We start from the raw sequence: 115,343 nt of genomic DNA on the forward strand, positions 1-115,343 counted from the left end.
TAATATCGTCACCTAATAAAACGTACGTACCAGTTCTTTCATTATGTTGTAAATCAAAATCATCAATAAGATATAGGTGAGAAGATAATTGCTCTACTTTTTTCATCATTACCACTCCTTATTTACTGCATGTTTCTATTATACGCTAAAATACAAAAGGCAGAAAACGAAAGCTCGTCTTCTGCCTTTTTGTAATGTTCTTATTTCGTTTGTTCTTTATTGATAGACATTACGAACAGTCCAACAATGCCACCAACGATTGGAAGCATAATCTCTCCTGCTAAATTAAAGTAGGAGCTTAAAAATAAACCATTTACATCGATTACCCAGCCAATCACATACAATAACATCATATATAGTACGAAATAAAACTCGCGATTTGAAATCGTTTCATGTTGTGCAGTTTTCATAATGAACACCATCCTTCTCTTTTATAATGGAATATAAACTGTCACATTTTGTTCATAATTTAATTGTAAAACTTTCCAACATAAAAGTCTAGTAGATTGTGTCGAATTTTTGAATGGAAATAAAGCGCTATCATTTTAGCGTGCAAGTACGTAATAAGAGCTGTATATTCACGAATGTAGTATAGTATAAACATAGAATGATAGTGAAGAGAGGAGCAAGGATAATGACAGTTTATGATTTTTCAGCTAAAACGATAACAGGAGAAGATAAGTCGTTAAAAGATTACGAAGGAAAAGCACTTCTTATTGTAAATGTAGCTAGCAAATGTGGTTTTACGCCACAATATAAAGGATTACAAGAAGTATATGATAAATATAAAGACCAAGGACTTGAAATACTCGGTTTCCCTTGTAATCAATTCGGAGGACAAGAACCAGGTACAGAAGCGGATATTACTAGTTTTTGTGAATTAAACTACGGTGTAAATTTCCCGATGTTTGCAAAGGTTGATGTGAAAGGTGATAAGGCACATCCGCTTTATACATACATGACAGAACAAGCACCAGGTTTACTCGGTATGAAAGCAGTGAAATGGAACTTTACTAAGTTTTTAATTGGAAAAGACGGGAAAGTAGTAGGGCGTTTTGCGCCCCAGACGAAGCCGGTGGATTTAGAGGTTGAGATTGAGAAGGTACTTGGGGAATAACTAGGAGTTTCACTTTATCCCGCATTAACGGGCAGTAAGACCCCCAGCTCAAAATTCAGTGAAAGCAAAGAAGTTAGGTGGGGATCAACTGCCCGTAAAAGCCCTATTGGTTCAACTAATAATCAGTGGGGGATGAACAAAACCCCCACTGATTAAAGTTTCACTTTATTAAAAAAAGCCTCAAAGAACAATGTTGTTCTTTGAGGCTTTTTCTTTTAACTCACATTATCAAGATTAAATCGCTGAATGGAAGTCATTTGATTTAGGCGGAGAAGCTGCTTTTTTCATAAGTACTTCCCATAAGAGTACGGATTTCTTCCATTCTGCTGCAGCCTGTCCCTTTTGATACATAGCGTTCTCATAACTGAAAGTAAGTTGTTGCATATCGGCCGAGTTGTAAAGTGTATCGATGTAGAGAGCATATTCTCGGAATGTTTGACTTTCCCCTCGTGGTATGCCAATTCTCGCAAATTGTTTCAAAAGTGCGCCATAAGCTTTGCTATAAACAGCATCATCTTTTCGGTATTTGTAGAAAAGAATGATAAAAAATGTAATCCATTTCATTCTAGTAGCGAAGAGAGTGTATCCTATAATACTAATTAGTATCGAAGAGAGGAATAGGTACCACCAAGAAAATCCATTTTTAGCATTTGTAATCTTTTTAGTAGGAGCTTCTTCTGTATCTTCTATTAAACTTTTGAGCTTTGCTTCATTGTTTCTTTGGTGCATTTGCGCGTTTTGAGAATTAGTTTCTTCGCTATTTTGTATAGTAGGAGCAGGAGCAGGAGCATTATTTGTGAAATTATAGGGATTCGTAAATCCTTTTGTCGGTTCGAATGGAATCCATCCGTATCCAGGGAAATATACTTCGACCCAAGAATGTGCGTTATCGTTCGCGATTTTATAAACATCCTCACCTTCTGCAGAGGCAAGCGTATTATCAAGAGTTCCTTCTGAATAACCTTTTACCCAGCGAGCAGGAATCCCGGCAGAACGAAGTAACACGATCATAGACGTCGAGAAATTATTACAGTAGCCGCTTTTTGTATCAAAAAGGAATTGATCAACATAATCTTGATTTTTGGCAGGGAACAATACATTCGTTGTTTCATATACAAAAGAATGATCGGTGAAATATTTTTCAATAGCTAATACTTTATCATATCGGTTGTCTTTATCATTTGTTAGATTAACAGCTAAGTCTCTTACTCGCTGTGGTAATGATTCGGGAAGTTGCGTGTATTTTGTCATGAAATAAGGATTTGTTTCTTGACCTTCATTCGTTTTTACAGCTTTCAAGTTTTCTATGGAAAACTCCGGGATCCCATATGTTACTTTATATGAATGTAAAGTAGTAGAAGAGTCTCCGTCCATCGTATAGATTTTTTCTGTAAATGGGTCAATGCTGTATGATACATCAGAAGAGGCCTCAACTGATATTAATCCTGCTGGATAGGTAAGGTGAGGATAACTTTTTTGCATGGTAATTGTTGCCTCAGTTGCCTCTGTTTTTGTATTTTGTTCGTACCAGCTTACGACATCGTTTTTATTTTTAAAAGAAACCTTTTTTGATTTTCAGAAATTTCCCAGCCTTTTCCTGTATAAAAATCTTTCGTTTCGACTCTCCAATATTGTTTGTTTTGCGTTTGTGCTGTGAAAACAATTGTAGGATCCGCCTTAAAAGGACCACCTAATCGCGAGTCATCTAAACCATACCCGATTTTAGAAACTTCTTGTTTTTTACTTGCTTCGGATGTATTGAATTTTAAAAAATCCATTGGGTTTGGCCATTGAGGGCCAAATTTTGGCGCAAAGTATGCGATGGTTGCTGACAATACAATAAATATTGTAAGAGGTCTAAGTAATTTTGAGATTTCTCTAGCATAATTTTGTAAGTGTTCGATCTCTTTTATTCGTTCTATGCGAAGAAGACTAAGCATAAAAAAGCCGATGACAACAGTACGAATAATAGCGTAGTTTGCATTGTATAAATGTAAGTTATGAAAAACGGTGATATAAATAATAGTCAATATAAGAAATAACAAACCGCGTTTTTTATGAATCATCCCAAAAGAGATGAAAGCACTCAAAAACCAAAATGATAAAAAAAATAAAAATGCTGTAAAAACTGGAGAAATATCTAGCAAATTCCCCTGAAATAACAGGGAGGAATTTCGAGAAATATCAGTAAAAAATTTCGTTAGCCAAGATGGATTTATAAAAGCATTTTTATAATATAGGAAATGAATGATGAATAAAATCGTGACGATTTTTATTGGCATCTGCCACTTTGTTTGAAAAAAAGAGAGAGTGAAGCAAATCCCTATAAATATTACAAAAATATCTAATCTACCTACGTTTGTAATACCTATGAGAGGCCTTAGCCATTCTAGTAAAAGTAGAAATGCGCATGCATGCATGAAAAATCTGTTCATATTCAATTGTTTTTTTGTTTGTAATGTTATCATTTGCTCACCTCAAAAAACACGTTTGTATATTGGTTTCCATAAACCACATTTACAAATATTTTTCGTTTTTGTAGAGTTTCTAGAATACTTAGTTCTCGGTGTGAGAGCTGATTTGCTTTTTCTTTTACGACAAACACCATTAATTTTCTATTTTTTATAGCAGCAAAGTCAGCCGCCTTTTGAATATCGGGAGAAAGATCGCTTGTTACGAGTATAATCGTGACGGGCTCATAAATTTTTCTTAATTCCATTTCTACACTCCGGGAGAGCGGGAATACACTATCTGCTTGTACTTTCGCTAAATGACAAAAGATTTGATGCAACTGATTATCTCCATTGTCTAAAGGGAAAAAAGTTCGTTCTTTTCCGACAGATACGAATGACGCTGGTGAATTTTGTTTCAAGACAGACCTGACAATAGAGGCAGTAAATGTGACGACTGATTCGAATAGAGGGGATGGGGTTCTGTCCATGAATATCATAATATTATGGCTGCGCTGTTGTTCAAACTCTTTCGTCATAATGTTGTTTGTTCGGGCAGTTGCTTTCCAATCAATCCATGAAAAGCGGTCACCAGGTTTATAGTCTCTCACACCGACAGAAATGGTAGAGTCTTTTACTAAATTTATATTTGCTGAAAGCGCTCCTTGTTCGAAATGATTGTCCATTTGTCGATATGTTATATCTACATACTGGGGATAGACTAAAAATGTATCTGGAACTGAAAAAGTTATTTCTTTCTCCATCATACCGAATAAATCACCAGTTTTGACACGTACGCTTGAAAAAGAGTGCTCTCCTCTAGGGATTGTGTCAATTGCATATTGAAACGAAACATTTCGTTTCAATCCTGGAAAGAGTATTACTTTATTCATCTTTGTTTGTTTACAATTTGTAAATTGTGATGGCAGTACATCTTCTATAATTAAATAAAGTAAGGGAAAAGGAAAACTTCTTTTTATTGTAATCGTACTTAAAAATGGTTCTCCTGCTACATATTCGTCTTGATTTGTTATTCGTTTTACCTCGGCGTTCCGTAAAGCATAGAAGGGAAGCAGTAGTGAATAAAGGCCAATAGGAATCATACTGTAAAACAAAAACCAACTTACAAATCCTCCTTGAAGCATAGCGTATACAAATGTTAAGACTAGGCATAACGGAATAAGTGATAACTTAGTAAAATGATAGAGTGCTCGTAGTATCCGTTTCATCAAAGGTTCATCTTCCTTTGAGTAGGTACGGTAGTTCGCGCAACGATTTTTGTGATAACTTGTTCTCCTGTAATTCCTTTAAATTTTGCCTCCATTTTTAGAATGAGTCTGTGAGCCAATACGTAAGGAGCTAAAAATTTAACATCGTCTGGAATAACATAATTTCTACCATGGATGAATGCATATGCTTGTGAAGCTTTCATTAAAGCAATCGAGCCACGTGGACTTGCACCAAGCTGTATAGAACTATAAGAACGAGTCTGACTAACAAGCTTTACAATGTAATGCTTGATTGCTTTGTCCATGCTTATTTCCCGTACGCTTTGTTGTAAATAAAGTAATTCTTCTATTGTAGTAATAGCTTGTAAATGGGAGAGGGGATTTGTTTTTTCCATCCGGTTTAAAATTTCAAATTCTTCTTCTTGTGTAGGATATCCCATTTTTAGTTTCAATAAGAAACGATCGAGCTGTGCTTCTGGTAAAGGGTATGTTCCCTCATATTCGACCGGATTTTGTGTAGCCATTACAAAGAATGGTTTTGGTAACGGTCTTGTCCTGCCATCTATTGTAATATTGCCTTCTTCCATGCTTTCAAGTAAGGCAGATTGTGTTTTTGGAGATGTACGATTAATTTCATCAGCAAGTATAAAATTCCCCATGATTGGTCCAGGTTTGAACTCAAATTGGAGCTCTTTCGGATTATAAATAGAAACACCTGTTACATCTGACGGCAGTAAATCAGGTGTGAATTGAATGCGCTTGTAATCAGCATCGATAGATTTAGAAAGAGCACGTACTAACATTGTTTTCCCAACGCCAGGAACATCTTCTAATAGTACATGACCTTCAGCTAAGAGAGCTGTCAAAGCTAAGATCGTTTCTTTTCGCTTTCCGACCATTAACTTTTCAATATTATTAATTATTTTTTCTATAATGGGATGTAATGAATCAAGCTGGTGCATCGTAATCCTCCTAATGTTATTATCGTTTTTTAATCTATTGAGTGGAAAATAGAATGTATCCATCTAATTGCGGGCAGTAAAGATTTTATCTTTAATTCCAAGAATATTCAGATTATTTATTCTGATTACATCTAGTATAATTGTTTCCGTAAATTTGGACAATATGGTAAATAATGATTTGTAGTTTTATGTAAAATATGTCTGGATATAAAATAGTATCGTTGGAGAAAATAAATTCCTTATTAAATCAGAGTCATCCTTCGATAACGTTAAGATCCATTGGAATTACTGGAGAACAAATCGAAGACAAATTAAAAACGTTCAAAATATAGTCGGTATAGATACCGGCTTTTTTCTTTAAGGGCGGAGGAGATATTCGGAAGTTGTATTTGCCAGGTGCCTGAAACAGCGGCGCAAAATTTAAAATTTTAGGGCTTGAAGTCGAGAGTATATTCGTTGTATTTTGAACTCCTTTCATTTTAAAAAAAATAATAACGAAGACTAACGCCTTTTATATTAGTAGTAGCCTTCGTTATTATTTATTATGATATATATTTGTGCTTTATTTTCGTTACACCTTACCTCATTATTTAGATTAAGTATTTAATTTTTTGTAGTTAGTATTTATCATTTATTAATTTTATTAATGATATTATTTATCCCCTCAAATAGTGCATCTTTGACTACTTCAGTATAATTACTATAATTATCATTTTTGTCGATTATTATATCCATGACTTGCTTTAACTTTCCATCAACTATAATTGTTAACCCTTGTAACTTTTCACCAGTCTGCTCATTTTCGAATTCCTCATTTAATATAGTTACTACATCTTTATTACTCATACTATTATCATCCTTATCCCGTTTAAATTATAGTGAAAATAGATTGTTATTAAACTCATCTATCCAATATTTTTCTGATTTAGGTATTAATTTAGTGAAATATTCATATTTACCATTCCAATCTTTTGGTATATATTCTTCATATGATGCTAGTTCTGGGAACATTGAATATAGTATTTTATCATCAAAGTTAATTAATAACACCGGACTAAAATCTAATAGATCTTCTCCTGCATGTTTACTTTTAATATTTTCAAGTAGTAAATAATTTAATTCCTCTTTAGTTGTGTTATATTTATTAATCCTTTGTAAAAATACTTCTACATTTTCATTGTCTAATACTTTTATTCCATTTCTTTCTTCAGTTTCGTCATTATCTTCAATGCTTACACCTAAATTTTTATATGCATTATTTAACTTATTATAATCCAAAAACCATAGTTCTTTATCTGTTACATACCATCTAAATTCATTATTATATATGACGGCTACTATAATGTTTTCTGCATAAAGCGGTTCTAATATCATAATCTACTCCTTTTATTATTACTTTATAGTCCTGCCATTCTTGGCGTATTCTTCTATCCATTCAATCCAAGGTGCTGGCAATTCATAAGAATTTCCTGGCGTTGTTGGGTCAACTATTTTCGGTGCAGTTCCTCCTTGATTTAGGGGGTTTGATTTATATCCTTTTTGAGGTATTGCATTTTCATTTATAAAATCATCTAACGATTTAGGTATATCAAATTCAACTATCTCTGCATTACTTCCTCTTTTATTTAAGAAATATTTTGCATGCTCATCATTACCTGTACTTACATTTAAATTAGCTTTCTTATTAGGTATTTCTACATTACTATTTTCATCTACAGTTATCCTAGTTCTACTTGCATTTGGAGGTGTTCCACCTTGAACACGTCTATAAGTGACCATTTCCTCTTCAGCTTGTGTAATTCTCTTAGTTGCCTTAGAAGCTTCAGTCGCTCTATCGGCATTCTTAATACCCTCTAACGCATTAGTAGTCATCTTCACGCTTTTTCCGACTTTAGCAAGTTTTCCAAAAGGTGTGAGTCCAGCTACCGCCATTCCTCCAGCAAATATTCTATCCCAAGTGGAAAGCTTTTCACCGGTAGAGGGATCAATGCCATCCCAAGCACGTCTAATATCGTATTCACCTGTCAATTCACCTGCTATATCTCTAGCTAGTTTTTTTTCATCAAAACTTTTCTCTTCCATCGTAGATGACTTTTGAAAGATAATAATTTTCATTGGAAAAAGGAAATGAGTATAACAAACGTATCCTTTGAGCATTCAATATTAGTAGGTGAAATTAGAATAATTAGAAGAAGGTGCTGAATAGAACGTGAGAAAAGAGTCTACCAAAAAAGCATAAAAAACTTCTCAATATACTTATAAAGAAAAACGTAGGAATGTCTCCTGCGTTTTTTCTTTTGCAAAATAGTCGATACCCCAAAATACTATTCTCCTAATAATTAAGATTAACCATAAATCTTCACAACGGAACAAAGGATTTTCTCACAAACTTATTTTCTACTGAATTTTTGACAATCTCTTGAACTGTGCGAAATGTCACATCTGTATTTTACAACCTCTTTTATAGTAAGGGTATGTAAGAGAGACGTATTAAAGGAGTGAACAGTATGAAGAAGAAACCTTCAGCACTAATGAGACGTTTAAAATATTTTTCACCAATAGATCGTTATAACGATAATCATACACAAGAAACATATGAAGATCGCGAATGGGAGAATGTGTACAGAAAGCGTTGGCAGCATGATAAAGTAATTCGTTCTACACACGGCGTGAACTGTACTGGTTCATGTAGCTGGAATATATATGTGAAGGATGGAATTGTAACTTGGGAAGGACAGGAGCTTAACTATCCGACTACAGGTCCTGATATGCCTGATTTTGAACCACGAGGATGCCCACGTGGAGCAAGCTTTTCTTGGTACATTTACAGTCCACTTCGTGTGAAATATCCGTATGTACGTGGTGTTCTTTGGAATATGTGGCAAGAGGAGTTGAAAAATAACGAGTCACCACTAGACGCTTGGAAAAGCATTGTGGAAAACCCTGAGAAGGCACGTACGTATAAGCAGGCGCGTGGTAAAGGGGGATTCATTCGTGCGAATTGGGATGAAGTGTTACAACTCGTTTCAGCTTCTTTACTATACACAGTAATGAAATACGGTCCAGACCGAAATGTTGGTTTCTCACCAATTCCAGCTATGTCGATGTTAAGTCATGCAGCTGGTAGTCGCTTTATGCAACTTATGGGTGGACCGATGCTTAGTTTTTATGATTGGTACGCAGATTTACCACCAGCTTCTCCGCAAATTTGGGGCGATCAAACAGATGTACCAGAAAGTAGTGATTGGTATAACTCGGGTTACATTATGACGTGGGGTTCAAATGTACCGATGACGAGAACTCCAGATGCACACTTTTTAGCAGAGGTTCGATATAAAGGAACGAAAGTCGTTTCTGTTAGTCCTGACTTCGCTGAATCTACAAAGTTTGCAGATGATTGGATTAGTGTGAAACAAGGTACGGATGGTGCACTTGCGATGGCAATGGGTCACGTAATCTTACAAGAATTTTACGTAGATAATCAAGTGGAATACTTCACAAAGTATGCGAAGCAATATACTGATTTTCCTTTCTTCGTCACATTGAAACAAAAAGGAGACCAATTCGTTGCTGATCGATTCTTAAATGCTTCTGATATTGGACGTGAAACGAAGTTAGGAGAATGGAAACCTGTACTTTGGAACGAGAACACGAACGATTTTGCAACACCTCACGGCACAATGGGATCACGTTGGGATAACGAAAAGAAATGGAACTTACGTTTAGAAGATGAAGAAACAGGTGAAAAGATTAATCCGCTTCTTTCTTTACTTGGAATGGAAGATAGTGTTGAAACGGTGCAAATTCCGTACTTCTCTGATGATGGAAATACAATATTAGAACGTACAATTCCAGTGAAAAAGGTTATGACAGAAGAAGGCGAAGTGTTCGTTACAACTGTATACGACTTAACGTTAGCAAATTACGGTGTGAACCGAGGGCTTGGCGGACAAGAGCCGAAAGACTTCAATGATGATGTACCGTTTACTCCTGCATGGCAAGAGAAAATGACAGGAGTGAAACGAGAGCTTATTACTCAAATCGCTCGTGAGTTCGCACAAAATGCTGTTGATACAAATGGTCGCTCAATGATTATTGTCGGAGCTGGTATTAACCATTGGTTTAACTCTGATACGATTTATCGCGCTGTTTTAAATCTTGTTCTTCTCGTTGGGGCGCAAGGTGTAAACGGCGGTGGTTGGGCGCATTACGTTGGTCAAGAGAAATTACGTCCAGCAGAAGGATGGCAAACGATCGCGATGGCAAAAGATTGGCAAGGGCCACCAAAATTACAAAACGGTACATCTTTCTTCTATTTCGTAACAGATCAATGGCGCTATGAAGATACACCAGTGGGACATTTAGCATCACCAGTGGAAGGCAACTCTCGTTATCAACATCATGGTGATTACAACGTATTAGCGGCACGACTTGGCTGGTTGCCTTCGTATCCGACATTCGAGAAAAATGGGATTGAATTATATAAAGAAGCTGTTGCTGCTGGTGCAACAACGCAAGAAGAAATAGGAAAATACGTTGCGCAAAAACTAAAAAATAAAGAACTGAAATTTGCGATTGAAGATCCTGATAATAAAAATAACTTCCCGCGAAACTTATTCGTATGGCGTGCAAATTTAATTTCAAGTTCTGGTAAAGGCCACGAATATTTCTTAAAGCATTTGTTAGGTACAACGAACGGATTAATGAATGATGATAGTGATTCGTTACGACCAGAAGAAATTAAGTGGCATGAAGAAGCACCAGAAGGGAAGCTTGATTTACTCATTAATTTAGATTTCCGTATGGCTGGAACAGCGCTTTATTCTGATATCGTCTTACCTGCTTCAACTTGGTATGAAAAGCATGATTTAAGTAGTACAGATATGCATCCATTTGTACATCCATTTAATCCAGCAATCGGTTCACCGTGGGAAGCGCGCTCTGACTGGGATATTTTCACTTCTCTTTCTAAAGCCGTGTCTGATTTAGCGAAGAAAATTGATCTTGAACCGATGAAAGAAGTTGTGGCAACACCGCTTCTTCACGATACACCGCAAGAATTAGCACAACCACTTGGCAAAATTAAAGACTGGAGTAAAGGTGAGTGTGAACCAATCCCAGGTAAAACGATGCCACAAATTCATGTTGTCGAAACGGATTATAAAACGATTTATGACAAAATGACTGCGCTAGGACCAAATGCTGGAAAACAACCGATTGGTACGAAAGGGATTTCTTGGTCTGCAGAAAAAGAATATGAGCAATTAAAGAGCCGATTAGGAGTCGTTCGAACGGATTCTATTGCGAAAGGTTGCCCAGACATAAAAGAAGCAATCAATGCTGCTGAAGCGGTATTAACGCTTTCTTCTACAACAAACGGTCATATGGCTGTAAAAGCATGGGAAGCACTTGAAAAACAAACAGATTTAAAACTACGTGATTTAGCAGAAGAACGTGAAGAAGAATGCTTCACATTTGAACAAATTACAGCGCAGCCAAAAACAGTAATTACTTCACCGGCCTTTACAGGTTCAGAAAAAGGTGGACGTCGTTATTCACCATTCACTACAAATGTGGAACGTCTTATTCCTTGGAGAACGATAACGGGTCGACAATCTTTCTACTTAGATCACGATATGATGAAAGAATTTGGTGAAACGATGGCAACATTTAAACCAATTCTGCAACATAAACCGTTCCGTAAATCACGGCCTGAAGTAGAAGGAAAAGAGATTACATTGAACTATTTAACACCGCATAATAAGTGGTCAATTCATAGTATGTATTTCGATTCATTACCGATGTTAACGCTGTTTAGAGGTGGTCCAACCGTTTGGATGAATAAAGAGGATGCTGAAGAAGCTGGTGTTGCAGATAATGATTGGATTGAGTGCTTTAACCGTAACGGTGTTGTTGTAGCGCGTGCTGTTGTAACGCATCGTATACCGAGAGGAATGGCATTTATGCATCATGCGCAAGATCGCCACATTAACGTACCTGGAACGAAATTAACAAGTAATCGCGGGGGCACGCATAATAGTCCAACTCGAATTCACGTAAAACCGACACATATGATTGGTGGATATGGTCAATTAAGTTATGGATTTAACTATTATGGTCCGACTGGGAACCAGCGTGACTTAAATGTTGTAATTCGCAAACTGAAGGAGGTAGATTGGCTTGAAGATTAAAGCACAAGTCGGAATGGTAATGAATCTAGATAAATGCATCGGCTGCCATACTTGTAGCGTAACGTGCAAAAACACCTGGACAAATCGTCCAGGTGCTGAATATATGTATTTCAATAACGTAGAAACGAAGCCTGGTATTGGTTATCCGAAGCAATGGGAAGATCAGGAGAAATATAAAGGTGGCTGGGAATTGAAAAATGGTGAAATTCAGCTGAAATCAGGCTCGAAAATGAAGCGCCTTATGAATATTTTCCACAATCCAGACCAACCAACAATTGATGATTACTTTGAACCTTGGAACTATGATTATGAAACGTTAACAAATAGTCCGCAGCGTAAGCATCAGCCAGTTGCTCGTCCGAAATCAGCAATAACGGGTGAATTTATCGATAAAATTGAATGGGGTCCAAACTGGGAAGATGATTTAGCTGGTGGACATATAACAGGATTACAAGATCCGAACGTAAAGAAAATGGAAGAAGAAATTAAAACGGATTTTGAGAATGTCTTTATGATGTATTTACCGCGCATATGTGAACATTGTATGAATCCATCTTGTGTATCCTCTTGTCCATCTGGTGCGATGTATAAACGTGAAGAAGATGGGATTGTTCTTGTGGATCAAAATGCATGTCGTGCTTGGAGATTTTGCGTATCTTCTTGTCCGTATAAAAAAGTGTACTTTAACTGGCAAACGAATAAAGCTGAAAAATGTACAATGTGTTTCCCTCGTATTGAAGCTGGTATGCCAACAATTTGTTCGGAAACATGTGTAGGGCGTATTCGATACATTGGGGTAATGCTATATGACGCTGACAAAGTAAAAGAAGCGGCTTCTGTTGAAAATGAAAAAGATTTATATGAATCTCAGCTTACGGTTTTCTTAGATCCAAATGATCCAGAAGTAGCAGCTGAAGCGAAAAAACAAGGGATTCCTGAAGAATGGATTAAAGCGGCACAACAGTCACCAATCTATAAAATGATTATCGATTGGAAAATCGCTCTACCTCTTCATCCAGAGTATCGTACAATGCCGATGGTTTGGTATATCCCGCCACTTAGCCCAATTATGAACATGGTAGAGGGGAAAGGTAGTAACTGGCAAGCAGAAGAGATTTTCCCTGCTATTGATAATATGCGTATTCCAATTCAATATTTAGCGAATTTACTTACTGCAGGAGATGAATCACATATTCGTCTTACATTGAAAAAAATGGCTGTTATGCGAACAAATATGAGAGCACTTCAAATTAATAAACAACCAAATGAATTGGTATTAAAAGAACTCGGTTTAACGAAACAGGATGTAGAAGATATGTATCGTCTTCTTGCTATCGCGAAATATAAAGATCGCTTCGTAATCCCAACGTCTCACCGCGAACAAGTTGCAGATTTATATAACGAACAAGGAAGCTGTGGTTTATCCTTTGCAGGTGGCCCAGGATCTTGCACGACAATTTCTTAAATAATGGGGGCGGAAACATATGAAACAAAATTTGCAAACAGCTTTTTCATGTTCTTCATTTCTTCTCTCCTACCCGGAACTAGGGTGGAGAGAAGCTTTAACTGAATTACAAGAAGAGGTTGAAGCGATTGAACAGGAAGATGTTAAAGCGGCACTTACAACGTTTATAAAACAAGCGCTTGATAAAATGGATGATCAATTAATTGACTGTTACGTATATACATTTGATTTTGGTAAGAAGACAAATATGTATCTTACTTATATGAACACCGGTGAACAAAGAGAAAGAGGTATTGAATTACTAGAGTTAAAGCAGCATTATAAAAAATCTGGTTTTGAAGTAACAGATAAAGAATTACCTGATTATTTACCTCTTTTACTAGAGTTTTTTGCAAATGCAAATGAGCAAGACAGTGAACCAATTATGAGTAAATACAAGGAAAACATACAAGCATTACACGTTCAGTTAAAAGAAGCAGATAGTATGTATGAACCGATTCTTGCGGCTGTTCTACTCGCTATCGATACATGGGGTGTACAGACAAATTAGAAAGGAGAGTTGTCAAAATGATGGATCAATTTCTATGGGTATTGTTTCCCTATATCATTTTTGCGATCTTTATCGGTGGACATATTTTCAGATACAACTATGATCAATTTGGATGGACATCAAAATCTAGTGAACTATTAGAAAAGAAAATGCTACGAATTGGAAGTCTATTATTCCACTTTGGGATTATGTTCGTAATTGGCGGTCATGTCATGGGGATTTTAATTCCAGAGGCTGTATATCGTTCAATAGGTATTTCGGAACATATGTATCACATAATAGCAATTAGTTTCGGACTTCCGGCAGGTATTGCTTCTATCATCGGTTTAATTATATTAACGTACCGCCGTGTAACAGTAAAACGCATCATTGCAACGAGTACGAAGGGAGATTATATTGCGCTTATTTTATTACTTATCGTAATGCTAGCAGGACTTTCTTCAACTTTTTTAAACATCGACTCAAAAGGGTTTGATTATCGTACAACGATCGGTCCTTGGTTCCGAAGTCTCTTTATTTTCCAACCGAAAGTCGAATATATGATGGAAGTGCCTGTATGGTTTAAAATTCATATTCTTGCAGGGATGGGGCTTTTCGCAGTATGGCCATTTACTAGACTGGTACATGTATTTAGTGCCCCAATTAAATATTTAAGCCGTAGTTATGTGATTTACAGAAGACGTATTCCAAATGAATTGAAAAAATAATTTTGTTTTATATGTTTAGTAACTTATAAAGAAAGCCGAGATCTAATTGGAGACCTCGGCTTTCTTTATAGGTATAAATCTCAATAAAATGCTAATCAATGCTACAAACAGAAGCAGAGCAATCTTCACAAGCAATTTCACGTTTTAAAAATTGTAAATCGTGTATTGTAATCTTTCCTTTATGAATAGAAATTGTACCTTGCTTTTTTAATTCATTTAACATTCGATTTACACTTTCACGTGAAGTTGCACAGAAATTAGCAAGTTCTTGATTCGTTAATGGTAAATTGATGAGAATACCATTTTCCTTTAACACACCATAACTATTTGTCATTCGTATGAGAGTAGAATACAAGGCACCTTTTTTGCCGTGTAATACTAAATCCCGGAACTTCGTTTGCATTCTTCTTAAATGTTCACTAATCCATTTCATAAATTCAAATACAAGTGCGGGTTTTTGGAGTAATGCTTTTTCTAAGGTTTCACGCTTGATTACTCCTACTTCAACATCTTCAAGGCATTTTGAATTTAATAAATACTTCGCATTGTCCGTGAATAATGTTAATTCTCCAATAATGTCGTATGCCGAACAAATACGGAGTGTTAATTCTTGTCCGTCAGCACTTAGTTTACTAATTTGTACTTTTCCAGAGTGGATGATATAGAGTTCTTTTGCTTCCATACCTTCTTGAAAAATAAAACTCCCCTTTTTAATCTGCATTTTATATTCAACAGATGCAAGTAATTCCTTTAAATCTTGAGATAATGTCATACTGTTTGCCACAGCAATCACCTTTCTTCTTATAAGCAATACATTTCCTATTTTGAGTGTAAGTATGCTGAAAATGCAAGAGCTATTTCAAAATTGTTGTAAAATTTCAATGACCGTAAGGAGTAGGGATTGAAGATGTGAACAAAATGCGAACAGATTTGTGAAGAATTTTTGAATGGGGAAAGTAATGTGAGAAAAGTCACATTGAATATGTCGCTTCTTTTTTATAATGAAGGCAAATAAAAAAACGATAGCTTACTAAGGATTGCAGCAGAAAAGAAGGGATATAGATGCACGAAAAAATAAAAGATTCTTTAGAACGACCACTTCAAGATTTACGTGTTTCAGTTATTGATCGTTGTAATTTTAGGTGCACATACTGCATGCCGGCTGAAGTGTTCGGACCTGATTACGCTTTTTTACAAGAAGAGCTTTTATTAACGTTCGATGAAATAGAAAGATTAGCAAGATTGTCTATAAGTATGGGAGTTGAAAAAATTAGGATTACTGGCGGTGAACCGTTATTGCGTAAAGACTTACCGAAGTTAATCGCAAGACTTACAAAGTTAGAAGGTTTAAAAGATATTGGGCTCACAACAAACGGAATTCATTTAGCAAAACAGGCTGAGGCATTAAAAGAAGCGGGATTAAAACGTGTAAATATTAGTTTAGATGCGATAGAGGACCACGTCTTCAAAAAAATTAACGGAAGAAATGTAAGTACAAAACCTGTACTGAAAGGAATTGAAGCAGCAAAGGCTGCAGGATTAGAAGTTAAGGTAAATATGGTCGTAAAAAAAGGAATGAATGATAGTCAAATTCTTCATATGGCTCGTTATTTTAAAGAACAAGAAATTCAGCTCCGTTTTATCGAGTTTATGGATGTAGGCAGTACGAACGGATGGAATTTTGAACAAGTTATTACGAAGGAACAATTAATAGAGAAGATTAATCGTGTATATCCGATTGAGCCTGTTCAACCTCGTTACTTTGGCGAAGTTGCGAAATTGTATCAATATGTAGGGAGCGATGCAGAAGTTGGATTTATTACTTCAGTATCTGAGTCATTTTGTTCCTCTTGTACGAGAGCTCGTATTTCGGCAGACGGTAAGTTTTTTACGTGCCTATTTGGAACGAAAGGAACGGATTTACGAACGCTTCTTCGAGAAAATATTTCTGATGCATCACTATTAAAAATTTTACAACATACATGGCGATATAGAACAGATCAATATTCAGATGAAAGAACGGTGGAACGTACAAGTACACGCCCAAAAGTTGAAATGTCTTACATTGGCGGATAGTGAAAGGAGGATTCTCTATGAAAGATCGATATTCAAGGCAAGTATTGTTTTCTGGAATTGGTGAAATGGGACAAAGAAAAATAAGAGAAAAGCATGTGCTCTTAATCGGTGCGGGTGCACTAGGAGCTGCGAATGCCGAAGCACTCGTTAGGATGGGAATTGGGAAATTGACAATTGCCGATCGTGACTACGTCGAATGGAGTAATTTACAGCGGCAACAGTTATATACAGAAGAAGATGCACATCAGTGCAAACCGAAAGCAATTGCAGCGACAGAACATGTAAGAAAGATTAATTCTGAAGTGGAAATTGTACCAGTTGTAACAGATGTCACGATGCAAGAGATAGAAGGGTTAACAAAAGAAGTGGATCTCATAATAGATGCGACTGACAATTTCGATACGCGTCTACTTATAAATGACATTTCACAAAAAGAGAATATACCTTGGATATACGGCGGATGCATTGGGAGTTACGGTGTAACGTATACAATTCTTCCTGGGAAAACACCATGTTTTCGCTGTCTGATGGATCATCCTATGGGCGGTGCGACATGCGATACAGCCGGAATCATTCAGCCAGCTGTACAGATGGTTGTTGCTCACCAAGTTACAGAGGCGATGAAAATATTGGTGGGTGATTATGAGTCGCTAAGAGGTACGATGTTATCATTGGATATTTGGAACAATCAACATCTCTCATTAAAAGTAAATAGACAGAAAAAAAGTACATGTCCTTCTTGTGGGGAATCACGAACGTATCCAAGTTTAACATTTGAAACGCAGATGAAAACGGAAGTGTTATGCGGACGGAATACAGTTCAAATCCGTTCAGGAATAAAGAGAGATCTTAATTTAACCGAAATTCAAAAACGATTACAAAAAAGTGTACGTGTCAAAAAAACGCCGTACTTACTATCATTTCTAATTGATGAATATCGTTTCGTTTTATTTACAGACGGTAGGGCATTTATCCATGGGACAAATGATGTGAAAATAGCAAAACGATTATACGTAAAATATATGGGATAAAGAGAAAGAAAGGTTCTCCTTATTAAAACGAGGTGAAAAAAGAATGTTAGAAAAACGTATACCAATTCCGGTGGCAGAAGCAGTTACGCGTGTAATGGAATATGCCTACCTAGGTGAAATAGAAAAGGTTTCTCTTATAGAAAGCTACGGTAGAACGCTTGGAGAAGATGTTATTGCAGATCATGATGTCCCACATTTTAATCGCTCTCCGTACGACGGGTTTGCAATTCGAGCGGAAGATACAAAAGAAGCAAGTAGCAGTAATTCCATTCAGTTTGAAGTGATTGGCGAAATTGGAGCAGGTTTTGTTTTTGCAGAAGAAGTGAAACCATTTCAAGCTGTCCGTATTATGACAGGTGCGGCAATTCCAGCCGGGTGTAATGCTGTTGTTATGTTAGAGCTAACGGAAGGATTTGAAGGAAACGAAAAGTCTTATATGAAATTAAAACGCTCTTTCTCTTCGGGGGATTATATTTCTTTTAAAGGAGAGGATGTAAAACAAAATAGCATTCTTGTGAGAAAAGGGACTGTTATTAACCCTGGAGTAGCAGCGCTTCTTGCTACGTTTGGTTATAATGCAGTATATGTTGTTAAACGACCAGTTATTGGAATTGTAACGACAGGAAGTGAACTACTTGAAGTACATGAACAATTAAAACCAGGCAAGATTCGAAATAGTAATTCCTATATGATCGCTGCTCAAATTGAACGAGCGGGCGGGGTTGTACAGTATTATGGACAATTCGCTGATGATTTAGAGATGTGTTATAACACTGTAAAAAAAGCGATGAAAGAAGTCGATATTTTAATTACAACTGGTGGTGTTTCGGTAGGAGACTATGACTATTTACCTGCTATTTATGAGAGATTACAAGCTAATGTACTGTTTAACAAAATAGCGATGCGACCAGGGAGTGTGACAACTGTAGCTGAGGTAGAAGGAAAACTACTATTTGGTCTATCTGGTAATCCTTCTGCTTGTTATGTCGGTTGTGAATTATTTGTTCGGCCAGTCATTCGAACATACTTGCATAGACAAGATCCGCACGTATTTCGTACAGACGCAATTTTACAGAAAGATTTTTCGAAAGCAAACCCATTTACTCGTTTTGTACGAGGGAAAGTGGAAATTGTAGATGGAACATTGCAAGCTACACCAGTTGGTTTAGACAAATCTAGTGCAATTTCTTCACTTGCAGAGACGAATGCATGTATCGTCCTGCCGGGAGGAACGAGAGGATTTAAAGCAGGAATAACTGTTTCGGTACTGTTACTAGAATCAAGTGCCGGAAGTGAGTGGCCGTGGGAAGAACAGTTTCAATCATATAAGTAATAGAAAAATAGATTGCTAACTTATACAAAAATTAGGGGTGCAAGATGACACATACTTATTATGAAGTAATTGATACACCTATTTCAATTGAAGAAGTTACAAACAAAGTAATTCATCGTGAGTGTGGTGCAGTTACGACTTTCATTGGTACTGTTAGAGAATTTACGAAAGGCCGTCGTACGCTATATTTAGAGTATGTAGCATATAAGTCAATGGCGGAGAAACAGCTTAAGAGAATTGGCACCGAAGTAGGAGAGAAGTGGCCTGGGACAAATGTCGCCATTACACACCGCATTGGTACATTACAAATTTCTGATCTTGCTGTTGTCGTCGCTGTTTCTACACCACATCGGAAAGCTGCCTATGAGGCGAACGAATATATTATGGAGCGTATAAAACAAATTGTTCCAATATGGAAGAAAGAGTTTTGGGAAGATGATGAGTCATGGATAGGTGATCAGTTAGAGAAGGTAGCGTATGCAAATGGTGAGCCTGGAAAGGAGATGAGAATATGATTGAAGTACTATTATTTGCACATTTACAAGAAGAAGTAAGTAAGCCAGCATTACACATAGATTGTGAAAATATTACGGTTGCTGAACTAAAGGAAGTGCTCATTAAAAAATACAACGTAGCGATTTCAAGTGAGATCATGGTCGCTATCAATGAAGAGTATGCACTAGAGGATGACATCATTCAAACTGGCGATGTTATAGCAATGATTCCGCCAGTAAGTGGTGGTTGATTCTTTTCAGCCTAATCATGTTAGGACGTGATTAGGCTGGAGGGAATGAATATAACTATGCATACATAGGAGGGAACAGGATGAAAAGTCCTAATTTTCAATTAAGTTTACAAACTTCTAATCTAGTTATCGGTTTTATGGTATGGGTCATTTTATCATCATTAATGCCTTATATTAAAGCGGATATTCCATTAACTGCGGGACAAATTTCTATGGTAACAGCAGTACCGGTTATTTTAGGTTCTGTTCTTCGCATTCCAATTGGTTATTGGACAAATCGTTTCGGAGCAAGAAAATTATTCTTTATTAGTTTTATTCTATTATTATTTCCTGTCTTTTATATTAGTGTTGCCAATTCAATGATGGATTTAATTATTGGTGGATTATTTGTCGGAATCGGTGGCGCAGTATTCTCTGTAGGGGTAACATCTTTACCGAAATACTTTCCGAAAGAGAGTCACGGTTTTGTAAATGGTATTTACGGTGTCGGTAACGCTGGAACAGCAATTACTTCGTTCTTAGCACCTGTCATTGCAACTTCAGTTGGCTGGAGAACGACAGTACAGTGTTATTTAGTTTTACTTGCAGCATTTGCACTTATGAACTTTTTATTAGGTGATCGTAAGGAGAAAAAGGTGAATACACCATTAATGGAACAAATAAAAGGTGTATATAAAAATGAAAAACTTTGGTTTCTATGTATCTTTTACTTTTTAACATTCGGATCATTTGTCGCATTTACAGTATATTTACCAAACTTTTTAGTATCTCACTTCGGATTAGAGAAAGTGGATGCAGGTATGCGGACAGCCGGATTCATCGTATTAGCAACAATGATGCGTCCAATTGGTGGTTGGCTAGGTGATAAATTTAACCCATTTAAAATATTAATCTTCGTATTTATCGGTTTAACACTTTCAGGTATTATTTTATCATTTATGCCTAGTATGAACGTGTATACATTTGGTTGCTTACTAGTCGCATTTTGTGCAGGGATTGGTAATGGTACAATCTTCAAACTCGTTCCAATGTACTTCTCAGAGCAAGCAGGGATTGTAAACGGACTCGTTTCAGCTTTAGGCGGACTAGGAGGGTTCTTCCCGCCGCTAATTTTAACTTTACTATTCCAACTAACAGGTCATTATGCAATTGGATTTATGGCATTATCAGAAGTCGCACTTGCTTGTTTAATCATTACAGTATGGATGTATAGTCAAGAAAAACTGTTAGTGATGTTAAAGAATCATTAATAAAGAAAAAGAACCATCCTAAAGTAATCTAGGATGGTTCTTTTAGTAATAGACTTCGGCATGTTTTATTGCTATCTTTTTTAGGGCCAGATTTTTTGGTAAGGCTAATGGATATTGTGAAAAAGTACATTTAAAATAGAGAATACAGTTTAGGTTGATAAGATAAAATTATGAATTTGTATAAATAATCCCTAATTTTCTTTATGAGTCATATTTGATATGTTAAGGAAAAGAGAGCGTTTAATCCAACTAAAATATATGTAGAATGAGGTATTAAATGTTTATTTTTATTATATTAGACGTAATATTACCAATATTAATATTGATGCTAATTGGTGCAATCTTACAAAGAAAGTTCCAATTTAACTTAAAGCAGCTATCTACACTTATTACTTATTGCTTGATGCCAGCGGCTGTATTTGTGAATATATATGATATTAGTATAGAAACAGGCTTGTTGCTCCAGATAATCTACTATTTAATGCTTTACAGTATGAGTGTGATGATAGTAAGTCATTTCATTTCAAAAAGATTAAAGTTAGAAAAAGGAGAAAGTGCAGCTCTAAAAAATAGCATTTCGTTAATGAATTCCGGTAATTATGGATTACCAGTAAGTCAATTGATTTTCAGTCACAATCCAGTGGGGGTTTCCATTCAAATTTTTATCGTTATTTTTCAGAATATTTTAACTTATACGTATGGGATATATAACTTACTATCAGCAACAAAAACAATAGGAAGTATTCTTCAATCATTTCTAAGACTGCCTGTATTTCATGCACTCATATTAGGGGTTCTCTTTCAATCTTTTACAATTCAAATACCTAATTCTATCTTTCTACCTCTTAATCAGCTTGCGAATAGTTTTGTTGCAATAGCACTCATATTACTAGGAGCGCAATTATCCAACATTAAGCTGAATTTTTTCCATCGAGTCATAACATGGGCTTTAATTGGAAGGTTACTGATGGGACCATTATTAGCACTTGCCATGATCTACCTACTAAACATTGGTGGTATTGTTGCACAATCATTATTTATTGCAAGTTCTTTTCCTACTTCAAGAAATACATCAACCATTGCTATGGAGTATCAAATAGAGCCTGAATTACATGCACAAATCGTTTTATTTTCAACACTTTTCAGCATTATTACAGTAACTGTCGTTATTTATTTGTCACATATTTTGTTTTGAATATATGTTTAAAAGCGAATAGATTTGAGGCGGTAAACGATGGACGGAAATCCCATCGATATTAGATGTCGTTTACAATTGTAACATGCTTAATAATCAAGCGGCTTAATTCAAAGAAGGAACCAAAACAAAAAGAACAAACGCCTCTAACAAACGTTTGTCCAAAGTAAATACATAGTTAGATAAGAGGTAGATTATGATTTATATGTACGAGAAATCTTTTGTATAAGTTTAGGAAATATAGATTTTAGTTCCTTCTTCATACGCTTCGTAAACGATGGATCCTTACCTGAAGTTGAAATCGTGACAACATAATCATTATTTCGGATGACACCCGGTGTGTGAAACGATGATTCTGTACCATCACTTACTACGTTAACCCATTGAAAATCATGGGCGGCTTGTTTGACCATCATATTTACATCATGTTGATTTGTAGCCGCATAAATAAGGTGAGCATCTTTAATATCATCATTAGCAAAAGTTTTTTGCTTCCAAGTAACATAAGGAAGTTCCTTCATTTCCTCGCAAATTTCTGGGCTGATAACGGTGACAAAAGCGCCTGTATCTTTTAATCCAGACGCTTTTCGATATGCGATTTTACCTCCACCAATAATTACGACAACTTTTTTATTTAGATAAAACATAAGAGGGTACATGTTATACATACACACATTCCTCCATTCGTTCTAATAATGTTAATTTCATATATGTATCAAATTGTAGGCAGTTACAAGTTGTAACGTGATCATATTTTTTTGTATACAACTTAATTTTTTGAAGCAACAGTCCGGTAAATAGAAGATACGGCATGACATATACATGGGATGCAGTCGATGTTATAGTCTTCAGCTCAGCAGTAAAAGAGGGGGTTCCTTTCGTTAAAAAGGAGCACGAAACTGGCATACCGAGTTTTCGTTCGACAGTTGCTCCGATTTGTTGTAACTCATGTATCGGCTGCGGATCACTACTGCCTCGTCCAACGAGTAAAATACTACTACCTTGCATTGGCATAGCTTCACGTATTCTTTTTACGACAAGTTCCACCATATATGGGTGCGTACTAAAGGGTGATACAACTGAAAATGTTATTTGTGGAAATTTCTTTTGTAGTTTCTTTATCTCAAAAGGAATATCACGTTTATAGTGAGCTGCTGCAAATAATAAAACAGGTACAATCATTATTTCAGTTGCGCCCTCTAGTATCGTTTCTGTAACTGCATCCGAAATAGTAGGTGTTGTTAGTTCTAGAAAAGCTATTTTTTGAATCCTTTCGTTACGTTCCTTCATAACAGATTGAACAAAATGAATGAATTGTTTATTACCTTCTTGCAAGCGGCTCCCGTGTCCAACATATACAATACCTTTCATCATACCACCAAATCTTTCTTCATAATCATGTCTTGTAATTGCTCATCTATATGATGAAATCCGACTTTATTCGCATAGTGTAAAGTTGGAATGTCGGTATACGAGAAGGGGAGAGTAACAATATCGCTAAAGCCAAGTCGTGTTATTTCTGATAAAAATGTATCAATAGAGGCACGCCCATCAAATACAATGCTATCCCATGAGAATTCAGAAAGCATACGAGAATGGACTTCATCAAAACGATGATCAATAGTATACGCATGAGTCATCATGTAGGAGCCAGCACCAATTTTCTCTTGTATAAAAGCAATTCGATTAATGTTTCTGCCTAAATAAACAGTAGTATTGGAAGAGAACTCTGCTTGTTTACTTAGGAGGCCATATTGCATAAGTTTTTCTTGAGTGATAACGTTCATATGTTGTAGTTGCGCCTGTAAAGAACGAATATCTTTTTTGTGTTTGCTACATGATCTCATCAATATTTCTGCACTTTCAGATGAACAAAAAACAAGGCGATTAACGTTGGAAATTTCATTGATTTGTTCAAGTGTTAATGTATATTCTGCTTTTTTGAAGGTAGGAATTTGATATATTTCTGCACCGGATTCTTGTAACTGTTGCATCATTGAACTTGTTTTATTTGTTGAGGATGCAAATAAAACTTTTTTACCATGTAATGGTTTACGTTCTTTCCAAGCGATTTGATCTCGTAAGGAAACGACATCACCAACAATTGTCATGGATGGATTTGAAATATTAGCGTTTTTGACGATAGGAACAATGGTTGAAAGTGTCCCTGTGACAACGCGCTGCTTTCCGGTTGTACCCCATTCAATGACTGCTACTGGCGTATCTTTTTTCTTTCCTGCTTGTAGTAAGTTTTCGCAAATTGTAGGTAAGTTTTTTATACCCATGTAGTAGGCAATTGTGTCGCTATTGTGGGATGAATTATATGTTCCATGATCGGTTAAAGGACCTTTCGCATGCCCAGTTAGTAAAGTGACGCTATTACTGTAGTTACGGTGGGTGAGGGGGATACCTGCATAGCTACTAGCGGCGATGCTAGATGTAATACCTGGTACAATTTCATATGGAATGTTCGCTGCTGCTAAAGTTTCTGCTTCTTCACCAACACGGCCAAAAATAGAGGGATCTCCGCCCTTTAATCGGACAACGATTTTTCCTTCTTTCGCAAATTGAAGGAGTTGGGCGTTAATCATTTCTTGTCGCATAATATGATTCTTTGGCATTTTTCCGCAATAAATAAGTTCACATGTTTCTTTTGTATAACGAAGAAAGGAAGGGTTTAATAAACGGTCATATAAGACAATATCTGCATACTTTAAACAATCAATCGCTTTCTTTGTAATAAGCCCTTCATCACCTGGTCCTGCACCAACTAAATATACATATCCGTTCATCATCGCACCTCATCAATTTTTATTTAAAAGGAAGCCAGAGGAGGCTTCCTTTCGTAAATTACATGTATAAATAAATGTCACCTTCAATAACTTCTACTTCGTACGTTTGAATACAGCCGTCATCAGGTTTTTGAACTTCACCTGTTATTAGTGAGATTTTCCAATCATGCAGTGGACAAAAGACGAATTCTCCAGATACAATTCCTTCTGCTAACGGTCCGTTTTTATGAGGACAACGATTTTCTACAGCTCGAATATCACCATTTGAAAGGCGAAATAGAGCGATAGACAAACCTTTCATTTGTACCTCTTTACCGATTTGAATAGGAAGGTCTTTCGCACGCATAACTTTTATTTTTTCTTTCGTTTGTATCATATAGATCACAGCTCCTTATTTCACAGTTTCTACTTCATACATCGCTTTTAATGACTTCGTTTCTAGCGTTTGTCCCCATGCTTCCGTATATGTGCTACGAGCTGTTTGGAAACGTTCATTTAACGTACTAACCATATTTGTATCTTGTAGTATTTCCTTTATATGATTGAAGCCTAAACGTTCTGTCCAGTAGGCAGTACGCTCTCCGTAAATACCAGTTTCACGATAATATTGCATGTAAGCTGTAGCGATGCGAAGGACATCATCTTCAGTAGGGACAATCATTACAAAATCAGCCTCGCGTACTTCTGTACCACCATTTCCGCCAATATAAAGTTGATATCCATTTTCGACACAAACAACGCCAAAATCTTTCGTCAGTACTTCCGCGCAGTTACGAGGACAACCCGTTACACCCATCTTCATTTTATGTGGTGTATCTACCATTTCTAACGATTGTTCAAGTAACATACCAAGTCCTAATGAATCTTTCGTACCGAAACGGCAGAAGCGAGAACCGACGCACGATTTTACATTACGAAGTGATTTTGAATACGCATATCCGGAAGTCATATGTAAGTCAGCCCATACGTTAGGCAAATCTTGTTTTTTAACACCGTATAAGCCGATTCGGCTCGCACCTGTAATTTTCACAAGTGGAACATCATATTTTTTCGCAACTTCTGCAATTTTCATTAAATCATCTGCTGTTGTAACGCCACCGTACATACGTGGAATAACAGAGAATGTACCATCGTGCTGGATGTTACCATTCATTCTTTCATTAACGTAACGGGATGATCTATCATCTTCATATTCTTCTGGAATCGCCATACGTAAATAATAGTTTAAAGCAGGGCGACATTTTGAACAGCCGTCTTCATGTGCAAAACCAAGAACATTTCGTACTTCTTTTGGAGATTTTAAACCTTTCTCGTGAATGGCAGCTACGACTTCATCACGTGATAAAGTTGTACATCCGCACATACCAGCAGACTGCGCAGAAGCATCAAAAGCATCTCCGAGTGTATGAGATAAAACTTGTTCCACAAGCGGACGACATTTACCACAAGAACCAGCGGCTTTCGTACATCCTTTTACTTCTTCAAAAGTAGTTAGCTCTTGTTCTAAAATGGCATGAACGATTGTACCTTTCGTAACACCATTACATCCACAAATCGTGTCATCCGCACTCATTGTAGCAACATCAAGTTCACTTTCTTCACCAGCTTTGTGAAGAAGGGAAGCGGTTGTATATTCTTGTATGTCTTCTTCTTTCTTTAACATGCTAAAGAGGCGTGTACCATCAGCTGTGTCACCATATAAAACGATACCGACGACTTTATTATCACGAATTAATACTTTTTTATAGGAACGTTTACATTCATCAAAGATTGAAATTGCTTTCGTCTGATCATCTTCATAAATTTGACCAGCAGAGAATAAATCACAACCAGCAACTTTTAATTGCGTACCGACGATACTGCCCGTATATCCATTCGTTTGTAAATTTGTTATATGTTTCGCTAATATTGAGCCTTGTTCATAAAGAGGGGCAACAAGTCCATATGCGATACCATCATGTTCCGCACATTCGCCAACTGCATAAATGGATTCATCATTTGTTAGCATATAGTCATTGACTACAATGCCGCGATTGACAATGAGACCAGCATCTCTTGCTATTTGCGTATTTGGTCGTATTCCGACAGCCATTACGATTAAATCACAACCTACAACTTCACCATCTTCAAATTGAATGCCCTCAACATAGTCTGTACCAATAATTTTTACAGTTTTCTTTTCTATTAGAAACTTCATGCCTTGCGCTTCTAAATCTTCACGCAGAAGAGAAGCTGCTTTCGTATCTAGTTGTTGCTCCATTAAGCTAGGCACTAAATGAACAACATGCACGTCCATTCCTAAGTCAATAAGACCTCTTGCTGCTTCTAAACCAAGTAACCCACCACCAATAACAACGGCCTTATTCTTTTCTTTAGCGGTATCCATCATAAATTGTGTATCTTCAATTGTTCGAAATCCTGTTACACCAGGAAGGGTGGAACCTTCAACTGGTAAAATAAAAGCACTAGAACCTGTTGCTATAATGAGTTTGTCATATGTAACAATACGATTCTTTTCTGTAATAATAATTTTTTCTTCTCTGTTAATACTTTGAACTCTTTCATTCGTATACAAAGTTATTTCGTTTTCTTCATACCACCTGTATTCATTCATAATGATATCTTGCATATTTGTTTTGCCTTGTAAAACATGAGAGAGCATAATGCGGTTGTAGTTTGGATGCGGTTCATCTCCAAAAATAGTAATCTCATATGAATCACTATCATGTTTTAATATTTCTTCCATACAGCGTATGCCCGCCATACCATTTCCGATCATAACTAAACGTTTTTTCATTTTCATTTCCCCTTTTATGTGAAATGTTGAACAAAGGATTATATTTCTATTATAGAAAATCAAAAAAGGGGGAGATGTGATATTTATCACACTTCTATAATGATTCACAAATTGTTAAAATTCGGATTTGTGTGAGGGGGCATGGATATTTTTCGCAAAATGAAAAAGCAGGACATAAGTATTTACACTCATGTCCTGCACTTGATTTATGCTCTCGTAATGGCACGCGGAAATAAAACATTATTTTCTAAATGAATATGCTCAAATAAATCAGACTCTAGCACTTCAAGACGTTGGTAAACAAGTCGATAAGTGCCGCAAGCGCCTTCTGGAGGAGTAAAGTCATTTGTCACTTTACGAAGCTCTTTTATAATATTTCCGGCATGATTGTGTTCATTTTCTAGTTCATCTACTACTTTACGTAACTTTGCATAGTTTTCATCAGTTGGATTTTGTTCAAATTCTAAAATTAATGGAAAATCTTCCGTTTCTTCTTTAATTAAATGCTGTTCTAATTCCATTTTAAGTTCATGAAATAGCTTATGAATTTGAGCTAAATGAGGCTGATTTGCTCCATGAACGCGTAATACTTTCGTCACATATGGACTTAACTGTGGTAACTCTTCATTTAAATAACGATGATGCTTATTAATTACATAATCAATCAATTCACGATAAGAAGCACTTTTCCAATCAATTTCAGATTCATTTAATCGTTTCGTATTATGATAAAGCGTATTTAACTCTGTAATTACTTCGGAAGCCGATAAATTTCTTTCATGAATTGCATCAATAAGTGGCTTATTACCACCACAACAAAAATCTATTCTATATGACTTGAAAAAATCACTAGCTTTCGGAAATTGTGTAACAATCTCACCAACAATTGAAGTTTCAGTAAATGTATGTTTCATATGAATGCCTCCATAAAGTTTAAATGTAATATCTAAATTAAGAATAGCGATAAATGAAAAACCATGTGGTGATTGAAATCACTTATAATGTGTCAATTTTGAGAATAATAAAATGAGTTTTATAAAAGGAAGAGGGAGTGGAGGTAATTAGTCGCAATACTATGTAATAAAAAAAGAAGCTTACTAGAAGCTTCTTTTTTTATTACTATTTTTCACATGCAACTCCATCGCCATCACGATCGAGATGAGAGCTATATCCTGGCTGATCTCTATATAATGGAGCTTTTCCTGCAGCTCTAACTGCAGCGCAATTTTTGTAGTATGTATTACTAGTATTTCCGGAAGCTGGTTGTGTTTGAGCTTGTTGTGCTTTTTTCTGCTCTTCTTGTTTGCGAGCTTGTTCATCAGCCTGGCGTTTTTGCTCTTCTTGTTGTTTGTGAGCTTGTTCATCAGCTAAACGTTTTTGCTCTTCTTGTTGTTTACGAACCTGTTCATCAGCTAGACGTTTTTGTTCTTCTTGTTGTTTACGAGCCTGTTCATCAGCTAGACGTTTTTGTTCTTCTTGTTGTTTACGAGCCTGTTCATCAGCTAGACGTTTTTGCTCCTCTTGTTGTTTACGAGCTTGTTCATCAGCTAGACGTTTTTGCTCTTCGGCTTGGCGTTTTTCATCCTCTTGCTTACGAGCTTGTTCTTCGGCTTGACGCTTCTCATCTTCTTGTTTTTGAGTTTTTTCGTCCGCTTCTTTCTTTTCTAGTTCTTTTTTCTGCTCGTTCTCTTTTTGTTCTGCATTGTTAGAAGCAACTTTTTTACTAGTTGCTGTCGTCTTTTCAGAAGAAGGAGCTGAAATACTTAATAATGCAACAAAAATGACAAATAAAATAGCAGTGATAATAAATTGTTTTTTTGCTACACCTGTCTTTTTAATTACAGATAAGATTGCTAGCACAAGGAAGAAAACAAATAAAACAAAACTTAAAATAGAAAAGAATTCAACAATTGGATTATTAGAAGTCTCAGCACTAGTTATTATTAATACAATCGAAATCATAAAAAGAATAACGGCAGGACGACCATATTGTGTTGCTTTTCCATTTTTCTTAAAGAATGAAATGATACATAAAATTAAAAGAATAAAAGCAATAAAAAATAAAGCTGCACCAATATTACTCAAAATCGCCATTTTTATACCTCCATTTGTAAGATTTTCACTATTGATTATATAGGAACTTATTGGTAATTACACGTTTTATATAAATTTAGAAAATTAGTATTTTTAATAGACTTATAAACATTTATTTTGTATATGAGGAAAAAATAGATGTATTCCCTATTACATTTTTAAAGAGAATTCATAAAGTATAATATATCGATTGAAAGGAGGGGGTTTAAATGGAATTTCAATTATTGGTAACTTGTATATTACAAGAAGGTAATGCTTTCTTTTTAGTAACGAAAGTAGACGATGTTATTACGTTAAAAGTACCGATTACTGCGGGAGTAGCAGGTTTGTTCTTAGCTTTAGGTGTACCAAGATGTTCGTAATTTAAATCTCTACAGTAGAAAGAGGAGGACAAGCCTCTTTCTACTAGTACATAATAATTTTATGTAAACTGAAATTATGTTTTATTAATAGCACATTTAAAATGGACATGCATATACTATAATGTTTTTTAAGTTATGAAAATTAAAGAGGTGCTATTATATATGAAAAGAAGAACATTTGATATTCCAGTTACATTGCGAAGAGAGTGGTTTTTAATAGAATTAGCCCATTTAACGAAAAAATATGGAATTGAAATTGCAACTAGTAAAATGGAAGCTGCACCGTTTTTAAGAGATCAAGTTACGGAATCGGAAATAGGGTCAGGGCTCCAATATGATAAATATGATGATGAGTATATCATTGATTTATAAGAAAGAAGCTGCGTATAAAAGGTTATGGTATAAACCTTTTATACGCAGCTTTTTAGTTAGAAATATGTTGAGAAATTTTTAATGAGTTTAATAGGAAAAGGAATGAATACATGTTGAGAGAATAACGTTTCATAAGAAAGGACAGTTACTATTTTTTTATCTAAAAAATAAGTAAGAAATAACTAGAGTAAAAATAGTACTTCCTTTCAAAAAAGGGGGAATGTTAATGAGGATTTTGAAAAGGTGTATGTTATTACTTCTCGCATTTTTTATTATGACTCCGATGGCAGTTAGTACGAAGGTAGAGGCGGAGGAAGTAAAAGAAATTAAAACGGGATTTCCAGATAAAGAAGTAGCTACACCTGGAGAATGGTTTTTAGGTCAAAAACCTGCAAATTATGATGAGAATAAACCTCCAATTCTTTTTGTACAAGGAAGGAATGGGAATGCCGATAGTTGGTATGGAAAGACAGTGTATCACGATATAAATGATATGTATGACTATGCTTTGAAAGCGGGCTATCAAACAGTATTTATACAATTATATGATGCTGCTGGAAAAGGATCAGCTAGTCAGTGGGACAACGGAAAATTATTAGCACAAAAATTAGAAGAAATATATAATCATTTCGGTAAAAAAGTTAATATTGTAGCACATAGTAAAGGTGGTATTGATACACAGGCTGCGTTAGTAGGATATGGTGCAAATCGTTTTGTCGGAAATGTTATTACGCTTGCGACGCCACATCATGGATCAAACTTGGCGGATTTATCATATAGTTGGTGGGCAGGATGGCTTGCTTCTATATTAGGTCAAAAAGATGATGGTAGGTACTCATTACAAATGGGGGAAATGGCGAAATTTCGTTCAACGATTGATAATAATCCAGCAGCTAAATTAAACCGTTACTATACGGCTACCGGGACTAGCTGGGGACCAGTATTTTCTGCTTTATCTATGGGCGGGTTCTATTTGTCATCATACGGTTCAAATGATGGATTAGTAAATGAGTGGAGTGCTAAGTTACCGTATGGAACGCATTTATTTACAGATTCCAGATTTGATCATGATAATATACGAAAAGGATCAGCTGTTTTCGCGCGAATTGAACCATATTTACGGACAGCAAATGTAGCCGTACCAGCTTTAGTAGCATCCAGCACTAGTTCAAATGAAAATATAGAACAATTAAATACAACTTCAAATCAAAATATTTTAGGCGGAGAATTGCCACAAAATCAGTGGATAGAGCAAACTGTTGCGGTTGATAAAAAAGCTGAAGGAATCGTTTCTATATTAACGGCTTCTTCTGATGTAGAAGTACAAATGATATCTCCAAAAGGAAAAATGTATACAAATAAAGATAGCGTTATAACTGCTGGTGAAGGTGAATCTTTCTTTAATGGTGCGACAATTAGAACATTTAAATTTGATAAAATGGATGTAGGAGAATGGAAAGTTAAAATGATGGCGAAGCAGTCGAAAGATGCATATTTAATTGTAAGCGATTACTATAGTGGTGCGCCATTTGTTCTCCAAATGCCTACAAAAGTTAAAGTGAATAAATCTGAGTATAAACTGAAAAAATCACCTGTGGCGCCTGAAATGAAAGGGGATCTTTCCATAACAGTAAGAGTAGTTAATAAAGAAGGAAAGCTAGTCTCTGAATATAATGAATTACAAAATGTTAATAATACTACATTTACTGGTGCTTTAAAGGACATAAAGCAACCAGGAGTATACAACGTTACGATGGATATAAAAGGGATGAATAAAGAAGGACAACCATACAATCGTACAATTGTTAAGTCGGTTTATGTGGAGAAGTAAGAAAGAATGAGATGTTGTTAATATAAAAAGTACCGAACTTTTGCAGTAGAAGAGTTCGGTACTTTTTTCATGTTTATCCGGCCTTAACGGGGAGTAAAATCCCCACTGAATATAGGTTCACTTTATTAGAGTAACAGAAAAGCATAATGGGAATCAAAAGAACAGTATTCAATAAAAAAAGATGCTGAAATAGCATCTAAATGTGAAGATGATTATTAACTTAGTTTTATAACTGTTAATTCAACTGCATTGATACCATTATCACAAGTTATAATACTTTGACGATTAAAACCACTATTATTTTTCAGGTGAAGGGTTGCGTTAGCTGGTACTGTAACAATCGTTTCGCCTGCAAGTTGAAGGCATTCGTCATTTGATGAAGTATTCATTTGAAAAGCAAAGTCACCTTGACTATTAGCAAGTGGATTATTATTTAAAAATATAGTCATGACTGGTATATGTGGAAATACGGGATTTAAAGTAGTGTTTATAGTAGAAATAAAAGAAACTCTATAATCACCAGCTTGACTAAAATGTATAGTAGTAGGATTTAGTAAGGAAACTCCTCCTGCTATAGGGCCAACGTGATTAAATGGAAAAGGATCTCCAAAAGGAACAGTTATAAACTCTGTTTGCCAAAAAGTGCCGTATGCCGGACAGCTTTTTTTACAGGAACTAGAAGAGGAATTGCATGAGCATTTTTTATATGAGCTAGAAGAAGATTTACATGAACATTTTTTATTGGAGTTTGAAGAATGATAGTACGAACCCAATATATTACCTCCTATTATGAATGAAGTGTATACTCATAGTATTTTATGCCTGTCTTATATAAAAGGTGATAGATTTGGAGTATAAAGTGCTAATACGATGAAATATAGTAATAGAATAGAAGCTGTAACCATTTTTGAAGAAAAAAAGTTAATGATTTGATAAAAATACAAGTGGAATATCTTGGGGGATTGAAGTGGAGCGGGAACGCATATTTTACTTTCACATGTAAAAATAAAACCAGTAGTCTCAGTTGCAATGATGTGATCGTTTAAGCGAATGCCTGCCTTTTAAAATGTTTGTATATTAGAGTTTATGGTTGTTTGCCTTTATCCCGCTTTAATGGGTAGTAAGACCCCCACCTCAAAATGCAGCGAAAGCAAAGAAGTTAGGTGGGGGTCGGGCTGCCCATAAAAGTCCGATTGGTGAGGGCTGATTAAAGTTTCACTTTATTTACGTAGTGGGGCAGGAAGAAGACGAAAAGTATCGAATGAATGTACATATGTAGCATTGTTTGCTTTTGGTGTGAATAGTAGTAAAAGATACGTTGAAATATTTTAAACGGTAACAAAAGAGCGATTAAATAATAGAGGGAGCAACTTACATGGAAAATATATTAAAGGTATCTTCAAAATCAAAACCAAATTCAGTGGCAGGTGCAATTGCAGGTGTACTAAGAACAAGTGGTAATGTAGAAATTCAAGCGATTGGGGCAGGTTCTTTAAATCAGGCAATTAAAGCAATTGCGATCGCAAGAGGGTTTGTTGCTCCAAGTGGTATTGACTTAGCCTTTGTTCCAGCGTTTCAAGAGGTTACTATTAATGATCAAGAAAGAACGGCGATTAAATTAATTATTGGTCCTAGAAAGAAAAGGTAACTGCAGTAATTCAGTATTGAAATGATATTTAATATAACAAACAAAAAGTGTCACAAATGCTTATAACTTACGCATTTGTGACACTTTTTTTGTTTTATTTAAAATGAAATGGATAACCTTAAAACTGCTCATTCTTCTCCCAAGATTCCACAATATAATGTGCAATCGTTGGATTGAATCCTTTCCCAACTAAAAACATAATCGCCGCAACTTCTGTTAAAGCGTGTTTGTGCGATGTATGTTTTGCTTCATTTAAACCGTAATCTACCCAAGGTTTTACGAAATCTAGTACAGGTTTCTTTAAAGGTAAAAACTGTGTACCGACAACTTGTTGAATTTGTTGTTGTGTTGGTTCTGTAATTGGTCCAGGCGGTAAGATTTGAGGCTGTGTGATATCAAATGTTGGTCCTGGTGGTAAGATTTGCGGTTGTGTAATATCAAGTGTTGGTCCCGGTGGTAAAATTTGTGGTTGTGTCGGATCAATTGTTTGTGGTGCCGGTGGTGAAACACGCGCGCCATAGTTTGGTTGATACATTTGCGGCTGGTATTGCGGGTGTTGCGGCTGAGTTGCGTATGGATTTTGTTGATATTGTTGTTCTTGATTTTGTGGTGTTGCATATGGATTTTGTTGATATTGTTGCTCTTGATTTTGCGGTGCTGCATATGGGTTTTGAGGGTAATCATAATTTGGACGTGCGTCGTATGCGTTTTGATCATATTGTTGCTCTTGATTTTGCGGTGTTTCGTATGGATTTTGTTGAAATTGTTGTTCTTGTTCCCCATATTCCTCATATTGTTCTTCATACCGTTGGTCCTGTTGCTGAGGGTAAAATGGTTGTTGTGGATAAGGCGGTTGATTATTATAGAACATATTTATTCCTCCTTCATGATGATGCTTACCACTCAGTGTATGGGCGGACAAGAAAATATGTGATGAAAAAATGCGGGCGTGTTACAATAAGTAACTGGGTGAAGATAAAATGACAAAACAAGAAAAGATTCAAAAAACAATTACTTTTGTAAAACATATTTTAGAAAAAGATGCGAGTGGGCATGATTGGTATCATATTGAACGCGTACATAAACTGGCGATTTCTTTATCCGAGCAAGAAGGAGGAAATCGTTTTATAATTGAAATGGCAGCATTACTTCATGATGTGGCAGATGAGAAGTTAAATGAAAGTGAAGAAGCAGGAATGAAAAAAGTTTCTGATTGGTTAGAAGAATTAGATGTGGAAGAAGAGGAAAGTAAACATGTTCTTCATATCATTGCCAATATGTCTTATAAAGGTGGTCATGGCGGTAAAGTGGAGTCACTTGAAGGGAAGCTTGTTCAAGATGCGGATCGCTTAGACGCACTTGGAGCAATTGGAATAGCTCGCACATTTGCGTATGGTGGAGCGAAAGGGAGATTAATGTACGATCCAACTATTCCTCCGCGTGAAGTGATGACGAAAGATGAATATAGAAAAAATAACGATCCATCTTTAAATCATTTTTATGAAAAACTTTTGAAACTAAAAGACTTAATGAATACGAACGCAGCAAAACAAGAGGCTGAAGTTCGTCATCGTTATATGGAACAGTTTATTGAACAATTTATGAAAGAGTGGAATGCACAAATATGAAAATGTTAACTGTGGAAAACTTATCGAAATCATACGGAGAAAAACCGTTATTTGATGGATTATCATGTAGTATTACAGAAGGACAACGTGTTGGAATAATTGGTGTAAACGGTACTGGTAAATCGACATTATTAAAAATTATTGCAGGGTTAGAAATTCCTGATACAGGTGATATGACGCATTCACGTGGGTATACAATTAGTTATTTATCACAGCAACCAGAGTTTGATGAAAAACTAACAGTATTAGAGCAAGTGTTCCATGGTGATACACCTTTAATTCGTCTTCTTCGTGATTATGAACAATCGTTATTAAATATCGAAAAAGATCCAAGTAATGAAAAAGTACAGGAACAATTATTTGCAGTGCAGCAACGTATGGATGCGATGAGTGCATGGGAAGCAAATGCGAATGCAAAATCGTTATTAACGAAATTAGGAATTACTGATTTCACAGCAACTGTTGGAAACCTATCTGGTGGACAAAAAAAGCGTATTGCGATGGCGCAATGTTTTATTGAAACACCTGATTTATTAATTTTGGATGAGCCTACGAATCATCTTGACCATGAGACAGTGGAATGGTTGGAAGAATATTTAGCAAGATATAATGGTGCCGTATTACTTGTAACCCATGATCGTTATTTCTTAGATCGTGTGACGAATCGTATTTTTGAATTAGACAATGGTAAACTATATAGTTACGAAGGAAACTATAGTACATTTTTAGAAGCGAAAGCACTTCGTGAAGAACAAGAAATTGCGCAAGAATCAAAACGTCAAAACTTATACCGTCGCGAACTAGCATGGATTCGACGTGGTGCAAAAGCTCGTTCGACAAAGCAAAAAGCACGTATTCAACGATTTGATGAGTTAAAAGGTCAAGAAGGACCAGCTGCAAAACAGTCAGTTGATATTGCGCTTAGCGGGAGTCGTCTTGGCAAAAAAGTACTTGAGTTAAAAGATGTAACGAAAAAATTCGGTGATAAAACAGTATTACACAACTTTAATCATATAGTGAAGCCGGGCGATCGTATTGGGATTATCGGAGCGAATGGAAGCGGGAAATCTTCTCTTTTAAATATGCTTGCAGGTAAGCTATCTCCTGATAGTGGTGAAGTTGAAGTAGGACAAACTGTAAAAGTTGCTTATTATACGCAAGAAAATGAAGAGATGAATTTAAATCAGCGTATGATTGAATACATTAAAGAGATTGCAGAAGTTATTCATACGACAGATGGAAAAGTAATTGGTGCATCTCAAATGTTAGAACGTTTCTTATTCCCGACGCATTCACATGGTACACCGCTTGGTAAACTATCTGGTGGTGAAAGAAGACGCTTATTTTTATTACGTATTTTAATGGGAGAACCAAACGTACTATTACTGGATGAACCTACGAATGATTTAGATACACAAACATTAACAGTACTGGAAGATTATTTAGAAGATTTCCCAGGTGTCGTTTTAACTGTATCGCATGACCGTTACTTCTTAGATAAAGTAGTAGATGAATTGTTCATCTTTAGTGGTGGAGGCGAAGTGCGTGAATTCCTAGGTAGTTATACGGACTTTTTAGAAATGGAAAAGACGAAAGAACTGATTGAGAAGGCTGAAGTTCAAAAAGAGAAAAAAGTGGTAGAAGAAGCTCCGAAACAACAACGTAAACGTAAACTTTCATACAATGAGCAGCGTGAATGGGAAACAATTGAAGATACAATTGCCGAACTAGAAGAGAAAATTGAGTCAATTGGAGAAGAACTTGCGAAAGTTGGATCTGACTTCACAAAGGCACAAGAATTATCTGAAGCACAGCAGAAAACAGAAGAAGAGCTAGAAAAAACGATGGAAAGATGGAGCGAACTATCAGACATCGTTGAAGGATTAAAATAAAAACAAGCTGCATATATTGAAAAGTAAAGAGAAAAACTTTACACTATTGGTAGAACCTATTTTAGGAGGGAAAAAATGAGAACATCTAATCCAATGTTGAAAAAAGAGGCATTCCGTAAAGAGGGAGCAAGTGCTTCTGCGATGACGATTGGCGGAACAGTAGGCAAAACGTTTATTATGCTTATCTTGCTACTTGCAACGTCTGTCTATTCATACATACAGATGATAGAGGGTACGATGAAAATGCCAGTTTTAATTGGCTCTTTAATCGTTGCGGCAATCATCGCATTTGCGTCTATGTTCTTCCCGCGTATTTCACCTTTTGGTGCACCAATCTATGCGGCGGTAGAAGGGGTTGTATTAGGTAGTATTTCAGCTGTTTATACAATGAAGTTTGGCGATTCTATCGTTTTAAATGCTGTATTACTAACAATCTCAATTCTATTTGCAATGTTAGTGTTATATGCAACGCGCGTAGTAAAGGTAACGGATAAATTCCGTACAGGCGTGATGGCAGCGACACTTGGAATTATGGTTATGTACTTAGTCGTATTTCTACTAAACATGTTTGGTGTAACGGTTCCGTACATTCACCAAGGTGGTACAATCGGCATTATTATTAGTGCAGTTGTAATCGTAGTTGCTGCATTAAACTTATTACTAGATTTCGATTTAATCGAAAATGGTGTACGTAGTCAAGCTCCGAAATATATGGAGTGGTACACTGCAATGGGACTAATGTTTACATTAGTTTGGTTATACTTAGAAATTCTTCGTTTTGTTTCTTACTTTACGAAAAATGACTAATAAAAAAATCCTGCATGAAAAATGCAGGATTTTTTTATTTTCAAAGGTAGAGTGAAATTTTAATCAGTGAGGCTTATACTGCCTGTTAATGCAGGTTAATTTCATAAATGGTATAATATGGTTGTAGGTAACTCGAATTGAAGGGGGATGGAATATGATGAAAGAGAAGAAAGGGATTATGAAAAAACTATTTTCTAAAAGTTTTTTCATAGAACTAGAAGATGCTTTAACGTATCCATCATCAGAAGTTATTACTTCAGCAAATAGAGGGATATGCGGCTGAATGCAATGAAAGTCTAAAATTTGAGAGTAAAGTTAAACCGATTACTTTTTACTTAGAAAATGTAATGTACAGCGTTGAAATAAAGATGGCTCGCGGTGGATATTACATATCCCCCACTGATTATTAGTTGAACCAATCGGACTTTTATGGGCAGTTGATCCCCCACCTAAATTCTTTGCTTTCGCTGAATTTTGAGGTGGGGGTCTTACTGCCCATTAAAGCGGGATAAATTTTGAAACTTTACATGTTTTAAATATGTAAGGTTTCTTTTTTGTTTATATCAGATATAAAAATAATATTTTTACTATAAAAAATATTATTTTACGCTTTTTACCCTTCAAACATTTTTCTTTACAATGAAGAAAAATATATGAGGTGGTATAACTTATGATGAATCGAGTTGTATTAATCGGTAGATTGACAAAGGAGCCAGAATTATACTACACGAAGCAAGGCGTCGCGTATGCACGAGTATGTGTTGCGGTGAATAGAGGTTTTCGAAATAGTTTAGGTGAGCAACAAGTAGATTTTATTAATTGTGTCGTTTGGAGAAAATCGGCTGAGAATGTAACTGAATATTGTAAGAAGGGGTCACTTGTTGGAATTACTGGACGTATTCATACGAGGAATTACGAGGATGATCAAGGAAAGAGAATATATATAACGGAAGTTCTGATTGAGAGCATTACATTTTTGGAGAGAAGGCGGGAGGGGGCACCACAATAAGAGGAGAAGAGTATAAAAAATTAAGAGGGCTTAGTAGTATAGCCCTCTATCACTTTTGATTTATACCTTCCCAAACAACATCTAATTGTTGATTGAGTATATTTTTCGCGTTTATTTCATTAGCATGTAATAGTGAATGGGACATTAATGTATAAAAATAAGTACTCATAATTGTAGAGGTGATAATATGTATATCCCATTTACTGTTTAATTTTCCTGTCTCTTTCGCCTCTGCAATAATGGAAGACAAACCTTCGTGTAGCTGTAGTATACTTTTTAATTCATTTTCTACTAAGAAGTTAGACTTTATAATTTCAAAGACGGCATGCTTCATTAAATCACCATGTCCAGTAAAGCGGTCCAGTAAGTCACCTAGAACAAGTTTGATTCTTTCTTTTGGATGTTCCACATTTTCATATGCTTTTAAACTGTCATTCCATAGCTCAATTTGAGAATCCCCTAAAAATAATAATATGTTTTCTTTTTTCGGAAAGTAGTTGAAGAAAGTTCCTTTTGCAATCCCGCATGCAGTAGTAATATCTTGAACCGTTACATTTTCGTACCCGCGTTCTTGGAAGAGTTGTACTGCTTTTAGGAATATAAGTTCTTTTAATTCTTTTTTTCTCGTTTCTCTAAGCATTTTATCTACTCCTAACACAAACAATTATATCTATTTAATAGATAATCTCAAATAAAATCTTACTTCATAATTAAGTTAATTGTTTTATAAAGTTTCATACAATTGAAAGAAGGATAGAGAGAATTCCGTTCAGGCTTTTCGTTGGAGTTTGTCATAAATGAAAACTGTATAGTTCATGTGCTTGTCTATCAGAAACCCATTTTGGAACATGTTTCATTGTTTGGTTTCTTATTATAATTAAAGGCTTACTTTCTATTTGCGCCATTTTTCCAACTTCCCAAGCAGTATTTGAGATGTTTTCAATTCTATCTCGTCTTTTTTGTTCGTATTCTATGAATGCTTGACGATAATGGGCATTATTCTTAATACATTCAGCCAAAATAATCGCATCTTCAATTGCCTGACAAGCTCCTTGACCTAAATTAGGAGTAAGTGCATGAGCTGCATCCCCAATAAATACGATGCGCTTTTCAAAAAACTGTTTCATTGGTGTAATGTCCACAATGTCACGATGAATCTTAGTAACGTCCGATGCATTATTTAAAATAGTTGGGATGGGGTTGTGGTAAGTTTTGAAATGATGATATAAATCTGCTGTTGTGTAAGCTTTGTATTTTGGATCTCTAGCTTTAGCGTTTATGAGCGCATACCAGTATACTTCGTTGTTAGGAAGAGGGACGATACCAAATCTACCGTTTGTTCCCCAAGTTTCAATAAAATCGTTTGTTAAAGAAAGGTTATTAGTAGGAGTTACGCCGCGCCAACATGTATATCCTGCATAACGGTAATTATCGTTTTGTGTTACTTGTTTTCGAACGACAGAATGAATACCATCAGCAGCAATCAGTATATTACCGACTGCTTCACTACCATCTTGAAATACTATTTTTAAGGCGTCTTCTTCATTTTGTTCTATTTTTAAACATTCTTTTCCCCATTCGACAGTATCTTTTTGTAGTTCAGAAAGTAGTAATTGATGTAAATCTTTTCTATGAATAGAGTACATTTTTGGATAACAAGCTGGAATAATCAATTTATTGAAAATGGTTCCTTTTTCGGATACAAGCTTAAAGCCGTCACTTTCGTTGCCGAATTTTTTAATTCTGTCAGAAATTCCGTATGGTTCAAGTGCTTGCATTGCATTTGGAGCAATGATAATACCTGCACCAGCAACAGTAGGTTCAGTATTTTTGTCATATACTTTTACTTCTATTCCTATTTTTTGTAAGGAAATTGCTGCACATAGTCCAGCAATACCGCCACCAATAATTATGACATTATTCATTTGTTATCACTCCACCTTTGAATGACTTCGATCATAAAATGACTATGGTCATTTTATGAATTAAGGTTAATCCCTTTTTATGTAATTGTCAATTATACTTTTAACTATAGTTATGGAACGATTAGGTGAAAATAGAATGAATGGAACTTCTAAAAAATGTAGAAAAGGAATTAGCAAAATTAAGCGTCCGAGTAGGAGTCTAGAGTGATAACGTGTTACAATACAGCTAAGAACATGCAATAAAGGAGAGTTTTTTACGTGAAGATTAAAGCAATTGAACCAACGCCAAGTCCAAATACAATGAAAGTTATTTTGAATGAAGTATTACCATCAGGAGCGCGTAATAATTATACAAATGAAAATAAAGAACAAGCACCAATGCAAGTGCAAGAAATTTTGAAAATTGAAGGCATTAAAGGTGTATATCATGTAGCCGACTTTTTAGCAGTGGAGCGAAATGCGAAGTATGACTGGAAAGTTTTATTACAACAAGTTCGTGCTGTTTTCGGTGAAGAGGTAGTAGAAGAAAGTGAAGCACAACAACTTGCTCATTTTGGGGAAGTGAAAGTGTTTGTTCAAATGTTCTTTACAATTCCAATGCAAGTAAAGTTAACAGATGGAACAACAGAAGAGCGTGTTGGCTTACCTGATCGTTTTAAAGAATCAATTATGAAAGTGCAAATGTCTGCACCAAACGTCGTAAAAGAACGTAAATGGGTGGAACAAAGTACACGTTACGGTAATTTTGAAGAAATCGGGAAAGAAGTAGTGGAAGAGATTGTTGCTGCTTATTCAGAGGAACGTGTAAATGAAACGGTTAAAGAATTATTAAACCAGGCAGGTGCTGTTGAAGTAACGATTCAAAAGCGTGAGCCATATAAAGTAACAGAAGAGATGATGAAAGATGCTGACTGGAAAAACCGTTTTGCAGCATTAGAACAAATGGATCCTACTGAAGAAGATATGCCAGTGTTGAAGATGGCGTTAGATGATGAAAAAGTTTCGATCCGCCGTTTAGCAACAGCGTATTTAGGTATGGTAAAAGGTGATGGAGTATTACCGTTATTATATAAAGCGTTATTAGATCGTTCAGTAAGTGTTCGCCGTACAGCGGGCGATTGCTTATCAGATGTAGGTGATCCAGCAGCGATGTTCGTTATGATTAAATCTCTGAAAGATTCAAGTAAATTAGTACGCTGGCGTGCAGCGATGTTCTTATTTGAACTTGGAGATGAAAGTGCGATTCCTGCATTAAAAGCAGCGCAAGATGATCCAGAGTTTGAAGTGGCGATGCAAGCGCGTCTAGCATTAGAGCGTATTGAAGGCGGAGAAGAAGCAAAAGGTTCTGTATGGAAACAAATGACGGAGTCTCGTAAAGGAGAATAATGTATGATTGTTTTCTATGATAGTTGGTGTCCGATGTGTACGGCGGTTGCAGAACGTACGAAAAAACTAGATAAAAAGGGTAAAATGAATTTTGTTTCATTTCGAGATGAAGATGTAGTTGAGAAGTATGAACTTTCTCAAGAACTACAAAGTAAGATGGAACAAAGATTGTATATTTTAAAAAATAATAAGTGGTATGACGGAATTCATAGCATACATGTATTAGCAAAGGCCGTTCCATCTTACTGGTTTGCCGTTCCTTTTATAAAACTGTCTATCTTACTCGGATTTGGAAGTAAAGTATACGATTATATCGCTAACAATAGAAAACTTGTCCCAGTTGGACATTGCCGTGAAGGGGTTTGTGAAATCCCTACAAAAAAATGAAATCATCGTAATCTTTCTTTTGCACCTAGTAATAGAGCGTGATATGATGAATTTGGAATGAAAGTTGAAGGAGAGATTACAAGATGTCAAATGCTTATGAAGAATACATGCGCCAAATGGTAATTCCAATGCGCCAAGAATTAGTGCGTTCTGGATTTGAAGAGTTAACTACAGAAGAAGCTGTAACAGAATTTATGGAAAACACGGCAGGTACAACTTTAGTAGTTGTAAACTCTGTTTGTGGTTGTGCAGCTGGTTTAGCACGTCCATCAGCAGGTCAAGCAGTTGTTCGTGCTGAAAAACAACCTGACCATCTTGTAACTGTATTCGCAGGCCAAGATAAAGATGCTACTGCAAAAATGCGTGAATACTTCGGAGAAATTCCTCCATCTTCACCATCTATGGCATTGTTAAAAGGAAAAGAAGTTGTTCACTTCATTCACCGTCATGAAATTGAAGGTGCAACTATGGATGAAATTATTACGAACTTAGAACAAGCTTTCGAAAAGAATTGCTAAAGAAGGGGGAGAGTAAATCTCCCTCTTTTCTTTATATAGAGGTGAAAAAATGATCGTAACAACAGCAGGAAGAACGAACAAAGAAATGACAGATTATGCAAACAAGGTAGCAGCAGAATTAAATGTTTCTTTTGTTAAACGTAATGACATACCAGTACAAAAACTACATGAGCAGTATAAGCAAGATATACTTGTTGTAGGGAAAAACCGATTAGCAATTTATCCAAGAGGAACGGAAGAGTCGTTTTTCTTTCATCCAAACTCAGCGATGTTTCGTGTGAAAAGGTTAATGCGCGGAGAACACGATCCGTTTGTACAAGCCACGCAATTAGAGAGTGGAATGACAGTGTTAGATTGTACGCTCGGTATGGCATCAGATAGTATTGTAGCTAGTTATATTGTTGGTGAAAGCGGAAAAGTAACGGGACTTGAAGGCAATGAATATATGGCTTATATTATGGAAAATGGTTTAAAAACATGGTCTTCATCTGTTTCTGAAATTGATGAGGCAATGCAACGAATCGATGTGAAGCAAACGGAGCATTTCGCATTTTTAAAACAATGTGAAGATAATAGTTATGACGTCGTGTACCTTGATCCAATGTTTGAAGAAACTGTGATAGAATCAGATGGAATAAAAGGATTAAAACACTTTGCTTTGTATCATGATATTACTGACGAAACAATTGCGGAAGCGAAGCGTGTGGCAAGAAAGCGTGTCGTTTTGAAAGATCATTTCCGTAGTTCTAGATTTGAAAAACATAATTTTCACGTATACAAAAGAAAAAGTGCTAAGTTTCACTTTGGTGTAATTGACCCTTGCTAATTGTTTGAAAAGATGTATAATAAGCAATAATTAATTAAATATACTGTCTGTGATGAAGAGAGTAGTCTTTTTTAGAAGGAAAGCGAGCTAGGGATGGTGTGAGCCTAGTGCGGAAGGAAAAGATGAAGCGCATTTCGGAGATGCTTCTTGAACGAATAGTAGAGAAAGCCGAGGCCCCCTGTCCTCGTTATAAACGGGAAAGTGGTTCGTAATGAACAACAAGGGTGGTACCACGGGTTTAAACTCGTCTCTTTTTTAGAGACGAGTTTTTTGTGTTTTAAAAAATAAGGAGGTTGTAGTATGGAGTATAAAACGCATTTTGCAAAAAGTTTATCCAATATTTTCACGAATGAATTAACGCAAAAGCAAATTTTAGATTTAATTGAAACACCGAAACAAGATGAATTTGGAGATGCGGCATTTCCATGTTTTTCACTTGCGAAGCAATATAAAAAATCACCAGCTCTTATCGCAAAGGAAGTTGCAGAGAAAATACATGATCCGTTCTTTACGAAAATAGAGGCTGTTGGTCCTTATGTAAATGTATTTTTTAATCGTGAAACTGTAAGTGATGAAGTATTAAAAACGATTTTAGCGGAGAAAGAAGAGTACGGTCAAAATCACTTTGGCTGTGAAAAGACTGTAGTTATCGATTATTCCTCTCCTAATATCGCGAAACCTTTTTCAATGGGGCATTTACGTTCTACAATGATTGGAAATTCACTAAAACATATTGCTGAAAAGTGTGGTTATGAAGTTGTAGGAATTAATTATATTGGGGATTGGGGAACGCAGTTTGGAAAGTTAATTACCGCCTATAAAAAATGGGGAAATGAAGCAGTAGTTAAAGAGGATCCAATACGTGAATTATTTAAGTTATACGTTCAATTCCATGAAGAGGTAAAAGACGACGAAGAACTAGAAGAAGAAGGGCGTGCTTGGTTTAAGAAATTAGAAGAAGGTGATGAAGAAGCTGTTGAGCTTTGGAATTGGTTCCGTCATGAATCCTTAAAAGAATTTTCTCGTATTTATGAACTTCTCGGTGTTGAATTTACTAATTTTCAAGGAGAAGCTTTTTATAATAATTTAATGGAAGATTTTATTGAGATTTTAGAAGAACATGATTTGCTTGAAGAGTCAGAAGGCGCGTTAGTCGTTAATTTAGAAGAAGAGGGAATGCCGCCTTGCTTAATTAGAAAATCCGATGGTGCAACGATTTACGCAACACGTGACTTAACGGCAGCGTTATATCGTCAAAACACATATGCATTTGATAAAGCACTTTATGTAGTTGGCCCGGAACAAAGTTTACACTTCAATCAATTTTTCACTGTATTAAAAAAGCTTGGCTACAATTGGGTTGATGGCATGGAACATGTACCGTTTGGGTTCATTTTAAAAGACGGTAAGAAAATGTCGACACGTAAAGGAAGAGTTATTTTACTTGAAGAAGTACTTGAGGAAGCAATAGACCTTGCAAAACAAAGTATTGAAGAGAAAAATCCGAACCTAAAACAGAAAGAAGAAGTAGCGAAGCAAGTCGGCGCTGGTGCAGTTATTTTCCATGATTTGAAAAATGAGCGTATGCATAATATCGAATTCTCATTAGAAAATATGCTGAAATTTGAAGGTGAAACAGGGCCGTACGTACAATACACACATGCACGTGCTTGCTCTATTTTAAGAAAAGAAAGTGTAGAATTTGAAACGTGTACGTTTGCATTAAAAGATGATCATAGCTGGAGTGTCGTAAAATTACTGAATAAGTTCCCACAAGTAATTGAAGTTGCCTTCAATAAAAATGAGCCATCAATCATTTCGAAATACGTATTAGATGTAGCACAATCGTTTAATAAATATTACGGTAATGTTCGTATATTAGAAGAGAGCGAAGAGAAAGACAGCAGACTTGCATTAGTGTATGCTGTGACAGTTGTATTAAAAGAGGGATTACGTTTACTTGGGGTAGAGGCACCTGAGGAGATGTAAAATAAATAGGTATACGTATCATAGTAGATATGTATGCCTATTTATTTTTATAGAAAATGTGAAAGCAGAAGTTTTATTTTGTTAAATCTAAATTTTTTAGAATTGTTTCAAGTGTAGGAATGTCCTTATTAAATGGAGAATTGTAATGTCATATATAAAAAGGAGGCGTTAAACTTGGAAACGTACGACTGGAACAGTAAACTAACATATTTAAAAAACACGAGAGATTTATATTACAATGACGATTATGTAAGCTTTTTAGTAAATACAGTTTGGAAGATTACTAAGCCCGTACATATCGTTGATTATGGTTGTGGATATGGTTATTTAGGATTAGTATTAATGCCATTACTTCCAGAAGGATCAAAGTATACTGGCGTTGATAGTGGAGAAACATTATTATCTGAAGCGAGAGAGTTGTTTCGTTTACTTCCGTATGAGGCAGAATTTCTTGAGGGAGATGCTATAGAAATTGAATTGAACGATACATACGATATAGCAATTTGTCATGCTTTCTTATTACATATGAGTTCGCCAAAAACGATGCTACAAAAAATGATGCATTCAATTAAAAAGGGCGGAAAAATAATCTGTTTTGAACCACACTGGATATCAAATATGTCTTCATACTTTTTAAATGGAGAGACTCAATCGGAAATTATTAGGCTAGGTGCTTTGCAGCAGTTATTTGAAAGTGACATGCAGAGAAGCGGAAAAGATGGAAATATTGGTATGAAAATACCGATGTTTTTAAGTGAACTAGGCGTAAAAAATATTGAATGTAGAGTAAGTGATAAAGTGAACTTTTTAGATTCTAATATGCAGCATAATGATAAACAAAGTTTGTATTATTCATTAAAAGAAGAGGGGATTGCAGGGAATCCAGGTGATAAGCAGCAATTTATAGATCGTTTAATGACTAGAGGATTAACATATGATGATGCGCTAGCTCAATATGAAGCTGAACTCCGATTTTTTAAAGCATTTCAAATGCACTCTTCTTTAGTATATGCTCCGAATATGAAAATTACATTTGGTGACATAGGATGTTGAAAGATAGCGATTTATTGAGGGTTGTCACTTTTTGTCAGTAAGTCGATATCCACCGTATAATTGCATGTACTGATTCCAGCTTCCAATAGGTAAGATCCTCATGTTACGTTATTTCATTTAATCAAACAAAATACAGAGAAAAACAATCATTTTTACTATATTTTGTTATAAATTAGAATAATATTAAATAATACTATCCATTATAGGAGATTTTAGTTGAATACCTACAATATGGTGTGTAAAATCTAAGCAAGTAGCAGTGCAAATAAATATTCGAGGTGAATACATGCTAGATTTTAAGCAGTTAGATGCTTGTTTGAAAGACAAGAGATTTATAGATGGGTTACAGGAAATAAATAATGAAATTTCATATATAAAAGAAAAGAATACTTTATCTTATGTGAAGAATTGGCTTGCTAGTGTTCCTTCACATAAGGAGTTTGACATATTAATACGCCTTACTGATGAAGGGCTTATGCACCAATACAGTTCATTCCTCATTCGCTACGCCTATAAAAAATTCCCAAATATGAGAACGCTCTCTTTATATTGTGATGAGTTAATTGATGAGCGGAAAATACTTGAAGTAGAACAGTTGTTAAAAGACTCATTAGAAGAGGTAAATAAAGAAGAAATAGAAGTTGATCTTTTAGCAAAAACATATTTTACGTTAGTACGATGTTTGTTGGAAATGAAACGAAATGAAGAAGCTCTAATGTATATGCAAAAGGCAGAGGAGTACAGTGCACGTGCCGTTTTTGATAAATGGGGCTACGTCTATATGCATACAGGTGAATGGGAGAAAGCAGAAGAACAATTTATAGCTGGCATGCAGCATAAAGATTGTGAAGAGCTATCTACCTATTTATTATCACAGTTATATGCGAATCAAGGAGAACAAAAACGTGCATTACAGCTCATTGATGATGCGATTGTAAAGTTCCCGCAAGTACCATATTTTCATTTTGAAAAGGTGAAATATTTATTAGATTTAAGGAAGTATGAAGAGATGTTAGCGGTAATAGATAACATAAATAATCAGCTTCCTTATCATGCGTATAAAACTTACTTTGTTCATTTACGTGCAGAAGCGCTTTACAAAATGAATACACTTGCAGATTTACAACAGTTATTAAAAGTAGAAAAAAGTTTAAAAGAGTCCTTATATCATAATTTAGAAAAAAATCCAGATGGCAAAAAGGTTCATTTACCGATAGTTCCGATTGTACAAAAGGATAATTATTGTGTTCCGACCAGTTTAGAAATGATGTTGCAGTTATGGGGAGAAAAACGTACACAAGATGAAATAGCAGAGTTTATTTTTGATATGACAGGCTCGAAGTTTTCAGATACTGTTTCTTATTTAGAAGAATTAGGTTATGAATATCGTTATTTTAAAGGTAATGAAGAAAATTATAAGAGGCTGCTGGATGAAGGGATTCCTGTTTTATTAAGTATAGATATTGAGCATGCTTCACATGTGCAAGTATTATCTGGGTATGATGATACGTTACAAGCTTTTTATGTTCAAGATCCGAACTTTATAGAACCCGTTATTGTAGAATATAGTAAGTTACAAGAAAAATATCGTTACACAGGGTGTTTAGCGATTACGTTTGTTCCAAAAGAAAAGAAGGAGCAACTAGTATTTTTAAATGAAGAAGAAAATCATTATTTTAAAACTATTTTTTCTCTTACGGACCATTTAGATGAACATGATAAAGAGGGGATTCATAACTTAGTACAATTTTTAAAAGAGACGAGTGATAATCCGAATACGTGGTTATATACGGTTAAGCATTTAGATGTTGAAGTAGATAATGAGTTTATTATAAGTTGTATTGAAAAGTTAATGGAGAAGTTTCCGAACTCAGATTTTGTTAAATTGCATGGTGCGCAGTGTTTTATTCGCCTTCAAGAATTAGAAAAAGCGGGGCAAATGCTTACAAGTGTCGAGAAGAAAAATAATCGTGCTTTATATCATCTAATAAACGGAAGATATGCTTTTGAACAGGAAAGTTATATAGAAGCAATTTCAAGTTTTCGTTCCTCGTTACAATTAGACGCAGATCAGCCGATTGCTTGGAGTTTTCTCGCTTTATCATATATGTATATCGACCAATCTGAAAAGGCGTTGCAGTTTTCTCAAGTTGCTTTAGAACGTAGTCCAGAACGATTCACTTTAACGAATCACGGGTTAATATTAATAGATTTAGAACGATATGAAGAAGCGTATGAAATTTTTAATGATCTGTTAAAAGAGTATAAAAATGAGGCACATGTATGGTATGAGCGAGCGAGATGTGCGCATCATTTAGGGAAATTACATTTAGCGATTAAAGGGCTTAAAATAGCGATTCATTTGGATAGTAATGCACCTTACATTTATACGAAACTTTCGGAAATATACGAATCTGATTTGAAGGATGAGGAACGTACGAAAGAAATTTTATTAAAAGGTATTAAGAATTGTGACGATAAGGCACCTCTATACGTAAAACTCGGTGACTATCATTTTCAAAATGATAGCCTGGAAGAAGCTGAAACATTGTATACTCGTGCTTTAGAAGGAAATCATGATGATGTTTATTCTCACTTTGGAATTACGCAAGTTTATATGGCAAGAGAACAATACAAGGAAGCTAAAGAATATATACTCGGTATTGAAAAGCAAATTGAAAAGAGCCAAGATTTTCTTATGAATGCGGGAATGGTTTTATGGGATGCTGAGGTTGAAGTTGGTGGAAATGAAGAAGGATTAAAAGTAGCATTGTCCAAGTTAGAGAATGGTATAAAGCAGAGTGAATATAATGTAGCAAGTACATTAGATGAATATGTGAATCGAATTAAAGGAACGGTATTTGTACAACGAGGAATAGCATTCTTAAGAACATTACACAAAGAAAGAAATGAAGTAAGTGAATACGGTTGTTATATAGGTATTTTATATGAATCTATTGGTCAGTACGGCCAAGCGATGAAAAGATATAAAAGGGCGATAGAACAAAAGGAAACAGCATTACCGTATTACCGAATTGGTGAAACACTTATGGCATTAGGGCAATTGACAGAAGCGAAACAAGCGTATGAAACCTGTTTAGAGCTTGATGAGAATTTCGTAGGTGTACATTTACAGCTTGCAGAAATATACGAAAAAGAAGAAAACCGTACTAAAGAACAAAGTCATATGGTTCAGGCGATGAAAGAAGAGCCGTTGCATATTAACATGGAATATTTGGCACAGCTTTCAGTAGAAATGAATCTTCAGGAAGAATTGCTGACTGAACTAGAACAATTAGCGGACGAAGTACCTGAAATATGGCGATTAGATGCGATTGCATATGTGTATGGAGCGATGGATGAAATAGATAAAGAACAGGCATGGATTGAATACGCGCTACAATTAGACGGTGAGCATACAGAAGTTCTATATCATTATGCAAAAGTGTTAGTGAAAAATAGAAATGAAAAAGCAATTGAGATTGCAATGAAAGTGATACAAAAAGATGTAAATAATGAACGTATATTTGAGGTATACGTAAAAGCGATAGAACAACATAAGAAATTGTCTAACATACGAGATTTTCTGCATACATTAAAAGTGAAAAAGGCAGAAAGAAGTATGGTATTTATGTATGCTGCATCTGCGGTGACGGAAAGATGGATTGAACGTCAACAAAATGAACAGCCGAAGAAATCCATAATTACGAGAGCTTTTTATCGTATGAAAAACCGTGCGAAAGAAATTTCGATTATTACTACAATCATTGATTTATATGAAATCTCATTAAAATTAAATCCGAAAAATAGTATGGCAGCGCAGCGATTTGCACTGTTTTACGAGAATGTGGCGATGTATAAAGAGGCGATAGATGTATTGCAAACATCGTTAGAAAATAAATGGGATTACGATGTAGCGAAGCAACTTGTAAATCTTTTCATAGAGTGTGAGGAAGAAGATATGTTACGGGATGCTTCGGAAGTAACGAAGCAAATGGTTCGAGAGTTACCAGATGATTATGATACGCTTCTTTTACAAGCACAAGTATTCTTTAAAATAGGGGAAGAAAGAAAAGCAGAAAAGATTACCTTACAATTAACGGAGCAAACACCGTTTGTAAGTAGAGCGTTTCTTGCTTTAGGAGAAATGTATCAAAGTCAAGAAAGGTTTGAAGAGGCGATTCGTATTTTAGAAAATGCTTCTACACATCATCCAAATGAAACAGCTATTCTTCTTTCTTTAGCATCTTCATATCATGGTGCCGGCCAAACACGAAAGGCAGAAAAAATAACAAAAGATGTATTAACAATGGATGCGAGTGATTTGTTAGCAAGATATGATCGTGCTTGTTATTTAGCTCAGTTAAACAGAAATGAAGAGGCAAAGGAAGAGCTTGAACTTGTCCTGCGTGAGGATGAGTCGGGATTTTTCGCTGAACTTATCGAGGAGGATGAAAATTTAGCAGCATTGCGAGAATTTGAAAAGTAATTGTATAACAATCGCGAAAAAGGGCATAAATAAAAATATATTTTGAATTAGTTGACAATTTATTGCCTAATGGCATAAAATAGCTTTTAACAAAGTATACAAATCTGAAGACGAGAAAGAGTAAAATAGTGTACTGTTCCCCAGAGAGCCGGTATGTTGCTGAAAGTCGGTGTGCAGACGTTATTTGAAAATCATCTCCGAGGAGCCGAGGCTGAAAATAAGTAAGCCCGGACGGATGTCTACCGTTACAAAGAACACGTATGACAGTACGTTGCTAAGTGCTATTAGTGAAGAGCTAATAGAATTAGGGTGGTAACGCGGGTAAACCCGTCCCTACTTTATAGGGACGGGTTTTTTGTGTGCTTTAAAACATTCAAAGGAGTGATTGTAGATGAAGAAAGTAGATGTAAAAGAGTCAGCTGTAGGGAGAGAAACACGTATTCGTAAGCAGTGGAACGAGCAAAGTATTTTCGAGCAATCAATTCAGAATCGAGAAGGCGCACAATCTTTTGTGTTTTATGAAGGACCACCAACGGCGAATGGATTACCGCATGTAGGTCATGCACTTGGACGGACAATTAAAGATGTAGTAGCAAGATATAAAACGATGGCTGGTTATAAAGTGTTAAGAAAAGCGGGATGGGATACACACGGTTTACCTGTAGAATTAGGTGTTGAGAAGCAACTCGATATTTCTGGTAAACATGAAATCGAAGAGTATGGAATTGAGCCATTTATTCAGAAGTGTAAAGAGAGTGTATTCACATATGAGAAGCAGTGGCGTGAATTTACTGAAAGCATCGGTTATTGGGTAGATATGGATGATCCATACGTTACGTTAGAGAATCCATATATCGAAAGTGTATGGCATATTTTAGGAACGATTCATGAAAAAGGCTTATTGTATAAGGGACATAGAGTTTCACCATATTGTCCAAGTTGTCAAACTTCACTAAGTTCACATGAGGTTGCACAAGGCTATAAAACAGTAAAAGATTTAAGTGCAACAGTTAAGTTTAAAGTGAAAGATAGTGAAAATGAGTATTTCCTAGGTTGGACAACGACACCTTGGACACTTCCAGCAAATGTTGCGCTCGCAGTACATCCAAATATGGAATACGTGAAAGCGAAACAAGAAGGTCATGTATACATTGTTGCGAAAGAACGTGTACAAGATGTATTAAAAGAAGACTATGAAGTATTATCTGTTCATAAAGGTGAAGAATTAGTAAACACATCTTATATGCCGCCATTTCTAATGAAAGAAGTTACAAATGGTTACCACGTTATCGCAGCAGATTTTGTCACGGCAGATAGTGGTACAGGACTTGTTCATATCGCTCCAGCATATGGGGAGGACGATTATAGAGTCGTTCAAAGTGCAGGATTGTCATTCTTACACGTTGTAGATGAGAAAGGTGAGTATACAGAAGCAGTACCATTTTTGAAAGGCAAGTTTGTAAAAGATTGTGACGTGGATATCGTTCGTTATTTAGCGAAGGAAGGTTTACTATATCATAAAGAAAAGTATGAACATAGCTACCCACATTGCTGGCGCTGTGATTCACCACTTCTTTATTATGCAGGAGAGAGTTGGTTAATCCGAACAACTGCAATTAAAGATACATTTTTACAAAATAACGATTCTGTTACTTGGTATCCAGATCATATGAAACATGGACGCTTTGGTAAGTTTTTAGAAAATATGGTGGACTGGAATATTAGTCGAAATAGATATTGGGGAACACCATTAAACGTATGGGAATGTGAAAGTTGCGATCATCAATTCGCACCGAAAAGCATTGCTGATTTAAGAAAGCATAGTACGAAAGAAACACCGGAAGATTTAGAATTGCATAAGCCATATGTAGATGAAGTGCAAGTATGCTGCGAAAAATGCGGAAGTACAATGAATCGTACACCAGAAGTAATTGATGTTTGGTTTGATAGTGGTTCCATGCCATTTGCGCAATATCATTATCCATTTGAAAATAAAGAGTTATTTGAAGAACAGTTTCCAGCAGATGTAATTGCAGAAGGTATTGATCAAACACGCGGCTGGTTTTATAGTTTATTAGCAGTATCAGCACTATATACAGGAAAAGTACCGTATAAACGAGTGCTATCACTAGGGCATGTTCTAGATGAAGAAGGACAGAAAATGTCTAAAAGTAAAGGGAATGCACTAGATCCAGTTGATTTAGTCAATCAGTTTGGTGCAGATGCTTTAAGATGGGCGCTACTCGTTGATAGTGCTCCGTGGAATGCGAAGCGTTTTTCTGAAAGAACAGTACTGGAAGCAAAATCTAAATTTGTAGATACATTAGTCAATGTGTATAGTTTCTACGTTTTATATGCAAATTTAGATGAGTATAATCCGAAAGAAACGTATGATGTAAAGCGGACGAAATTGGATGAATGGGTATTATCAAGATTGCATAGCACAACAAAAAAAGTGAGAACAGCACTTGATGATTATCAATTTACGAATGCAGCTCGTGAAATCGCGGCACTTGTAGATGAAGTAAGTAACTGGTACGTAAGACGATCACGTAATCGTTTCTGGGAGTCGGGTATGAGTGCTGAAAAAGCAGCTGCGTATGAGACACTTCATGAAGTACTTGTGACAATTAGTAAATTAATTGCACCATTTACACCGTTTGTCGCTGAAGATATTCATTTAAATTTAACTGGAAGTAGTGTTCATTTAGAGGATTATCCAGTTGTGAATGAATCACTACTTCAGCCGAAATTAGAAGCAGAAATGGATGCTGTTTTACAAGTTGTTGAACTTGGAAGAAGTAACCGTAATCAGCATTCTTTAAAAGTAAAACAGCCGCTAGCAGAACTTGTATTACTTGAGCATAACGAGAATGATATGGATTGGGAATCTTATCGTGATATCGTCATGGATGAGTTAAATGTAAAAGCGTTCCATGTTGAACTCGATGAAACGAAATATACGTCCTATCAATTAAAGCTTAACTTTAAAACAGCTGGGCCAAAGTTTGGTAAAAATGTGAACGCAGTGAATGGTTGGCTAAAACAATTATCACAAGAAGAAGTACAAAACTTTGTATCAACTGGAAGAGCAGTTTACGAAGCAACACCAGGAGAAGAAGTAGTTGTAACTGATGAAGATGTGTTAGTTGAGAAAGTTGCAAAATCAGGATTTTCTAATACGACTAACGGACAATATACAGTTATGTTAGATACGAATGTAACGGAAGAATTGTTACAAGAAGGAGTAGCGCGTGAATTCATTCGAGCAGTTCAAGAATATCGTAAACAGTTGAATTTACCCGTTAATTTACGAGTAGATGTTATTCTTGATACAGAGGAAGAACTACAACGCACATTAACGAACCATAAAGATTTATTGGAAGAAAATTTACTCGTTAAGCAATTTACATTTGATCACTTAACGAATGAAGACGATGAACTATCTTTAGGTGAAGCGAAAGTTCGAATTAAATTAAGCGCGGCTCATTAAAGAAAAAAGGAAGTTGGAATCATTCCAACTTCCTTTTTCGTATGGAGGTAAATTAACTAGCTAATTTCCTCATAATCCATTCGATAGGTCCTCTAGAAAATTTCTTTCTCCATAACACACTAATTACAATGCTGAAAATGAAAAATGCAGTAGCAAATAATAAAACGAATAGTAGTGATTGATGTTCCATTCTATTTAATAGAATTAATGTCCCAATACCGATAAATACATGACTGACATAATGAGTTAACGTTAATTGTCCTGTTTGTACAATGGAAGTGACAAACCAAGTGTTTCTATATTTTTCAGCGATATTGAGGCAAATGATTAATATAGTAATTGCGGATCCTGTAGCAGATAAAATATATAAAATGTTTGGTAAGATGGGTCCTGTATTAAATAAAAATGTGGCGACCTCTTTGCTGATGTATGGAATAAAAAAGTGTGTAAGTCCTTTTGATAAAAGTTCTGTCAATATTGTGATTGTAATACCGAGTAAGAGTAATCTTTCTTTAATTTTCTTATTATGAAGATCTAACCTGCCAATTATCATACCGATTAAGAAGAACGAGAACCAAGGAAAAATTGGGTGATACCCATTAAAGAATAAGTTGCGAAGAAAACCCTTTATTGTCCAGAAGTCTACATAATTTATAAATGGAGTTGGACCTCCCCAGCCCTCGAAAGTATTAAAAGTAAGCTGAAGAGATTGTGCGATGAGTAGGATAATAATAGATAGCAATAGTAATACTTTTTTGCGTACGGTAATAAGGAATGCAGCGACGAAAAGGTAAACACCGTAGTAGTGTAATATATCCCCAGTCCACTCCATTACATATAGTAGTAATCCTAAAATAAATAAGAATAGTGATCGTTTCCATATGGTCTTTCGACTACTAGAAATTTTTATTTGTTCATTGCTAGCAACGGCTGACCTAGTCATTAAAGTTATACCGATGCCTGCAAGTATAACAAACAAAGCAGAAGCTCTACCTTCAAATATTGACATGAAGGTTATTAAAAAAGGGGGACCATTTCCTTCTGCACCTGTTATCACCATGAAATTGACAAGTAGCATACCAAACATCGCCAAAGCTCTAGCAAAATCTAAGCCGATAATGCGCTTTTTTGTATTCACTTCAATCCCTTCTTTCAAAAATGCTATTTACAGCTTCAATCCAAATTTGCTTATAATCTATCTTTGCATCAATCATCATAAAATTTCCGATATTATCAAGCACTAATGCTAACATATGAGATTTTGAAACTAGATTTTTATTTTCAATTAATTGAAGTTCATTTGCTTTTGTAAGGAGTACTTCAAATCCATGTAAATATTCTGTTTGCACAGTTAGTAATCGATCTTTGTACATATTGTTTCTGGAAGATAGTAATACATACTCTTGCAACACACGATTAAAATAAGGGTCGTTTCGCTGTTCATCAATTATTTTAAGACCAATTGCAGTGCATTTTTCAATAAAATTTGGTTTCGTAAATTCTTCTGTATGAAAATACGAAGAGAACTGCATCGCTTTACATAATTCTGTAAAAATACATTCAATTAAGGCATCTTTAGACTTAAAGTAGTAATATATAGATGGTTTTGCGATACCAACCTCCTCACCAATCATCGTATAAGTTGTTTTAGCAATACCGTACGTAGCAAAAAGGCGATAACTTGCTTCCATTATTGAAGAGAGTGTTTCTTCACTTTTACTCATATAGTTCCTCCTAAAAAAAGGTTATTAACATCGTATCATTCATAAGTGTTTTTTTCAACCTACCGTTAGGTAAAAAATGGCCTGTTTTTTTACACAGTAATATGAAAAGTTTCGGGGGGAAGGGAAGGAATGGATTTAGAAATTTCTTTCTAAAGTATTGTTTTTACTTTACACATAAATATTGAGAAAATTTCACTCACCCTAAATGGAAAGGTAATAGAATTGTTTATAGAGAATTACTCGTAGATTCAATTTTTATCCCCCCATTTTGTGGGGAATGATTGCCTAGTGGTAATGGGATAAGGTTGAGCTACTTTATTAGGGGGAGTGGTTCTATGTTTAATAAAAAAATGGTGGCAATGGCAATGACTGTGCCATTAGTAATGGGGACGATTTCTACGGTTTCGGCATTGGAAAAACAACAGCAAGTAAAGCTAGAAGCTTATTCACCGCAGAAAAAAGCAACTGAATATTTAAAAGAAAATGCTGCGCAGTATGGATTGAAAGCTGACCTCTCAGACTTGCAATATATTTCTACAACAGAAACGTCAGTAGCTTCATATGTTAGGTTCCAACAAGTTGTGAATGGTGCGCCTGTATTTTCAAAACAAATTACAGTTACACTTAACGGAGAGGGAAAGGGAGTACTTGCTGTTTCTGATTATCAATCGGTCAATGGTGTGAAGGAAGTAACGACAAAAATTAGTGAAAAAGATGCAATACAAAAATCAATGGCGTATGTTGGAGAAGCAAGTGAGCAAAATTTATGGGCGCCTACAGATAAAGAGTTCGGATATATTGTTGAAGCAGGAATTGCTCGTCCAGTATATAAAGTTGTAGTCCATTCTAATAATCCATTTGGTGCATGGGAAACATTTATTGATGCAGAAAATGGAAAGTTAATTAAAAAGGTTGATATAAACCGAAAAGCAGAAGGGTCAGGAAAAGTATTTTTACCTAATCCGGTCGTATCTAGTGGTAGTAAAGTAGGTTTAAAAGATAATAACGATGCAGATTCAACGGCGCTAACGAACCAATTGAAGACTGTTACGTTAAAAGGTTTAGATGGAACAGGATTTTTAATTGGAGAGTATGTAACGATTTCTTCAAAGGCGAAAACAAAATCTACGAATTTACAATTTAACTACACACGCGCAAATGATAGCTTTGAAGATGTGATGTCGTATTATCATATCGATACATTACAGCGTTACATTCAAGGGTTAGGTTTTAAAAATATTAATAACCGTTCGATAAAAGTGAATGTTAATGGTACAACTGATGATAACTCATTCTATTCTCCATCAACAAAAGCTTTAACTTTCGGTACTGGAGGTGTTGATGATGCAGAAGATGCTGGTATTATCGCACATGAGTATGGGCATTCGATTCAAGATAACCAAGTTCCTGGCTTTGGTAGTTCAGCAGAAGGTGGAGCGATGGGAGAAGGATTTGGCGACTTCTTAGGTGCTACATATGAAGATGCAGTATCAACTACTGGATATGGTAAAGCATGTGTTGGAGAATGGGATGCGACAGCTTATTCTAGTTCAGATCCAACATGCTTACGACGATTAGATACGAATAAAGTATATCCGAAAGATATAACGAATGAAGTGCATGATGATGGTGAAATTTGGGCTCAAGGTCAATACGAAATGGCACAAGCTTTTGGCCGTGATGTAGCAACAAAAATCATTTTACAATCACACTGGTCATTAACACCAAACTCTAAATTCAGTGATGGAGCAAAAGCAATTAAGCAAGCGGATGCTCTTTTATATGGAGGACAACATGCTGCTGATATCGATCGTATTTGGGCAGCAAGAGGAATTAGTACGAATTAATGTAAAAAGTCGTGGCATTTATAAGCCACGACTTTTTAATTTGCTTATGAACTGGTACTAGTAAAGGTAGCTAAATGAATGGTAGTGTGAATTTAGCTGCATTCGTTTATTTTTTCTCGTCTTTAAAAACAAAATGCTCTTTAAATTTTCGAGACTCAACTTTTTGACCATTTCGCATGGAGCGGAAAGGGTGTTCTTGCCAAGTAATGATTACATCAACTACATCTGATTTTGTAGAAACTGGAAAATTAGCATGTCTAAATCCAGTTTTTCCACTTGCTAAACGACTTTCCTTTAGGGAAAAGAGTTCATATTTCGTTTTTGTTTTTGGCTCGTTGCGGAATACTTCGACTTGTACGTTATATACTTCACTGTTTCCAACATTTTTTACTGAAAATTGATATGTATTAAATTCATCTTTTTTAGCTTGAAGCATATTTTTATCATTGTTCTTCGGTTCATCAATATTCACTTTCCATTGATCAGAGTTTTGGGAGATCGGTAAAGCTTTTGGTGAGTAGGCGTACGTTTCATTCACTACAATTAGACATAACAAAAGAAGAAAGAAACTAATCGCTTTTTTCATATAAACACCTCGCTATGAAATTTTTAACCCGCTATTTGCCGGACAGTCAGACCCTCCACCTCAAAATTGAGGGAAAGTAAAGAAGTTAGGTGGGGGGGCGGGCTTCCCGTAAAAGCCCGATTGGTGAGGACTGATAATCAGTGGGGAAGAACAAAATCCCCACTGATTAAAGTTTCACTTTATTAATATGCGTAAATAAAACGGTGATTATGTAATAAAATGGAAAGGGGGTGGTACTTTGATCCAGATGAATTTGAAAAAACTTGAAGAGGTAGTAGGTGGTGAAGGGTTACAAGAATCGTTTCATCATATAGAGATACATGGTGTCTGCATAGATTCCAAAAGCATTAAAGAAGGAAATGTATTTGTTCCAATCATTAGGTTGAAAGATGGACATGATTATGTGAAAGAGGCAATTGATAATGGAGCTGTCGCTTCCTTATGGAAAAAGTCTTATGGTACTCCTCCAAAAGGGATGCCAATTATATTTGTAGATGACACTTTGCTTGCTTTGCAACAATTGGCACAATTTTACCGAGAAGAGCTAAATGTAAAAGTGATTGGAATTACAGGGAGTAATGGCAAGACAACGGTAAAAGATATTGTAAACACGATTTTAAGTACAACTTATCGTGTGCATAAAACAAAGGGGAATTTAAATAGTCAAATCGGTTTGCCGTTAACAATTTTAGAAATGAAACGAGATACAGAGTTTTTAATACTTGAAATGGGAATGAGTGAAAAAGGACAAATTCGAAACTTATCAAAAATAGCACAGCCGGATGTAGTGATCATTACAATGATTGGCCAGTCTCACTTAGAAACGCTTGGATCAAGAGAAGAGATTGCGAAGGCTAAATTAGAAATTATTGATGGATTAAAAGATGAAGGATTATGTTTGTATAATGGTGATGAACCATTGCTTTTGAAAAATAAGAATCTATTGAGTATAAAGTGTAAGGCATTTGGTGAAAAGTATACAAATGATTTGTTTCCAACAAACGTGAAATTAGATGAATATGGTGTTCATTTTAAATTAAATGATTCAAAAATACAGTACGATGTTCCCTTACATGGAAAACATAATATTTTAAATACAATTGTCGGAATCGCCGTAGGTCAATTTTACAATATCTCTACAGAAAAAATACAGGAAGCATTGCGGCAAGTAAATATTACTCATATGCGCTTTCAATTTTTAACTGCCAAAACAGGTTTTACAATTATTGACGATGCGTGGAATGCTAGTCCCTCTTCAATGAAGGCTGCAATTGAAACGTTACAGACATTAAATGCCTATAAGAAAAAAATGATAGTAATTGGGGATATGTTGGAGTTAGGGAAGAATGCTGAAACATATCATAGAGAAATCGGTAAAATGCTCAAACAAGAGAGCATTCAATATGTATTTACTTATGGAGAGTTAGCTGAAATTGTAGCGGAAGAAGCAAGAAAGAAATATGATACAGGAAAAGTACAATCATTTAATAATAAGACCAAAATAGCAGAGGAAGTATTAAAAGTAATAACGGAAAATGATGTTGTATTATTGAAAGGCTCACGTGGAATGGCTTTAGAGGAGATTGTACAAAATTGGATATGAAAAATGAAAATATATTTAAAAAGGCTTGCGTTTTATAAAGCGAAGAGATAGAATACTCTGTAAATATAAAAAGTGATGATCAGGAAAAGTACATGGTGCAAAGGTCTACAGAGAGCAGCCGGTTGCTGGGAAGGTTGCGATACCGCATGATGGAAAGACACCTGTGAGTGTTGCTTTGAACGTGATTATTAGTAAAAGCAAACGGTACCTACCGTTATCAGGGCTAAGATGGTCAGTATGACAATTTGGGTGGTACCGCGGAAAAAATCCGTCCCTATTTATAGGGGCGGATTTTTGTATTCTTTGAAAGGGGGTGAGTGACCGTGGGTGATGACGATGACAACAATAACGTAAATAAATATAAAATTACTGGAGGGAAAAATAATGGATTCAATAATGAAGCGTTCACTCACAAAAGAATGTACAAAGCAAAGCGGGAATGTTGTATTACTTCAAGGATGGGTAAAAAAGATTCGTCATCTTGGAAATGTTAGTTTTTTATTATTACGGGACAGAACAGGAGTAATTCAATGTGTATTAGAAAATGAATTGGCTGGATATAAAGTTGATGTAGAAAGTGTCGTCCACGTAATTGGTGAAATAGTCGAGACATCGAAAACAGAATTGGGTGTTGAAGTACTTGCTCATGAAGTGAAAGTAATAAACGGTGCAGAACCACTTCCGTTTGAAATAAATAAAAAGAAATTGCAAGTGGGCTTAGATCAACTACTGAACGAGCGGGTATTATCATTAAGACATGAGAGAACAGCAGCAATATTTAAAGTGAAATCTACACTCGTTCAGAGCTTTAGTGAATTTCTTACAGAGAACGATTTCACACGTATATTTACGCCGAAAATTGTTTCGCAAGGGGCAGAAGGAGGAGCAAATGTTTTTAAACTTCCATACTTCCAAAAAGAAGCTTATTTAGCACAATCACCACAGTTCTATAAGCAAATGATGGTGGCTGGGGGACTAGAACGTGTTTTTGAAATTGCACCTGTTTATAGAGCGGAACATCATAATTCTTCCCGTCATTTGAATGAATATATATCGTTAGACGTAGAACTTGGATTTATTCATGATTTTTATGAAGTGATGCAACTAGAAACGGATGTTTTACAATATATGTTTCAACAAGTAGCAAAAAAATGTGAAATAGAACTACAACTATTACAAATAGAAGTACCTGTTATTACTGAAATACCTAAAATTACATTGTTAGAAGCACAAGAAATTTTGAAAAGTAAGTATCGTAAAGAATCTCCTGTAGGGGATTTAGATACAGAAGGTGAAAAGTTACTAGGGAAATATGTAAAGGAAACATATAATAGCGAATTTGTTTTCATTACACATTATCCGAAAGAAGCGAGACCGATGTATACGATGCAAAATAAAGAGAATCCAGCTATTACTGATTCATTCGACTTATTATATAAAGGGTTAGAAATAACGTCAGGGGCACAGCGAATTCATGATTATGAAATGTTACTTGCTTCTTTTAAAGAAAAAGGATTACATCCAGAGACATTTCAATCTTATTTAAATACATTCCGATACGGTTGTCCCCCGCACGGTGGTTTCGGAATTGGATTAGAGAGAGTTGTATACAAACTATTAGAATTAATTAATGTACGAGAGGCGAGTGCTTTTCCGAGAGATTGTACGCGTCTTATACCGTAAGAATAACCCTCTTCTATAGTATAGAAGGGGGTTATTCCTTTCAACACATGTTAAAAGAAATAATTTTTTGTGTGAAAATATGTAAATTATATTAAGAACATTTTATAATGAATTGAGAAAAAGAAAATTCATAAGTTATAATGAAATATGAATATAAAAAAGATTCATATAATAATGTATGGAAGGGTATGAAACATGTTATATCAAACTCAAGCAACACAACAAACACCAGCTTATATAATTTATCTTCTTGATGTAAGCGCATCAATGAACCAAATGATGGATGCAGGTGGAGAAGAAAAAAGAAGAATTGATATTGTGACGGATGCTCTTTCTTTAGCAATTCGCCAAATGGTATTTCGTTCAACAAAAGGTAGTCGCCTGCTTCCAAGGTATAAGTTATCTATTTTAGCCTATAGTGATCATGTTTTTGATTTATTGGGTGGTGTGAAAACAATAGACGAGGTAGCAAGACTGCGCCCATTAGAAAAAATTCAAACGCATCGTTTAACTGATACAGCAAAAGCTTTCTCTGTAGTGGAGAAGTTATTGCAAAAGGAATTACCAAATTTACAAGATGGGCCAGCTCCTGTTGTTTGTCATATGACAGATGGAGCATCAACTGGTGAAGATCCAGAATTAATTGTACGAAGAATTATGAATATGTCTGTACCTGATGGAAACGTACTAATTGAAAATATTTTTATTTCAGATGAAATTATGCAAGAACAAATTTCTAATATAAAGAAGTGGGAAGGGATTATGCCAAATACAGTGATTACAGATGAATATGGTGCAAAGTTGCAAAGACTTTCATCGCCTATACCTCAAAGCTATCGTGAGATGATGACGGAACATGGGTTTCATATTACTGATGGTGCTGTGATGATGTTTCCTGGGACAAATGCTGACTTAGTATCACTTGGATTTCAAATGTCTGCTGCAACGCCGGTTCGATAGGAGGAGAGAGTAAGGTGAAATATATCCTATCACAAAAGGAAGAAACGGTATTGCAAGAAAAGGAAACGAAACATTTTACTTATAGATATAGTTATGTAAGAGCAAAAGAAACGCAGGATTTAAATGAGAGTGGACAAGACTTTCTAGTATTACTAGATAATGGAACTAGTTTCATATTTGCCTTATGTGATGGTGTAGGGCTATCTTTTCATGGTGAAATTGCTGCGGAATTTCTTGGTATGAAGTTAGTAAACTTGTTTGATACATGTCAAGAAAGTGGACTGGATATTGCTACATTATTAAATGAACAGTTAAATAATTGGATAGAAGAAGCTTCAGAGGAAGTGAGTGCATTTCGATTGCCAGAAGAAACACCGTGGTTACTACGCGATGTTTTGGAAGAAAAGCGAAAAAAAGGTAGTGAAACGATGTTTATTGGCGGGAAAATAGAACTCATTCCAAATCAAGATAAAGTACAAATAACGATAGTTACACATGGCGATTCGTTTGTACAATTGTTTCAAGATAAGGAGAATTGTTCGAATGTAATGAAGTTTAAGAGAAATATAGAGAAAAGATGGTCTACACAGCGAGGCATTATTGGTGGGGAATTGGCGGTTTTTTCAAAGGTATTATCTAGACAAGAAGCTAATCGGATAGTTATTCACTCAGACGGACTTGTGTCACTTAAGCAGTATAACTTTGAGGACGTATTAAAAGAAATTGAGAGGGCACAGAACTCTCCGACAAGCGATGATATTTCATTTTTAGATGTTTCTTGGTAACAAACATGATGGAAAAAAGGTGAATAAACGTGGAAGAGATTATTGTGACATACATAAAACAGTCAAATGAAGAAATTGATATTGCAATTCCAAATGACGTAAAAGTGGTGCAAATTATTGAAGCGATTTTACATCATGAAAAAATAGATGAAGCATTAAGCGGGATCTATGAAATTAGAGTGGCAAAAGATAAAGAAGAGTGGCATTCTATTCGAAATGATGAAACGTTGCGCGATAATGATGTGTGGGATGGACAATATGTAATGCTACATAAAAAAGGAGCAATTATCCCTTCTTTTGAAATGATGCCAGCAGAAGAAGTTTATAATGAACCTGTTAAACAAAATATGTCTTCTAGTGAAGAAGATTATGTATGGAAAATCATTGAGTAATAGTTTTGGGATGGGGAAGGAGAAATGTTTTGTGCAAAAATCACCGTATTTTCAACGCTCTCCGCGTGTGAAAGTAGATATACCGACAGGGGATGTTATTATTCATGATCCACCGAATATACCGGAGGAGCCGAAGTTTTCAATTGAAACAATGTTACTGCCTGCCATGATGACGGTTTTAACATTGGTATTATATTTTGTAATGATGAAATTTATGAAGATGAATTCAAGTTATATGCCATTAATGATGGTTTCAAGTATTCCGATGTTGGGATCATATATAATTACAACGATGGGGCATTTCCGTAAAAAGAAAGAACATCGTCAAATGGTTGAACAATTACAAACAAGATATTTAGAGCAAATTCAAAAGCATCGAGTGGAATTAGATACGTTAAAGGTTGAACAAGCAAAATATTTAATTACACAAAACCCAAGCCCCTTAAAAAGTGTACAAAGAATTGAAAATCGGGAAAGTAATTTATGGGAGAGAACACCTGAAAGTCCAGACTTTTTAGATATTCGTATTGGTACAGGAGAAAGACCATTTCTTGTAGAATTGAAGGTGCCCGAACAGAAAGGTTATGAAGAAAATCCATTAGTTACAGAAGCGCAAAATGTCAAAAGGGATTTCAATACGATACCAAATGGACACATTTCCATTTCTTTGAAAAAAAACGATGTAATTGGTGTAGTTGGAAATAAAGAAGATAGACTAAACTTTATTCGAATTGTAACGACGCAAATTATGACGCATCATGCACCAAATGAAGTGAAAATAGCAGCATTTTATCATGAGAAAGAGAAAAAGCAGTGGGATTGGATGAGGTGGCTTCCTCACGTATGGGATGAACAGAGAAGTATGCGCTTTTTATCTGAAAATCAACAAGATGCACAGAAACTAGCTGAAGTACTATTTACCCCACTTAACATGCGTAGAATCTATAATTCTTCTGCACAAGCGGATGCAAAAGTTCCTTTAATTCCGATGTATGTCTTTTTCTTATCAGCGAGAGAATTTTTAGAAGATGATCCTTTAACTCCAATGTTACTTAGAGAAGGTGAAAGTGTAGGAGCTTCTACATTTATTTTTGCGGAACAAAAGGAACGGTTACCGATGGAATGTGATCTTGTAATAAGTTTAAATGGAGAAAACGGTGAGTTAGTAGAAACGTTTTCAAGTTCAGCTGAAAATAGTGGGACAACGCGTGCTAGTTTTAAAGTAGATCGACTTTCATTCGAACGATGTGAACTAGGAGCGCGAAGCATTGCTCCAATTCGAATGAAAAGTTCTACAGCAGCAAACATTCCGAAAGTATTAACATTTTTAGACTTGTTTCAAGCTAAAAATATGGAAGAGTTACAAGTATTAGAGAGATGGAAAGGAAATCGATATCCGACTTCATTGCCGGTTCCAATTGGTGTAAGAGAAGGAAGTAAACCTGTTTTTCTAAATATTCACGATAAAATAGAGAAAAAAGGGCATGGTCCGCACGGTCTAATGGCTGGTACAACTGGATCAGGAAAAAGTGAAGTAATTCAGTCTATAATAGCCGCCTTAGCGGCAACCTATCATCCTCATGAGATGGCATTTATGCTTATCGACTATAAAGGTGGTGGAATGTCAAACACATTTGCGGGATTACCACATATTATTGCATCTATTACGAACTTAGAAGATCCAAATTTAATTGAGCGTGCCAGAATTTCATTAAAGGCAGAATTAGAGCGTAGACAAAAATTATTCATTCAGGCTGGAAATGTTCAGCATCTAGATGAATATTATGAAACAAGCTGGCGTGAAAAAGAACCTTTACCACATTTATTTATTGTTATTGATGAGTTTGCTCAAATGAAAAAGGAACAACCAGAATTTATGGACGAGCTAATTAGTGTCGCTGCAATAGGAAGGACGTTGGGAGTTCACTTATTATTAGCGACTCAAAAACCTTCAGGGGTTGTAAATGACAAGATTTGGAGTAACTCGCGTTTTCGAATTTGTTTACGTGTACAAGATGATGCGGATAGTCGTGAAATGTTAAAGATTCCAGATGCATCAAAAATCAATGTACCAGGACGAGGGTATCTCCAAGTAGGTAGCAATGAAGTATTGGAATTATTCCAATCAGCATGGAGCGGAGCACCTTATAATCCAGATGAAGAGAAAGTTCTTGATATTGTTGATTTTACAGAAGTTAAGCTCTCGGGTGAAAGAATAAAAGTGAAAAAGCGTCCAAAACCAATGACAAATAGTCCAAAACAACTACAAGCTTTTATTCAATATGTACAGAGCGTATCAGAAAAAGAAAATATTAAAGCATTACCAGGACCTTGGCTGGATCCATTACCGGAAAAATTATTGTTAAAAGAATTTTATGCTATGGAAGATTGGACAATTGCTGAGTGGAATAAATCAAAAGAATATTTACAAGTAACGGTAGGATTAATTGATGATGTTGCAAATCAAGCACAATTTCCTCTGAAGTTAGATTTACAAGAAGGGCATTTAAATATTTATGGTATGCCAGGTACAGGAAAAACGACGATGTTGCAAACTATTATTATGTCCTTAGCTGTATCTCACACACCAGAAGAAGTGAATTTCTATGTTATTGATTTTGGTCGTATGTTCTTAGATTTTAGAGATTTACCTCATATAGGCGGGATTATACAAGAAGGCGAAAATGAGAAAATGAAACGTCTATTCGGATTTTTAAAGAAGGAAATCACGCATAGAAAAGAGAGTTTTTCTAATATCGGTGCAAAGTCATTCTCTATGTATAATCGAATGGTAGAAAAGAAAATACCAGCTATAGTAGTAATGGTAGATGGTTATATAAGATTCAAAAATGAATTCGAGAAAGAAAACGAAGTATTAGAATTATTATTGCGTGAATCAAGTACATACGGAGTATATTTCTATTTCTCTCTGAATCAAACAATTGATATGTTCGATCGTGTTCGTAATAATATACCGATGGCACTTACATTTGAATTGCAAGATGGAACAGAATATCATAACTTAGTTGGCAGACCTAAATTCCCGTTAATTGAAGTTCCTGTTGGCCGTGGATTAATGAAAGGGCAACCGCCGGAATTATTCCAAGCAGCATTGCCGTTTATTGGCGAAAGTGAACTTGAGTACTCGCAACAATTAAAGACAATTATTCAAAAAATGAATGGAGAATGGAATGGTGAAAAAGCAAAAGCTATTCCAATGGTACCTAAAGAAATATTTGTAGAACATATGATTGAAAAATTAGAAACAGCCCATATTTCAGCAGGTATAGAAACAGAGGATATTCGTTTACAAAGTTTTTCTTTAGATGAAATGAGTCATATATTTATTGGGGGAAGAATAGAAGGTGGAAAAACATCGCTATTACAAACACTTCTATTCACTACTACATACCAATACTCTCCTGAAAAGGTTGAGCTATACTTAGTAGACCTTGGTGAAAGACCTACAGGCTTATTAGCTCTTGGAGATTTACCACATGTGAAGAAGACAGTTACAGATGGTATGCAATTAAAAGAAATGTTAGATGAATTGATAGAGCTAATAAATAATAGAGAACCAATAATGCCTTCTATAGATCCAAACGCAACAGTGGAGATTCCATATAAGAGAATAATCATTGCGATTGATGATATCGATCAAATGTTAACTTTATTATCTACTGATTATGAGGCGAAAAATAAAATAGAACTAATAGTACAAAACTGTAAAAATAAAGGAATCCACTTTATGACAGCTGCTACTACGTCTAGCTTAAATAGCTATTCTCATGAAAAATGGTTTGCGGAAATTAGAAAGAGAAGTATTGGATATTTATTGGGAACGACACAAAATAACGATGTGTATTTCTTTAATATGAAACTGCCACATACTGAAATGGATCAAGAATTATTAAGTGGGGATGGATATTGCATACGTAGAAAGCCAATAAAAATAAAATGTGCATATACACCATTACATTTACTTCGCACGATGACAGATAAAATTAGTGTGAAATGGTCTGAATTAAAAGTGAAATAATATTAAAATAGGGTTAAATTACTAGAAAATAGAATATTTTTGTAATTCAACCCTTTAAAAATTGTATGAATATAGTTTATAATCTAATTGTTGTATCATTTTTGATTTGAAAGGGGAAATTATTAAGATGGCAGAAATTAAAATCACACCAGAAGAACTTGAAAGAATCTCAGGAAACTTTAAAAACGCAGCAGGAGAAGCACAAAGTCAAATTAATAGACTTGAAGGCGATATTAATAGTCTAGAAGGACAATGGGCTGGGGCAACACAAGCGAAATTCCGTGGAGAATTTATCCAATCTAAACAAGCAATGCAACAATACATTCCAATTTTAGAAGGTATTTCAACAGATTTAAAACGTATCGCTGATAAATTCCGTAACACAGATAACGCATACTAAGAATAGAACAATTGCAAAAGACCAGGAGCTATTGTTCCTGGTCTTTTTTGAAAAATTGTAATACGAGAGTAAGGGGATAAAATGGGATTCCGACCAGAAGTAGGAGAAAAAATTAATTTTAATAAAGATGTTTATCGTTTTGAGAAACACCCAGCTGTAATTGGTATTGAGATGCCCTATGGTCAAGAGGGAAGACAAGGAACAGTTTATCAATTAAAACAGGAAAATGGTGTAGAACGAATTGCATTAAAAGTTTTTAAGGAACGTTATCGTGAGGAAAAACATCAACTAGCATTTTTGAAACCACTTTCTTCCTTAGTGGGTCTGAAAGTATGTTCACGCTATATCGTTACTAAAGAAGAACATACATCTGCTATCGAAAAATCAGAAGATCTTGCTAATAGTATTGTAATGCCTTGGATTGAAGGTCCAACTTGGGCTGATATTTTACAAGAACAACGAATGTTATCAAAAGAACAATGTTTCTTTATTGCAGAAGCATTTCTTACAACACTTAAAATGATGGAAGAAAATGAAGTTGCTCATAATGATTTATCGTCTAGCAACGTACTTGTACCTTTCTTAAGTGAAAATGCAATTGAAGGTCAGCACAATATCGAACTTGTTGATGTTGAGCAAATGTATGGACCAAAAACGAAAAGACCTTCATTATTGCCAGCAGGTTCAGCGGGTTACGCACCAAAGTATTTGACAAGTGGAGTATGGCAAAAAGAAGCCGATCGATTTGCTGGCGCTATTTTATTAGGAGAAATATTAAGTTGGTGTAGTGAAGAAGTTCGAAATAAAAAATGGACTGATGCAAGTTACTTTAAAACGGAAGAAATGCAGACAGAATGTGAAAGATATACGTTACTTCAGCAAGTATTACATAATCAATGGAACGGGGAAATTGCAAAATTATTTAAGCAGGCATGGAGTAGTAATTCTTTTGCAGAATGCCCAAGCTTTGCACAGTGGTACGATGTATTTAATAGCGCGAGAGAAAGAATAAAAATTGATGCGGAAAGGCAGTCAGCAGAAGAACACTCTCTTTTTGTATCAAAATGTTTGGAAATTGCAAGATTATTAGAAGAGAGAGGATTTAAACAAGCGGCATTATATGAATATAAAATAATTTTCAATTCACTTAATCCATCAACAGCGCTGCAAAAAGAACTCGCATATATCATTCAAACTATGGAGAGTCAAGAGCCTGAAATAAATAATAAAATGGTCCTACAACATTATTTGGAATTAGCTACTGAATTGGAACGAGAAAACAATGCAGCATTTGCTTGTTTCGTCTATTCACGGATCGTACAATTTCCAAACATTGATCAGGCGTTAAAACAGGAAATTGAAAGCATTATTAAAGAGATAGAAGAAGAGCAAGGAACACAGTCGCAGCAAGAAATAGCAGCTACAATTACAGTGCCAAATAGCATTCTACAGAGCCGAAAACAAGCAAAAAAACAAGTGGAATATGATATAGATGATGAGATTTTAAATGCAAAAGCATCCAATCAACCACTTACAGTAGCACATGAACAAAGTGAACCATCACCTTTTTCTAAATGGTGGAAAAAGAATAAAAAACGGGTTTTGATTATTGGCTCAATTGTAGTAGTTGTTATAGGTGGTTCAACACTATTTTACTTTTATACAACAAATGCTAAATACCAAAAATTTATGGGACAAGCACGCCAAGCCTATCATGATAAAAAATATATAAAAGCAGAAGAAGCTGTTGGTCATGCGATCGCAGTGAAAGGAAAAGATGAAGCTCATCTTCAGCTAGCAACGATTTACATTGCTGAAGGGAAAAATAAAATTGCAATCGACTACCTTACAAAATTAATAAAAGATAGAGAAATAGATAAAGAAAATAATGAAGCGGCATATCTATTAGCTTCAGCGAATTTCCGTATAGGAAAATATCAAGAAGCAGTTCCGAATTTCGAACAAGCATTAGCGAATAATGCAAAAGGAATTGAACCATATAAAAAAGATGCGATGCGAGATTTAGCTGTAAGTCATATGAAAATGAAAGAATTTGAAAAAGCAGAAGATGTTATTGTCAAAATGAGTACGAAGACAAATGAAGATAAAGCAATTGTTTCGTATTTAAAAGGTCAATTATCAACCGCAACGGTACAGTTAGATAAAGCAGAATCCTTCTTTAAAGAAGCTATTATGCAAGATTCAAAGAATGCCATATATACAATTGAACTTTCAAATTTATATGTGCTTTGGAATAAAACAAATCTAATTGATAGTGCGAAGAAAGAAATGAATTATCAACAAGCATCTCACATTTTACAAGTAGCGATTCAAAAAGATATGAAAAATATTGAGTTGTTAAATCAACTAGGAATTGTGTATTACGAAGCGGGTCAATTTTATGAAACGCGAGATGGTGCAAAGAGTACTGCTGCATATCAGCAAGCGTTAGAAGCTTACAATAGAGTTGTCAGCAGTGGAACACGCGACATAAATACGCTTGTGAATATAGGGATTTTATACGATAAAGTGGGACAAGGAAATGAAGCAGAGAAGCTTTTCACAGAAGCATACTCACAAAACGATGAAAATCCACATGTGAATTTTGCATTCGGGATGTTTAAAATTAAACAGAAAAAATACGAGGAAGCAAGTCGTTTCTTAAGAAAAACAGTGCAAGCAAATGAAAATGAATCTGAAGTAAGAGCTGCGCAAGAAAAACTAACAGAAATGAAAACAAACGGTTGGATTCAATAAAGATACGAAAAGGGGAAAAGGACATGGAGGAAAACAATAATAACTTAGGGAAAAAAGTCGCTATATCAGTAATGTCGGTAGCATTACTAGGAACATCAGGATATCTTGTGTATGACAAAGGCTTTAAGACAGCAGGAAAAGAACAAGTAAAACTAGCAAGCAATACAGAAGAGAAAAAAGATGATCGTATTACAGGGGGCGATTTACAGTCTATGTTCCCAAATTTAGTTGCTGATCCTGCAAAAAAAGATGAAAAACCCGGCGAAAAACCAACTATTAATTTAGCAGACTTAATTGGGAATAATAAATCACCAATTACGCCAGTAACATATAAACCAGATGAAGTAACGGTGGAAAAGAAAGATCCACAAATTAAATTATCGGATGCACCAACTCCACAAAAACTAGATTTACCAACTAATATGGTTGGACCTGTGGCAGAGCCAGGAAAAGCGAATGATAATAAACAGCAACTAACTGTACAAGAAGGAGACGGACAAAAACCAGATACAGGTACAAAACCAGACACAGGTACAAAACCAGATACGGGCACAAAACCAGGTACAGATGCAAAACCAGATACAGATGCAAAACCAGATACAGGCACAAAACCAGACACAGGCACAAAACCAGACACAGGTACAAAACCAGATACAGGTACAAAACCAGATACAGGTACAAAACCAGATACAGGTACAAAACCAGATACAGGTACAAAACCAGATACAGACACAAAACCAGATACAAAACCAAAGCCCGATCCAGAACCAACACACCCAACAATTACAGTATCACCAAAAACGGGTGATATTTTAGTTGAGTGGTACGCAGGAAATGGAAAATACTACTCATCTGTTTTCTTTAATGATTTTTATACGAGTCAAAAAGAACTGGATGAAAATGCATTAAATAATTTAACGAACTACTATAGCAAAAAAGAAGACTGGACGCTTGTTAGCCAATTGAATACACCATCAAAATCAAAATCGATAGCTGAACATAAGTTAGCATTAGATAATGTAGAACAAATTCTTACAAGTGGTGAATATTCAAATGAGAGAGCACTATTCTATTTACGTAATCAAATGAATGTATTAAATGAATCGGTTACTACACAAGAAGAATTACAAAGATATTTAAGTGAAAATAAGAAAAAATATATTAAATCTGTAGCAGAAAAAGTTTATCAAACAGCAATAGAAGAAAAAAGAGAGTGGTCAAATACAGGGGATGTAGCCTCTTTAGAACAAGCATTAAGTAAATTTTATTTAGTTACATCAGTACTTGAAAGTGTAGATCCTACATTAGTAGAAAAAGCGAATCAAGATGTAGAAGGTATTTTCAACAAGCTATTACAAGAAGAATTACAGAAACTTAATATCCAAACATCAGTAGTGATGTCTACAACTGAAACAAAAGAAAATGCAAGTCAAGTAAAAGAAGATGCTAGCAGTAATGAAGGAAAAGTAGTTAAAGAAGAAAATGTAAGTGAAAATGAGGCAACAGCTACATCAAGTGAGAAAAATCTAAAAGATTCAATAACTGAAGGTGCCACAGATAACGATAAAACAAATAATGTAGATTCAAGTAATCAAAAAGAAAAAGTGAAATCTGACCCAGTGAAAGAAGCAATTGCTCAAATTGATGTATATTTAAATCCAGCGAATCCACATTATGAAAATGCTTTACTATTAGCAAATAAGTATATTGACGGTGCAACAGGAGAACAAAAAGAAAAATTAGAAAAGCAATTTAGTGCGGCTGTAGAGGGACTTCGTGGACAAATTAAAGATTCTAATTTCAAAGTGGAAGATGCTATAAATAAAGCGAATTTATTAGCAAATACAGCAAGAGTAGAAAAATCCGTTCAAGATGAATCTCATAAGTTATTAATGCCGCTAATGTTTGAAAGAAAAGCAAACGATGCTGCAAATAATGAAGAATATTATACAGCGGTATTAAATATTGCAAATGCAATTCGTACAAAGCACCCATTGGAACGTTCAAGAGAAGAAATGGTTAATTATGCGAATAAATTATGGACAGATACAGAAAATGAATGGAATAAAATAAATGGGACGACAGGATGGCAAAGTGAAGTAGGAAAAACAGTATTACCATCATACACATTACTTGCACAGTTAAAAGATATTGATAAAACGATTGGTCAAATTAGCGGTATGAATATGATTGATAATGCATCAAGAAAAATGGAGGGAATTCAACTTGTACAATTAGCGAGTGATGAAGCAAATAAAAAAGAGCAAACAAACCTTTATAATGCTTTGCATTATTATGGTCAAGCAGCTTCCCGTGGTGTGGTTGACAAAGCAGGATTTTCTAATGTTGCTAGTCTTGTAATTAAAGAAGCAAAACAGTTAGAAAAAACGCAATATAAATCAGCGTTAAACAACTATCAAATTTTATATAAAACACCAGGTATTGAAGAATTAGGAATTAAAGATGGGGTAAAAGTGGCAATTGAGTATTTGAGTACATTTGAAGCTGCAAAGGTAAGCGGGAATAAAGATACGATTGAAGATTTAGCTTCAGCAATTGAACTAACTTACCACTCTATGGAACTAGGATATCCAGAAGCAGATGCAAAAGAATGGATGAATACGGTAGCCCTAAAAATGTTTAATAAAGGTGCAGGATATATGTCCGCAACTGATACGAATAATGCATATAAATGTTTTGAATTTTTAACTCGTGATAAATATGCAAATGCTATTAATGGAGAAATAACGAAACAAGCAAAAGAGAATGTAGAAAAAATTAAATCTATGAGCGTTAAAAAATAATTAGATTTAACATTCGCCATCTTACTTTGCGTAAGATGGCGAAATTATTTCACATAAGGAGTGAAGTTCAATGAGTTTACTAGAAATTTGTCCATTAGATGAGGCGTTAGTGGAAGCTTTACAGAATGAAGAAAAAAGAGTTCGTTTTTATGAGATATTACAGAAATCAAATTTGTACGTTGTTGCTTCTGTAGAGGGAGATACAAATGTAGATGAAGAAGGGAATTTGATTTCAACTGAAAATACACAATTGCAAATTCATTATTTTGAAATGGAAGAAGGATTAATGTTACCACTGTATTCTGATTTGAAACATTTAGAAATGGTTATTCCAGAAGAATGTCCATATGTCTCTATGAATGCGATTGAATTATTAAAGACTATAGATTTAGAAGCAAATGTAATATTAAACCCAGGAACAAAATTTCAAAAATTATTTGTGAAGGAAGAAATTGAATCGATTTGTGATAACAGTATTTTTGATGTTTTTTCTAAAGGGAATAAGTAAAAATTGATGCAGTTCTATTTCTTTTTGGTATAAAATAGAGGAAGGTGGGAGAGGGTTTGGAGATCAAGGTCAAACCTGAACAACTCGAACAAATTGCCAAAAACATATCAGAGATGCAAACACACAGCCAGAACATACAACAAAATCTCAATCAATCTATGTTTAGTATTCAAATGCAATGGCAAGGAGCAACGAGTCAACATTTTTATGGGGAATATATGAGATCAATGGGACTCATGGAATCTTACATACGTAACTTACAAGTTACAGAAAAAGAATTACGGCGTATCGCTCAAAAGTTTCGTCAAGCAGATGAAGAATATCAAAAGAAACAAAATGAAAAATTGAAAGAAACCCATAAAAAAGAAAAGAAACATGAAAAATCATGGTGGGAAAAGGGAGTAGAAGGGGCAGCTGAATTCATTGGAGTAAATGATGCAATTCGTGCAGTTACCGGTAAAGATCCTATTACAGGAAAAGAATTATCATCAAAAGAAAGACTCATCGCCGCAGGATGGACGCTCCTAAACTTTGTTCCTGTTGGAAAAGTGGCAAGTCTTGCTGGAAAAGGAATAAAGTATGTCGCTTCTAGCTTTGGGAAGACAATTGTAAAAGCAGGAAAAAGACTAGGCAAAGGCGTAACAATGGTAGCCGGAAAAGCTGGCAAAGCAGCTGTCGATGGCATAAAAATAGCGAGCCACAAAGTAAAAGAGGGTGTAAACTTTGTAGCCTCCACAGCAAAAGGCTTTGCCGATAAAATCGGAAGTCTATGGAACAAAGGTGCCACAACCGTAAAAACAACTTTCTTGCAGGGGAATGAAAAGATCCAGCACGCAGTAAAAACATTACTGGAATACAAGTGGATCCCAGGCGAGGGAAAAGGCTTCGCCATGGCTGGAGTAGGAAAGGTCTCAGGAGGAGGACAGTATTCTCTGAAAGAGGCTTATCAGTATATGGAGAGTAAGGTTGTTAAGGGTACGGGTAATAGAGAGGCTGAAGTTCCACCTGTTTTTAGACAAACTGATTTTGCTAGTTCTTATGAAGCAAGATATAATCAGACACCTTCACCAATTAATTCGAAGGTTAAATTTGAAGGAATCAGAGGAGAATCTTTAAGTACGCTTAAACCACCACCAGACCTTAAATTGCAACGTATATTAGATGAAGCTGGCATTAAAGGTATTCAATATAAAAACGGAGTTCCTGATTTTTCGCCAGTATCAAAGGCTCAAATTGAAATTGACTATATGCTTGGAGGAAAAGGAAATTATGGTACAAAGGCTAGGACATACAATTTTGCTCAAGCAGACCAAAAGTTAGCGGATAAGCTAAATGACTCAGTTGAACTAGCTCGCCAATTTGGAATGGAACCTGGTGGGATTACCGCGAAAGACATAGACAAATATCGAACAAAAAATCAATTAACATGGCATGAAGTAAATGATGTGAAAATAATGCAACTTGTACCGACAGAGATAAATAAAAGATTTGGGCATCTTGGTGGAGTAAGTGAGATAAACGCAGGGGCGTTTGAGCCAGGAGGATTTGCTAAAAAATAAAAAGGAGAAGTAAGATGAAAATAAATGATGCGGTTTTTGGTGAGCTTGAATATGATTTTGTGTGGTCTAAGGATACTAGCATTAACTTTTTGGGAAATGAAGTCGAGATAGCACTAATAGTAAAAGGTGATGAGGATGGTAAGTTTGATGAAGAACAATATGTAGCATATACTTCACTTATGCAAAATTGGGAACAATTACAACAAAGCTTTTTGCAATCAATATTAGACTATTACAAACAAGAGCGTCAGGAACTAGGTTATGATATTGAAGTAAATGAAAACTATCCATTAGTTGAAACAACTAATGAAATATTAGAAATGATAAGTTTAGATGGGATTATTGTTCCCTATGCAGGTATTTTTGACGGTCGGGATATTGGAATTACATTTAATTGTACATGGGATACAGAAAATGGTCTAGGGATTCGTTTGTTAAATGAAAAAGTAACTGAAGTAGGTTATCAAGACGTTGCAATTTAAAATAGGCTGTTAAAAAGTACATACTTCATGATGGTTGTACCATCATGAAGTATGTACAATGATAGAATAGAAAATGAGGTGCGAGCTTAGGCGAGATGACATTTTACTGGGCGATGAATATTAAGGCATGGAATGGACATAAAACTAACGAACTCGTACAAGCTCGTAAATTTTAACGTAGTAGTTGTCATGACATATAAAAGGTGTCATGCTGTTTCCATAAAACTTACAAATTTAGTGCTGCTTAAAAACATATGAACTTAAAGCACTTGATTGTCAATTAAGGGTAACAAGTGCTTTTTTGTGCTTAGCGTAGAATTTTAACAGTGCACTATAATTTTATATGACGAAGGATAATGAAAAATAAAAAAGGTTTCTCAACAAAATTTAATATAGCCCTTGACAGTTATAAATATAACCGATATACTTCATATTAATTTCAAAAGAAAATATATTCTAAATATTTAAATGTGTTGAATAGGAGTAGTAAGGTCGTATATTTGTACAGAGAGCTATGGGTTGGTGTGACATAGTCAAATGACATCCTGAACTCGCCTAGGAGCAGTAAGGTGGAACGGAATCACATTCTTAGTAAATCTTAACGGTTAACCTTCGATATTAGGTTTGTAATCAAACGATTACTACTAAGGTGGATTCATAATGGAATCAATAAGGGTGGTACCGCGTTAAGTAAATGGCTTAGCGTCTCTTTATATAGAGATGCTAGGCCATTTTTTTATTTTATGGAAATAGAAATGGAGGGTTTATTCGGATTGGTTTATAAAATTTAATTATTTATATAAAAAGATTTAACTAGGAGGAAAATAAGATGAAACAGACGGAGCAATGGACTTCGAAATTAGGTTTTATAATGGCTGCAGCAGGATCGGCAATTGGACTTGGCGCAATATGGAAGTTTCCTTATATCGCTGGGAAAAGTGGGGGAGGAGCATTCTTTTTAATCTTTATATTATTTACTGTATTAATTGGGCTACCGCTACTTATAGCTGAATTTATGATTGGTCGCAGTACACAGAAACAAGCGGTTGGAGCATTTAAAAGTATCGCGCCAAATACAGGATGGCACTGGATTGGACGACTTGGCGTTGGAACATGTTTTATATTACTTTCGTTTTATAGCGTTGTAGGTGGATGGGTGTTAATTTATTTATTCAGAGGAGTAACGGGACAACTTATTACTCCGGGACAAAATTACGGAGCATTATTTACTGAAACAATTGGTAATCCCACCTGGGCGATTATAGGGCATTTCGCTTTTATGTTTATTACGATTTGGGTTGTGTCAAAAGGTGTACAAAACGGAATTGAAAAAGCAAGTAAATATATGTTGCCAGCATTGTTCGTATTATTTGTTGCTCTTATTGTTCGCTCACTAACACTTGATAACGCAATGAAAGGTGTGAAGTTTTTCTTACAACCAGATTTCTCAAAGATTACTTCAGAAAGTATTTTGTTTGCAATGGGCCAATCATTTTTTGCGATTAGTATCGGGATTTCGATTATGGTCACGTATAGTTCCTATTTAAATAAAAAAGAAAGTTTACCAAAATCAGCAATAACAATTGTTGGATTGAATTTATTTGTTTCATTATTTGCGGGTCTTGCTATTTTTCCGGCCGTATTTTCATTAGGAATGGAGCCAACAGAAGGGCCTGGATTACTATTTATCGTATTACCATCTGTATTTAGTCAAATTCCATTCGGCGGATTTTTCTTAACAGTATTTCTTGCACTATTTACATTTGCGACATTAACATCGGCATTTTCTCTACTAGAGACAGTTGTTTCAGCATTAGCAAATGGTGAACAAGAAAGAAGAACGAAATTATCATGGATGATTGGTTTCGGCATTTTCTTAGTAGGTATACCTTCAGCGCTATCATTTGGAGTATGGAGTGATATTACGATTTTCGGAAAGAATATTTTTGATGCAGTAGACTTCTTATCTAGTAATATATTAATGCCACTTGGAGCACTATTTATTAGTATTTTCGTTTCATTCAAAATGGAAAAGAAGGTGCTAGAAGCAGAGTTTTTTGTAGGTGGAAATTATGGAAAGAAAGTATTTATTTGTTGGGCTTTCTTACTTCGATTTGTAGCACCACTCGCAATCATCATCGTCTTTTTAAATGTAATAGGGATTATTTAAGGTGAAATGTTATAATATTCAGTAAAAAAAGTGGTGATTTTTATGACGAATTTGATAGAAGCAGGGAAATACATGAACATTAGAGGGAAAAAGCTATACGTTGAAACGCATGGAAACCCTAAAAATAAACCGGTCTTATACTTGCATGGTGGACCAGGAGAAAGTTGCTATGATTTTTCATTTCATCAAGCGGAATGTTTAAAAGATTCTTTATATGTAATTATGATAGATCAAAGAGGTGTTTGTCGCTCAGAAGAAATTACTGAGGACGAAGCTTTTGGATTAAATGATTTAATTGAAGACTGTGAGGAACTAAGAAAAGCATTACAAATTGAAAAGTGGTCTGTAATTGGACATTCTTTCGGTGGATATGTAGCGTTGTTATATGCGTCGATATATCCAAGTTCAATAGAGAAAATAATATTCGAAGGGCCAACTTTCGATTTTGCTTTAACAAGTAGGGCTTTGTTACAAAAGACAGGGAATTTATTAAAAAAGTATGGAAAAGAAAAAATAGCAGAAGAATCCCTTGCTTATTCATCTAGCAATACGAGTTCAGAAGAGTTGCTAGAAGCTTATATAAGACTAAGCAATGAATTAGAAGAAAATAGAATGGAGATTTACAATTATAAGGAAGATGTGACAGACGAGAGTTTATATAGTGATGAAGAGTGGGAAGTATTTTCAAATCGCTCCAAAATTCATTTTGATAGATTAAAAGAAGAAGGCGCAGTTCATACTTCATTATTACAAAAAATAAAAGAAATACAAAATCCAATGTTATTAATTGTAGGAAAACACGATGCAGTAACGTGTGAAAAACAAATTGAAATATTTAATAAAGATGCTCGAAACGGCAAGTATATCGCTTTTGAAGAGAGTGGTCATTCACCACATTATGAGGAAGCAGATCGATTTGCAGAAACAGTCATACATTTTTTGAAATGAAGAAAAGGGTGCTTCTATAAATGGGAAGCACCCTTTCTAAATTTCTGGATAAGTGATTGTAATATTAGGCCATTTGTTTTGCCAATTCTTTTTAGTAACTCTAGTATTGTACATATGCAGTCGTTCTTTTGATTCAAGAAAATGATCTGTTGGTCTCACTTGTAAGGAAAGCACATCTTCAATCCCGCACGGAGCTGTTAATATAACTTTGTTTTTTTCTTCGCCTAATGTAACCCCTAAAGCCGTTGCTGTTTCAGGAAATTTAGAAATAGCATCAACAGAAGAAGAGTACGGTGGCATATTATTCACTACATGCATACGAGCTTGATTCTTTACAGACCAAGGGATCGTAGCATCAATATTCATTAATTTCGTTTCTAATGATTGTTCGTATATCTCATCTTTATGTAGACTATCATAATAAATCACATCAACATCAGGCATAGCTGTTTTAGCTTCATAGTTATGTAAAGTATCCCAAATTTTAGAGCGAACAAACCCGGCACAAATCCACCAATCAGGTAAATTTAGTGATTTTGCTATTTGTAATACGTTCATCATCCATTCGTCGTTTTCAATTAAGCGAATTATATCTTGCTCTGTTTGTATAGTCATTTGTTATCCCACCTACTATTTTTATAGAGGACTAATTCATCAGTTTAATAATCCATGTGATCCAGTAAGCACCTGGTATGAATAATAGTTGTGCTAATAATGTACCGAAAAGTCTAGAAATCATTAGCCAACCATACATTTTACTCATTGCTTCTGCACCTTCTTCTGATTGAAGAGCTCGCTCTGTTAAAAGGGCGATACGTGGATCGAGCAGAACTGTTAATAAAATAGTAGCAAAACCATTAATAAGGCCAGAAGCTGTAGTAGCTTTTGTTGCGTAAGCTGGAAGTAAAAAAGAAGCGTATAGGGCTGAAAGAACACCAGCTGTATAAATTGCAGTAGCAAACATATTAATAAGCATAATACGTTTTGGAATACCACCGATACGCAGTCTATGAATCATTTCTAATTTTGGGAAGCGTACGTATTTTCTTGTGTACTTTAATTTTTGAATGTTATTTGTTTTCATCATTCGAATGAAAGAACCATCTGTTTCAAAGTTTTGAATGACATATCCAAATAGTTTGGTCAAAGTTGGATACAGTATAATCGCAAGTAAAGTACCGACAGAGGCGGATAATAGAACGAGCCGTATAGTATGTTCTAAATTAATGGAAGCGTCTCGTTTTGCCTCATCGACAATCCCACCGATTAAAAAGGCTTGTAGCATGTTAGATGTTCTTGAAATAAGTAACACCATGCCTACGACAGACAAAGCAACAGCAATTCTCTTTAAACGCACTCCAGCTAAACGAATACTATAAGAGCTCGTTTCAACTGCGTGAATAACAATTGTGAAAGCCATTATAACAATTAACGTAATTGACATTAGATTCACCAGTTCCTATTAAAATAATTGTAACTTTTTAACTTTATCATATGTCTTACACTTTGTAACGGAAAGTATGTGACATAGAAGAAAAAATTTTTCGAAAAGATAAATAATGGTAGTATAGTAAAAGGTGGGCACGAAAAGCCTTCCATATAATATGTCAAGTAAATAGAAGCGGGGGATTAAATTTGTATACAACATTTCTATTTGATTTAGATGGAACATTGACGGATCCGAAAGAAGGAATTGTAAATTCAGTATTGTATGCATTAAAGAAGCTTGGGATTGAAGAATTACATGTAAGCGAGTTAGATTCATTTATTGGTCCACCCATCCAGCAATCATTCGTAGAGAGATACAATATGAATGAAGGAGAAGTTGAACGAGCTGTTTTTTATTTTAGAGAGTATTTAAAGCAGCGTGGATTGTTAGAAAATAATGTTTACGAGGGTATTCCAAGTCTCTTAAAACAATTAAAAGATACCGGAAAACGTTTATTTATTGCAACTTCAAAACCTACTATATTTGCTGAACAAGTTATAGAACATTTTCAACTGACGAAGTATTTCGAAGGTATCATTGGAAGTAATTTAGATGGTACGAGAATAAAAAAAGAAGAAATTATTTCTCATCTTTTACAAACAAATGAAGAACTTAATAAAGAACTTAATAAAGAAGACATTGTTATGATTGGAGATAGAAAGCACGATATAATAGGTGCAAATCATAATGGAATTGCTTCAATTGGCGTTTTATATGGTTATGGTAGTAAAACAGAATTGACTGAAGTTGGTGCGACTCATATAGTAAATGATGTAAAAGAACTTCATCATTTTTGTGTAGATAATAGTTTGGTAAAGAAGTAAATATAGAGACTAAAAATCCCTTTATAACGTATGATGATCAAATCGTATTTGTTTAAAGGGATTTTTCATATGTAATCGAATACTTATAATTAGACATTTTTAGCATGAAAAATTTGTATGAATAAGAGGAGGGATGTCAGAATCAAAAGATTAGTAGAAGTTCATCTATAAAAGTTTGAATTTTCAGTTTAAAGGAGGGGTATAATTGGAGCTAGTTATTATATTATTAGCACTTAGTTTACTAATGTTTGTAGCATATAGAGGGTTTTCTGTTATTTTATTTGCACCGATATTTGCATTATTTGCGGTATTTTTGACAGAGCCTAGTTTTGTATTACCTTTCTTTTCGAATATTTTTATGGAGAAAATGGTAGGTTTTATTAAACTATATTTCCCTGTATTTTTACTTGGGGCAATATTTGGGAAAGTAGTTGAAATGTCAGGAATTGCAGACTCGATTGCAAAGACAATTATAGAGTTAGTTGGTGAAAAACGTACGATTTTAGCGATTGTATTAATGGGTGCGATCTTAACGTATAGTGGCGTTAGTGTGTACGTAGTAGTGTTTGCTGTATATCCGTTCGCAGCTAAGCTGTTTCGACAAGCGAATATCCCGAAGCGTTTAATCCCTGGAACGATTGTACTTGGAGCAGTCACGTTTACAATGGATGCGCTACCTGGATCACCACAAATTCAAAATGTAATACCTACTACATTTTTTAAAACGGACATTTATGTATGCTGCGCCGCTACTTGGTATTGTAGGGGCAATTTTTGTACTGACGTTAGGTTTACTATATTTAGAGAGTAGACGTAAGAAGGCGAAGGCAGCAGGAGAAGGGTATTTTGGTTTAACGATGGGGATACTGAAATGGCAGCTTCTTTGCAAGTGCAAGTAGAACAAAAAGATATGCCATTACTGAAAAGCATTGAAATTACAAGAGTTCAGCAAGTGATTGCTTTTATACCACTTATTTTAGTAGGTGTAATGAATAAGGTATTTACTATTATGATACCGAAGTGGTATCCGAATGGTTTTGATTTTTCTGCAATTGGTATGAAAGCATTTGGAAAAGTAGAATTAAGTGCAGTAGTTGGAATTTGGTCAGTAGAATTGGCACTTATTATAGGTATTGTAACAACGTTATTATTATATTGGAGACGAGTAGTAACAGGATTTCAAGCTGGATTGAATACAAGTATTGGTGGAGCGCTACTTGCAACGATGAATACAGGAGCTGAGTTTGGATTCGGTGGTGTCATCGCAGCACTTCCAGGCTTCGCGATTATGAGAGATGGCATTTCTGCCACATTCACAAATCCTTTAGTAAATGGAGCAGTAACGACAAATATTTTAGCCGGTATTACAGGTTCTGCATCAGGAGGAATGGGGATCGTTTTAAGTGCAATGGGAGATAAGTTTATTGCAGCGGCCAATCAATTTGATATTCCATTAGAAGTAATGCACCGTATTGTATCAATGGCATCAGGAGGAATGGATACATTACCACATAACGGAGCAATTATTACTATTCTCACAGTAACAGGTTTAACACATAAACAGTCATACAAAGATATATTTGCTATTACAATTTTGAAAACGGTTGCTGTATTTTTAGTTATTGCATTCTATACAGTAACAGGAATTTATTAAGTCGATATTTTATAAACTAAAATATTAATTAGGGTAAGAAGGGGTGGAGTACTTGCAAGAAGTTGCTGAGTTTCGTATGCCGAAGTCTGTATTATATGGAAGAAATTCGCTTGAAAAGCTGGGGGAACAATCTAAGAAGTTAGGGAAAAGAGCGTTTATAGTTACGGATACAATTATGGAGGATTTAGGATATGTTGAGAGGTGTATACAACAACTAAATACGAAAGGTATTACAGTTATTACATATAATAAAGTAAATGCTGAACCTACCAATATACATGTGTTAGAAGCGTTATCTATTTGTAAAGAAGGAAAGTGTGATTTTATTATAGGTATTGGTGGTGGAAGTTGTATTGATGCTGCGAAAGCAGTTTCGGTGTTATATACAAATGGTGGAGAAGTGGAAGATTACGTCCAAAAGAATATGGAAATAGACAATGATCCGCTACCACTTATTGCAATCCCAACAACTTCTGGTACTGGATCGGAAGTAACAAGTGTAGCAGTAATTACGAATAAACGAACAGATGTAAAAATGATGATGAAGCATCCAAACTTCACCCCGCAAGTAGCGATTATTGACCCGATTTTAACGCGTTCGGTACCACCTCATATTACAGCAGCAACAGGGATAGATGCATTGTGTCATGCAGTCGAAGCATATATTTCTAGAGTTTCACAATCACTTACAGATGTACTAGCTCTTTCCGCCATTGAAAGTATTATGAAATATTTACGTATTGCATATGAAGACGGAGAGAATATGGAGGCAAGAGAAGCGATGATGATAGCATCCTTACAAGCTGGAATCGCATTTTCAAATGCATCTGTTACATTAGTTCATGGAATGTCCAGGCCAGTAGGGGCGTTATTTCATGTACCACATGGTATATCGAATGCAATACTATTACCTACAGTTTTAGAATATACAAAAGTTAATGCAGTAAAAAGACTAGCGAAAATTGGGCGTTGTTTAAATAAAGATTTGTATTCCTATTGTGATGAAGAAGTAGCAGACTACACGCTGAGGGAAATAAAAAAACTTTGTTTTGATCTCCGAATTCCAAACTTAAAAGAATACGGAATTGGTGAAGTTGAATTTGAAAAATCTATTTCTAAAATGGCATCAGATGCAATTGAAAGTGGAAGTCCAGCAAATAATCCACGTGTGCCATCATATGATGAAATTAAACAGTTGTATCGAGAGTGTTTTCATTATCAATATGAAGATTCTATAAAAACATTAGATCATTAATTTCGGAATATTCTTATAAAATTTCCTTGGAAATAGTTAAAACAAGACTTTATATTAAAAACGTAAAGTCTTGTTTTATTATGTATAATATACATAATAAAATGTTGTGATTAGTTTTAAAAAACAGTATAAGGTGGGTGTTGTGTAATGAAAACAATAGGTTTAATTGGTGGCATGAGCTGGGAATCAACTTCTGAATATTATCGAATCATAAATGAAGAAATAAAAGAGAGGTTAGGAGGATTACATTCAGCAAAATGTATGATTAATAGTGTAGACTTTGAAGAGATTGAACGATTCCAGTCTAGCGGAGATTGGGATGGAGCAGGAGAAATATTAGGAAATGCAGCATATTCGTTACAGAGAGGAGGAGCAGATTTTATTATTATTTGCACAAATACAATGCATAAAGTAGTTGAGAAAATAAAGGAGAATATTCATATTCCAGTGTTACATATCGCTGATGCAACTGCAAAAGAAATTAAAAGGAAAGATATTCAAAAGGTTGGTTTACTTGGAACTAAATATACAATGGAGCAAGACTTTTATAAATTACGCATAGAAGAAAATCATATAAAAGTAATGGTTCCATCAAAAAAGGATAGAGATAAGCTAAACGAAGTAATATATACAGAATTGTGTTTAGGAAAGATAACATCTCAATCTAGAGAGTATTACAAAAGAGTTATAGAAGAGCTAGTACAAGAAGGGGCGCAAGGAATCATATTAGGTTGTACAGAAATAGGATTATTAATAAAGCAGGAAGACGTATCTATTCCGATATTTGACACAGCTCATATACATGCAGTTGAAGCTGTTAATTTCGCTTTACAAAATAGATTATAATTATATTATGTAACCTAATTCGTGTTTGTGGAAAACATTCAGAAAATACTTTATAATGTAAGTGGTTACATTTAAGGGGGAATGCGTATGTTTTCAGTTCAACCAATCGCATTTGTACATAATGAAAGAAAGGAAATAAAAGACGATGAGTGGGGAGAAGTAATATCCTATATTACTTTAACTGAAACGTATACAGAAGAAAGTATACAAGGGATTGAAGATTTTTCTCACATTGAAGTTGTTTTTTACTTTCATAAAGTAGCTGATGAACAAATTCAATATTTTGCTAGATATCCTAGAAATAATCATGATTATCCTAAAGTAGGCATTTTTGCACAGCGCGGGAAAAATCGTCCGAATCGCATAGGATCCACAATTGTAAAGGTGATCAAAAGAGAAGGTAAATCAATTATTGTTGAGGGGTTAGATGCTATTGATGGCACCCCTATATTGGATATAAAGCCGATAATGAAAGAGTTTATGCCGAAAGAAGAAATTGTACAGCCTAAATGGGCAACAGATATAATGAGACAGTATTGGAAGGGGAATGGAGTAAAATGAGAATATATGAGGCAACAATTGCAGATTTAGATGGACTAGCATCAGTTTTTAATAACTATCGTATGTTTTATAGACAAGATTCCGATCTAGAAGGAGCAAAAGTATTTTTACGAAATCGAATCGAGAGAAAAGAATCCGTTATTTTCGTGGCAGTTGAAGACGGTGAATATATTGGATTCACACAATTATATCCATCATTTTCTTCCATTTCGATGAAGGAATTATGGATATTAAATGATCTGTTTGTACAAGCCACTAAGCGCGGAGCAGGAACAGGTAAAAAATTACTAGAAGCTGCTAAAGAATTTGCCTTAGAAAATGGTGCAAAAGGTGTAAAATTACAAACGGAAATCGATAATTTATCAGCGCAGAGATTATACGCTGAAAATGGTTATTTGAGAGATAATCGTTATTTCCATTATGAATTAACATTTTAAAGAAATATAAGATTAAAAGAGACGTTTTCATTGTGAAAACGTCTCTTTTAATTTGTATTATAGTTGATCTAAAACCCAATTTGTAGCATCTTCAAAGTTTTCTGCAATGTAGTTTGGTTCAATATGTGCCCATTTGTCTCGGTACGTATGTAAAGCATCATATCCAGCGCCTGTTCGAACTAATATCGTCGTTGCATGTACTGTTGCTCCTGCAACGATATCAGTCCAGCGATCACCAATTACAGCGCATTTTGTTAAATCAAGCCCATGTTTTTCGGCTGCTTGTAGCAGCATACCTGTACTTGGTTTGCGGCATTCACAACCATCACCGTGTTTATGAGGACATACGTAAATATCATCAAAGCCGAACCCTTTTAATTCTTTTGCAAAATCAGCAACAGTCGCTATCCCGTCTGCGATACCTGGCTGGTTTGTGAAAGAGAAGATTTTTATATTTTGAGCTTTTAGTTTTTGTAGAGCTGCTTTTGTAAAAGGAAATAATGTAAAAGAACCTGGATAATGTATTGTAGTATCACCACCAATTGTACCGTCACGATCAATAAAAATAGCTTCGATGTTTGTCATATTTTTTAGTCCTTTCCATGTATAAATAGTTTAAAAATGTTTTACAAATCGATATCCATTCACTTCATATCCTAATTTTTTGTAAAAAGGATGTGCTTCTACTCTATTTGTTCCACTAACTAGCCATGTACCAATGCAATTATGTTTTTTGGCTAATTGTTCTGCATAATCCATTAATACTTGTCCAGTGCCTTTCCGCCGTATTGTAGAATCAACGCTAATAATTGAAATTTCCCCATAACGAGTTATATCTTCTAAATTTTCACGTATACGAAACCCAAGTAATCCAAATATAGTGTCTTCTTCCTCATAAACATATAAAAAATCAAAGGGACTCATTTGTACGAATTGCAATCGGTTGTTCATATCTTCATAGGAAATAGAAGACCCTTTTAATTCTTTGGCTAAAGAACAAAGTACATCTATATCGTCTATTGTAGCTTCGCGAATTTGAAAAGACATATAATCCACTCCAATAAAATGTAATCAAACATTAAATATTCTGTTAAAAAGTATGTATTCCTGCTATGAAAATGAATAATTTATAATGATATATAGATAGTTATATGTTATTCTTTTCCTTGATTGTATTGGAAATGGAAAGAAGGGGAATGTATGTTAGACGTGAATATCCGTTCTGCCGGATATGATATAGGGGAAAAGACAATTCATGATATTGCCTTTTCGATTGAAAAAGGTGAATTAGTTGCACTTATTGGTGCGAATGGTGCTGGGAAAAGTACGACGATTAAAACAATGCTAGGTTTACTTGTAAATATGAATGGTGAAATATCATTCGGTGAAAAAAAGAACCCTTATGCATATGTGCCGGAGCATCCGACATATTATGATTATTTAACGCTCTGGGAACATATTGAACTATTAATGGCTGCTCGCGAGAATGAGGGAGGAAGCTGGGAAAGGAAAGCTGAAGAATTATTACATATGTTTCGAATGGATAAACATAAACATGAGTATTTATCAAAGTTTTCAAAAGGAATGAAACAAAAATCGATGCTCATTTTGGCGTTTTTAACTGAACCAGATTTTTATATCATTGATGAACCTTTTATCGGCTTAGATCCAGTAGCTACGAAAGAGTTTTTAAGTTATTTATATAAAGAGAAAGAACGCGGTGCAGGAATTTTACTTTGTACGCACGTATTAGATACAGCTGAAAGAATTTGTGAGAGATTTTTACTCATTTCACAAGGTACATTAGTCGCAGATGGACATTTAGAATCTATCCAAAAGTTAGCTGAAATGCCAGGGAGTTCATTATTAGACTGTTTTGATGTAATCGTTAGGCGTGAACAGCATGATTAAACAACAATTTTATAAAAGATTGCGCCATGAAATGGGGCGTAAATGGAAGTCCATACGTTCTATAACTGATTGGACAGTTGCACTATATATTATTATCCCAGCACTTATATTTATAGGAATTTATTATCGTTCACTATGGATAGAAGAATTATCGATGGGGGAGACCGTTTATTTCGGATTAGGTCTACTTGTATTTTATGTGATTACATATTCAAGAGGAGTTCGCTCATTTTTTGAACAAGCGGATAGTTTGTTTTTAATTTCTTACCCTGCTCACATGCAAAAGTTAATGCAGTACGGTATGACATATACGTTTATTCGAATAGCGATAACGAATGTAGTGGTAGTAGTTGCTATGTTACCAGTGTTGATGAAAAGTATCGGAGTGACGAAGATACAAGTCGTATTATTTTGGTTATTATTTACAGTGTTTCGATTTATGTTGTCGTTATTAACGAGATTTATTCATGTACGAGTGGGGAAACGATGGCTACTCTGGATTATAAAAAATGTAATATCTTCTATAAGTCTATCCTTTTTTGGATTGAGTCTGTTTCTTATTTATAAAAATCCATTTTATGCTATACCAAGTATCGGTCTAGCAATTTTTCTAATTATCGTATTGATAAAAGAAAAACGAAATTATAAAAATTGCTTTTTTAAAGAAATTGAGAAAGAGAAAGAAGAGAGTATGCGCTGGACGAGTGGGATTATGCAAGTTGGTGGTCATACAGCTAAACCGAGTAGTTCGAATAAAAAACCGTGGATGTTTCCACGTTCTAAAAAGTTATTAGGGAAGAAAAAAGATTCTCGTATTGTTGAATCCTTTTTAAAAGAATTTTTCCGTACAAGTAGTGCACGAATATTTTATATTCAAATTGTTTGTATAAGTACTGTTAGTATTATTATGAGTCCGAGGTGGATTGCAGCTATTATTCTTGCATTTACTATAGTTGGAATTTCACGTTATGCGCGCGATTATTGGAATGAATTTACGAAAAAAATGTTTCTTCATTTATATTGCGATGAAGGAAAATTACTATTGTTAAGATGGAAGGCAGATCGCTATTTATTATTTCCAGTACTACTTTTGTATGGAATAGTTATCCTTTCTCATTTTTATTTATTACCAGCTGTAATTACCGGGATTATTTTTATAGTATGGATTGGTGTGATTGTATTTTTACCATAGAAAAAGAGCCGAAAAACGGCTCTTTTTTTAATCTGTTACACATTGATAAAGAAAATATACTAAAACGAGTATGCTTGCGGCGGAATACATGACATCTAAAGTCATCTGATTGCCTCCTCATTGTTGTTGTATTTATATTGTATGAAATCTTACAATTTCATATTCAAGTGAAAAATATGTGAACGTTAACAAAATTGTAAAGTGCAAAAATTACAATCATTTTGTATAATAGAAGAAACAACCGTTATATAAAATATAATGAGTGAAAGGGAGGGAACATAAATGCCAAATTGGTTTAGAAAAACCTTAGTCGCATTAATTACCGTATTTACATTTGGTTTAGTGACGCCTCCTTCCATATTGCTTGATAATGCCAAAGCTGCGGACAAGCCTACGAGTACAGCTGGGCAACAAAATTTGGAGAGTACGTCCTATACATATGAAGAAACGAATGACAGGTTAACCACCGATACTTTTATTACTTATGCAATGCTAGAAGCAGAGAAGCAGTCGATGCAAAAGTTTGGCACTAAAATTGGTCCAGTAATTGAAGATGAGTTTAAAGATGTAATATTACCGAAAATTGAAGAGGCAATTGCTGAGCTTGCAAGTGATGTACCAGAGGAGTCATTACAATCATTAGCGATTTCTCAAAGGCCAGCTGGCGGAAATAATGAAAAAATTTTTCATGTGTATGACACGAAATCAGGAAATGACTTATTGCGATTTCATGTAAGAAGAGATCATCCACCGCAAGATGGTTATTATTTTAATTTCCACTATCACCGTTTTGATGATGGGTACTCAGGACACCATGAATTAGGAAATATTTATTGGAATACGAATGTACCGCCAAAATGGCTTTCTTAAAAGAACAAGAGAAAATCTTGTTCTTTTTTATTTTTGTAGAAGGGTAAGACAACTATGGTGTTGAATAAGATAGGTTTAGAAAAAAAGAAGCAAAGGGAGTATGGGAATGCAAAAGTATATTGTTTTTGACTTTGATGGCACATTAGTAGATTCACAAAATATATTTGTACCAATTTATAATCAACTTGCTGAAAAGCACGGATATAAATCGGTAAGGAAAGAAGAAATTGAGTATTTACGTAAACTAACGATGCCAGAGAGATGCAAGCAACTCGATGTACCACTGTATAAACTACCGATCTTAGCACTAGAGTTTTATAAATTGTATCAACCTGCTATAAAAGATCTCGTTTTGTTCCATGGGATGAAGGATGTTTTAGATGAACTACATAAAAAAGGCTATGGAATTGCAGTCATATCCTCGAACTCAGAAGAGCACATTCGGGCATTTTTACACAATAATGATATAGAAAATATTCAAGAAGTGTATTGTTCAAAAAATTTGTTCGGGAAAGATAAAATGATAAAAAGGTTTTTAAAATCCAAAAAGATAACAGAGAAAGATATGTTATACGTTGGTGACGAACAGCGAGATGTAGCAGCATGTAAAAAGGCCGGGGTGAACGTAATTTGGGTATCTTGGGGGTATGATGTTATTGAAACAGTGAAAAAAGATGCACCAGATTATACGGTCAATACACCGATGGAAATTGTGCAAGTAGTACAAGGAGCGTATTCTTAATATGAATATACTTCGAGCAGGTATTCATCATATTGAATTTTGGGTAGCAAATTAGAGGAGTCCATTTCTTTTTATGGTACATTATTTCCTAAAATTGGATGAAGGGAGATAAATGTAGTATCATATAGTACGGGAGAAAGTAAAATATATTTTAAGGAAGTAGACGAGGAAATCGTAAGTACTTTAGGGCCTAGATAACAAGCTATTCATAGAGAAGTAGCGTATAGACCAAATGTAGAAATGTAAGGGGAATATACATGAAAACAATTACAGAATGGCAAAACAATATACAGATAGTAAAAGATGCAGTTAATATTGAAGAAATTTCTAAAGGTTTCTCTTCTGATAAGAAATATATAGTTACGACAATTGATAATGAAAAATATTTGTTACGGATTGGCGATATACAAGAGTATGAAAGAAGGAAAATCGAATTTCAAATTTTAAATGAAATGGTAAAACGTAACGTACAGGCACAAAGGCCGATTGAAATAGGTATATTGGAAGAAGAAGGTGTATATAGTATTTTCTCATATATAGAAGGGGAAGATGCGAAGAAACTATTGCCTACGTACTCACCAAAAGAACAATATGAAATTGGTATAGAGGCAGGAAAAGATTTAGCAAAAATGCATACATATGAAGCTCCTGAGGATATTCTTCCATGGTATGAAAGAGCAATGAAAAAACACCAAAAATATGTAAAGGCATATAAAACATGTGGAATAAAAATAAAAAATGATGATAAAATCATAAAGTTTATAGATGAAAATGAAATATATGTAAAGAACCGCCCAAATCGATTTCAACACGATGATTTTCATTTAGAAAATATAATTGTGCGAGATGGGAAATATGTAGGTGTTGTTGATTTTAATGGCTATGACTGGGGCGACCCACTTCATGATTTCGTAAAGATTGCACTGTTTGCAAGAGACATTAGTATTCCTTATTCAATCGGACAAATAGAAGGCTACTTTAATGGGAAAATACCAGAGGAGTTCTGGAATTTATATGCGGTATATGTTGGTATGACGGTTTTCTCATCAGTTGTCTGGTCATTACGAGCAGCACCACATATGTTAGATGATACGTTAGAACGCCTTACTATCGTTTTAGAGGATCATAAAAACTTTGAGTTATTAAAGCCAATTTGGTTTCAACCAGAAAAGATTGATATGAAATAGAAAAGGTAGGTGTGATTCACATCTACCTTTATTTTTTACCATTCTTCGTTTTGAAGCAGTTGTAATGCTAATTTTAAATCTACATCTTCTTGTATATGTTCCGGGGTCCACGGGATATGTATATGCGGTTGTATACCAATTCCAGACATTCCTTTGCCTTTATCTATACTAGAAAGCCGTGAAGTAGGATAGTAAAGAGCGAATGTATCAGCCCATTCCATCACTGCTAAATTAGAATAATCATTTAAACCAGCAGTCGGACGACCTATTACTTTTACTTTCAATGATTTTTTTGCAACTTCTACAAAAGAATCACCAGAACTTCCACATGTAATATCTGTTAATATAACTACTCTATTAGGTGATTTTCTTCCGTGTATTTTTAATGATTGAAATTCTTTTGGTAACTCAGAAGTATCAAATGTAACGAATCCTTTTTTATAATTCTTTTTTAAATCTTGAATAAATATATCAGTGAATAATTTTGAAAGTTCGTCTAAAGAATCGTAATCTTCCATTTCGATGTCTTTCATGCGTAAATGAAAGTTTCGTTCCGTATGATTCAATTGCATTGTATCTGAAGAATCTAAAAGGGAGATCTCTTTGTCTTCAAATAAGTAAGGAAGTAATTTGAAAAATGCATCATCACTTCCACCACGATTTAAAAGCACATCAATAATTAAGTTCGGAAAAGAATTAAGCTCATTTTTGTGTGAGTCTAATAATGTATTAATAGCTTCAGTATTTGCGAAATCAGTCAAAGTAATTAAGAGTGTGTCTTTATTATGCTCTTTAAATGAATAAATAGGCGTGTATTCATTTTGTTTATACTTTTGTAAAGTAATGGTTTCGTTTATTCCATCTTCATCTATAAGTGTACAAGTTGATGATTGTAATAAAACATAATCCCATTTTTCACGTTCATATGTATTCTCATTTAAATACTTCTTATATTTTATTAATAACTCAGGAATTTTCATATTATCTAATGCTAGAATAGATTGCCCTTTTTTCACTCTTATTTCTTGTGAAGTGGATGTAATATATAAGCGATCTTCGTATCTTTTCACTTGGAAGCCAACACTGTTAAGAGGTTGATTGTTAGAGTACATTTTGAAAAACATATGATTATCTTTAAAGTCTAGTAAGTAATCACGCACAATTTCAGTAAATTGTACTGGTGTTAGTTCTCCAAGTTTCTCTAGTTTCTCAACTGTATGTAAATAAGTAGCGGGATCGTCCCATCCTTCCTTATCTAAACAGCCTGAATAATCGTGATGAGTAATCGAAACAACTTCTTTAAAAATTTCTGTGTACATAGTTTTTCCTCCTTATAATTTAATTAGTTGAATAAAAGAATTCTGTGTTTTGTATGTATTATCCTTTATTTTGATAGGGGTTTTATTACAAACATTAGGAACGAAGAATGTTTATTACAAAGCTATTTATAGGAAAGGGGTTGATGAGATAGCAGAGCTTCTTGCTGTTAATAATGTGAAATTTATCCGAAGTCATATTGAAATGAATTATTATTCGGATGAGGACTATTCGATTAATCTTTATAACCCTAATGGAATTATATATCGAATGTGGAAGTAGAAGGAGAAACTTGACGTCTCTATTATAATAAAAAAAGGGGGTGGGTTATTGAAAGTCAGGCAAGGTAAATATGAAGAAATAAAATTACGTGATAGAATTCCAGGAATGGTTGAATACATAGAAGATACGATGTTTCCTACTGATTTTCACTATTATATTCCTCCTCACTGGCATAGAAGTATTGAAATTAGCTTAGTAGTTAATGGAGAAGTATTTTTGTATGTAAATGGGCAAAAAAAGAAAGTATCTGCTGGCGAATTTATTTTTGTAAATAGTGGAGATGTTCATGAATTTGAAAAAGTAGAGAATACAAGTTGTGCAGTAATGATGTTAATTATTTCATATGAATTTCTTAAAGAGGTAAATGAAGATTTTGATAAATATAGATTCAATATAGTGGAATCCATCGTTCAGAAAACGAATCTTAGGCAAATATTTTATGAATTAAAAGAGTTAGTCATACATTCTGATGATTTAAGTTACATAAAAATTAATAGTTTAATTTATGAAATTGTTTATATTTTATTGCGATATTGCAAAGTTGGAGAGAATATAGACAATAATTTTCAACTTGGAAATAGACAGAAGGAAATGATTACGTATATTTACAAACATTATAATGAAGAACTGAAACTAAAAGATGTGGCTAAACATTTTTTTGTAAGTGAAGAACATTTTTCACGCATGTTCAAAAAATCGTTTGGATCAAATTTCACCACTTTTTTAATGAGGTATAGGCTTTATAAGGCTTATGAAGATATTATTAGAAGTACAAGTTCTGTACAAGATATAGCAGTAAAACACGGATTTCCAAATATAAAATCGTTTATTTCACAGTTTAAAGATAAATATGGATATACACCATTACAGTATAGGAAGAAATTCATATCAAAAAATGACAATAATTCAATCAAATATGAACAACAATAAAAAAACGTTCCATGTTACATTTTGTACATGGAACGTTTTTAATTTAATAATAACAATGAAGTAAGGTTTAAAGGGAATTTATATAATCTCTAAAAATGAAAACGCTTAAAATAAGAGAGGATGAATACTGGATGACTAGAAAGTATGACTTAACCCTTTTAGAAAAAATACAAGAAAAACAAGAAAACATTAACTTACAGGGAGCAAAAATCTTAGTAAAAAACATACCAGATTGTGATGAAAAAGGTGCTATGGATCCACGTCTTTATAAGGATATGAAGGTTCAAATGAATGTAATGAGATTTATGCCTAAAAATATGATGAAAATGGATGCTTCTGAAAAATCAGTAAAGAATATGAGGAAACAATTTAATGCGATTAAAAGTGTTCCCATTGTCACTCAAGATATTAATATTATGCATCAAACTGTGAAAGCTGAAGATGGATTTGATATTCCGATAAGAATTTATAATAGTAGTTCAAAACGAGAGAATGCACCAATTCTATACTTTATTCATGGTGGCGGATTTATGGCAGGATCACCAGATGTGGTTGAAGAGCTTGTGAAATTGATAGTTGAGAAAATAGATGTACTAGCCATTTCTGTCGATTATCGATTAGCTCCGGAAAATCCTTTTCCAACTGGGCATACAGACTGTTATACAACTTTAAAGTGGATTTATGAGAATGCTGACACATTGGGCGGCGATAAGAATAATATCTTTGTTGCGGGTGATAGTGCTGGAGGTAACTTAACGCAATATTGTACGACTAAAGATAGGGAAGAGGGTAGAAATCTCGTTAAAGGACAGCTACTTCTATATCCAACACTTAATATGTGTGACTTTGAAGATGAATTTTATTCTTGGAGTATAGATAAATATGAAATCGCTCCAAAGTATAAAAAAGGATTAGAAAAAATGCTTACTATTATGCATTCAATGGTTGGAGGTATGTCAGAAGTACTTGGTACGAAAGAAATTAATTCTAAGTATTTAAGCCCATATGTTGATGTATCACCAAGTTATCCAAGTACATTTATTACAGTAGGAGAGCATGATTTCCTAATGATAGAATGTTTAGCTTATGCAGCTAAATTAACTAACAGAGGAGTGGATACCGAAACAGTCCTTTATCGAGGATTAGGGCACGCTTATGGAGATAACGTAGGTGTTTATCCTCAAAGTGAAGATTTAGCAATTGAAATGGGGAATTTTATATTAAAGCATAGTGAAAAGTAGGGAGAATGATGAAAAATAGAGGGAAGCGAAAGCTTCCCTCTATTAAAATAACTATTTAATTTTAGTGAATGTAAGAGGTTGAGTACTTAGCATTGCAGGTACATGCAATTGAAGAGATGGGAATTCTCCACTCACATTCATTTCATATGCAAATAATAGATTCATTTTTGTTTGGAACAAGTCAATTGGTGCGGAGAATACGTCGTAATGATGATGCCCTAATTGAATATCCATCTCCATAAATTGTACATATAACGAATCATCTCGTTTGTTTACTTGTAATGTCCCATAAGCAGGATGTTCAAATGTACCAGTGTAGTCCTCTAACTTGTGAGAAGGTGTAGTCCCTTTCATTTGTTCAGGGATGGATTCGGTTGCTTCTTTCATCATTTCCTTCATTTTTTCACTATCTTCTACAGCACGTTTATGCCAGTCGATGGACTCTAATCCGAGTAGTTCGTCGTAAATTTGGTTTGCTAGATAAATAGGAAGTAATGTACCTCCAGCATTCGTCAATATAACAAGACCTACATTTTCATTTGGCATGAATGAAACAAACGCTGAAAATCCATCGATATTACCGCCGTGATGAATCATTTTATAACCACGATAAGCGCTAATAAACCAACCAAGCCCATAACTATTTAATGGAGATTCAGGAAGTGATAAAGCTGGTTGATCTGGAATTGAATTATGTGGTGTAAACAGTTGTTGTAATAATTCAGGGGAGATTAGTTCATGATCTCCAAATTTCCCTTTGTTTAAGTGAAGAAGCATCCAATTTGCCATATCTTCAATTGTAGAATTAATACATCCAGCAGCACCAACTGTATCAATATTATGGAATGGAACTTCTTTTATTTCACCCTCATTTTCAACGTAAGGTAATGCGTAATTGTCTGTATTTTGTGAGTCTGTAACAGAGAAGTTTGTTTGATCCATATTTAAAGGCTCTAAAATATGTTCTGTAACATATTGTTCCCATGTTTGATTCGTAATGTTTTCTACAATATAACTAATTGTCGCATACATTAAGTTGTTATAAAGAAATGCTGTACGGAACGGAGCATCAAGTGATAAATGTTTTATTTTTTCTACTATATCTTTTCGAGTTAAAGAAGAGCTGTACCAAAGAGCATCATGACGACTTACCCCAGTGCGATGAGAAGCTAAGTCTCGTCCTGTAACTTGTGAGCTAGCAAGTAGTTCTGATAAAGAGAAGTTAGGTATATAAGTCTGGACAGGAGTATCCCAATTAAACTTTGTTTGCTGTGCTAATAAACTTAATGAAAGTGTGCCAAAAGCTTTCGTTGAGGAACCAATTGCGAACCGAGTACTCGGTGTAACAGCCTCTTTTGTCTCTATATTACGATAGCCGAAACCTTCTGAAATAATAACTTCACCATCTTTTATAACAGCTACAGCACAACCAGGAACATGTAAATCCTTCATCATTTTTTCAACCGTTGTTTGTAAAGAAGTCATAACAGGAGTTTCAATTTTAGACATACTTCTAACCTCCAAATATAAATTTTGTTCTACCGCACTATACTTTCGGTAATAGAAAATGAAAACCTTTTTAATTATGGAAAGTTAATAATTTTGTAAGAATTAATGAAATGAAATTTTATTAATCAAGATTATTAAATTCACTGTTTTTCATGTTATGATAAATTTCATATAAGATTGAAAGAAGGTTTTTCTACATATGAAACATGCTGAATATGAATACTTAAATTTATGCCGCCATGTAATGGAGCATGGTACGAAGAAAGAAGATCGTACAGGGACAGGCACTGTATCTGTATTTGGATATCAAATGCGTTTTGATCTAAGTAAAGGTTTTCCTTTATTAACGACAAAGAGAGTACCGTTTCGCCTAGTAGCAAGTGAACTGCTTTGGTTTATGAAAGGTGACACAAATATTCGCTATTTATTGCAGCATAATAATAACATTTGGAATGAATGGGCATTTAAGAGCTGGGTAGAAAGTGACGAATATACTGGTCCTGATATGACTGATTTCGGTCTTCGCTCACAACAAGATGAGGAATTTAAAGTACAGTACGATGAGCAAATGGAATTGTTTAAAAAGAACGTTTTAGAAGATGATGATTTCTCAAATAAATATGGATATTTAGGAGACGTATACGGAAAGCAGTGGCGTGCCTGGAAAACAACAGCTGGTGAGACGCTTGATCAATTAAAAGATGTAATTGAAATGATCAAAAAAACACCGGACTCACGACGTCTAATTGTTTCTGCTTGGAATCCTGAAGATGTACCAAGTATGGCATTACCTCCTTGTCATACGTTATTCCAATTTTATGTAGCGGATGGCAAACTTTCTTGTCAGCTATATCAAAGAAGTGGGGATATATTCCTTGGAATTCCATTTAACATTGCGAGCTACTCGCTACTAACACATTTAATTGCACATGAATGCGGACTTGAAGTAGGAGAATTTGTTCATACAATTGGAGATGCTCACATTTATACGAATCATTTTGAGCAAGTAGAAAAGCAATTGGCACGTGAACCACGCCCATTCCCGAAACTTACATTAAATCCAGATGTGAAATCTGTGTTTGATTTTGAAATGGAAGATTTAACGATTGAAGGATATGATCCACACCCAGCAATTAAAGCACCGGTTGCAGTATAATTGTAGAGGAGATGAAAAGATGATTGTTTCATTTATGGTTGCAATGGACGAAAATAGAGTAATTGGTAAAGATAATAATTTACCTTGGCGATTACCAAGTGAATTACAGTATGTAAAGAAAACAACGATGGGTCATTCACTTATTATGGGTAGAAAGAACTACGAAGCGATTGGTAGACCACTACCTGGCAGACGTAATATTATTGTAACTCGTAATGAAGGGTATCATGTTGAAGGTTGTGAAGTAGCACATTCTGTAGAAGAAGTGTTTGAACTATGTAAAAATGAAGAGGAAATATTTATTTTTGGTGGAGCTCAAATTTATGATCTCTTTTTACCTTACGTAGACAAGTTATATATAACAAAAATTCACTATGCATTTGAAGGAGATACATTCTTCCCAGAAATGGATATGACAAATTGGAAAGAGATTTTTGTAGAAAAAGGTTTAACAGATGAAAAAAATCCGTATACGTACTATTACCATGTATATGAGAAGCAGCAATAATAAAAAAGATTGATGTGAACATTCGCATCAATCTTTTTATTTGTATTCATCAATATAAGTTTATAGATGAGATTCGAAAGTGCTATAATGAAAGATAGCATGTAAAAATGCTAAAATTTTCAAGAGTATTCATAAAGAAAGAGGAGGAGAATCGATTGAGAAAGATATGGGGGATTCTTTGTCTTTGCTTAACATTCATGTTAGTGGGATGCGGTAAAGAAGAAAAACCACAAGAAGCGTTTGATACATATGCGAAAGCATGGAATAAACAAAAGTTTGCAGAAATGTATGATCAATTATCAGAAAAGGCAAAAAAAGATATTTCAAAGAAAGAGTTCACTGAGAAATATGAAAAAATTTATTCTGGCATTGAAGTGAAAGATTTAAAAGTAGAAACAGGGGAAGTAAAAGAAGATAAAAAAGATGAAGGCCCTGTTCCTTTTAAAGTAAGCATGGATACAGTTGGTGGTAAGATCACTTTTGGCCATGAAGCAAAAATGGTGAAAGAAAAAGATGGAGATAAAGAATCTTGGAAAATAGATTGGACTCCTGATTTTATATTCCCAGGGATGACAAAAGATAGTAAAGTACGTATGCAAACGACAGAACCAAAACGTGGAGAAATATATGACCGTAACGGTAAATATCTTGCGGTAAATGGTAAAGCCTCTGAAATCGGAATGATTCCTGAACAGTTAGGGGATGCTGCTCCGCAAACGAAAGAAACGGTAGCGAAGTTACTAAATATGTCTGTCGAAGAAATTGATCAAAAACTAGCAGCTAAATGGGTAAAGCCAAATTACCTTGTACCAATGGGAATATTGCCTGAAGGAGCAACACAAAATACGTACATAGATTTACCAGGTGTTGCAACAAAGCCAGTAAATGTTCGCTCATATCCATTAGGAGAAGAAGCAGCACATCTTACTGGCTATATTGGAAAAGTGAATGCTGAAGATTTAAAAACGCTTCAAAAGAAAGGCTATCAAGCTGATGATCCAGTAGGTAAAGCTGGTTTAGAGCAAGTACTGGAAGAAAAGCTACGCGGTAAAAAAGGTGGTCGTGTCTTCGTAGAAGATGCGCAAGGAAAAGAAATTAAAAATTTAGCAAAAACAGAAGCTGTTGATGGAGAAAATGTAACTTTAACGATTGACAGTGCAGTTCAAAGCGAAATTTATAATGAAATGAAAAATGAGGTAGGGTCAAGTGCAGCAATTAATCCAAAGACTGGAGAAACACTTGCACTTGTGAGCACGCCAGCTTATAATCCTAATACTCTCACAAGAGGGGCATCAAAAGCGCAACGTGATGCAGTAAATAATGATCCGAAAAAACCGATGACGAATCGCTTTACACAATTATCGGTACCAGGTTCTGTATTTAAACCAATTACAGCTGCAATTGGTCTTGAAACGAAAACGATCGATCCAAAAGAAGAGTTAAAAATTGAAGGGTTAAAATGGACAAAAGATTCTTCTTGGGGTAATTATTATGTAACGCGTGTGAAAGATGCAAATCCGATTGATTTTGATAAGGCGATGAAATACTCGGATAATATTTACTTCGCACAAGAAGCGTTGAAAATCGGAAAAGACAAGTTTATGAGTGAAGCGAAAAAATTCGGATTCGATGAGAAACTACCAATTGAATATGGATTCCCTGCTTCTAAAATTGCAAATGACGGTATTAAAAATGATATTCAAATGGCAGATACAGGATATGGACAAGGACAAGTATTAATGACTCCTCTTCATTTAGCTTTAACGTATGCGCCAATTGTAAATGATGGAACGATTCCATCACCGTATATTATTAAAACAGATAAACAACCAAAAGCTTGGAAAGAAAATGTAATTTCTAAAGGAAATCAGGATATATTAAAAACTGCTATGACGAAAGTAATTAATGATCCGGATGGTACAGGGAAAATTGCTAAGATTGATGGGATGACTCTTGCTGGAAAAACAGGTACAGCGGAATTAAAAGTATCTAAAGAAGCCGAAGGAAAAGAACTAGGCTGGTTCGCTGCATTTGATTTGAATTCGCCAGATATGGTCATTACAATGATGATTGAAGATGTAAAAGGTAGAGGCGGAAGTAACATTCCAGCTGAAAAAGTAAAACATGTTTTTCAAAAATAATATGTAATAAAAGGCTGCCTCTATAATTTATAGAGGTAGCCTTTTTGAATGAGAATTCTTAATATCTGTATACTAAATTTTAGAGAAACAAAATAAATCATTAACTTACGAAAAAAAAGTAGCTATTTTTTATTGACATTGATTAAAACTTTTTGTATTATACTTACATAAGGTAAGTTATTAACTTTTAAAAAACAAATCTTGAATTAAAGATAAAGAGAGAAAAGGGAGAGAATACAATGACAAAAGTACTATTTATCACAGCAAATCCAAATTCAGCAGAAGGTTCTTTCGGAATGGCAGTAGGGGAAGCTTTCATCGAGGCTTATAAAAACGAGCATCCACAAGACGAAGTTGTAACAATTGATCTATTCAATACTACTGTACCAGCAATCGATGCAGATGTATTTGCTGCTTGGGGTAAATTTGCAGCAGGTGAAGGCTTTGAAACTTTAACGGAAGCTCAACAACAAAAAGTAGCAGCAATGAACACAAACTTAGAAACATTTATGCATGCAGATCGTTATGTATTCGTAACTCCAATGTGGAACTTTAGCTACCCACCAGTAGTAAAAGCATACTTAGATAACTTAGCAATCGCAGGTAAAACATTCAAATATACTGAAAATGGTCCAGTTGGCTTATTAGAAGGTAAAAAAGCACTTCACATTCAAGCTACAGGTGGCGTGTATTCTGAAGGAGCATACGCAGCTGTAGACTTCGGTCGCAACCACTTAAAAACAGTATTAGGATTTATCGGTGTAAATGATACTGAATATATTGCAGTTGAAGGTATGAATGCAAACCCTGAAAAAGCACCAGAAATTAAAGAAGCAGCAATTGCTAATGCTCGTGAATTAGCAAAACGTTTCTAATATAGAATGCTTAAAAAGTCCGAACACTTGATGTTTGGACTTTTTTTCTTCTTTTTCCTTCGTTTGTCTAGTATAATGAAGGTCGGAATGATAATAGGTGGGGGTTCTGTATGATTCAAACGTTTTTTAAAATCTTTTATTTAATTTTAATTGTAATTGCGATTACACCGAGAATGTGGCGTCTTAAAAGACAAGTAAATACGATGTCGCCACAAGAAAAAGATAATGCTGTGTACAAAACGACAAATTGGTTTGGTAAGAAAATGGTACGTGTAGCTGGAGGGACAGTAGAAGTGAAAGGGCTTGAAAATGTTCCGAAAGACAAGCCGGTACTAGTTGTAAGTAATCACCAAAGTAATATGGATATCCCTGTTTTACTAGGTTACTTAAATAAACCAATTGGATTCGTGTCAAAAGCAGAGATTAAAAAGTTCCCAGTTGTACCAACTTGGATGGAACTTATGAATTGTGTATTTATGGATCGTAGCGATCGTCGTCAATCTCTTAAAGCAATTAAAGATGGAATCGAACTATTAAAGAATGGACATTCTATCGTAATTTTCCCAGAAGGAACGAGAAGTAAAGGTGGCGAAGTTGGAGAGTTTAAGGCTGGTAGTTTCCATCTTGCAGTAAAGTCAGGTGTAGCAATCTTACCTGTAACATTAGATGGGACATATAAAATGTTTGAAGCGAATGGAAATCGTATGAAGCCAGCTCATGCAACAGTAACAATTTCTAAACCGATTACACCTGAAGATTATGTGAATATGGATATTAAAGAATTAACGAAGTATACACAGGAAGTTATCGCATCACAATTACATAAGTAATAAAAAAGGTTTCAGCTTATAGTAAGCTGAAACCTTTTTTATTATGCTGTAGGTAAGACATAAAAGAGTACACAGAAGAACATCATCGCACTACCACCTAAAACGAACAGGTGCCATATGGCATGGTTGAAAGGTAGCTTTTCCCAAAGGAAGAATATAGCTCCGACAGAATATAAAATTCCACCTGCTAAAAGTAGTGAAAAACCATGTCCAGTTAGATTTTCATAAAGTGGTTTAATGGCAACGATTATGAGCCAGCCCATAATGATGTAACATAAAGTTGATGCCTTTATAAAGCGACGTACAAAGAAGATTTTGAAGATGATACCTCCGATTGCAAGTGTCCAAATTATAGCAAGCAACGTCCATCCTAATGGGCCACGAAGTGTAATAAGTAGAAAAGGAGTATACGTGCCAGCAATCAATAAGTAAATGGCTGAATGATCTAAAATAGTAAATATTTTTTCTACTTTAGGATGATGAATGCTATGTAGCAATGTTGAAAACAAGTACAGTAAGAACATGCTTACACCATAAACAGTAAATGCGACTACAGCTGATGCGGTACCGTGCTTAGAAGCATGAATAATCAATATGATTAAGGCAGGGATGCTTAAAATGGCACCGATACCATGTGTAATTGCATTTGCAATTTCTTCTTTTACAAATTGGGTCATTCGTGTCATTTTTTCAGTCATAATGCAAATCCTTTCTACTATCATAAAATAATATGTCATTTCCCTTACCATATCATACACAAGAGCAATAGAAAATGAAATTTGTATAATTGATTATATTTTTGAATTTTTTTGACAAAAGGCAATGGTTTTGTTGACGTTTTCAAACTTTTTTGACAAAATAAAATTATGCAATAGTAGGACAAGGAATCTACTAATAAAGGGGATGGAGAAATGTTTTCAAATATTGGCTTTCCAGGATTAATTTTAATTTTAGTAGCTGTACTTATTTTGTTTGGACCGAAAAAATTGCCGGAAATCGGAAAGGCTTTAGGGGAAACGTTAAAAGAATTTAAAAAATCAACGAAAGAATTGACTGATGATGCATTTCAAGAGAAGGAAAAGAAAGAAAAAATGTAATGAATTTTCCTCGAAATGGATAAATAAAGTGTGGTGAACGAGATGGAAGATCGGGAAATGAGCGTAGTAGAACATATTGTTGAGCTTCGCAAACGAGTAATATATACAGTGCTATCCTTTGTACTATTTTTAATTGTTGGATTTACTTTTACGAAGGATATTTATTTTTGGCTTGTAAAAGATTTACCAATGAAATTAACTGTTCTCGGTCCAAGTGATGTATTATGGATTTTTTTCTCGATTGCTACAGTATTTGCTATCGTTTGTACAATTCCTTTTGCTGCTATACAAATTTGGTTATTTGTAAAACCGGGTTTACATCCAAATGAACAAAAAATGACAGTAATGTATATACCGGTATTGTCTATATTATTTATTGCAGGTTTATGTTTTGGATATTTCGTTGTAATGCCGTTTTTATTTCATTTTTTAACTACGATAGGTAATGAAATGTTTAATACGATGTTTACGACAGAAAAGTATTTTCATTTTGTTCTAAATTTAACAGTTCCATTTGCTGTAATTTTCGAATTACCTGTAGTTGTAATGTTTTTAACAAGTATTGGATTGCTGACGGCGGAATTTCTAATAAAAATTAGAAGGTATGCTTACGTAGCGTTGATTATCATTGCATCGTGTATATCACCGCCTGATTTTTTATCACATAGTTTAGTAGCGGTGCCGCTTATTTGTATTTATGAAATTAGTATCGCTTTATCAAAGATTGTTAGTAAACGAAAAAAGAAAAGAGAAGAAGAAATACAGTCGAAAAGTGCCTCGTTATAAAGGCACTTTTTTTATTTAGTTGTTATACTATAGCTATAAACGTATACAATATAAAGAAGAAAAAAATTATAGAATCTCCAAAATTTAGACAAACTTTGCGCTTTACTAAGTTTATACTAAAATCATTCAGCAATATACGGATAACGAGATTCCTGTCTTATCGGATATTTAGGACGGAGGATGGATTAGGTGGAGATGAATAGAGTATAAATCTTTTAATCAAAAGGACTACAGGGATTGACTAAGTATACTTTTGTATTCATAGAAGTCGCCACTATAAACAACGTGTTACAGCGTAAAGTAGAGGAAGTTCAAAAATCCAATGAAAAAGAGGATTGATATTGTGATTACGAAAAGTTTTTATTTCACTCATTCAACAGGGGATTGTATTAAAATATTCGAAATCCCTGTCCTACAGGCGCAGCATCCATTATCGTTTCTAATTCAGTCTCGTCTTCAATTGTTTATTGCAAAAATTCAAAAACAAAAGCACCCAAGATTTTCGTATTCTTTCCGTGAATATTTACAAAATTGTTTGAAGTGGAATGATTATTTAAATGTATATAATACAAATACCCTTGAAAAAAATGCATGATACGGAGTATGGACAGGGTTAATAAACTCTGTCTTTTTCATTTTAGGTATAAAAATATAATTAATTTGGTGAAATTTGTTCGAAATTGTTGAAAGCACAGGGAATGCTAGTATAATAACAAGGAGAGCGTATTGGAAAGGGAAGAATATAATATGCAAAAAATTAAAATTGTAACAGATTCAACTGCAGATTTAGCGCAGGATGTAATCGAAAAGTATGGCATTCATGTGCTACCATTATCAATCTCTGTAAATGGACAAACATATTTAGATCGTGTTGATTTACAACCTGATGAATTTATTGAAGAAATGATCAAGTCAGAGGAATTACCAAAAACATCACAACCGGCAATGGGTACATTTGTAGAAATGTATGACAAGTTAGGTGAAGATGGAAGTGAAGTGCTTTCCATTCATATGACAAGTGGAATGAGTGGTACTGTGGCAACTGCCAATAGTGCTGCATCAATGACCGATACAAAAGTAACAGTTGTTGATTCTCAATTTATTACACATGCTTTAGCATATCAAGTAATAGAAGCTGCGAAAATGGCAAATGAAGGACGCTCACTAGAAGAAATTTTAAAACGTGTAGATGAAGTGAGGAAGAATACTCGTTTATATGTAGTAGTAGATACATTAGAAAACTTAGTGAAGGGTGGGCGTATCGGTAAAGGAAAAGCGTTTATCGGTTCGCTACTTAATATAAAACCAATTGCTAGCCTTGAAGATGGTGTTTATAACCCTGTAACGAAAGTGCGTAGCCAAGGTCAAATTGTAAAAACGTTAGCTAAGTTATTTGAGGAAGATACAGCTGGAAAAGTTGTAAAAGCTGTTGCGATTCCACATGCGAAAGCAATTCCTTTAGCTGAAAATGTAAAAGCGGCTGTTGAAAAAGTAAGTGGATTTGCTCAATCAGAAATTTTCTTTACGACGCCTATTATTAGTACTCATACAGGTCCGGGTGCAATCGGATTTATGTATTTAGCAGAGTAATAAAAAAGCTACTTGAAATTTATTTCAAGTAGCTTTTTTATGTGAATAGAAAGTAAGAAATAAGAAGGGTTATACAGGCACTCCCGCTAATGATATAGCGAGTCTGTAAATATTCATTCATAGAAAACACCCACTGATTAAAGTTTCACTTTATGATTTTCTATAGTATATGTTGGATATAGAAAATAAGTAGTTACGTTATACGTGTAACGTTTCACTTTTTTCATTTGTTTGCTTATCATTTGTTACGCTATTAGAAGTGAAAGTTTGGCCTAAAAAGAGGACATGCAGTTGTTCCCACGGTAACATACGTAAATTCCAATTATTTCGAAGCCTGGTTACTGCCTCACGAGGTGTTTCATCGGCGAGTGCAAAAGCTCCGTAATGCATCGGTATAAAGTGTGCAGCGTTTAAATCTAAATAAGCTTGCACAGCCTCTTCAGGTGAAACATGAGATACTTTCATAAACCATTCTGGTTCATAAGCGCCAATTGGCATAAGGGCAATATCAATTGAAAAGCGTTTGCCAATTTCTTTGAAACCTTGGAAATAACCACTGTCACCACAAAAATAAATGGTTTCTTTCGTTGTTTCATTATTAATAATCCATCCCCCCCAGTGAGAGGTATTCATATCAAATAAGGATCTTCTCGTCCAGTGCTGGGCAGGTACGAAGTGAATGGAAACATCATTAACTGTTGTATTTTCCCACCAATTATACTCTTCTACGTGAGTGAATTTTTTGCGAGTAAATAATTTTTTCAGTCCAATAGGTACAAGGTATAAAACATCATCATTTAGCTGGCGGAGCGTTGAAAAATCTAAATGATCATAATGACCGTGCGAAATGAGGACAATATCAATTTTAGGTAGTTCTTGTATAGAAAGGCCCGGTTCAGTAAGTCTTGGAACTAATTTTAATTTAGTAGCCCAAACTGGATCTGTTAATATATTCAGCCCATTCATTTGGATAAGGAATGTAGAATGGCCAATCCAAGTTACAGTCGTCTTTTCAAAGTTGTTTTGTAGGAATTTGCTTTGTTTAATAGGTGATTGTTCTACTAAAAAAGAAAAATCCTTTTTATTTTGTTTTCGCTCTTTTCGCCAACGTATGAAGGAACGAATTGATTTTTTTGTGCTTACATTATCCATATTTTCATAACGTTTTGTCATGAACATCACCTCATTTAAAATCGTTGTAATTGTATTGTACCGAAATGTTGTTAAGGAATACAGTGAATAACATGGATGAATGTTTAACGAATTGTTAAAAAATAGGGGGATACGTTTACAAAAGTAACAATAAAATTAGTTTTGCAAATTCTATTTAGAGATATAATAGTGAAAAAATATATTTTGTCTAGTAATTCGCTTGAAATAAAGAAGTAACATACGTAAATTCGTACGATTTCGTGAACAAATGTAGTAAACAATTTTCTCGTAGTGTTAACTTTTGTTATGATAAACATAACCTATTTAAATTTAGGATAGAGAAAAGAGGTTTATATATGAAGCGTTATCAAAAAATAATTGGTCTTATGGTTGTATTTTGTCTCTTTGTACTTGCTGGATGTAGTGAATCGGGTTCAAAGCTTCGTAAACCATTGAATTGGGATTTAGAAACTTTCCAATTTACAAATCAAGATGGAAAGTCATTTGGTACAAAAGATTTAAAAGGGAAAGTCTGGGTTGCTGACTTTATGTTCACAAATTGCCAAACAGTTTGTCCACCAATGACTGCTAATATGGCAAAACTACAAAAGATGGCCAAAGAAGAGAAATTAGACGTTCAGTTTGTTTCGTTTAGTGTAGATCCAGACCTTGATAAGCCGGAGAATCTGAAGGCTTTCATTCAAAAGTTTACAGAGGATACTAGTAACTGGAATTTATTAACGGGTTATTCGTTAGAAGATATTACAAAGTTTTCAAAAGATAATTTCCAATCACTTGTAGATAAACCGGAGAATGGTCAAGTTATGCATGGTACATCATTTTATTTAATTGATCAAAACGGAAAAGTAATGAAAAAGTATAGTGGCATTAGTAATACGCCGTACGAAGACATTATACGTGATATGAAGCGATTAGCGGATTAAAAAGAAGGGTGCAAAGCACCCTTCTTTTTTTTACATTAGTCTATGGATAAAATGTCATGCTGTTGTGGTAGTTTTGGTGCTCGAATTTCTAACACGCCGTTTTGATACGAAGCTTTCGCTGCTTTTTTATTAATTGAGTAGGGTAATTTAATCAATCTTGATGCTTCTGAAATGGAACGTTCTCGGCGATAATAGTTATGAGATGTTTCTTCCTCGACCTCTTCAAGTATCTCTTCTTTTACAGAGACTTTTAAGTATTCACTTTGTATTTCAATTTGAATTTGTTCTTTTTGTATACCTGGTAGTTCAGCTGTAACAACGAGTTCTTCACCAACTTCATATAAATCTACAGGGAATGTTAATAAACGGTTTCCTTTTTGGAAAAAATGATTTAAATCAGCGATTACATTGCGAAGTGGTGTTTGCTCGAAGAAATCATCAATTTGCTTTAAATAATTGCGAACCGGTGGGCGAGAAGAGTCTTTTTTTTCTTCACTCATGGTATTCCCTCCTAGAAATCAATTTGCAATATCATATGACAAAAGCGGAGAAAGGTGACTGCCTAGTTTTCATGTTTTCATAAAAAATTGTTAAAAATGTGAAATGGAGTGATTTTTTTATAGTTTTTGGTCGCCATATTCAATTGATTATGCTAGTATAAATAGGGTTGATATAGTAGTATATAGACAGAATGAAAACTGAAAGAGGGTAAGAAGTATGTGTGGTTTTGTAGGATGTTTATGTGAAAACCCTAGAGAGTTTTCAGAAACAGAAAAACATCAATTTGAAAATATGAACACGATGATTTTCCACCGCGGTCCAGATGACGAAGGATATTTTCGTGATGAACATGTACAATTTGGCTTCCGCCGTTTAAGCATCATTGACTTAGAGGCAGGACATCAGCCGCTAACTTATGAAAATGATCGATATGTAATTATTTTTAATGGTGAAATTTACAACTATGTAGAATTACGTGAAATGTTACTTGAAAAAGGTGCAACGTTTGCAACGCAATCTGATACAGAAGTTATCATTGCATTGTATGCACATATGAAAGAAAAATGTGTAGACTATCTTCGTGGTATGTTTGCATTTATGATTTGGGATCGAGAAGAGAAGAAACTTTTCGGTGCACGTGACCACTTCGGTATTAAACCTTTATACATTGCACAACAAGGTGATACTACATTCTTCGCATCTGAGAAGAAAAGTATTATGCATGTGATGGAAGATAAAGGCGTTAATCCAACGTCACTACAACATTACTTTACGTACCAATATGGTCCAGAGCCAGAAACATTAACAATTGATGTTAATAAAATCGAGCCTGGTCATTATTTCGTAAAAGAAGTTGGTAAAGAGATGGAGATCCATCGCTACTGGAAACCTTATTTCAATGCTTCAAGTGCAACGAAAGAGGAGCATATCCAAGCAATTCGTGATGTGTTATATGATTCAGTAAAAGTGCATATGCGCAGTGATGTACCAGTAGGTTCATTCTTATCTGGTGGTATCGATTCATCTATTATCGCTTCTATCGCAAGAGAAATGAATCCAAATCTTTTAACATTCTCTATTGGTTTTGAACAACGTGGCTTCAGTGAAGTTGATGTTGCCAAAGAAACTGCTGAGAAATTAGGCGTTAAAAACCATAACGTATTCATTTCAGCGAAAGAGTTTATGGATGAGTTCCCAAAAATCATTTGGCATATGGATGATCCTTTAGCAGATCCAGCAGCTGTACCATTGTACTTCGTTGCAAAAGAAGCACGTAAGCATGTAACAGTTGTTCTTTCAGGTGAAGGTGCAGACGAGCTATTTGGTGGGTATAACATTTATCGTGAGCCAAACTCACTAAAAATGTTCTCTTACATTCCTAGCCCGGGTAAGAGCGTTCTAAAAGCATTAAGTGGTGCTCTTAAAGAAGGCTTTAAAGGAAAGAGCTTCCTAGAGCGTGGATGTACGCCAATTGAAGAGCGTTACTATGGAAACGCGAAAATCTTCCGTGAAGAAGAAAAAGTTGAATTAATGAAGTATTACAATGAAAGTGTTAACTATATGGATATCACGAAACCATTGTATAACGAAATTAAAGATTATGATGATGTAAGCAAAATGCAGTACATTGACATGTTCACATGGTTACGCGGTGACATTTTATTAAAAGCTGATAAGATGACAATGGCAAACTCATTAGAACTTCGTGTACCGTTCTTAGATAAAGAAGTGTTCGATGTTGCATCTAAAATTCCAACTGAATTTAAGATTGCTAACGGAACTACGAAAGCTATTTTACGTGAAGCAGCACGCGGAATCGTTCCAGATCACGTATTAGATCGTAAAAAACTTGGATTCCCAGTACCAATTCGTCACTGGTTAAAAGACGAAATGCATGATTGGGCTATCAATATTATAAACGAGAGTAAAACAGAGCATTTAATCGACAAACAGTACGTATTAAACTTACTGGAAGCACATTGTGCAGATAAAGGCGATTATAGCCGTAAAATTTGGACTGTACTTGCGTTTATGGTATGGCATCAAATTTATGTTGAGCATAAATACGATACGAATAAGTTCCACGAAGAAACGAAACGTGCGTATAGCTTAGTTTAATTAGAAAAACCTTAAGATCGCATACGATCTTAAGGTTTTTTTCATAAATAGAACGAATTATTGATACAATAATAGTAAAAGGATGGACAACATATGATTACGTTTGAAAAAGTAAATGTAGAAAATGAAAACGTTGTTAAAGAAATGTTTCGCTCACATAGTTTAAGTGAGAATCAGGTACAGTATTGTGTGAAAGTTGATGATACATATATTGGTGTAATAGATTATTGTGTTCAAGAGGAGAGTGCGGTTTTATCTCAGTTAATTATTCACTTTGATTATCAAAGTTACGGTTATGGAACAAATACGTATTTTACATTTGAAACGATGATGAAAGAAAGAAATGTGAAAGAGATAAAAGTAATACAAACGGAATTAACGGAACAAGCTAAATCTTTCATAGAGAGCTTTGGTTTTAATGAAGAAAATGGAATATATGTGAAAAAAATATAACGATGCGTAGTTACGCGGGATAAATATAAGGCAGGTGGATATATGATGATGACTTCTGGTCTTGTATTAATTGGAGGGTGTTTTCTAGTAGCAGAGCTAATCCATATGTTCATTCGAAAAAGAATGAATAAGAAGAAAAAGCCGTATGAATTACAATATGCCCCTGTGTTTTTCCTTTTATTTTGTATGCTGATTACATTACAAAACATAATGAACTTTCCGCCGCTATTAAATATTTTTTTAAAGTTCGGTTTGCTGTATAGTAGTACTGGAATAGCTCTTTTATTCTTTTTATTTTGCATACGTTATATTCACTATCAATCGTATATATTTATTTTAAATTGGTTAAAGCAAAATGAAAGAAACCGCCTTACATAAGGCGGTTTCTTTGTATTTATAATAGCTTTGAAAGTTATAGTAAGTAAACAGTTTTATCTAATAGAAGTTCCATATAACACGCAATACGAACTGCTATGGGTGCAATCTGAAATGAAATAACAAGATACAGATGTTTTTATATATAAAGCTCAAAAATTCATTAGAATTTATTGAAATGATTAGATGATTCCACATATTATCTGTTGTTAGTATGTGGTACTATATATTCTTAATCTATAACGTAAGTAAGTGTATAAATTTGAAATGTAAATCAACTAGCTTATCTTAAGTGCTGACAAATTGAAGAAGGAAATTTTTTAGGAGGTATCGTTTTTGTATGTTTAATATTGATATGTTATTTCTTGAATGGATGACCAGTCTGGAGGGAAGTGTACTTACAATACTTTTCAAATTTATATCCAGTATTGCAAATAAAACGCTGTATTTAGTTATTATTTCGATTTTATATTGGTGTGTTTCTAAAAGAAAAGCATTTCATATGATTGTTATACTTTGTTTTTCTGGGTATATAGGGATAGTGGTAAAAGAATTCATGAAAATCCCAAGGCCGTATACATACGAAGGAGTTCAAGCTTTATATGAAAAATCCGTCGCAGGATATTCTTTTCCAAGTACACACGTCCAGTTAGGGGCAACGTTTTGGAGTTCGTTCATGAGTTTATGTAAAAAGAGAATCATTTGGATCATTGGAATTATTTTTATAATATTGGTTGCTATTTCTCGTCTTTATTTACGTGTACATTGGCTTAGTGATATAGTAGGAGCTGTTTTAATTAGTGTCATAGTTGTTTATTTATATACGAAAGTAACAGTGGAATTAAATGATAGGAAATTTATATTGTTACAACGAATTGTATTGGCTGCTTCCCTCATAATGTATTTCGTGACAGACCAAATAGATAATTTAAAGTTGCTTGGAGTTTTGACAGGTTCTACGATTGGTATCATGTTAGAAAATCATTTTATTAAAATGATTGAAAATAATAATTTTAAAATACAAGTAGTAAAAACAGTATTAGGTCTTAGTTTCATGTTCATGATACAGCTCATACTAAAAAAAATAATACCTGATATGTATTATTTACGTTATGTATTGACTGGAATTACAATTACTTTCTTATGTCCATTTCTATTTCACATGTTACGGTTAAAAAATGTGAGTAGCAAATAAGTACAAAAATATTTTGAATAAAAATGAGATCTAAATTATATATATTGAAAAAGTTTTCTGATATATCTATTGACAATGTATGAGATATACATTACTCTTTAGAATGTGAATGATAATCAGTTTCAACTAGGGGGGCTTATGACACGCACTAAAAACTTGTTTATATTTTGCGTTATGTTATTAACGATCATAATCGCAGGGTGTAGTAAAGAAGAGAAGAAAGAAAATGATACATCAGCTAAAGCAAAAGATTCATATACAATAAAGCATGCAATGGGAGAAACGACAGTAAATGGTACACCAAAAAGAGTTGTCGTTTTAACAAACGAGGGTGCTGAAGCGCTTTTAACTGTTGGAGTAACACCAGTCGGAATGACAAAACCACGTGCTGGTGATGAATGGTATCCTCATTTAGCGAAAGAGTTAAAAAATACGAAAGTAGTAGGAACTGAGCGTGACATTAATTTAGAGGCGGTAATGAAGCTTCAGCCGGATCTAATTATCGGAAATAAAATGCGTCACGAAAAAA

Annotated in this window: 100 protein-coding genes, 5 pseudogenes and 4 other annotated features (2 of these 109 cut by a window edge); of the genes and pseudogenes, 73 read left to right on the forward strand and 32 right to left on the reverse strand. The window is 34.8% G+C overall.

Annotation, left to right across the window (positions count from 1 at the left end; translation table 11 throughout):
- Nucleotides 1-106 carry the 5' end (the start) of an MBL fold metallo-hydrolase gene (locus PDL00_RS08350; RefSeq protein WP_270728389.1) on the reverse strand. The gene continues 866 nt to the left of window position 1, outside the view, so the window shows 106 of its 972 coding nt (coding positions 1-106); its start codon is at nucleotides 104-106; its stop codon lies beyond the left edge, outside the window.
- Between the two features lie 94 nt (nucleotides 107-200).
- The gene (locus PDL00_RS08355; RefSeq protein ID WP_002127081.1) at nucleotides 201-410 is read right to left on the reverse strand and encodes a DUF3925 family protein; all 210 of its coding nucleotides are present in this window, start codon (nucleotides 408-410) and stop codon (nucleotides 201-203) included.
- A 224-nt stretch (nucleotides 411-634) separates the two neighbouring features.
- On the opposite strand from PDL00_RS08355, the gene bsaA reads away from it, so the two are divergent.
- Nucleotides 635-1,117, forward strand: a complete 483-nt coding sequence (gene bsaA / locus PDL00_RS08360; RefSeq protein WP_000219426.1) for a glutathione peroxidase — start codon at nucleotides 635-637, stop codon at nucleotides 1,115-1,117.
- A 234-nt stretch (nucleotides 1,118-1,351) separates the two neighbouring features.
- Here the strand turns inward: bsaA and PDL00_RS08365 are convergent.
- The 6 genes and pseudogenes from PDL00_RS08365 to PDL00_RS08390 all read right to left on the reverse strand — a co-directional run.
- A pseudogene (locus tag PDL00_RS08365) lies at nucleotides 1,352-3,585 on the reverse strand (transglutaminase TgpA family protein).
- Nucleotides 3,582-4,796 (reverse strand): DUF58 domain-containing protein, encoded by a 1,215-nt coding sequence (locus PDL00_RS08370; RefSeq protein ID WP_270728805.1) that lies wholly within the window; start codon nucleotides 4,794-4,796, stop codon nucleotides 3,582-3,584. The pseudogene PDL00_RS08365 and the gene PDL00_RS08370 overlap by 4 nt, the downstream one beginning before the upstream one ends.
- A complete protein-coding gene (locus PDL00_RS08375; protein ID WP_270728394.1) occupies nucleotides 4,796-5,758 on the reverse strand; it encodes an AAA family ATPase in 963 nt (320 codons plus the stop codon). The genes PDL00_RS08370 and PDL00_RS08375 overlap by 1 nt, the downstream gene beginning before the upstream one ends.
- 627 nt (nucleotides 5,759-6,385) lie before the next feature.
- Entirely contained in the window at nucleotides 6,386-6,604 is a 219-nt protein-coding gene (locus tag PDL00_RS08380; RefSeq protein WP_270728397.1) for a hypothetical protein, read from the reverse strand.
- Between the two features lie 27 nt (nucleotides 6,605-6,631).
- A complete protein-coding gene (locus PDL00_RS08385) occupies nucleotides 6,632-7,132 on the reverse strand; it encodes a hypothetical protein (protein ID WP_270728401.1) in 501 nt (166 codons plus the stop codon).
- A gap of 18 nt (nucleotides 7,133-7,150) precedes the next feature.
- Nucleotides 7,151-7,837: pseudogene (locus tag PDL00_RS08390) on the reverse strand (pre-toxin TG domain-containing protein); the annotation flags it as partial.
- Between the two features lie 428 nt (nucleotides 7,838-8,265).
- Here PDL00_RS08390 and PDL00_RS08395 point away from each other — a divergent pair.
- From PDL00_RS08395 to narI, 4 genes are read left to right on the forward strand one after another with little or no spacing between them, the layout of a single operon-like run.
- Nucleotides 8,266-11,949 (forward strand): nitrate reductase subunit alpha, encoded by a 3,684-nt coding sequence (locus tag PDL00_RS08395; RefSeq protein ID WP_270728404.1) that lies wholly within the window; start codon nucleotides 8,266-8,268, stop codon nucleotides 11,947-11,949.
- Complete coding sequence (narH, locus tag PDL00_RS08400; protein WP_270728407.1) at nucleotides 11,939-13,414, forward strand: nitrate reductase subunit beta; 1,476 nt, start codon at nucleotides 11,939-11,941, stop codon at nucleotides 13,412-13,414. Before PDL00_RS08395 ends, narH begins: the two co-directional genes overlap by 11 nt.
- A 19-nt stretch (nucleotides 13,415-13,433) precedes the next feature.
- Complete coding sequence (narJ, locus tag PDL00_RS08405; protein ID WP_242257122.1) at nucleotides 13,434-13,964, forward strand: nitrate reductase molybdenum cofactor assembly chaperone; 531 nt, start codon at nucleotides 13,434-13,436, stop codon at nucleotides 13,962-13,964.
- Between the two features lie 17 nt (nucleotides 13,965-13,981).
- Nucleotides 13,982-14,671, forward strand: coding sequence for a respiratory nitrate reductase subunit gamma (narI, locus tag PDL00_RS08410; RefSeq protein ID WP_000969205.1), 690 nt, complete (start codon nucleotides 13,982-13,984; stop codon nucleotides 14,669-14,671).
- Nucleotides 14,672-14,762: 91 nt separating this feature from the next.
- Here the strand turns inward: narI and PDL00_RS08415 are convergent, their stop codons facing one another.
- On the reverse strand, nucleotides 14,763-15,455 hold the full coding sequence (locus PDL00_RS08415; protein ID WP_270728413.1) for a Crp/Fnr family transcriptional regulator: 693 nt from the start codon (nucleotides 15,453-15,455) through the stop codon (nucleotides 14,763-14,765).
- 278 nt (nucleotides 15,456-15,733) lie between these two features.
- Between PDL00_RS08415 and moaA the strand changes: the two genes are divergently transcribed.
- From moaA to PDL00_RS08450, 7 genes are all read left to right on the forward strand, one after another.
- The gene (gene moaA / locus PDL00_RS08420; RefSeq protein WP_242257124.1) at nucleotides 15,734-16,747 is read left to right on the forward strand and encodes a GTP 3',8-cyclase MoaA; all 1,014 of its coding nucleotides are present in this window, start codon (nucleotides 15,734-15,736) and stop codon (nucleotides 16,745-16,747) included.
- Between the two features lie 17 nt (nucleotides 16,748-16,764).
- A complete protein-coding gene (locus PDL00_RS08425; protein WP_242257125.1) occupies nucleotides 16,765-17,778 on the forward strand; it encodes a molybdopterin-synthase adenylyltransferase MoeB in 1,014 nt (337 codons plus the stop codon).
- Nucleotides 17,779-17,821: 43 nt separating this feature from the next.
- Nucleotides 17,822-19,111 (forward strand): molybdopterin molybdotransferase MoeA, encoded by a 1,290-nt coding sequence (locus tag PDL00_RS08430; RefSeq protein WP_242257126.1) that lies wholly within the window; start codon nucleotides 17,822-17,824, stop codon nucleotides 19,109-19,111.
- Nucleotides 19,112-19,155: 44 nt separating this feature from the next.
- Nucleotides 19,156-19,626, forward strand: coding sequence for a molybdenum cofactor biosynthesis protein MoaE (locus tag PDL00_RS08435; protein WP_270728423.1), 471 nt, complete (start codon nucleotides 19,156-19,158; stop codon nucleotides 19,624-19,626).
- Nucleotides 19,623-19,856, forward strand: coding sequence for a molybdopterin converting factor subunit 1 (moaD, locus tag PDL00_RS08440; RefSeq protein WP_000573670.1), 234 nt, complete (start codon nucleotides 19,623-19,625; stop codon nucleotides 19,854-19,856). Before PDL00_RS08435 ends, moaD begins: the two co-directional genes overlap by 4 nt.
- An 80-nt stretch (nucleotides 19,857-19,936) precedes the next feature.
- Nucleotides 19,937-21,106, forward strand: coding sequence for a nitrate transporter NarK (gene narK, locus PDL00_RS08445; protein ID WP_000841867.1), 1,170 nt, complete (start codon nucleotides 19,937-19,939; stop codon nucleotides 21,104-21,106).
- A gap of 277 nt (nucleotides 21,107-21,383) precedes the next feature.
- Nucleotides 21,384-22,301, forward strand: a complete 918-nt coding sequence (locus PDL00_RS08450) for an AEC family transporter (protein ID WP_270728430.1) — start codon at nucleotides 21,384-21,386, stop codon at nucleotides 22,299-22,301.
- 194 nt (nucleotides 22,302-22,495) lie between these two features.
- On the opposite strand, the gene PDL00_RS08455 is transcribed toward PDL00_RS08450, so the two are convergent.
- From PDL00_RS08455 to PDL00_RS08485, 7 genes are all read right to left on the reverse strand, one after another.
- Nucleotides 22,496-22,969, reverse strand: coding sequence for a precorrin-2 dehydrogenase (locus tag PDL00_RS08455; RefSeq protein ID WP_242257131.1), 474 nt, complete (start codon nucleotides 22,967-22,969; stop codon nucleotides 22,496-22,498).
- On the reverse strand, nucleotides 22,962-23,672 hold the full coding sequence (locus PDL00_RS08460; protein ID WP_270728437.1) for a sirohydrochlorin chelatase: 711 nt from the start codon (nucleotides 23,670-23,672) through the stop codon (nucleotides 22,962-22,964). Before PDL00_RS08460 ends, PDL00_RS08455 begins: the two co-directional genes overlap by 8 nt.
- Nucleotides 23,672-25,093 carry a uroporphyrin-III C-methyltransferase gene (locus PDL00_RS08465; RefSeq protein ID WP_270728441.1) on the reverse strand — a complete coding sequence of 474 codons (1,422 nt, stop codon included), beginning with the start codon at nucleotides 25,091-25,093 and terminating at the stop codon, nucleotides 23,672-23,674. Before PDL00_RS08465 ends, PDL00_RS08460 begins: the two co-directional genes overlap by 1 nt.
- Nucleotides 25,094-25,151: 58 nt before the next feature.
- Nucleotides 25,152-25,469, reverse strand: a complete 318-nt coding sequence (gene nirD / locus PDL00_RS08470; RefSeq protein WP_242257134.1) for a nitrite reductase small subunit NirD — start codon at nucleotides 25,467-25,469, stop codon at nucleotides 25,152-25,154.
- 15 nt (nucleotides 25,470-25,484) lie between these two features.
- Entirely contained in the window at nucleotides 25,485-27,890 is a 2,406-nt protein-coding gene (gene nirB, locus PDL00_RS08475; protein ID WP_270728445.1) for an NADPH-nitrite reductase large subunit, read from the reverse strand.
- Nucleotides 27,891-28,096: 206 nt separating this feature from the next.
- The gene (gene ric, locus PDL00_RS08480; RefSeq protein ID WP_242257136.1) at nucleotides 28,097-28,804 is read right to left on the reverse strand and encodes an iron-sulfur cluster repair di-iron protein; all 708 of its coding nucleotides are present in this window, start codon (nucleotides 28,802-28,804) and stop codon (nucleotides 28,097-28,099) included.
- Between the two features lie 205 nt (nucleotides 28,805-29,009).
- Complete coding sequence (locus tag PDL00_RS08485; RefSeq protein ID WP_270728448.1) at nucleotides 29,010-29,984, reverse strand: excalibur calcium-binding domain-containing protein; 975 nt, start codon at nucleotides 29,982-29,984, stop codon at nucleotides 29,010-29,012.
- Nucleotides 29,985-30,193: 209 nt separating this feature from the next.
- Here PDL00_RS08485 and exsG point away from each other — a divergent pair, with 209 nt between their 5' ends.
- From exsG to PDL00_RS08500, 3 genes are all read left to right on the forward strand, one after another.
- Nucleotides 30,194-30,346, forward strand: coding sequence for an exosporium protein ExsG (exsG, locus tag PDL00_RS08490; protein WP_000395678.1), 153 nt, complete (start codon nucleotides 30,194-30,196; stop codon nucleotides 30,344-30,346).
- A 162-nt stretch (nucleotides 30,347-30,508) separates the two neighbouring features.
- Nucleotides 30,509-30,718, forward strand: coding sequence for a hypothetical protein (locus PDL00_RS08495; RefSeq protein WP_270728451.1), 210 nt, complete (start codon nucleotides 30,509-30,511; stop codon nucleotides 30,716-30,718).
- 247 nt (nucleotides 30,719-30,965) lie between these two features.
- Nucleotides 30,966-32,549 (forward strand): esterase/lipase family protein, encoded by a 1,584-nt coding sequence (locus tag PDL00_RS08500; protein ID WP_442868321.1) that lies wholly within the window; start codon nucleotides 30,966-30,968, stop codon nucleotides 32,547-32,549.
- Between the two features lie 215 nt (nucleotides 32,550-32,764).
- Here PDL00_RS08500 and PDL00_RS08505 read toward each other — a convergent pair whose 3' ends face one another.
- Nucleotides 32,765-33,322 carry a preprotein translocase gene (locus PDL00_RS08505; RefSeq protein WP_270728458.1) on the reverse strand — a complete coding sequence of 186 codons (558 nt, stop codon included), beginning with the start codon at nucleotides 33,320-33,322 and terminating at the stop codon, nucleotides 32,765-32,767.
- Between the two features lie 602 nt (nucleotides 33,323-33,924).
- On the opposite strand from PDL00_RS08505, the gene spoVS reads away from it, so the two are divergent.
- Complete coding sequence (spoVS, locus tag PDL00_RS08510; RefSeq protein ID WP_061678591.1) at nucleotides 33,925-34,197, forward strand: stage V sporulation protein SpoVS; 273 nt, start codon at nucleotides 33,925-33,927, stop codon at nucleotides 34,195-34,197.
- Between the two features lie 118 nt (nucleotides 34,198-34,315).
- On the opposite strand, the gene PDL00_RS08515 is transcribed toward spoVS, so the two are convergent.
- On the reverse strand, nucleotides 34,316-35,068 hold the full coding sequence (locus tag PDL00_RS08515) for a hypothetical protein (RefSeq protein WP_270728462.1): 753 nt from the start codon (nucleotides 35,066-35,068) through the stop codon (nucleotides 34,316-34,318).
- A gap of 109 nt (nucleotides 35,069-35,177) precedes the next feature.
- On the opposite strand from PDL00_RS08515, the gene PDL00_RS08520 reads away from it, so the two are divergent.
- From PDL00_RS08520 to PDL00_RS08540, 5 genes and pseudogenes are all read left to right on the forward strand, one after another.
- Nucleotides 35,178-35,825: an HD domain-containing protein gene (locus PDL00_RS08520; RefSeq protein ID WP_270728465.1), complete on the forward strand. Its 648-nt coding sequence runs from the start codon at nucleotides 35,178-35,180 to the stop codon at nucleotides 35,823-35,825.
- Nucleotides 35,822-37,717 carry an ABC-F family ATP-binding cassette domain-containing protein gene (locus PDL00_RS08525; protein ID WP_270728469.1) on the forward strand — a complete coding sequence of 632 codons (1,896 nt, stop codon included), beginning with the start codon at nucleotides 35,822-35,824 and terminating at the stop codon, nucleotides 37,715-37,717. The genes PDL00_RS08520 and PDL00_RS08525 overlap by 4 nt, the downstream gene beginning before the upstream one ends.
- Before the next feature lie 75 nt (nucleotides 37,718-37,792).
- On the forward strand, nucleotides 37,793-38,524 hold the full coding sequence (locus PDL00_RS08530; RefSeq protein ID WP_270728470.1) for a Bax inhibitor-1/YccA family protein: 732 nt from the start codon (nucleotides 37,793-37,795) through the stop codon (nucleotides 38,522-38,524).
- Between the two features lie 154 nt (nucleotides 38,525-38,678).
- A pseudogene (locus PDL00_RS08535) lies at nucleotides 38,679-38,934 on the forward strand (DUF4318 domain-containing protein).
- A gap of 260 nt (nucleotides 38,935-39,194) precedes the next feature.
- On the forward strand, nucleotides 39,195-39,533 hold the full coding sequence (locus PDL00_RS08540) for a single-stranded DNA-binding protein (protein WP_242255466.1): 339 nt from the start codon (nucleotides 39,195-39,197) through the stop codon (nucleotides 39,531-39,533).
- A gap of 49 nt (nucleotides 39,534-39,582) precedes the next feature.
- Here PDL00_RS08540 and PDL00_RS08545 read toward each other — a convergent pair whose 3' ends face one another.
- Nucleotides 39,583-40,173, reverse strand: a complete 591-nt coding sequence (locus PDL00_RS08545) for a TetR/AcrR family transcriptional regulator (protein WP_242255467.1) — start codon at nucleotides 40,171-40,173, stop codon at nucleotides 39,583-39,585.
- 151 nt (nucleotides 40,174-40,324) lie between these two features.
- A complete protein-coding gene (locus PDL00_RS08550; protein ID WP_270728476.1) occupies nucleotides 40,325-41,458 on the reverse strand; it encodes an FAD-dependent monooxygenase in 1,134 nt (377 codons plus the stop codon).
- Between the two features lie 258 nt (nucleotides 41,459-41,716).
- Between PDL00_RS08550 and PDL00_RS08555 the strand changes: the two genes are divergently transcribed.
- The 8 genes from PDL00_RS08555 (at nucleotide 41,717) to ileS (ending at nucleotide 55,599) form a co-directional block, all read left to right on the forward strand.
- Nucleotides 41,717-42,844 carry a conserved virulence factor C family protein gene (locus PDL00_RS08555; protein ID WP_270728480.1) on the forward strand — a complete coding sequence of 376 codons (1,128 nt, stop codon included), beginning with the start codon at nucleotides 41,717-41,719 and terminating at the stop codon, nucleotides 42,842-42,844.
- Nucleotides 42,845-42,847: 3 nt separating this feature from the next.
- On the forward strand, nucleotides 42,848-43,231 hold the full coding sequence (locus PDL00_RS08560; protein ID WP_270728483.1) for a thiol-disulfide oxidoreductase DCC family protein: 384 nt from the start codon (nucleotides 42,848-42,850) through the stop codon (nucleotides 43,229-43,231).
- 83 nt (nucleotides 43,232-43,314) lie between these two features.
- Nucleotides 43,315-43,749 (forward strand): BrxA/BrxB family bacilliredoxin, encoded by a 435-nt coding sequence (locus tag PDL00_RS08565; RefSeq protein ID WP_000063705.1) that lies wholly within the window; start codon nucleotides 43,315-43,317, stop codon nucleotides 43,747-43,749.
- A gap of 49 nt (nucleotides 43,750-43,798) precedes the next feature.
- Nucleotides 43,799-44,575 (forward strand): class I SAM-dependent methyltransferase, encoded by a 777-nt coding sequence (locus PDL00_RS08570; RefSeq protein WP_270728486.1) that lies wholly within the window; start codon nucleotides 43,799-43,801, stop codon nucleotides 44,573-44,575.
- 40 nt (nucleotides 44,576-44,615) lie between these two features.
- Nucleotides 44,616-44,830 (forward strand) — a binding site (T-box leader).
- A 45-nt stretch (nucleotides 44,831-44,875) separates the two neighbouring features.
- Complete coding sequence (gene argS / locus PDL00_RS08575; RefSeq protein ID WP_270728490.1) at nucleotides 44,876-46,564, forward strand: arginine--tRNA ligase; 1,689 nt, start codon at nucleotides 44,876-44,878, stop codon at nucleotides 46,562-46,564.
- Between the two features lie 174 nt (nucleotides 46,565-46,738).
- On the forward strand, nucleotides 46,739-47,617 hold the full coding sequence (locus PDL00_RS08580) for a class I SAM-dependent methyltransferase (protein WP_270728493.1): 879 nt from the start codon (nucleotides 46,739-46,741) through the stop codon (nucleotides 47,615-47,617).
- Nucleotides 47,618-47,903: 286 nt separating this feature from the next.
- Nucleotides 47,904-52,106 carry a bacteriocin-processing peptidase family protein gene (locus tag PDL00_RS08585; RefSeq protein WP_270728497.1) on the forward strand — a complete coding sequence of 1,401 codons (4,203 nt, stop codon included), beginning with the start codon at nucleotides 47,904-47,906 and terminating at the stop codon, nucleotides 52,104-52,106.
- Nucleotides 52,107-52,204: 98 nt separating this feature from the next.
- Nucleotides 52,205-52,444 (forward strand) — a binding site (T-box leader).
- Nucleotides 52,445-52,497: 53 nt separating this feature from the next.
- A complete protein-coding gene (ileS, locus tag PDL00_RS08590; RefSeq protein ID WP_270728500.1) occupies nucleotides 52,498-55,599 on the forward strand; it encodes an isoleucine--tRNA ligase in 3,102 nt (1,033 codons plus the stop codon).
- Between the two features lie 52 nt (nucleotides 55,600-55,651).
- Here the strand turns inward: ileS and PDL00_RS08595 are convergent, their stop codons facing one another.
- On the reverse strand, nucleotides 55,652-56,737 hold the full coding sequence (locus PDL00_RS08595; protein ID WP_270728503.1) for a DUF418 domain-containing protein: 1,086 nt from the start codon (nucleotides 56,735-56,737) through the stop codon (nucleotides 55,652-55,654).
- A gap of 1 nt (nucleotide 56,738) precedes the next feature.
- Nucleotides 56,739-57,323 carry a TetR/AcrR family transcriptional regulator gene (locus PDL00_RS08600; RefSeq protein WP_242255485.1) on the reverse strand — a complete coding sequence of 195 codons (585 nt, stop codon included), beginning with the start codon at nucleotides 57,321-57,323 and terminating at the stop codon, nucleotides 56,739-56,741.
- A gap of 335 nt (nucleotides 57,324-57,658) precedes the next feature.
- Here PDL00_RS08600 and PDL00_RS08605 point away from each other — a divergent pair, with 335 nt between their 5' ends.
- Entirely contained in the window at nucleotides 57,659-59,170 is a 1,512-nt protein-coding gene (locus tag PDL00_RS08605; protein WP_242255487.1) for a M36 family metallopeptidase, read from the forward strand.
- Nucleotides 59,171-59,276: 106 nt separating this feature from the next.
- Here PDL00_RS08605 and PDL00_RS08610 read toward each other — a convergent pair whose 3' ends face one another.
- The gene (locus PDL00_RS08610; protein WP_270728508.1) at nucleotides 59,277-59,756 is read right to left on the reverse strand and encodes a hypothetical protein; all 480 of its coding nucleotides are present in this window, start codon (nucleotides 59,754-59,756) and stop codon (nucleotides 59,277-59,279) included.
- Nucleotides 59,757-60,003: 247 nt separating this feature from the next.
- Between PDL00_RS08610 and PDL00_RS08615 the strand changes: the two genes are divergently transcribed.
- The 14 genes from PDL00_RS08615 (at nucleotide 60,004) to PDL00_RS08680 (ending at nucleotide 80,846) form a co-directional block, all read left to right on the forward strand.
- On the forward strand, nucleotides 60,004-61,359 hold the full coding sequence (locus PDL00_RS08615; protein ID WP_270728807.1) for a UDP-N-acetylmuramoyl-tripeptide--D-alanyl-D-alanine ligase: 1,356 nt from the start codon (nucleotides 60,004-60,006) through the stop codon (nucleotides 61,357-61,359).
- A gap of 66 nt (nucleotides 61,360-61,425) precedes the next feature.
- Nucleotides 61,426-61,638, forward strand: a binding site (T-box leader).
- 105 nt (nucleotides 61,639-61,743) lie between these two features.
- Nucleotides 61,744-63,042 (forward strand): aspartate--tRNA(Asn) ligase, encoded by a 1,299-nt coding sequence (aspS, locus tag PDL00_RS08620; protein WP_270728511.1) that lies wholly within the window; start codon nucleotides 61,744-61,746, stop codon nucleotides 63,040-63,042.
- Between the two features lie 195 nt (nucleotides 63,043-63,237).
- Entirely contained in the window at nucleotides 63,238-64,002 is a 765-nt protein-coding gene (locus tag PDL00_RS08625; RefSeq protein ID WP_242255494.1) for a vWA domain-containing protein, read from the forward strand.
- Nucleotides 64,003-64,016: 14 nt separating this feature from the next.
- Nucleotides 64,017-64,787 carry a hypothetical protein gene (locus tag PDL00_RS08630; protein ID WP_242255496.1) on the forward strand — a complete coding sequence of 257 codons (771 nt, stop codon included), beginning with the start codon at nucleotides 64,017-64,019 and terminating at the stop codon, nucleotides 64,785-64,787.
- Nucleotides 64,788-64,816: 29 nt separating this feature from the next.
- Nucleotides 64,817-65,179 carry an EsaB/YukD family protein gene (locus PDL00_RS08635; protein ID WP_270728515.1) on the forward strand — a complete coding sequence of 121 codons (363 nt, stop codon included), beginning with the start codon at nucleotides 64,817-64,819 and terminating at the stop codon, nucleotides 65,177-65,179.
- Between the two features lie 31 nt (nucleotides 65,180-65,210).
- A complete protein-coding gene (gene essC / locus PDL00_RS08640; protein WP_270728517.1) occupies nucleotides 65,211-69,218 on the forward strand; it encodes a type VII secretion protein EssC in 4,008 nt (1,335 codons plus the stop codon).
- Nucleotides 69,219-69,345: 127 nt separating this feature from the next.
- The gene (locus tag PDL00_RS08645; RefSeq protein WP_002141592.1) at nucleotides 69,346-69,618 is read left to right on the forward strand and encodes a WXG100 family type VII secretion target; all 273 of its coding nucleotides are present in this window, start codon (nucleotides 69,346-69,348) and stop codon (nucleotides 69,616-69,618) included.
- Nucleotides 69,619-69,699: 81 nt separating this feature from the next.
- Nucleotides 69,700-72,375, forward strand: coding sequence for a tetratricopeptide repeat protein (locus PDL00_RS08650; protein WP_270728520.1), 2,676 nt, complete (start codon nucleotides 69,700-69,702; stop codon nucleotides 72,373-72,375).
- A gap of 23 nt (nucleotides 72,376-72,398) precedes the next feature.
- Nucleotides 72,399-75,179, forward strand: coding sequence for a hypothetical protein (locus PDL00_RS08655; protein ID WP_270728523.1), 2,781 nt, complete (start codon nucleotides 72,399-72,401; stop codon nucleotides 75,177-75,179).
- Nucleotides 75,180-75,249: 70 nt separating this feature from the next.
- Nucleotides 75,250-75,687 carry an SseB family protein gene (locus PDL00_RS08660; RefSeq protein ID WP_242251935.1) on the forward strand — a complete coding sequence of 146 codons (438 nt, stop codon included), beginning with the start codon at nucleotides 75,250-75,252 and terminating at the stop codon, nucleotides 75,685-75,687.
- A gap of 56 nt (nucleotides 75,688-75,743) precedes the next feature.
- Nucleotides 75,744-77,246 (forward strand): WXG100 family type VII secretion target, encoded by a 1,503-nt coding sequence (locus tag PDL00_RS08665; RefSeq protein WP_270728529.1) that lies wholly within the window; start codon nucleotides 75,744-75,746, stop codon nucleotides 77,244-77,246.
- Between the two features lie 14 nt (nucleotides 77,247-77,260).
- Nucleotides 77,261-77,728 (forward strand): DUF6985 domain-containing protein, encoded by a 468-nt coding sequence (locus tag PDL00_RS08670; protein ID WP_270728532.1) that lies wholly within the window; start codon nucleotides 77,261-77,263, stop codon nucleotides 77,726-77,728.
- 464 nt (nucleotides 77,729-78,192) lie between these two features.
- Nucleotides 78,193-78,441: a binding site (T-box leader), on the forward strand.
- A 116-nt stretch (nucleotides 78,442-78,557) separates the two neighbouring features.
- On the forward strand, nucleotides 78,558-79,898 hold the full coding sequence (locus PDL00_RS08675) for a sodium-dependent transporter (protein ID WP_242251954.1): 1,341 nt from the start codon (nucleotides 78,558-78,560) through the stop codon (nucleotides 79,896-79,898).
- Nucleotides 79,899-79,940: 42 nt separating this feature from the next.
- Nucleotides 79,941-80,846, forward strand: coding sequence for an alpha/beta fold hydrolase (locus PDL00_RS08680; protein WP_270728534.1), 906 nt, complete (start codon nucleotides 79,941-79,943; stop codon nucleotides 80,844-80,846).
- Nucleotides 80,847-80,882: 36 nt separating this feature from the next.
- Here PDL00_RS08680 and PDL00_RS08685 read toward each other — a convergent pair whose 3' ends face one another.
- Nucleotides 80,883-81,461, reverse strand: coding sequence for a nucleotidyltransferase family protein (locus PDL00_RS08685; protein ID WP_270728536.1), 579 nt, complete (start codon nucleotides 81,459-81,461; stop codon nucleotides 80,883-80,885).
- A 31-nt stretch (nucleotides 81,462-81,492) separates the two neighbouring features.
- The gene (locus PDL00_RS08690; RefSeq protein ID WP_270728538.1) at nucleotides 81,493-82,290 is read right to left on the reverse strand and encodes a lipid II flippase Amj family protein; all 798 of its coding nucleotides are present in this window, start codon (nucleotides 82,288-82,290) and stop codon (nucleotides 81,493-81,495) included.
- A 191-nt stretch (nucleotides 82,291-82,481) separates the two neighbouring features.
- On the opposite strand from PDL00_RS08690, the gene PDL00_RS08695 reads away from it, so the two are divergent.
- From PDL00_RS08695 to PDL00_RS08720, 6 genes and pseudogenes are all read left to right on the forward strand, one after another.
- A complete protein-coding gene (locus tag PDL00_RS08695) occupies nucleotides 82,482-83,159 on the forward strand; it encodes an HAD family hydrolase (protein ID WP_270728540.1) in 678 nt (225 codons plus the stop codon).
- A 205-nt stretch (nucleotides 83,160-83,364) separates the two neighbouring features.
- Nucleotides 83,365-84,813: pseudogene (locus PDL00_RS08700) on the forward strand (GntP family permease).
- 52 nt (nucleotides 84,814-84,865) lie between these two features.
- Entirely contained in the window at nucleotides 84,866-86,068 is a 1,203-nt protein-coding gene (gene eutG / locus PDL00_RS08705) for an alcohol dehydrogenase EutG (RefSeq protein ID WP_242252193.1), read from the forward strand.
- Nucleotides 86,069-86,215: 147 nt separating this feature from the next.
- On the forward strand, nucleotides 86,216-86,914 hold the full coding sequence (locus PDL00_RS08710; RefSeq protein WP_061679519.1) for an aspartate/glutamate racemase family protein: 699 nt from the start codon (nucleotides 86,216-86,218) through the stop codon (nucleotides 86,912-86,914).
- Nucleotides 86,915-87,001: 87 nt separating this feature from the next.
- Nucleotides 87,002-87,475, forward strand: a complete 474-nt coding sequence (locus PDL00_RS08715; RefSeq protein WP_270728543.1) for an SAM-dependent methyltransferase — start codon at nucleotides 87,002-87,004, stop codon at nucleotides 87,473-87,475.
- On the forward strand, nucleotides 87,472-87,912 hold the full coding sequence (locus tag PDL00_RS08720; protein ID WP_061679521.1) for a GNAT family N-acetyltransferase: 441 nt from the start codon (nucleotides 87,472-87,474) through the stop codon (nucleotides 87,910-87,912). The genes PDL00_RS08715 and PDL00_RS08720 overlap by 4 nt, the downstream gene beginning before the upstream one ends.
- A gap of 57 nt (nucleotides 87,913-87,969) precedes the next feature.
- On the opposite strand, the gene PDL00_RS08725 is transcribed toward PDL00_RS08720, so the two are convergent.
- Both PDL00_RS08725 and PDL00_RS08730 read right to left on the reverse strand, forming a co-directional pair.
- Entirely contained in the window at nucleotides 87,970-88,497 is a 528-nt protein-coding gene (locus PDL00_RS08725) for an HAD-IIIA family hydrolase (RefSeq protein WP_270728548.1), read from the reverse strand.
- A 30-nt stretch (nucleotides 88,498-88,527) separates the two neighbouring features.
- Nucleotides 88,528-88,959, reverse strand: a complete 432-nt coding sequence (locus tag PDL00_RS08730) for a GNAT family N-acetyltransferase (protein WP_270728551.1) — start codon at nucleotides 88,957-88,959, stop codon at nucleotides 88,528-88,530.
- Between the two features lie 153 nt (nucleotides 88,960-89,112).
- Here PDL00_RS08730 and PDL00_RS08735 point away from each other — a divergent pair, with 153 nt between their 5' ends.
- The 6 genes and pseudogenes from PDL00_RS08735 to PDL00_RS08760 all read left to right on the forward strand — a co-directional run bounded on the left by PDL00_RS08735 (nucleotide 89,113) and on the right by PDL00_RS08760 (nucleotide 93,814).
- A complete protein-coding gene (locus PDL00_RS08735) occupies nucleotides 89,113-89,823 on the forward strand; it encodes an ABC transporter ATP-binding protein (protein WP_061679524.1) in 711 nt (236 codons plus the stop codon).
- Nucleotides 89,816-91,015: an ABC transporter permease gene (locus PDL00_RS08740; protein WP_270728555.1), complete on the forward strand. Its 1,200-nt coding sequence runs from the start codon at nucleotides 89,816-89,818 to the stop codon at nucleotides 91,013-91,015. The genes PDL00_RS08735 and PDL00_RS08740 overlap by 8 nt, the downstream gene beginning before the upstream one ends.
- A 282-nt stretch (nucleotides 91,016-91,297) precedes the next feature.
- Nucleotides 91,298-91,885: a YpjP family protein gene (locus PDL00_RS08745; protein ID WP_098095935.1), complete on the forward strand. Its 588-nt coding sequence runs from the start codon at nucleotides 91,298-91,300 to the stop codon at nucleotides 91,883-91,885.
- Nucleotides 91,886-91,991: 106 nt separating this feature from the next.
- Nucleotides 91,992-92,627 carry an HAD family hydrolase gene (locus PDL00_RS08750; RefSeq protein WP_270728561.1) on the forward strand — a complete coding sequence of 212 codons (636 nt, stop codon included), beginning with the start codon at nucleotides 91,992-91,994 and terminating at the stop codon, nucleotides 92,625-92,627.
- Between the two features lies 1 nt (nucleotide 92,628).
- Nucleotides 92,629-92,822: pseudogene (locus PDL00_RS08755) on the forward strand (VOC family protein); the annotation flags it as partial.
- 62 nt (nucleotides 92,823-92,884) lie between these two features.
- Nucleotides 92,885-93,814 carry an aminoglycoside phosphotransferase family protein gene (locus tag PDL00_RS08760; protein WP_270728564.1) on the forward strand — a complete coding sequence of 310 codons (930 nt, stop codon included), beginning with the start codon at nucleotides 92,885-92,887 and terminating at the stop codon, nucleotides 93,812-93,814.
- Between the two features lie 35 nt (nucleotides 93,815-93,849).
- On the opposite strand, the gene PDL00_RS08765 is transcribed toward PDL00_RS08760, so the two are convergent.
- Nucleotides 93,850-95,133: a S41 family peptidase gene (locus PDL00_RS08765; RefSeq protein WP_270728567.1), complete on the reverse strand. Its 1,284-nt coding sequence runs from the start codon at nucleotides 95,131-95,133 to the stop codon at nucleotides 93,850-93,852.
- 328 nt (nucleotides 95,134-95,461) lie between these two features.
- Between PDL00_RS08765 and PDL00_RS08770 the strand changes: the two genes are divergently transcribed.
- Both PDL00_RS08770 and PDL00_RS08775 read left to right on the forward strand, forming a co-directional pair.
- Nucleotides 95,462-96,343, forward strand: a complete 882-nt coding sequence (locus PDL00_RS08770; RefSeq protein ID WP_242251989.1) for an AraC family transcriptional regulator — start codon at nucleotides 95,462-95,464, stop codon at nucleotides 96,341-96,343.
- Nucleotides 96,344-96,474: 131 nt separating this feature from the next.
- On the forward strand, nucleotides 96,475-97,584 hold the full coding sequence (locus PDL00_RS08775) for an alpha/beta hydrolase (RefSeq protein ID WP_242251992.1): 1,110 nt from the start codon (nucleotides 96,475-96,477) through the stop codon (nucleotides 97,582-97,584).
- Nucleotides 97,585-97,635: 51 nt separating this feature from the next.
- Here PDL00_RS08775 and PDL00_RS08780 read toward each other — a convergent pair whose 3' ends face one another.
- Complete coding sequence (locus PDL00_RS08780) at nucleotides 97,636-99,093, reverse strand: serine hydrolase (RefSeq protein WP_270728572.1); 1,458 nt, start codon at nucleotides 99,091-99,093, stop codon at nucleotides 97,636-97,638.
- A 199-nt stretch (nucleotides 99,094-99,292) separates the two neighbouring features.
- Here PDL00_RS08780 and PDL00_RS08785 point away from each other — a divergent pair, with 199 nt between their 5' ends.
- The 5 genes from PDL00_RS08785 to PDL00_RS08805 all read left to right on the forward strand — a co-directional run bounded on the left by PDL00_RS08785 (nucleotide 99,293) and on the right by PDL00_RS08805 (nucleotide 104,603).
- Entirely contained in the window at nucleotides 99,293-100,249 is a 957-nt protein-coding gene (locus PDL00_RS08785) for a thymidylate synthase (RefSeq protein WP_002085878.1), read from the forward strand.
- 19 nt (nucleotides 100,250-100,268) lie between these two features.
- Nucleotides 100,269-100,757 (forward strand): dihydrofolate reductase, encoded by a 489-nt coding sequence (locus PDL00_RS08790; protein WP_063262762.1) that lies wholly within the window; start codon nucleotides 100,269-100,271, stop codon nucleotides 100,755-100,757.
- Nucleotides 100,758-100,912: 155 nt separating this feature from the next.
- Nucleotides 100,913-102,898 carry a penicillin-binding protein 3 gene (gene pbpC / locus PDL00_RS08795; protein WP_270728578.1) on the forward strand — a complete coding sequence of 662 codons (1,986 nt, stop codon included), beginning with the start codon at nucleotides 100,913-100,915 and terminating at the stop codon, nucleotides 102,896-102,898.
- 239 nt (nucleotides 102,899-103,137) lie between these two features.
- Nucleotides 103,138-103,773 carry an FMN-dependent NADH-azoreductase gene (locus PDL00_RS08800; protein ID WP_016081785.1) on the forward strand — a complete coding sequence of 212 codons (636 nt, stop codon included), beginning with the start codon at nucleotides 103,138-103,140 and terminating at the stop codon, nucleotides 103,771-103,773.
- A gap of 110 nt (nucleotides 103,774-103,883) precedes the next feature.
- Nucleotides 103,884-104,603 (forward strand): lysophospholipid acyltransferase family protein, encoded by a 720-nt coding sequence (locus tag PDL00_RS08805; RefSeq protein WP_270728584.1) that lies wholly within the window; start codon nucleotides 103,884-103,886, stop codon nucleotides 104,601-104,603.
- A 41-nt stretch (nucleotides 104,604-104,644) separates the two neighbouring features.
- On the opposite strand, the gene trhA is transcribed toward PDL00_RS08805, so the two are convergent.
- On the reverse strand, nucleotides 104,645-105,301 hold the full coding sequence (trhA, locus tag PDL00_RS08810) for a PAQR family membrane homeostasis protein TrhA (protein WP_000136887.1): 657 nt from the start codon (nucleotides 105,299-105,301) through the stop codon (nucleotides 104,645-104,647).
- A gap of 213 nt (nucleotides 105,302-105,514) precedes the next feature.
- Here trhA and PDL00_RS08815 point away from each other — a divergent pair, with 213 nt between their 5' ends.
- From PDL00_RS08815 to PDL00_RS08830, 4 genes are all read left to right on the forward strand, one after another.
- Nucleotides 105,515-105,700, forward strand: coding sequence for a twin-arginine translocase TatA/TatE family subunit (locus tag PDL00_RS08815; protein WP_000492443.1), 186 nt, complete (start codon nucleotides 105,515-105,517; stop codon nucleotides 105,698-105,700).
- A gap of 42 nt (nucleotides 105,701-105,742) precedes the next feature.
- Nucleotides 105,743-106,486: a twin-arginine translocase subunit TatC gene (tatC, locus tag PDL00_RS08820; RefSeq protein WP_000390140.1), complete on the forward strand. Its 744-nt coding sequence runs from the start codon at nucleotides 105,743-105,745 to the stop codon at nucleotides 106,484-106,486.
- A 343-nt stretch (nucleotides 106,487-106,829) separates the two neighbouring features.
- Nucleotides 106,830-107,081: a DUF2535 family protein gene (locus PDL00_RS08825; RefSeq protein ID WP_033656333.1), complete on the forward strand. Its 252-nt coding sequence runs from the start codon at nucleotides 106,830-106,832 to the stop codon at nucleotides 107,079-107,081.
- Between the two features lie 152 nt (nucleotides 107,082-107,233).
- Nucleotides 107,234-108,076: a DegV family protein gene (locus PDL00_RS08830; RefSeq protein WP_076539187.1), complete on the forward strand. Its 843-nt coding sequence runs from the start codon at nucleotides 107,234-107,236 to the stop codon at nucleotides 108,074-108,076.
- A 198-nt stretch (nucleotides 108,077-108,274) separates the two neighbouring features.
- Here PDL00_RS08830 and PDL00_RS08835 read toward each other — a convergent pair whose 3' ends face one another.
- Nucleotides 108,275-109,249 (reverse strand): MBL fold metallo-hydrolase, encoded by a 975-nt coding sequence (locus PDL00_RS08835; RefSeq protein ID WP_242252024.1) that lies wholly within the window; start codon nucleotides 109,247-109,249, stop codon nucleotides 108,275-108,277.
- A 335-nt stretch (nucleotides 109,250-109,584) separates the two neighbouring features.
- Here PDL00_RS08835 and PDL00_RS08840 point away from each other — a divergent pair, with 335 nt between their 5' ends.
- Nucleotides 109,585-110,172 (forward strand): SCO family protein, encoded by a 588-nt coding sequence (locus PDL00_RS08840; protein ID WP_000833337.1) that lies wholly within the window; start codon nucleotides 109,585-109,587, stop codon nucleotides 110,170-110,172.
- Between the two features lie 35 nt (nucleotides 110,173-110,207).
- On the opposite strand, the gene PDL00_RS08845 is transcribed toward PDL00_RS08840, so the two are convergent.
- Complete coding sequence (locus tag PDL00_RS08845; protein ID WP_001288088.1) at nucleotides 110,208-110,672, reverse strand: Hsp20/alpha crystallin family protein; 465 nt, start codon at nucleotides 110,670-110,672, stop codon at nucleotides 110,208-110,210.
- A 217-nt stretch (nucleotides 110,673-110,889) separates the two neighbouring features.
- Here PDL00_RS08845 and asnB point away from each other — a divergent pair, with 217 nt between their 5' ends.
- The 5 genes from asnB to PDL00_RS08870 all read left to right on the forward strand — a co-directional run.
- Nucleotides 110,890-112,791, forward strand: coding sequence for an asparagine synthase (glutamine-hydrolyzing) (gene asnB / locus PDL00_RS08850; protein WP_000333823.1), 1,902 nt, complete (start codon nucleotides 110,890-110,892; stop codon nucleotides 112,789-112,791).
- A 93-nt stretch (nucleotides 112,792-112,884) separates the two neighbouring features.
- Nucleotides 112,885-113,244 carry a GNAT family N-acetyltransferase gene (locus PDL00_RS08855; RefSeq protein WP_242252035.1) on the forward strand — a complete coding sequence of 120 codons (360 nt, stop codon included), beginning with the start codon at nucleotides 112,885-112,887 and terminating at the stop codon, nucleotides 113,242-113,244.
- Between the two features lie 48 nt (nucleotides 113,245-113,292).
- Nucleotides 113,293-113,622, forward strand: coding sequence for a hypothetical protein (locus tag PDL00_RS08860; RefSeq protein ID WP_242252195.1), 330 nt, complete (start codon nucleotides 113,293-113,295; stop codon nucleotides 113,620-113,622).
- A gap of 337 nt (nucleotides 113,623-113,959) precedes the next feature.
- Nucleotides 113,960-114,814, forward strand: a complete 855-nt coding sequence (locus PDL00_RS08865) for a phosphatase PAP2 family protein (RefSeq protein ID WP_270728597.1) — start codon at nucleotides 113,960-113,962, stop codon at nucleotides 114,812-114,814.
- Nucleotides 114,815-114,952: 138 nt separating this feature from the next.
- Nucleotides 114,953-115,343, forward strand: the 5' end (the start) of a protein-coding gene (locus tag PDL00_RS08870) for an ABC transporter substrate-binding protein (protein ID WP_242252046.1). Its footprint extends 572 nt past the window's final position; 391 of the gene's 963 nt are visible here — the first part of the coding sequence; the start codon lies at nucleotides 114,953-114,955; its stop codon lies off the right edge, out of view.

Origin of the sequence: Bacillus cereus group sp. TH152-1LC (assembly GCF_027710505.1) — a bacterium.
Lineage (GTDB): Bacteria > Bacillota > Bacilli > Bacillales > Bacillaceae_G > Bacillus_A > Bacillus_A mobilis.

Coding starts and splice junctions, on each gene's coding strand:
- PDL00_RS08355 (WP_002127081.1), bottom strand. CDS start 410: ATGAAAACTGCACAACATGAAACGATTTCAAATCGCGAGTTTTATTTC.
- bsaA (WP_000219426.1), top strand. CDS start 635: ATGACAGTTTATGATTTTTCAGCTAAAACGATAACAGGAGAAGATAAG.
- PDL00_RS08370 (WP_270728805.1), bottom strand. CDS start 4,796: ATGAAACGGATACTACGAGCACTCTATCATTTTACTAAGTTATCACTT.
- PDL00_RS08375 (WP_270728394.1), bottom strand. CDS start 5,758: ATGCACCAGCTTGATTCATTACATCCCATTATAGAAAAAATAATTAAT.
- PDL00_RS08380 (WP_270728397.1), bottom strand. CDS start 6,604: ATGAGTAATAAAGATGTAGTAACTATATTAAATGAGGAATTCGAAAAT.
- PDL00_RS08385 (WP_270728401.1), bottom strand. CDS start 7,132: ATGATATTAGAACCGCTTTATGCAGAAAACATTATAGTAGCCGTCATA.
- PDL00_RS08395 (WP_270728404.1), top strand. CDS start 8,266: ATGAAGAAGAAACCTTCAGCACTAATGAGACGTTTAAAATATTTTTCA.
- narJ (WP_242257122.1), top strand. CDS start 13,434: ATGAAACAAAATTTGCAAACAGCTTTTTCATGTTCTTCATTTCTTCTC.
- narI (WP_000969205.1), top strand. CDS start 13,982: ATGATGGATCAATTTCTATGGGTATTGTTTCCCTATATCATTTTTGCG.
- moaA (WP_242257124.1), top strand. CDS start 15,734: ATGCACGAAAAAATAAAAGATTCTTTAGAACGACCACTTCAAGATTTA.
- PDL00_RS08425 (WP_242257125.1), top strand. CDS start 16,765: ATGAAAGATCGATATTCAAGGCAAGTATTGTTTTCTGGAATTGGTGAA.
- PDL00_RS08430 (WP_242257126.1), top strand. CDS start 17,822: ATGTTAGAAAAACGTATACCAATTCCGGTGGCAGAAGCAGTTACGCGT.
- PDL00_RS08435 (WP_270728423.1), top strand. CDS start 19,156: ATGACACATACTTATTATGAAGTAATTGATACACCTATTTCAATTGAA.
- moaD (WP_000573670.1), top strand. CDS start 19,623: ATGATTGAAGTACTATTATTTGCACATTTACAAGAAGAAGTAAGTAAG.
- narK (WP_000841867.1), top strand. CDS start 19,937: ATGAAAAGTCCTAATTTTCAATTAAGTTTACAAACTTCTAATCTAGTT.
- PDL00_RS08450 (WP_270728430.1), top strand. CDS start 21,384: ATGTTTATTTTTATTATATTAGACGTAATATTACCAATATTAATATTG.
- PDL00_RS08455 (WP_242257131.1), bottom strand. CDS start 22,969: ATGTATAACATGTACCCTCTTATGTTTTATCTAAATAAAAAAGTTGTC.
- PDL00_RS08460 (WP_270728437.1), bottom strand. CDS start 23,672: ATGAAAGGTATTGTATATGTTGGACACGGGAGCCGCTTGCAAGAAGGT.
- PDL00_RS08465 (WP_270728441.1), bottom strand. CDS start 25,093: ATGAACGGATATGTATATTTAGTTGGTGCAGGACCAGGTGATGAAGGG.
- nirD (WP_242257134.1), bottom strand. CDS start 25,469: ATGATACAAACGAAAGAAAAAATAAAAGTTATGCGTGCGAAAGACCTT.
- nirB (WP_270728445.1), bottom strand. CDS start 27,890: ATGAAAAAACGTTTAGTTATGATCGGAAATGGTATGGCGGGCATACGC.
- ric (WP_242257136.1), bottom strand. CDS start 28,804: ATGAAACATACATTTACTGAAACTTCAATTGTTGGTGAGATTGTTACA.
- PDL00_RS08485 (WP_270728448.1), bottom strand. CDS start 29,984: ATGGCGATTTTGAGTAATATTGGTGCAGCTTTATTTTTTATTGCTTTT.
- exsG (WP_000395678.1), top strand. CDS start 30,194: ATGGAATTTCAATTATTGGTAACTTGTATATTACAAGAAGGTAATGCT.
- PDL00_RS08495 (WP_270728451.1), top strand. CDS start 30,509: ATGAAAAGAAGAACATTTGATATTCCAGTTACATTGCGAAGAGAGTGG.
- PDL00_RS08500 (WP_442868321.1), top strand. CDS start 30,966: ATGTTATTACTTCTCGCATTTTTTATTATGACTCCGATGGCAGTTAGT.
- spoVS (WP_061678591.1), top strand. CDS start 33,925: ATGGAAAATATATTAAAGGTATCTTCAAAATCAAAACCAAATTCAGTG.
- PDL00_RS08515 (WP_270728462.1), bottom strand. CDS start 35,068: ATGTTCTATAATAATCAACCGCCTTATCCACAACAACCATTTTACCCT.
- PDL00_RS08520 (WP_270728465.1), top strand. CDS start 35,178: ATGACAAAACAAGAAAAGATTCAAAAAACAATTACTTTTGTAAAACAT.
- PDL00_RS08525 (WP_270728469.1), top strand. CDS start 35,822: ATGAAAATGTTAACTGTGGAAAACTTATCGAAATCATACGGAGAAAAA.
- PDL00_RS08530 (WP_270728470.1), top strand. CDS start 37,793: ATGAGAACATCTAATCCAATGTTGAAAAAAGAGGCATTCCGTAAAGAG.
- PDL00_RS08540 (WP_242255466.1), top strand. CDS start 39,195: ATGATGAATCGAGTTGTATTAATCGGTAGATTGACAAAGGAGCCAGAA.
- PDL00_RS08545 (WP_242255467.1), bottom strand. CDS start 40,173: ATGCTTAGAGAAACGAGAAAAAAAGAATTAAAAGAACTTATATTCCTA.
- PDL00_RS08550 (WP_270728476.1), bottom strand. CDS start 41,458: ATGAATAATGTCATAATTATTGGTGGCGGTATTGCTGGACTATGTGCA.
- PDL00_RS08560 (WP_270728483.1), top strand. CDS start 42,848: ATGATTGTTTTCTATGATAGTTGGTGTCCGATGTGTACGGCGGTTGCA.
- PDL00_RS08565 (WP_000063705.1), top strand. CDS start 43,315: ATGTCAAATGCTTATGAAGAATACATGCGCCAAATGGTAATTCCAATG.
- PDL00_RS08570 (WP_270728486.1), top strand. CDS start 43,799: ATGATCGTAACAACAGCAGGAAGAACGAACAAAGAAATGACAGATTAT.
- argS (WP_270728490.1), top strand. CDS start 44,876: ATGGAGTATAAAACGCATTTTGCAAAAAGTTTATCCAATATTTTCACG.
- PDL00_RS08585 (WP_270728497.1), top strand. CDS start 47,904: ATGCTAGATTTTAAGCAGTTAGATGCTTGTTTGAAAGACAAGAGATTT.
- ileS (WP_270728500.1), top strand. CDS start 52,498: ATGAAGAAAGTAGATGTAAAAGAGTCAGCTGTAGGGAGAGAAACACGT.
- PDL00_RS08600 (WP_242255485.1), bottom strand. CDS start 57,323: ATGAGTAAAAGTGAAGAAACACTCTCTTCAATAATGGAAGCAAGTTAT.
- PDL00_RS08605 (WP_242255487.1), top strand. CDS start 57,659: ATGTTTAATAAAAAAATGGTGGCAATGGCAATGACTGTGCCATTAGTA.
- PDL00_RS08610 (WP_270728508.1), bottom strand. CDS start 59,756: ATGAAAAAAGCGATTAGTTTCTTTCTTCTTTTGTTATGTCTAATTGTA.
- PDL00_RS08615 (WP_270728807.1), top strand. CDS start 60,004: ATGAATTTGAAAAAACTTGAAGAGGTAGTAGGTGGTGAAGGGTTACAA.
- aspS (WP_270728511.1), top strand. CDS start 61,744: ATGGATTCAATAATGAAGCGTTCACTCACAAAAGAATGTACAAAGCAA.
- PDL00_RS08625 (WP_242255494.1), top strand. CDS start 63,238: ATGTTATATCAAACTCAAGCAACACAACAAACACCAGCTTATATAATT.
- PDL00_RS08645 (WP_002141592.1), top strand. CDS start 69,346: ATGGCAGAAATTAAAATCACACCAGAAGAACTTGAAAGAATCTCAGGA.
- PDL00_RS08650 (WP_270728520.1), top strand. CDS start 69,700: ATGGGATTCCGACCAGAAGTAGGAGAAAAAATTAATTTTAATAAAGAT.
- PDL00_RS08655 (WP_270728523.1), top strand. CDS start 72,399: ATGGAGGAAAACAATAATAACTTAGGGAAAAAAGTCGCTATATCAGTA.
- PDL00_RS08660 (WP_242251935.1), top strand. CDS start 75,250: ATGAGTTTACTAGAAATTTGTCCATTAGATGAGGCGTTAGTGGAAGCT.
- PDL00_RS08670 (WP_270728532.1), top strand. CDS start 77,261: ATGAAAATAAATGATGCGGTTTTTGGTGAGCTTGAATATGATTTTGTG.
- PDL00_RS08675 (WP_242251954.1), top strand. CDS start 78,558: ATGAAACAGACGGAGCAATGGACTTCGAAATTAGGTTTTATAATGGCT.
- PDL00_RS08680 (WP_270728534.1), top strand. CDS start 79,941: ATGACGAATTTGATAGAAGCAGGGAAATACATGAACATTAGAGGGAAA.
- PDL00_RS08685 (WP_270728536.1), bottom strand. CDS start 81,461: ATGACTATACAAACAGAGCAAGATATAATTCGCTTAATTGAAAACGAC.
- PDL00_RS08690 (WP_270728538.1), bottom strand. CDS start 82,290: ATGTCAATTACGTTAATTGTTATAATGGCTTTCACAATTGTTATTCAC.
- PDL00_RS08710 (WP_061679519.1), top strand. CDS start 86,216: ATGAAAACAATAGGTTTAATTGGTGGCATGAGCTGGGAATCAACTTCT.
- PDL00_RS08715 (WP_270728543.1), top strand. CDS start 87,002: ATGTTTTCAGTTCAACCAATCGCATTTGTACATAATGAAAGAAAGGAA.
- PDL00_RS08720 (WP_061679521.1), top strand. CDS start 87,472: ATGAGAATATATGAGGCAACAATTGCAGATTTAGATGGACTAGCATCA.
- PDL00_RS08725 (WP_270728548.1), bottom strand. CDS start 88,497: ATGACAAACATCGAAGCTATTTTTATTGATCGTGACGGTACAATTGGT.
- PDL00_RS08730 (WP_270728551.1), bottom strand. CDS start 88,959: ATGTCTTTTCAAATTCGCGAAGCTACAATAGACGATATAGATGTACTT.
- PDL00_RS08735 (WP_061679524.1), top strand. CDS start 89,113: ATGTTAGACGTGAATATCCGTTCTGCCGGATATGATATAGGGGAAAAG.
- PDL00_RS08740 (WP_270728555.1), top strand. CDS start 89,816: ATGATTAAACAACAATTTTATAAAAGATTGCGCCATGAAATGGGGCGT.
- PDL00_RS08745 (WP_098095935.1), top strand. CDS start 91,298: ATGCCAAATTGGTTTAGAAAAACCTTAGTCGCATTAATTACCGTATTT.
- PDL00_RS08750 (WP_270728561.1), top strand. CDS start 91,992: ATGCAAAAGTATATTGTTTTTGACTTTGATGGCACATTAGTAGATTCA.
- PDL00_RS08760 (WP_270728564.1), top strand. CDS start 92,885: ATGAAAACAATTACAGAATGGCAAAACAATATACAGATAGTAAAAGAT.
- PDL00_RS08765 (WP_270728567.1), bottom strand. CDS start 95,133: ATGTACACAGAAATTTTTAAAGAAGTTGTTTCGATTACTCATCACGAT.
- PDL00_RS08775 (WP_242251992.1), top strand. CDS start 96,475: ATGACTAGAAAGTATGACTTAACCCTTTTAGAAAAAATACAAGAAAAA.
- PDL00_RS08780 (WP_270728572.1), bottom strand. CDS start 99,093: ATGTCTAAAATTGAAACTCCTGTTATGACTTCTTTACAAACAACGGTT.
- PDL00_RS08785 (WP_002085878.1), top strand. CDS start 99,293: ATGAAACATGCTGAATATGAATACTTAAATTTATGCCGCCATGTAATG.
- PDL00_RS08790 (WP_063262762.1), top strand. CDS start 100,269: ATGATTGTTTCATTTATGGTTGCAATGGACGAAAATAGAGTAATTGGT.
- PDL00_RS08800 (WP_016081785.1), top strand. CDS start 103,138: ATGACAAAAGTACTATTTATCACAGCAAATCCAAATTCAGCAGAAGGT.
- PDL00_RS08805 (WP_270728584.1), top strand. CDS start 103,884: ATGATTCAAACGTTTTTTAAAATCTTTTATTTAATTTTAATTGTAATT.
- trhA (WP_000136887.1), bottom strand. CDS start 105,301: ATGACTGAAAAAATGACACGAATGACCCAATTTGTAAAAGAAGAAATT.
- PDL00_RS08815 (WP_000492443.1), top strand. CDS start 105,515: ATGTTTTCAAATATTGGCTTTCCAGGATTAATTTTAATTTTAGTAGCT.
- tatC (WP_000390140.1), top strand. CDS start 105,743: ATGGAAGATCGGGAAATGAGCGTAGTAGAACATATTGTTGAGCTTCGC.
- PDL00_RS08830 (WP_076539187.1), top strand. CDS start 107,234: ATGCAAAAAATTAAAATTGTAACAGATTCAACTGCAGATTTAGCGCAG.
- PDL00_RS08835 (WP_242252024.1), bottom strand. CDS start 109,249: ATGACAAAACGTTATGAAAATATGGATAATGTAAGCACAAAAAAATCA.
- PDL00_RS08840 (WP_000833337.1), top strand. CDS start 109,585: ATGAAGCGTTATCAAAAAATAATTGGTCTTATGGTTGTATTTTGTCTC.
- PDL00_RS08845 (WP_001288088.1), bottom strand. CDS start 110,672: ATGAGTGAAGAAAAAAAAGACTCTTCTCGCCCACCGGTTCGCAATTAT.
- asnB (WP_000333823.1), top strand. CDS start 110,890: ATGTGTGGTTTTGTAGGATGTTTATGTGAAAACCCTAGAGAGTTTTCA.
- PDL00_RS08855 (WP_242252035.1), top strand. CDS start 112,885: ATGATTACGTTTGAAAAAGTAAATGTAGAAAATGAAAACGTTGTTAAA.
- PDL00_RS08860 (WP_242252195.1), top strand. CDS start 113,293: ATGACTTCTGGTCTTGTATTAATTGGAGGGTGTTTTCTAGTAGCAGAG.
- PDL00_RS08865 (WP_270728597.1), top strand. CDS start 113,960: ATGTTTAATATTGATATGTTATTTCTTGAATGGATGACCAGTCTGGAG.